The sequence below is a fragment of the Amycolatopsis sp. NPDC104819 genome (assembly GCF_055583145.1).
Genome location: NZ_JBVJON010000006.1, coordinates 562,945 through 674,741 on the forward strand (window position 1 = coordinate 562,945; position 111,797 = coordinate 674,741).

The following is a 111,797-nucleotide window of genomic DNA, read 5'->3' on the forward strand; positions in this document are numbered from 1 at the left end:
GAACCGGACGGGGTGCGCGGGACGGTGCAGCTCACTGCTCATCCTCCCAAAATACTTTGACTTCCTACTATTGGAAACCCGAGGACCAGTGACACGGCTCTCACGACCGCACGCGGGAGCCTTGACAAGACCCAGCTCGGCGCTATGTTTAACGAGTCCCTTAATTAACAAGGTGCTGAAATGACAACTGCCGCCGATGACCTGAGCCGCACGTTCTCGGCCCTCGCCGACCCCACGCGGCGCGCCATCCTCGCCCGGCTCTCGGCCGGCGAGGCGACCGTGAACGAGCTCGCCGAGCCGTTCCCGATGAGCCTGCCCGCGGTTTCGCGGCACCTGAAGGTGCTGGAGCAGGCCGGGCTCATCACCCGCGGCCGCACCCGCCAGTGGCGGCCCTGCCGGCTGGAGGCGAAACCCCTGGAAGACGTCGCCGACTGGGTCGCGACCTACCGCCCGTTCTGGGACGAGGGGTTCGACCGCCTCGAGGAACACCTGCGAACCCTGCAGCGCACGACCGAAGGACCCGAAGATGCCTGACGACGTCCTGACCATCACCCGTGTCTTCGACGCGACCCGCGAGCTCGTGTTCGGCGCGTGGACCGACCCCGACCAGCTCGCGAGCTGGCTGGGCCCGCACGGGTACACCGGCGCCGCCGTCACGCTCGCGACCCGGCCGGGCGGCGCCTGGCGCGCCTGCATCCGCGGCCCGGAAGGAGACGAGCACTGGATGCACGGCGTCTACCGTGAGATCACCGCCCCCGAACGGCTCGTGTTCACCTTCGCCTGGGACTCCGAGGGCGACCTGCGCGCCGAGACCCTCGTGACGATCGACTTCGCCGACCACGGCGGCAAGACCGAGATGACCTTCACCCAGAGCGGCTTCCCCGCCGCCGCCGACCGCGACAGCCACCAGGACGGCTGGACGTCGTGCTTCGAAGATCTGGCCGGCTTCATCCACTCCCGAGGAAAGGACACCCGATGACCTCGACCTTCGCCCTGCCCCCGATCGCCTCGCCGGAAGAGTGGCAGGCCGCGCGGGACGCGCTGCTCGCCAAGGAGAAAGCGCACATGAAGGCGGCGGACGCCCTCGCCGCCGAACGCCGCCGGCTGCCGATGGTGCCCTTCACCAAGCCGTACGTGTTCGACTCGCCGGAGGGCGAGCAGAGCCTGCTCGACCTGTTCGAGGGCCGGCCCCAGCTCGTCGTCTACCACTTCATGCTCTACCCGGGCAGCGGCGACGCGGTCTGCCCCGGCTGCTCGATGATCGTCGACAACCTGCCGCACCTGGCGCATCTGCACGCCCGGGACGTCACGCTCAAGGTCGTCGCGCCGGCCCCGCTGGCCGAGATCGAGCGGTTCAAGACCCGGATGGGCTGGGACGTGCCGTGGGTGTCCGCGAACGGCACGGAGTTCCCCGACGACTGCGGCGTCGGCAGCGCTTTCGGCGTCAGCGTGTTCCTGCGCGACGGCGACCAGGTGTACCGCACGTACTTCACCAGCGGCCGGGGTGGCGAGCAGTTCCTGGTGACGCACCGCTACCTGGACATCACGCCGCTGGGCCGGCAGGAGGCGTGGGAAGAGGGGAGCCACGGCGATGCCGGCCCCAGCTCCTGGTGGCGCCTCCACGACGAGTACTGAAAGTCGCGGGCCCGGGGCGCTTCCCCGGGCCCGGCGGCGTCAGCGCGACTTGGCCGCCCGCAGCGCGATCCACTGCCGCATCGCGTACTCGACCAGCGTGATCAGCGTCTGCTTCGTCGACTCGCGGTCCCGCGCGTCACAGCGGACGATCGGGATGTTCGGGTCGATCGACAGCGCCTCGCGCACGTCGTTGATGTCGTGCTCCAGCACGCCGTCGAACGTGTTGACGCCGACGATGTACGGCAGCCCCCGGTCTTCGAAGAAGTCGATCGGGGCGAACGAGTCGGCCAGCCGGCGCGTGTCGGCCAGCACCACCGCGCCGATCGCGCCGCGGACCAGGTCGTCCCACATGAACCAGAACCGCTGCTGCCCGGGCGTGCCGAACAGGTAGAGGATCAGGTCCGCGTCCAGCGACACCCGGCCGAAGTCCATCGCGACGGTGGTCGTCGACTTGCCCGGGGTGTGGTCGAGGTTGTCGACGCCGACGCTGGCGTCGGTCATCATCGCCTCGGTGGTGAGCGGCACGATCTCGGACACCGATCCGACGAACGTCGTCTTGCCCGCGCCGAAGCCGCCCGCCACCACGATCTTGGCGGATGTCATGGTCGGGGGCGCGGTGTCCCGCGGTGCCTTAAAGCCGACGGAGTCCACTCAAAACCCTTTCCATCAACACCAGATGTGCCTCGGCGCCGTCATTGCCCGTAATCGTCTTGTGCACCGTGACCAGCCCCGCGTCCGCCGCGTCGCTGATCAGCACCCGGGCCACGCCCAAAGGCACCCGCAAGGCCGACACGATCTCGGCGACCGAACGGGGGGTCCGGCACTCTTCCATGATCGAGACGCACTCGATCTGCTCCGCGGCCACCTCGGGGAAGCCACCGGTGGCAGCGTAGTCCTTCGCGGAGACCAGTGTCTCCAGCTCCAGGGCATAGTTCGCGCGGGTGCGGCCACCGGTCAAAGCGTACGGCCGGACGATCGCCGTCTGGTCTTCGGGAGCCGGGGGCTGTTCGAACACCGTGGGCATGACGAACTCGCCGCTGGGCGGGCCCGGGTCGAACAGGCCGCCCGGTCTGGGGCCGTCCCCGTCGGTACTGCCGGGTGGAGAGACTAAAGAGGTCACGGGATCTCCTTGGTCGGCCGACGGCGCGGGCGCCGTCGGTTCCGCGGCCGCGTGCGCACCGGCGGCCGGGGGTGGCGGGGACTCCTTGTTCTTCTTGCGCTTCCGGCGGGCACGGCCGGAATCCAGGGTGAACCCGTTGAGGACGTCGGCGAAGGTGCCGTCGTCCCCTGCGCCGGAAGCGGCGTTGTGCGCCTCCGGTGGTTCACCGAAAGATCCGGACCCCGTGCTCATCGCGCCATCATCCCACCGGTTCGCCGATCAGCGACCCACCCGAGCCCTGGAGCTGGGCGCGCAGCTCCGGGGTCAGGATCTGGCCGACCCGGTCGACGAGCATCGTCATCTCGTAGGCGACCTGACCGATGTCGCAGTTGGGGGCCGCGAGCACGGCCAGGCAGGACCCGTCGCTGATGGACATCAGCACCATGATCCCCAGCTCCATCTCCACGACGGTCTCGTTGACCGCCCCCGCCTCGAAGCACCGGGCCGCGCCCTGCGTGAGGCTGACCAGCCCGGAGGCGACCGCGGCGAGCTGGTCGGCCCGGTCCAGCGGCAGCCGGTTCGACGCGCTCAGCAGCAGGCCGTCCGCCGAGACGACCACGGCGTGCGCCACGCCCGGCACCCGCTCGGCGAAGTCGTTGATCAGCCAGCCGAACTGATTCTGCGTCGGCTGCGCATTACTCGGCGAGGTCATTCACCCTCCAGTGTCTCGTGGTTGGTCTCGGTCGCCCGCGCGGTGCGGTGGCGTCCGCGCTCGATGCCCTGCTGGAAGCTCCGCAGGCGGCCGCGCACGTCGTGGGCGTCACGTTGGGGTCGGGGGGCCGTGGCCCCGGTGGGCGGTCCGGCGCTGCCCGGGAGAAGCTGCTCCCCGCGACGGCGCCGGGGCAATCCTGCCGAAGTGAAGGTGGCGGGCGCCGACTGGGACACCGCTTGCACCGCGCGCCAGCCTTCGTCGGTGCCGAAGGTCCACTCCGCGGTGGCCTCCTCGGCGCGGACTTCCGGTGGGGCGGAGCGGCGGGACGGGAGCGCGGACGGCGGGGTGGCCGGACGGCCGGCGGGTGGCAGCTGGCCGGTGGTCGGGGGTGGCTCGGGAGGTGGCTCCGCGCCGGGTGACTGCTGCCTTGGTTGGGGGAGGCCGCCGGGTGCCTGGCTTTGCGGGAAGGGTTGGGGCTGGGGCAGAACCGGGCCGTTCGACTGGCCTGGCGCCGGTTGGAAGGCGTTCGGCTGCGGCTCGTCGGGCCGCTGGCCTGGCTGGGCGAGGCCGTTGGCCTGCCGGGAGCTTGGCTGAGGCAGGCCGTTCGGTTGCGCGGGCTGCGCCGCGGGTCCCTGTGAGCCCGGCTGCGGGAGGCCATTCGGTTGCCCGGCTTGCGCCGCGGGTCCCTGCGGGCCCGGCTGCGGGAGGCCATTCGGTTGCCCGGCTGGTGCCGCGGCGGGTCCTTGCTGGCTCGGCTGCGGCAGGCCATTCGGCTGCGGCGCGGCCGCAGGCGGCTGGAAAGCGCTCGGCTGCGAACCAGTGGGAAACCCGTGCTGGCCAAGGCCATTCGCCAGGCCGGCCCCCGGCTGTGAACCGGCCGCAGGTCCTGGCTGCGGCAGGCCGTTCGTCTGCGGCGCAGCCGCAGGCGACTCAAAGGCACCCGGCTGCGATCCGCCGGTCCCCTGCTGACCCGGCGACACCAAGCCGTTCGCCTGCCCAGCCTGCTCCCCCGCCCCTCGCTGGGGCAGAACCGGCGATCCCGGCTCCTGGGCCGCATCCTCGGCGGCCTTGCGGGCCTGCTGGCGACCTCGGGTCACGCCCTGCTGGAAGCTGCTGAGGCGGCCGCGGACGTCCGCCGGGTCGCGGACCGGGAGCTCGGGGCGGGCCGGGGCCGACGGGGTCTGGGCCGGTGGGGTCGACGTTGCGCTGCCCGGCATCAGCTGCTCGCCGCGGCGGCGGCGGGGCAGGCCCGCGTCGGTGAACGCCGTCGGCTCGGCCTTCGTCACCGCCTGGACCGTGCGCCAGTTCTCGTCGCTCGCGAAGTCCCAGCTGCGAGGCTCCTGCTGCTCCTGCGGCTCCTCCGCCGCCTTTTTCTCCACCGCCGGCGAAGCGGCGGCGGCCGCGGCCGGCTCTTCCCCGGCCGCCGGCTTGTCCTCGCGGAACCACGCCGACAGCATCTCGTCGAAAATCGGCGTCGTCTCCGAGCGGTCCGGCGCCGGGGCGGCGGCCGCAGGCGGCGGGGTGGCCGGGGTCGTCGTCGCCTGGCGCCACCAGTCGCCGAGCGTGATTTCGTTGGCGGAGAACAGGTCCTTGCCCGCCGGGAGGTCACCGGCGCGCGGGGGCTGCTCGGGCTGCGGGACCGGGAGCACGGTCGGCACCGGCGGCAGCGTCGGGCGCTGCGGCGGGGCCTCTTCGTCCTTCGGGATCGGGGCGAACAGCGCCGTCCCGGAGATCTCGAGGTCGGACGGCGGGCGCGGGGCCGTGGGGCCGTGGCCGTTCGCCAGCCCGGCGAGGTCGTTCGCCGACGGCCAGCGCTCCTCCCCCATCGCCGGCTGCGGCGGGACCAGCGGCCGCGGGCGGGAGTTGCCGTTGACCGGGCGGCGCGGCAGGCGGTTGCCCGCCGCCGGGCTCGCCGGGTGCTGCTGGGGCGAGCCGATCGGGCCGGTCACCGGGCCGTCGGTCACCGGCATCACCAGGTCCGGCGGGACGACGACGGTCGCGCGGACCCCGACGATGTCCTTGCCGCCGTGCAGCGAAACCCCGATCCGGTGCCGGCTGGCCAGCCGGCCGACGACGAACAGGCCCATCCGGCGCGACGTGGCCAGGTCGACCGACCCGGCCTCGGTCAGCCGGGTGTTCGCCTCGCCGACCTCGGCCTCGTTCATGCCGATGCCCTTGTCGAGGATGTCGATGTTGAGCGAGCCGTCCTCACCCAGCCGCGACGCCACCGTCACCGACGTCTCCGGCGCGGAGAACGCGGTCGCGTTGTCCAGCAGCTCGGCGACCAGGCGCATCAGGTCGCTCGCGGCGTACCCGACCACCCGGGCCGGGGGCGGCGGCTGCACCTGGACCCGCTGGTACTGCTCGATCTCCGACACCGCCGCGCGGAGCATGTCCGTGGTGCCGACCGGCTTCCCCGACCGGCGGCCCGGCTCGGCGCCGGAGAGGACCATCAGGTTCTCGTTGTTGCGGCGCATCCGGGTGGCGAGGTGGTCGAGCTGGAACAGCGTCGCCAGCTGGTCGGCGTCCTCTTCGTCCCGCTCCAGCTGCTCGATCAGCTGCAGCTGCCGCTGCACCAGGCTCTGGCTGCGGCGGGAAAGGTTGACGAAGACACTGCCGTAGCCGGTGCGCATCGCGGCCTGCTCGGTCGCGAGCCGCAGCGCCTGGTGGTGCACCTTGTCGAAGGCGCGGGCCACTTCGCCGACCTCGTCGTCGGTCCGCACCGGCACCGGCACGACGTCCGTGCCCTGCGCGCGGCCTTCCTGGATGTTGCGGACCGCCTCGGGTAGCACCGTCTCGGCGACGTCGAGAGCGCTGCGGCGCAACACCTTCAGCGAGCGCAGCAGCTGGCGGGTGATGAGGAAGACGACCGCGACCGCGAGCACCATGGCGGCGAACAGCAGCACCGCGAGCAGGCCCGCGCCGCTGCTGGCCTCGTCGACCAGCTCGGTCGACGTCGCCGACGCCGACGCGCCGAGCCGGTCGGCGACCTGGCCGATCTGCTTCCGCATCGCGGCGGACGCGGCGTTCCAGTCGGCCGCGTACAGCGCGCGGAAGGCGTCGTCGACGGCGCTGCTCTGCGCGTTTACGACCGACTCGACCATCCGGGCGCGGCTCTGCGCCTGGGTGCCTTCGGCGATCGCCGCGAAGTCGCGCTGCAGCGTGTCACCCGCCGCGGAGCGGAAGTCGACGAGCCGGTCGGCCAGCCGCAGCTCGGCGGCGCGGACGGTGGCCAGCTCGCTCGGCGTCAGCGACGCGCGGGTGATGCCGTAGGAGACCAGGGCCTGGCTGAGCGACACCTGCTCGCCCGCGACCAGCAGCTCGTGCAGCCCGGCGGGCGTGCCGCCGAGGGTGCCGTCGCCGGCGCCGGCCGTGGCGGCGGTGTCGAGGCTGATCAGCGCGCCGGTGACCCCGGAGTAGGCGGTGACGGCCTGGGCCGGGCCGAGCTGGCCGCCGTCGACCTGACGGCGGAGGAAGCCGAGGGTGCTGATCTGCGCGGTCGCCGCGCCGGCGGCGCCGGCCACCCCGGGTTCGACGTCGGCCGCGCGGGCCTGCGCCGAGGTGAACGGGTCGATCGCGGTGTCGGTCGCCTTGCGGGCCGCGGCCAGCTCGGGGGTGCCGCCGACGGTGCCGTCGGTCAGCATCGCCGCGGTGACCGTGCGCTCCTGCTGCAGCGCGGCGGTCAGCGCGCGCGTCTGGCCGCCGAGCGCGACGAGCCGGTCGAGCCGCTGGTACTCGTCCGAGCGGCTCACCTGTCCGGCGATCGTCGTGATGCCGAGCACCAGCGCGAGGACGATGGGCACGACGGTGACGGCCGAGAGCTTGACGGGCAGGCTCCAGTCGCGCCAGCGCACCAGCGCGCGCCAGGCCTCCTTGCCCTTGGACCGCCGGGGCGCTCGGCCGAGCAGCTCCCCCACGGGCACCTGACCTTCTCCTGCAACGGTCACGTGAGTGACTCCCTGTCCGGCGTCATGGATCCGCGTCGGCGGCGCGGCGTCGGTGTCCGCCCTCGCTCGCCCCCGGCTGCCCCGCTGTCCGCGCTGTCCGCGCGCCCGTTTCCGGGCAGGCACCGTCCCGGCGTCCCGTGCCCGGGACTCTGCACGTGCACGGCGCAACTTGCGTTCTGCACGGTCGTCGAGATCAACTTCATCGGTGCCAATCGATCACTGCGGTCTGCTGGGCCAAAGAATCGTACCCCCGCGGTCCTGCCGGTCAATTCTGTTCCCCGTTCGGTCACTGACCTGCGAAAAGTGCTTTCGGGCCCGAGGGTGGTCCGCGACATTCTGCCTCGCCGCCCCCGAAGAGGGAATTCCGGTTACCGGACGCGGTGCCAAGAGGCGTCCGGCCGTCACCCGATTAGCCCACCCAGGGCAACCACATCCCTCGGACGATCTACACTCGGTACCCCCATCGGGTGGGTCAAGTCTCAAGATGTGCCCGATGTTGTGGCGTTCACCCCCACCGTCGCCCGACCCGGTGATTTCTTTCGAGACCCCTGGTTGACCAGTGGATCTTCGCCGCCGCGCCCGCTCTCGAAGGACCCTCTCCCGCGCTACTGAACCCTGGCATGGACACCCTGAGTGACGAACGACTACACAGTCCTTGCAGGATTAGCTCGTTCGCCGCAACCCCGACACAAGACGACAACGTCGTGTCACAATTCTTCTCATCAATAGGGTGATCTGTCCGTGATCATGTAGCAAACGGGGATTCGACACTTTCGACAGGAAATCGAATACCGCGCGTTCCGGGAGCCTGCCCCACCCGGCCGCCTGCCGACTCGGCCGGACGGCCTAGTTACGATGTCCACTCGCAGTCCGCAAGGGCGGCCCGGCGCCCTGCCCGCAGGCGTCCCCGGGCCACCGCCGCCACGCAGGCATTCCGCCGGAGGCACCCATGTACGACGTCGCGCGCCCCGTGACGGGCAACGCCCTCGAGGAGACCGGTCAGCTGCCGGCCCTGTTCACCGGGGACCGCCCGTCCGGCGCCCACCGCCAACCCCCTCCCCGCACGGGGCCCGACTACGCCGGGATCCAGGCCGGCCCCGAGTTCGTCTCGCTGCGGCGGCGGTTCCGGGCGTTCGTCTTCCCGATGAGCTTCGCCTTCTTCGCCTGGTACATGACCTACGTGCTGCTCGCGGCCTACGCGCACGACTTCATGAGCCACAAGGTGTTCGGCCAGGTCAACGTCGGCATCCTGCTCGGCATCGGCCAGTTCGCCAGCACCGCGCTCGTCACCTGGCTCTACCTGCGCTACGCCCGCCGCCACCTCGACCCGCGGGTCGCCGAGCTCCGGGCCCGGGCGGGCCTTCCGGAAGGACCGCGCCGATGACCACCCTCGCCGCCGAAGGCACCCCCGCCAGCAACCCGATCGTCAACACGGCCGTGTTCGCCCTCTTCGTGGCGATCACGCTGTACGTCGTCTACCGGGCCAGCACCCGGAACTCCTCGACCGCGGACTACTACGCCGCGGGCAGCGCGTTCACCGGCCGCCAGAACGGCATCGCGCTCTCGGGCGACTTCCTCTCCGCCGCGTCGTTCCTCGGCATCGCCGGCGCCATCGCGATCCACGGCTACGACGGCTTCCTCTACTCCATCGGGTTCCTCGTCGCGTGGCTGGTGGACCTGCTGCTGATCGCGGAGCTGCTGCGCAACACCGGCCGGTTCACGATGGGCGACGTCCTGAGCTTCCGGATGAAGCAGCGCCCGGTCCGCGCGGCGGCGGCGACGTCGACGCTGGTGATCTCGTTCTTCTACATGCTCGCGCAGATGGCGGGCGCCGGCGGCCTGGTCGCCCTGCTGCTCAACGTGCACTCCAAGCTCGGCCAGGCGCTCGTGATCGGCGTCGTCGGGCTGGTCATGGTGCTGTACGTGCTGGTCGGCGGGATGAAGGGCACCACCTGGGTGCAGATCATCAAGGCGACGATCCTGCTGCTCTGCGGTGTGCTGCTCACGGTGTTCCTGTTCGGCAAGTTCGGCTTCGGGTTCTCGAACCTGCTGTCCTCGGCGGCCGACAACAGCCCGCTCGGCGACAAGCTCCTCGAACCCGGCGGCTCGTACGGCAAGAACGGCACCACCAAGCTCGACTTCGTGTCGCTCGCCCTGGCCCTGGTGCTCGGCGCGGCGGCCCTGCCGCACGTGCTCATGCGCTTCTACACGGTGCCGAACTCCCGCGAGGCGCGGCGAAGCGTCGTCTGGGCGACGGCGTGCATGTTCGTCTTCTACCTATGCACGCTCGTGATCGGCTTCGGCGCCGCCGCGCTGGTCGGCGCGGACGAGATCAAGGCCGCGCCGGGCGGGGAGAACTCGGCGGCGCCGCTGCTCGCCCTGCACGTCGGCGGGACGCTGCTGCTGGGCATCATCGCCGCGGTCGCCTTCGCGACGATCCTCGCCGTCGTGGCCGGGCTGACGATCACCGCGTCGGCTTCGTTCGCCCACGACGTCTACGCGAACATCTTCAAGCGCGGCAAGGCGGAACCGGCCGACGAGGTCCGGGTGGCACGGCTGACCGCGATCGCGGTCGGGGCGCTCGCCATCGTCGGCGGTGTGCTGGCGAACGGCCAGAACATCGCGTTCCTGGTCGCCCTGGCGTTCGCCGTCGCCGCGTCGGCGAACCTGTCGACGCTGCTGTACTCGCTGTTCTGGAAGCGGTTCAACACGACCGGGACGCTCTGGGGCATCTACGGCGGCCTGGCCGCGTCCCTGGTGCTGGTGCTCTTCTCCCCGGTCGTCTCCGGCTCTGCGGACTCGATCGTCAAGGGCATCGACTTCGCCTGGTTCCCGCTGAAGAACCCGGGCCTGGTGTCGATCCCGTTCTCGTTCCTCTGCGGCTTCGTCGGCACCCTGCTGGGCAAGCCGAAGGCGGATGCGGAGAAGCACGCGGAGATGGAGGTCCGGTCCCTCACCGGGATCGGCGGCTGACCCGGCGGACGGCCTGCGTCACGCGCGCAGGCCGTCCAAGATCACGGTCAGCACCCGCTTGCCGTCCTCGGGGCTGCAGTTGCGCACCGCCATGCCGGCGCCGTGCCCCAGCCGCAGGACGTCGGCCCCGACCACGTCGCCGCGGATCAGGCCCGCCTCGCGCGCGGTGTCGACCAGCACGCCCGTCGCCGCGCGCAGGCGCTGCTGGCAGTACAGGAACGTCTCCGAGCCCGAGTCGATCGACTCCTTGAGGATCGTGGCCAGCTTGTGCCGCTCCACGACCCAGGTGACCTGCTCGGTCAGCCACGCCTCGAGCGCCTCCCACGGCGGCAGCTCTTCGTGCAGCACGTACGCGCGGTCGGCCAGCACCTCGATCTCGTCGCGGTAGACCGCTTCGAAGAGCTTCTCGCGGGTCGGGAAGTGCCGGTAGAGCGTGCCCGCTCCGACGCCCGCCTTCTTGGCGACGTCGTCGAGCGGCACGTCGGCGCCGTGCGCGGTGAAGAGCTCGTTCGCCGTCGCGACGATGCGCTCGTAGTTGCGCCGCGCGTCCGCGCGCATCGGCCGCTCCGTGCCCGGCATCCCGGCCTCCTCGCCACGTAACCGGAGAGATTCTCCGAATTCACTTGCGCATCCGGAGACGCTCTCCATATTATCGGATCGCACGCAAGTGGAGAACATCTCCGCTTCTTCTCTTACTCCTCGGGGGAGTATCTCTTGTCCCAGCAAACGATCCATCGTGCGGTCGAGCCTGCCCCGGCCCGCCGCAGCGGGCTGGTCCTCGCGATCATCCTCACCTGCCAGCTCATGCTCATCCTCGACGCGACGGTGATGAACGTCGCGCTCCCGCGCATCCAGGCCGACCTGGGGTTCTCCGCCACCGGCCTGTCCTGGGTGATGACGGCCTACAGCCTGGTCTTCGGCGGCCTGCTGCTGCTCGGCGGCCGGGCGGGCGACCTGTTCGGGCGGCGCCGGATGTTCGTCGCCGGGGTCGCCGTGTTCACGCTCGCCTCGCTGGCCGGCGGCCTGGCCGACTCGGCCGCCCTGCTCATCACCGCCCGCGTCCTGCAGGGTGTCGGCGCCGCGATGGCGGGGCCGAGCACCCTGGCCCTGGTCACGACCACGTTTTCCGAAGTCAAGGCCCGGGTCCGGGCGCTGGCGCTGTTCTCCGCCATGTCCAGCGGCGGGTTCGCGATCGGCCTGATCGTCGGCGGCCTGCTCACCGAGTGGATCTCGTGGCGGGCGGCGCTGTTCATCAACGTCCCGTTCGGCCTCGCGATCGTCCTGCTCGCACCGCGGTTCGTGCCCGAGCCGCCGCGCCGGCCCGCCCACCTGGACCTGCCCGGCGCGGTCACCGGCACCCTCGGCGTCGGCTCGCTCGTGTTCGCCTTCACCCACGCCGCGTCCGACGGCTGGGGCAACACCGTGACGCTGTCCTCGCTCGTCGGCGGGCTCGTGCTGCTCGCGGCGTTCGTCGCCATCGAAGCCCGCACGGCGACGCCGCTGGTCCCGCTGCGGCTGTTCGCCGACCGCAACCGCAGCGCGGCCTACGTCAGCTTCTTCCTCGGCCCGATGGCCATGATGTCGATGTTCTTCTTCCTCACCCAGTTCATGCAGGACATCCGGCACTTCGCCGCGCTGGCCACCGGGTTCGCATTCCTGCCGATGGCGGTGCTGATCTTCACGATGAGCAGGCTCGTGCCACGGCTGCTTCCGCGCTACGGCCCGAAACCGCTGGCCATCACCGGGTCGCTGCTCATGGTCGCCGGCGTCGTCTGGCTCGCCCAGCTCACGACGGAAAGCACGTACTTCCCGGCGTTGTTCGGGCCGCTGCTGCTCATGGGGCTCGGCGGCGGGCTGGCGTTCGCGCCGCTCAACGTGATCGTGATGGCGACCGTGCCGAACGAGGACGCGGGCGCGGCGGGCGGCGTGCTGCAGGCGATGCAGCAGGTCGGCAGCACGCTGGGCCTCGCCGTGCTGGTCACGGTGTTCGGCGCGGTGACCCGCTCGGCGGGCACGACCGGAGCCCAGCTCACGGTCGACGGCATGACCGCCGCGTTCGCGACCGCCGCGGGGTTCGCGGCGTGCACGTTCCTGGTGGCGCTGACCTTCCGGCGGGTTACAGCTTCTGCCCGGCCTTGACCTTGTGCGTCACCCGGCGCTCGACGAGGAACGAGACGAACGGGACGCACCCGGCCAGCAGCACGAGCACGGTGCCCTTGATCGACCAGCGGGCCTTGATCGCCAGGTCGATGGTCAGCACCAGGTAGATCATGTACAGCACGCCGTGGATCGGCGAGTAGACCGCCGACGGCGTCGGGTTGTCGAAGCCGTACCGCAGCACCATCACGAAGCAGAGGCCGAGCAGGCCGACACCGGTGACGTAGGCGGCGGTGCGGAACCGGACCAGGGGGCCGGTGAACGGCACCGCGGTCTGCGCGGCGCCTTCGGTGCTGGTGGTCATCGGGTCGTCCTCACTCTGCGGCCTGCTGGTCGCGGGCGTTCAGCTCGCGCAGGTACCGGTTGTAGGCGGCCAGCTCCTCGTCTTCGTCCGTGTCGTGCCGCGGCGCGTCCGGACGGGGGCGGGGGGCGGGCACCTCGGCGACCGGCGGCACGACGGGCGCCGGTTCGGCCTCGGCCTTCTGCCGCAGCTTCCGGATCCGCCAGAACATGAACGCCGGGAACAGCCCGAACAACGGCCACTGCAGGACGTAACCGAGGTTCTGGAACGTGCCGTTGGCCGAGGTGAAGCGGTCCCACTGCCACCAGGCGAGCCCGCAGCAGACGAGCAGGCTCACCAGGCACGTCGCGACGATCGCGATCCGGCGTCCCCAGGGGGACCCCGCCGGCGGAGGGGAGGCTGGCACGGACCCGACGCTAGCACTGGGCGGCTGAGGCCCGACGGCCGACCGCGTGCGGGGTGGCCGGGCTCTCAGCCCTGCTTGCGGACCGACTGGGCGGCCTTCGCGTACCCGTCCGCGAGGCCGAACACCTTCTGCGCGTACTCCGTCGAGTTGTTGTAGGAGAGGATCCCGGCCCACCAGCCCGACGGGCTCGCCATGTCCCGGCCGCCCGCGCACAGGTACCGCGCCGCTGCCAACGCTGCGTCATCGATCTGCTGCGGATCGCCCAGACCGTCGCCGTTGCCGTCGGAGGCCCACTTACGCCACGTGCTCGGAATGAACTGCATCGGGCCCACGGCGCGGTCCACACCGGCGTCGCCGTCGTAACGGCCGCCGTCGGTGTCCCCGATCGCTTGCACGCCCGAGGAGCCGTCGAGCGGGACGCCGATGATCGGCTTGGACGGCCGGCCGTCGGCGCCGAGCACCGCGCCGGCGTACTGGCCGTGGTTCGACTCGATCCGGCCGATGCCGGCGAGCGTGGCCCACGAGATCTTGCACTTCGGCTGGTCGGCGCGCATCGCCAGCTCGGCGTTGCCGTAGGCCTGCAACGCCCGCGCCGGCACGCCGCTGGCCCCCGCGACCTGGCTCGCCCACTGGGAGAGCGTCGCGGGACCGGTGCTGCGGGCCTGCTGCGGGGAAGTCTGCTGTTCGGCGCCGCCCGCGACCGCGCCCCCGGCCGGGGCGACCGACCCCGGGCGGACGTCGGCCGCCTTGACCTGCAGGGCGGGGATCTCGGTGGTGAGCGGGCTCGCCTCGGGCGTCGACGCGCGGGTCACGAGCCAGATCCCGCCGCCGGCCACGGCCAGCACGGCGAGGACCACGACCAGCCGGGTGAGCACCGCGACACTCGCGGAGCGCGGCGCCGGTGCCGGTGCGGCGGGGGCGGCTTCCTCGACGCTCGCGTCGATCGGGTCGTCCTCGTTCTTTCCGGTCCTGGTGCGCACGTAACTCCGGTTCTCCAGCGTGGTGTCGACAGACTGTCAACGAGCCCGCGCAGGTTACCGTTACGTGGGTCGCCGAAATCGTCTCACCACACCGGTTCACCCGGCCGAGTGGAAAGTGTCTCGTCAGGCGGACTTCTGCTGCCGCGCGAGGCGCGCGACGCACCAGGCCGGGGCGCTGCCGCGGCGGAGGTGCTGCAGGACGGTCATCGGGCCGAGCCGCCGGCTCAGGTCGGACGGCGCGAGGCCGGCCGCCCGGTAGTCGAGGGCTCGCTGGTCGAGCGGGCTGAGACCGGCGTCCCACCACTCCTCGGCCTCGGCGACGCCGCCGACCATCTGCCACCAGCCCGCGGCGGCCGTGAGCAGCTCTTCGGGCACCTCCGGCAGGCGGCGGCGCATGGCGTCGAGGTAGCCGGGGTCGGCCGACTCGACCGGGACGAACCGCTGCTGCCCGGACCGGGCCCGCTGGCCCGGGATGCCCGGGGCCTGGGCAGGCGCGTCGGCCAGCCACGCGGAAGCGATGCGGTCGACCTCCTGCTCTTCGGGGGTCTGCTCGCGCTCGGCGGCCCATTGCCGGATCAGCGCGTCCACTCCGGGATCTCCGGTCATCCCTGCCTCCTTGTAGGTCCCCGACGGACAGGCCCTGACGCCTGTCCCACGCGGTGGTGCCGCACGCACCCACCTGCACCTTGCTGAGTGGAAACTGCCTGCGTACCGGGGGTCTCCGAGGGGGAGGGCGAACCACCCGATCACGCAATGTGAGCACCGTAGGGCCGGGGTGGTCTCCTTCGCCAGACCCCCGGTGCCACGAATTCGCCGACCTGCGCGTTTTCGGCGGCAATCCACCCGGATGGTCGAGTGCAGGGTCCGAAATCCGGGATTGGTGACGCTCGGTGATTTACCGCCCGGTAACACGCACGGTGACCGCCGGCGCCGCCGATGCGGTGCCGGTCAGCGGGTCGTGCGAGGTCAGGAGAAGAGCGTCCGGAAGAACGTGACGATCGCTTCGGCGCCGTCCTTCAGCCAGCCGAGGACGCGGTGCACGAAGTCGGCGGACTGGTGGGGCTGGGTGATCAGGAAGAAGAGCACGAGGGCCACGACGCCCACGATCAGGACTTTCTTCACGCCACTCGACATGCGCTTCCTCCCCGGCTCGCCGTCCCCGTCCTGGGAGTGGCCACGTCCATACTCTAGGGAAGGCTTGCCCGGAAGACACCCCGATCAACCCCCTAGGAGCCGCGATGACCCGGAACGTGCTGGTCGAGCGGGACGGCGCGGTGACGACGATCACCCTCGACCGGCCGGGCGCCCGCAACGCCGTCGACGGGCCGACCGCGGCGGAGCTGGCCGACGCGTTCCGCGCCTTCGACGCCGACCCCGGCGCTGCGGTCGCGGTGCTGACCGGCGCGGGCGGCGCGTTCTGCGCGGGCGCGGACCTCAAGGCGATCGGCACCGGGCGGATGAACCGGACTCACCCGGACGGGGACGGCCCGATGGGCCCCACCCGGATGACGCTCGGCAAACCGGTGATCGCGGCGGTGCACGGGCACGCCGTCGCGGGCGGGCTGGAGCTGGCGCTGTGGTGCGACCTGCGGGTCGCGGACACGACGGCGGTGTTCGGCGTGTTCTGCCGCCGCTGGGGCGTCCCGCTGATCGACGGCGGCACGGTGCGGCTGCCGCGGCTGATCGGCCAGTCGCGGGCGATGGACCTGATCCTGACCGGACGTCCGGTCGAGGCGGACGAAGCGTTTTCGATCGGCCTGGCCAACCGGCTGGTGCCGGCGGGCGAGGCGGTGTCGGCGGCGCAGGAGCTCGCGCGGCAGCTCGCGGCGTTCCCGCAGGCCTGCCTGCGCGGCGACCGGCTCTCGGCGCTCGGGCAGTGGGGCCGGTCCGAAGAGGACGCGCTGACGGTGGAGTTCACCGCGGCGATGGGCGCGGGAGTCCTGGCGGCGGAAGCGGTCGACGGCGCGGCGAGGTTCAGCGACGGCGAGGGCCGGCACGGCACTTTCGCGTGACCCAAGAGGCATCAAGCGTGACTGGAGAGGCATCACCCGTGTGGAGTTGCCCCCGGGAGGCGGACACCGGTTCTTCAGGCAGCTGAGACGTGACCGTAGCTGATCCTGGCCTCGGCTGGGGTGTTCTGACCGACCGTGGAATGCAACCGATCATGGTTGTAGTAGCGCAGGTAGCGGAACACGTCGTGGCGGGCTTGGGCGCGGGAGCGCCAGATCGTGGTGCCGATCTCGGTTTTCAAGGTGGCGAAGAACGCTTCGGCGACGGCGTTGTCGTAGCAGGACCCGACCCGTCCGACCGATGGGCGGATCTTGTGTTCGGCGAGGACAGTGCGGAACTGGCCGGAGGTGTACTGAACTCCTCGGTCGGAGTGAAACACCGCATCGTCGCTGATGAGGCCGCGGGCGATCGCGAGGTCGATGGCGTCGCAGACCAGGTCGGTGCGCATGTGGCCGGCCATGGCGTGACCGACGATTTCGCGGGTGTGCAGGTCGATGACGGTGGCCAGATAGAGCCAGCCTTCGAAGGTGGGCAGGCAGGTGATGTCCCCGACCATGCGCAGTCCCGGTTTCTCGGCGGTGAAGTCACGGCGGATCAGATCAGCCACCGGCGCCACCGGGCCGGCCGCCGGCCGGGTGGTGGTGCGGCGTTTGCGGCGGGTGATCCCGGCCAGCCCGTACTCGCGCATCAGCCGCTGCACCCGCTTGTGATTCACCACGATCCCGCGGCGATGCAGCTCGGCGGTGATCCGCGGGACTCCGTAGGCACCGCGGTGCTCGGCATGAATCGCGCCGATCAGGGTGACCAGATCGGCTTCGGCTTCCGCCCGCGCCGCCCGGGCGGCCTCGGCGGCGACCCATTCGTGGAAGCCCTGCCGGCGCAGCCCGAGGACTCGGCACAACCGCTGGACCCCGAAGGTGGTGCGGTGTTCGGAGATGAACCGGTAGCGGTAGATCATCGATCCATCTCGCGCGCAAAATAGGCGGCCGCTTTCCGCAGGATCTCCTTCTCTTTCTGCAGCTCAGCGACCTGCTTCCGCAACCGTTGGACTTCATCGGCCACGGCCGGGTCCTCTGCCGGCGGGTCGGCCTCGGCGGCCTGTTTGGCGGTGTTGACCCATGAGCGCAGGGTCTCGTGGTTGACACCTAACTCCCGGGCGACTTGGCGCAACGGACGGTCACTCGAGTTGGCCAGCTCGATCGCGTCACGACGGAACTGTTCCGGATACTTCGACCTGCGAGACACCAGGACATCCTCTCTCCAGACCAGTGTCTGGAATCAAGATGTCCGCCCCAAGGGGGCAACCCCACGTGCTTGAAGGGGCATCACGCGTGTCCCGAGGGGCATCACGCGTGATCCGAGGAGCGTTACGCGTGATGGGCGGGGCATCGCGCTGATGCCCGCGCAGTCACACGTGATGCCTGCCTAGTCACGGGTGATGCCCGGCCAGTCACGGGTGATGCCCGTGCAGACACGCGTGATGCCTCGCTAGTCACGGGGGATGCCCGGAGTTACGGGGCATGCCTCTAGTGAGTGGATCTCGCGATGCCGCCGCGATTCCGGGTGAGCGGCCGATAAGGTCGCCGGATGGACGACGATGTCGACAGAGTCGTGCTCCGGCCCGTCGCCGAAGCCGATCTCGGCCTGCTGGAGCGGCTGACCAACGATCCCGCCGCGTCCGGTGAGCACCAGTGGTTCGGCTGGCACGATCCCGGTTACCTGCGCCGCCGGTGGCACGAGACCGGGATGCTCACCACCGAAAGCGGCATGCTCGTGCCGGTGCTCGGGAGCCGCGTGCTCGGGCTCGTCTCCTGGCACCGCAGCCGGACCGGGCCGACGTCGTACTGCTGGAACGTCGGGCTCGTGCTGGCCTCGGAAGCGCGCGGCCACGGCTACGGCACCGAAGCCCAGCGCCTGCTCGTCGAATACCTCTTCGCGCACACCCAGCTCAACCGGATCGAAGCGACGACCGAGACCGGCAACCGCGCCGAACAGCGCTCGCTCGAGAAGGCCGGCTTCACCCGCGAAGGAGTCCTTCGCGGCTACGGCTTCCGAGACGGCGACTGGCGCGACAGCGTCATCTACTCGGTCGTGCGCTCCGACCTGGCCCGGAGCTAGCCGATCACCCCGGCTTCGCGCAGCGCGCCGAGGTCCGTGACACCCAGCTCGGCGAGCACGGCTTCGGTGTCGGATCCCTTGGTGCGCGGGGCTTCCGGCGTCTCCGGTGGCGTCCGGTCGAACCGCGGCGCCGGGGCCGGCTGGACCATCCCGCCGATCTCGACGAACGTGCCGCGAGCCGCGTTGTGCGGGTGCGACGCCGCTTCGCCGGGCGCGAGCACCGGGGTCAGGCACGCGTCGGTGCCTTCGGCGCGGGCGACGAGGTCGTCGCGGGTGTGCTTGCCGATCGCCGCCGCGAGGATCTCGCGAAGGCGCGGCCACTGCGTCTTGTCCACGTGCAGCGGCAGTTCGGCCGGGTCGAGCTCGAGCACCTTCACCAGGTCGCCCCAGAACCGCATCTCGATCGCGCCGACGGCGACGTACTTGCCGTCCGCGGTCTCGTAGGTGTCGTAGAACGGCGCGCCGCCGTCGAGCATGTTGTCCCCGCGGCCGCCACCCCACAGCCCGGCCGCGGCCATGCCGTGCAGGCTGGTGGTGAGCAGCGCGGCGCCGTCGACCATCGACGCGTCGACGACCTGGCCGCGACCGGAGCCGGCCCGTTCGTACAGCGTGGCCAGGATGCCCATCGCGAGCAGCAGCCCGCCGCCGCCGAAGTCGCCGACGAGGTTGAGCGGCGGCACCGGCCGCTCCCCCGCACGCCCGATCGGTTCGAGCGCGCCGGAGATGCCGATGTAGTTGATGTCGTGGCCGGCCGCCTTCGCCAGGGGCCCGTCCTGGCCCCAGCCGGTCATCCGGCCGTAGACGAGCCGCGGGTTGCGGGCGTGCACGACCTCGGGGCCGAGTCCGATCCGCTCGGCGACCCCGGGCCGGAACGGCTCGATGAGGACGTCGGCGGTGTCGCACAGCTTCAGCACCAGCTCGACGCCTTCGGGCGTCTTGGTGTTGATGCCGACCGAGCGGCGGCCGCGCGCGAGGGGGTCGGTCGGGATGCCGAGCACGTCCTCCCCCGGCGTCGCGCGGTCGACGCGAACCACGTCGGCGCCGAGGTCGGCGAGGATCATCGTGGCGAACGGGCCGGGCGCGAGCCCGGCCAGCTCCACCACCTTCAGGCCGCTGAGCGGACCTGCCTTCATAATCGGTCCTCTCAGAGCGAGCGGGAGATGATTTCCTTCATGATCTCGCTGGTGCCACCGAAGATCCGCGAGATGCGGACGTCGGCCCAGGCGCGCGCGATCGGGTACTCGGTCATGTAGCCGTAGCCGCCGAAGAGCTGGACGCAGTCGTCGACCACCTTGTTGACGCGCTCGGTGGTCCAGAGCTTCGCCATCGCCGCGCCCTGGACGTCGAGCTCGCCCTTGAGGTGGCGTTCGATGCACTGGTCGAGGAACGCCCGCGCGACGGCGGCCTCGGTCGCCGCCTCGGCGAGGGTGAACTTGGTGTTCTGGAAGGAGAAGATGGGCCGGCCGAACGCCGTGCGCTCCTTCGTGTACTCGAGCGTGAGGTCGACCGCCGCCTCCAGCCCGGCCACCGCGGTGACGGCGATGATCAGCCGCTCCTGCGGCAGCTGCAGCATCAGCTGGATGAACCCCTGGCCCTCGGCGTCGCCGAGCAGGTTGGCGACGGGCACGCGGACGTCGTCGAAGAACAGCTCGGCGGTGTCCTGGCCCTTGAGGCCGACCTTGTCGAGCACGCGGCCGCGGCGGAAGCCCGGGGTGTCGGTCTCGACCACGATCAGCGAGACGCCCTGCGCGCCCGCGTCCGGGTCGGTCTTGCACGCGACGACCACGAGGCCGGCGTGCAACCCGTTGGTGATGAAGGTCTTCGCGCCGTTGAGGACGTAATGGTCGCCGTCGCGGACCGCGCGCGTCTTGATGCCCTGCAGGTCCGACCCGGTGCCCGGCTCGGTCATCGCGATCGCGCCGACCAGCTCGCCGGTGGCCAGCTTCGGCAGCCACTCGCGCTTCTTCTCTTCGGAGGCGTACTCGTTCAGGTAGTGCGCCACGATTCCGTTGTGGACGGTGACGCCCCACGCGCTGTCGCCTGAGCGCGCCTGCTCCTCGTAAAGCACGGCCTCGTGGGCGAAGGTGCCGCCGCCCCCGCCGTACTCCTCGGGGATGGACAGGCAGAGCAGGCCGACGTCGCCCGCCTTGGTCCACAGCTCGCGGTCGACCTTCTTCTCGGCGGCCCAGCGTTCCTGATGCGGGACGGCCTCCTTCTGCAGGAACGACCGCGACAGCTCGCGGAGGTCTTCGAGCTCGGTCGTGCTCCAGGAGCTCTTCGGGAGTTGAAGCGGCACGGGACCCTCCTGCTGGAAAACATGACGAATAGCATGTAAGTTCACTGCGGAATGTACATCCGTACCGGCCTGTAGGTAAAGCAGGGAGGCCGCGGTGACCGAAACGGCACACCGGACCCAGGCGCAGCGGCGCGAGCAGACCCGCACGGCGCTGCTCGACGCCACCATCGACTGCCTGGTGGACGTCGGGTACGCACGCACGTCGGTGCAGGAGATCTGCGCGCGGGCGGGCGTGTCGAAGGGTGCGGTGCAGCACCACTTCACCGCGAAGGCCGAGCTGATGGCGGCCGCCGTCGAGCACCTGACGACGAAGCTGCGGCGCCAGCTCGCGGCGTCGCTCGACGAGCTGCCCAGCGGCGGCACCGGCGTCGCCGCGGCGATCGACCTGCTCTGGACCGGCTACTCGGGCACCCTCTCGACCGCCGTCACCGAGCTGTGGGTCGCCGCCCGCACCGATCCCGAGCTGCGCGCGGCCATCCGCCCGGTCGACCGCGCGCTCGGCCGCGCCACGCTCGAGCACGTCACGCAGGTCGCCGGCGACCTCCCGCCCGAACGCGCCGAGATGCTGTTCTGGCTCACCGTGAACCTGACCCGCGGGCTGGCGCTGGACGCCGAGCTCGGCGGCGACCCGAACCGGCGCCGTCAGCTGCTCGAGGAGTGGAAGCGCATCGCCGTCCTGCTCTACCAGGACGCAGCGACTGCGCCGAGCTGAGCAGCCCGCCGGGCAAGAGGCGAAGTGCCCCTTATCCCGCCGTCGGATTCGTGGTCCAATCCCCTGCGAACGAGGGGAGTTCCCGATGACCTCCGGTGCGCCAGCCCCGTATCCGTACGCCTACACCCCTCCGCCCGCCGCGGCGCCCACCGATCCGGGCGCGCTCTTCCGGCTGCTCGCCGGGATGCTCGGCGCGCTGGCTGCGGTGCTCGTCGTGGCCGGGTCGTTCCTGCCGCAGACGTCGTTCGAGCAGATCGTGGACAACAAGACCGAGAGCAGCCAGACGATCAGCGCCTGGTCACGCACGTTCGGCGTCGAACCGGGCGCCGAGGCCGCGAAGTTCTACGAGAACACCCACGTCGCGCACTACGGGATCCCGCTGACCGCGGCCGCCGTGGTGCTGCTGGCCGGGGCGGTGCTGGCGTTCGCCGGCTCGCGCCGCTCGGCCCGCGCCGGGGTGCGCTCGGGCGCGCGGACCGCGCTGGTGGCCGGCGCCGCCGGGGCGGCCGCGGCGGTGTGGATGCTCGGCATGGACGTCTCGGCGACCTTGAGCTACGAGTCCGACGAGGGCACGATCCGGTCGCACTACTCGACCGGGACCGGCTTCTGGCTGCTGCTCGGCGGCGGGGCCGTCGCGGTGCTGACGCTGGTGTTCGCGGTGCTGGCCGGCCGGCGCGCACCCGCGACCGCGCCGTCGGGGATACCGGCGCCCTACGGCGGGCCCCAGCTGCACCAGCAGCAGTCGCGGCCCTACCCCGTTCCGCCGCAGCAGTACCCGATGGCCCAGCAGTACCCGCCTTCGCAGCCGTTCCCGGCCCAGGCGGGGCCGCCGTCCCAGCCGTTCCCGGCGCAGCCCGGACCGCAGTCGCAGCCGTTTCCCGCCCAGCCGTTGCCCCAGCAGCCCGACGATCCCTACGGCGGCGCCACGCAGGCGCGCCCGCACCCCGGGCAGGGGCCGGCGTCCCCGACCGAGCCGAACTACCAGCTGCCGCCGCTGAACCCGCCCAATACATGAAACATATTCACATCAGGCTGAACATCTGACGTACCGACGGTATGGTGTACCCGTCGGTAACACCTGCGCGCGGCGTCGCGCGGAACTCCGGACGCCGCGGAACGGAGACGTCATGACCAGCACGACCCCCGCGAACGCGCTCGAAGCCACTCCCCTGCCGCCGACCGTCGGCGGGGTGGCCGGGGCGCCGGGCTCGGCGCGGGCGGCCCAGCTCGTCGCGCGCGTGACCGGTGGCGCGGACTCGGCGACGGTCCGGATGCGGGCGCCCTTCACCGGGCAGCCGATCGCGACCCTGCCCCAGGCCACCGACGCCGACGTCCGCGCGGTGTTCGCCGGCGCCCGGACCGCGCAGCACGCGTGGGCGGACCGCTCCCCCGCCGAGCGCGCCCGCGTCCTCACCCGCCTGCACGACCTGGTGCTCGCCCGGCAGGACGAGGTGCTCGACCTGGTCCAGGTCGAAGCGGGCAAGGCCCGGCTCGACGCGTTCGACGAGGTCAGCGCGACCGCGCTCGTCGCGGCCTACTACGGCAAGCACGCGGCGAAGCTGCTCGCCCCGCGCCGCGTCGCCGGGGTCATCCCCGGCCTGACCCGCGCCGGGGAGATCCGGCACCCCAAGGGCGTCGTCGGGGTCATCTCGCCGTGGAACTACCCGCTCGCCCTCACCGCGATGGACGTCCTTCCCGCGCTCGCGGCCGGCAACGCCGTGGTGCAGAAGCCGGACAACCAGACCGCGCTGTCCGCGTTGTGGCTGCACGAGCTCGCCGAGGAGGCCGGGCTGCCGGCCGGGACCTGGCAGATCGTGCTCGGCCGTGGTTCGAAGATCGGCGACGCGCTGGTCGAGGAGTCGGACTACCTGTGCTTCACCGGGTCCACGCCGACCGGTAAGGAGCTGGCCGGGCAGGTCGCGAAGCGGCTGACGTCGTACTCGCTGGAGCTCGGCGGCAAGAACCCGATGGTCGTGCTGCCCGACGCCGACGTCGCGAAGGCCGCGACGGGCGCGGTGACGGCGTGCTTCTCCTCGGCCGGCCAGCTGTGCGTGTCGGTCGAGCGGATCTACGTCCATGAGTCGATCCGCGAGGAGTTCACCCGCGCGTTCGTCGCGCGGACCGCGGCGCTGAAGCTCGGCGGCGCGCTCGACTACCAGGCCGGGATGGGCTCGCTGACGTCGGAAGACCAGCTCGCGACGGTGTCCGCGCACGTCGAGGACGCCCGTGCGAAGGGCGCTTCGGTGCTCACCGGCGGCCGCGCGCGGCCCGACCTCGGCCCGCTGTTCTACGAGCCGACCGTGCTTGCCGGCGTCACGCCCGAGATGGTGCCGTTCGCGGAGGAGACGTTCGGTCCGGTGGTCTCGATCTACGGCTACACGGACGTCACCGAGGCCATCAACCGGGCCAACGACACGCCGTTCGGGCTGAACGCCAGCGTCTGGTCGCGCAACGGCCGCGCGGGCTGGGAGGTCGCGGCCCGTCTCAAGGCCGGGACGGTCAACGTCAACGAGGGGTACGCCGCGACGTTCGGCAGCGTCGGCGTCCCGATGGGCGGCATGAAGGACTCGGGCGTCGGCCGCCGCAACGGCGCCGAGGGTCTGCTGAAGTACACCGAGGCCCAGTCGATCGCGCTGCAGCGCGGGTTGGCCCTTCGCCCGCCGAAGCGGGTCCCGGGTTCGCTGTGGTCCCGCGGCATGACCCTGGGCCTGAAGGCCCTCCGCCGCCTCCCCCGCTGACAGGCATCACGCGTGACTGAGCGGGCATCACCCGTGATTGCAGGGGCATCACTCCGATGCCCGGCCAATCACGGGTGATGCCCCTCTGATCACGGGTGATGCCCCTTCCGTCACGCGTGTTCGGCGGTGGGGGCCGTGAGGAGGCCGCGGTCGTAGGCGATCGCCACCGCTTCCGCGCGGCGGCTCGCGCCGAGCTTGGCCATCACCCGCGAGAGGTGGACGCTCACCGTTTTTTCGCTGATGTACAGCTCTTCGCCGACCTGGCGGTTCGTGCGGCCCAGTGCGACGCGCTCCAGGACGTCGCGCTCGCGGTCGGTCAGCGGGTCGGCGACCGTGCGGACCGGGGCCGGCGGTTCGGCTCCCGCCAGCTCGACGCGGGCCCGGTGCCCGAGGTCGCGAACCGCGTCGCGCAACGGGATCGCGCCCAGGCGCATGGCCACCGCGTGGGCCGCTTCGAGCGCGGGCTTCGCGTCCGCGTCCGTCGCCAGCAGCGCTTCGGCTTCGTGCCACCGGCAGATCGCCTGCTCGTAGACGGCGCCGTAGCCGAACGCCTCCGCCGCGGCCGCCCACTTCGCCGCGTCGCCCCGGCCGGTCAGGCAGGACGCCGCCGCCTCCAGCCGGGCCAGCCACGCCCGGCCCTCCGGCCCGAGCGTGCCCGAGCGCGGCTGCCCGACCACCGCGCACATCCGGCCGTGCGCCAGCATCCGCTCGCCCGCCGCCACCGCGGCGTCGGCCGCGGCCTGGTCACCGTGGACCCGGGCTTCGGCGGCCGCCCTGGCCGCGGCGGTCACGCCGACCGCGGCCACCCGGATGCCGGCCAGCAGGCCGGGTTCGATCCGTTCCAGCCAGCCGATGAGGTCTTCGGCCCGGCGCACCGCTTCGGCGTGCTCACCCTTCCAGAACGCCAGCTGGATGCCCGCGTCCCCGACCGACAGCGGGATCTGGATGTCCGCCGTCCAGTGCTGCCGCAGCCCGGCGATGAGCTTCGCGGCTTCGTCGAACCGGCCACGGGCAACCACGAACAGCGACCAGATCGCCAGGATGCGCGCGGCGACCGCGCTCGACACCCCGCGTCCGGCCCGGCTCGCGCTTTCGTCCGGCCAGTCGCCCATCAGGTACCGCAGGGTCAGCTGCCGCGCGCGCAGCTCCAGCCCGTAGACGCTCCAGCTGAGCCCGGCCTCTTCGGCCCGGGTGACGCCGGTCGCGACGTGCTCCAGCGCTTCGGCGAACTCGGCGTGGTCGTCGTGGCTCAGCGCGAGGAAGTAGGTCGCGCGGATCTCGGTGTTCGGCGCGCCGGCGTCCCGCGCCTTCCGCTGCGCCTTGCGCAGCCACTCACGCGCTTCGACGGGATCACCCGCGGAGTCGGCGAGCGTGCCCAAGGTGATCAGGGCCGCGGCTTCGGCGGCCGCCGCCCCGACCGCCTGCGCGTCGGCGACGGCGTCACGCGCGCTTTCCAGCGCCGCTTCCGGCTGTTCGAGGATCCGGAGGAACCCGGCCCGGCCGGCCAGCACCCACGCGCGTGTCCCGCTCGGCTCGGTGTCCTTGACCAGGTCCCAGGCACGGTCCATGGCCGCGGTCGCCTCGTCCAGCGTGCCTTCCAGGGCCAGCAGGGCTTCCGCCAGCCGGCGCCACGTCTTCGCGGCGCGGTCGTTCGAGGTCTCCGGGGTCAGGGCCTGGGTGGCCGAGCGGGCGAACGCGGCGGCCCGCTCGGGCTCGCCGGACGTGCCCGCGAAGTACGACGCCTCGTGCAGCAGCCGCAGCTCGTCGAAGCCCTCGGGCCGCTCCGCCTTCGGGACGGCGTCCCAGATGGACAGTGCCTGTTCGACGTGCTGCAGCGCCGACCCGGGCGCGCCGAGCTTCTCGGCCTCGTCCATCGCGCGCAGCGACGCCGGCAGCGCGGTGACGAGATCGCTGCTCTGCATCGAGTGGTAGGCCAGCTTCGCGTCGTGCCCGCGGCCCTGCGGCCGCGCCTGGATCCGGGCGGCGTACGCCGCGTGCGTGCGTGACCGCTCTCCCGGCAGCAGGTCGCCGTACACCGCTTCCTGCAGCAACGCGTGCCGGAACGTGTACGAGCCGTCCGAGAGCACCACCAGCACGTGGTGCTGGACGGCTTCGCGCAGCGCGTCGTCGAGCTCCAGCTCCCCCAGCCCGGACACCTCGGCGAGGGCGCCGTGCATCACCGGCTCGTTGGCCACGGAGATCACGCGGACGACCCGGCGGGTGTCCGGCGAGAGCCGCTCGAGCCGGGACAGCAGCACCTCGGCGAGCCCGGCGGGCAGGTCGTTGCACTCGGTCTTGGTGGCGAGCAGCTCCTCGGCGAAAAACGGGTTGCCCTCGGAGCGGCTGACGATATCGGCCACGACGTCCGCGGGCAGCGGCTCGTCGGCCAGCGCTTCGACGAACCGGCGGGCGTCGGCCGCGCCGAACGGGTGCAGGTCCACGCGCTCGACGGTGTTGAGCCGGACCAGCTCCGAGAGGAGGCCGCGCAGCGGGTGGCGTCGGTGCACGTCCTCCTCCCGGTAGCTGCCCACGACCAGGAGCCGCTGCGCCCGCAGCCTGCTGAGCAGGAACGACAGCAGGTTGCGGGTCGAGGCGTCGGCCCAGTGGAGGTCCTCGAGCAGGATCACCACCGGCCGCGTCTCGGCGATCTCGGTCAGCACCCCCAGTACCGCGTCGAACAGCTGCAGCTGACCGAGATCCTGCTCCGGCCGGGGACGCACCATGGTTTCCCGGTCGTTCGAAGTCATCGGCGGGTGTTCCGCCGTGCGGGGTTCCTCGACCCCGGCGCCCTGCGGCAGCAGCCGCCCGAGCGCGGGCCGGGACCGCACCGCGGCGGCGACCGCCGGGTCCGTCGCGCTGCCCAGCGGGGCGAGCGCCTCGGCGAAGGGAAGATAAGGAAGACCACCCTCGCGGACGTCGATGCAGCGGCCGGTGAGCACCAGCCCACCGCAGCCGCCGACGTGCTCGCCGAGCGCGGTCAGCAGCCGGGTCTTGCCGACCCCGGCGTCCCCCGAGAGCAGCACCGCGCCGGCTTCGCCCCGTTCGGCCCGGGCGAAGGCGGCGCGGAGCCGCCGCATCTCGTGGGTACGGGCGACGAGCGGGATTCCGGAGCCGAGTCGGGGCACGATGAGCATTGTTGCCTACCCCACCGACAAGTTCCGCACGCTTATCGCCTTGGACACCATCACCCGCCCCTTACCGGGCGGTCTCGCCGACACCCGCGGTCTCCCGCGCGGCTTCGCGGCGCTCCTGCGCCGGGACGTCGACGTCGCTCCGCGCGGCCCGGATGTGCCGGACGGCGCGGCGTGCGCGGGCGGCCCAGGCGCTGCGCCCGGCCTTCCGCAGTTCCTCGGCCCGGTAAGCCGCTTCGGCCCGGACCGCGTCGAGCAGCAGATCGCTGTGCATCGTGTTCCCCTGTTCCCGAGTTCACCGGTTGGTAGCACTCAGGTTCGTCCTGAGGGGACCCCTCAGGCATCGGGTGATCACGCAGGCCTGGACGTGAAAAGACCCCTTACTCCCGGCCGAGCCCAGCTCGGCGGGGGTAAGGGGTCTTCGCAACCGCCTCAGTCGCAGGCCGGGCCGCCGGGCCGCACCGCGGCCAGCAGCCCACGCCAACCCGATGCGGGCAGGCGGAAGGCACCACCTTCGGGGTCCTTCGAGTCGCGCACGGCGGCGCCGCCGGTGACGAACGCGACCTCGACGCAGTCGTTGCCGCCGCCGCTGTGGCTGCTCTTGCGCCACCGCGCCCCGGAAAGTTCGGTTTCCATGGTCCCCACTCCCTTACTGTGTCCTCGGTTCCGGATGGTGCACCGGACCCGGTACGGCCGCCTGCTCGGCGAACCGCCCGGCCGCCTCGGCGATCAGCGCCACCGAGTCGTCCGGCTTCAGTGCGGCCGCGCGCAGATGGTCGAACATCAGCCCGTAGCGCCGCACGTCTGTGGGTTCCTCCAGGTAGAGGCCGCTGGACGTGCTGTCGTCGACGTAGACGACGTCCGGGTCGGCCTGCTCGGGGAACCCCATGATCAGGAAGGGGCCCTCCATGCCGGGGTGCGCGCCGGCGCCGAACGGCACGACCTGGATGGTCACGTTCGGCTTCTCGGCGAGCGCGACCATGCGGTAGAGCTGCTCGGCCATCACCTCGGGCCCGTCGACGACGCGGCGCAGCACGGCCTCGTCCATCACCGCCCAGTACTCCGGCGGCGGGGTGTCGGACAGCAGCTCCTGGCGCGCCATCCGCGCGGCGACGCGGCGGCGGGTCTCGGCGTCCTCGGCGTCCGGCCGCAGCGCCCGGATCACCGCGCGGGCGTACCGCTCGGTCTGCAGCAGCCCCGGGACCAGCAGCGCCTGGAACGCGCGCAGCGAGCTGGCGTCGGCCTCGAGCCCGACGAAGGTGCCGGTGAAGACCTCGTTGTAGGCGTGCCACCAGCCGCGCTTGCGGGCCTCCCTGGCCAGCTGGACGAGCGCCTCCTGCTCGTCGCCGGTGATCCCGTAGAGCGCGAGCATGTCGCGGGCGTCGCGCGGGGTGACCCCGACGTGCCCGGTCTCGATGCGGCTCACCTTCGAGGCGGAGCACTCGAGCTTCTCGCCGACCTCGTCGATCGTCAGGTCCGCGGCTTCCCGCAGCCGGCGCAGCTCGCCCGCGAGCCTCCGGCGGCGAACCGTGGGGCTCTGTCCCCTTGCCATCGCGCACCTCCGGATGTCGACGGCGTCGTAGCCGTTCGCTTGCTGCCAGTATCTAACAGGGACGTTCGAGTAATCGCACGGTACCTATTACCGCCACGCCGCCGGGGAGCGTATCTGCAATTTGCAGAATGCTTCTGTATGCTCGCATCCTGCACTGCGGCAGGCCGCGGGAAGCGCCCGGAAGGATCACCCTCCGGCCCTGTCCAAGGCCTGTGAGCAGCGTAGACGATGACTTCGCGGCGCGCCGCGCGGTCGTCGGGAGAAGAGGTCCGGGGCCGTCCCCCGATCGGTCCCGGCCCTCTTCACCGGTCTTGGTGCCCTATTGGCAGATCGATTATTCTGCCTATTCGTCGCCCGTAAGGGTGATTTCCGGCGACTTCAGAGGACGCGCAAGAGTCCTTCTTGGACGACCGTCGCGATGAGCGTGCCGTCCGCGCCGAAGAACCGGCCCGTGGCCAGGCCGCGCGCGCCGGAGGCGGTCGGGGACGCGCTGTCGTAGAGGAACCACTCGTCGGCGCGGAACGGCCGGTGGAACCAGAGCGCGTGGTCGAGGCTCGCGCCGAGCACCTGGTCGGTGTCCCAGTAGACGCCGTGGCGCGCGAGCACCGAGTCCAGCAGGGTCATGTCCGAGGCGTAGGTCAGCACGCAGACGTGCAGCAGCTGCTGGTCGGGCAGCTTGCCGTCGGCGCGCATCCAGACCTGGTTGCGCGCGGGCCGTTCGCCGGTCTGGCGGGTGACCCACGGCGGCTCGTTGACATAGCGCAGGTCGATCGGCCGCGGCCGGCTGTGCGCGCCGATCGAGTAGCCCTCCGCGCGTTCCATCAGCGTCGGCAGGGTCTCGGGCGCGGGCACGCCTTCGGGCATCGCCTCGGCGTGCTCGATGCCCGGTTCGTCCTTCTGGAACGACGCCGAGAGCGAGAAGATCGCCTTGCCGTGCTGGATCGCGACGACCCGGCGGGTGGTGAACGAGCGGCCGTCCCGGATCCGGTCGACCTCGTAGATGATCGGGACGCTCGGGTCGCCGCCGCGGATGAAGTACGCGTGCAGCGAGTGCACCCGGCGTTCGTCGGGGACGGTGCGCCCGGCCGCGACCAGCGCCTGCCCGGCGACCTGCCCGCCGAACACCCGCACCGGCGAGTGGGCGGGCGAGACGCCGCGGAAGATGTTCTCCTCGATCTTCTCGAGGTCCAGCAGCGCGATCAGGCGGTCCAGCACCGGCTGGCCGCCACCCGGGATCTCCAGTTCGATGGCGGCCGTCCTGGCCATTTCAGTCATGGCCAGACCCTATGTGCTGGACGGGCAGGACGTCCCTTATGCGTGGTCGTCTTCACCGAGGCGGTGCACGTGGATCAGGTTGGTCGAGCCCACGGTGCCCGGGGGCGAGCCGGCCACGATGACGACCAGGTCGCCCTTCTGGTACTTGCCCATCTCCAGCATCGCGTGGTCGACCTGCTGGATCATCTGGTCGGTGGACTCCACTCGCGGCACGATGTGGGTGTTGGTGCCCCAGGTCATCGACAGCTGGCTGCGCACGCAGTCCTCCGGCGTGAACGCCAGCAGCGGCAGCCGCGTGTGCAGCCGGGCCAGCCGGCGCACGGTGTCGCCGGACTGGGTGAACGCCACCAGGGCCTTCGCGTTGAGGCGCTCGCCGATGTCGCGGGCGGCATAGGAGATCACGCCGCGCTTGGTGCGCGGGACGTGCGTCAGCGGCGGGACGACCGGCGAGTCGGTCTCGACCGCCTCGACGATCCGGCCCATGGTCTGCACGGTCTCGATCGGGTACCGGCCGACGCTGGTCTCGCCGGACAGCATGACCGCGTCGGTGCCGTCGAGCACCGCGTTCGCGACGTCGGAGGCCTCGGCGCGGGTCGGCCGGGAGTTGTTGATCATCGACTCGAGCATCTGCGTCGCGACGATGACCGGCTTCGCGTTCTCGCGGCAGATCTGGATGGCGCGCTTCTGCACCAGCGGGACCTGCTCCAGCGGCAGCTCGACACCGAGGTCGCCGCGGGCGACCATCACCGCGTCGAAGGCCAGCACGATGGCTTCGAGGTTGTAGACGGCCTCGGGCTTCTCGATCTTCGCGACGACCGGCAGCCGGCCCTTGCCGACGCGGTCCATCACCTGGTGGACCAGGTCGATGTCGGCCGGCGAGCGGACGAAGGACAGGGCGATGAAGTCGACCCCCAGTTCGAGCGCGAACTCGAGGTCCTCGATGTCCTTCTCGGACAGCGCCGGCACGGAGACGTCCATGCCCGGCAGCGAGACGCCCTTGTTGTTGCTGACCGGGCCGCCCTCGGTGACCTCGCACACGACGTCCTGGCCGTCGACCTCCTTGACCACCAGGCCGACCTTGCCGTCGTCGACCAGGAGGCGGTCACCGGGCTTGGCGTCCTTGGCGAGGCCCTTGTAGGTCGTCGAGACGCGGTCGTGGGTGCCGGCGACGTCCTCGACCGTGATCCGGACGATGTCGCCGTTCTGCCACTCGACCGGCCCGCCGGCGAAGGTGCCCAGCCGGATCTTGGGGCCCTGCAGGTCGGCGAGGATGCCGACGGCCCGGCCACTCGCGGCCGCGGCGTCCCGGATCAGGTCGTAGACCTGCTTGTGGTCGCCGTGGCTGCCGTGGCTGAAGTTCATCCTGGCCACGTCCATGCCCGCGTCCACCAGGGCCCGCATCTTCTCGGGCGTGGCGGTGGCAGGACCCAGGGTACAAACGATCTTCGCGCGTCGGCTCACGTTCGCACAGCGTAGTCCCTCGCCGCGCGTTCGTCTGTACCGATCCCGAAAAGTTCAGAGAAACTGTTCAGAAACCTGTCCGGTCAGCGACGTGGCTTTTCGGTGGGTCCGACCCGGTCACGGGCCCATTCGTTGAACTCGCGGACCTGCCGCCAGGCCTTGCGCACGCGGTCGAGGGCGCCCCGTTCGTGCAGCACGTCGTCCGGCTCCCAGGCGCGCACGGCGTAGACCGAGCGGTACCGCAGCAGGTCGAGGCGCGGGTGCTCGGCGTCGAACCCGCGCGGCTTCGACTTGAGGCGGTCGCCGCGGACCTCCCAGCCGGCACGCTCGAGCTTCGTGATGATCTTCTGGAGCGCTTCGCCGTGCAGCTCGGTGTCGACAGCCGTGCGGAACCGGGCGATCTGGTCGGACTCGAGGTGGAAGCAGCCCCCGCCGACGCGCAGGCCGTCCGGCCCGACCTCGACGTAGTAGGCCCCGCCGCCGCGGCCCTGCTCGATGACGCCGCCGCAGTGGGTCTTGTAGGGCGTCTTGTCCTTGGCGAAGCGCACGTCGCGGTAGGGGCGGAACACCTTGGGCTCGCCGAAGCCGTCCCCGAACTCGGGAGCCAGCTCCGCGAGCAGCGCCTCCATCGGGGCGCGGACGTCGTTCTTGTAGACCTCGACGTGGTCGTCCCAGTAGGGCTTGGAGTTGTCCTCGACCAGGCCGTCGAAGAAGTCGACGGCGTACTCGCCGAATCCGCTGAACTTCACGGGGGAACGATAATCGGGGGGACCGACGGTTTTCCGCCGGTCCCCCCGCTGCCGGAGGCCCTACTTCGCGACGGCGGTGATCAGCTCGCCGCCGGTGGTGTCACCCGAGAGCTCCCAGAACATCGCGCCGCCCAGGCCCTGGGTCTTCGCGTAGGAGACCTTGCCGGCGATGGTCGACGGGGTGTCGTAGCTCCACCAGTTGCTGCCGCACTTCGCGTACGCCGTGCCCGCGACGGTGCCGGTCGCCGGGCAGGACGTCTTCAGCACCTTGTAGTCCTCGATGCCCGGCTCGTACTTGGCCGGGGCGGCGCCGGTCGCCGTGCCGCCCGGGGCGTCCCGCGTGACGCCGGTCCAGCCGCGACCGTAGAAGCCGATGCCCAGCAGGAGCTTGCCCGGTGAGATGCCCTTGCTCTTCAGCTTCTGGATCGCCGCGTCGGAGTAGAAGCCCGGCGTCGGGATGCCGTCGTACGACGTCAGCGGCGAGTGCGGGGCGGTCGGGCCCTGCGCGGCGAAGGCGCCGAAGTAGTCGTAGGTCATCACGTTGTACCAGTCGACGTACTGGGCGGCGCCGGCGTAGTCGGCCGCGTCGATCTTGCCGCCGTCGGTGCCGTCGGCGGTGATCGCCGCGGTGACCAGCTGCGAGCCGAACTTGGCGCGCAGCGCGGACATCAGGTTCTTGTACGCCGCCGCGCCACTGCTGTCACAGCTCAGGCCGCAGGCGTTGGGGTACTCCCAGTCGATGTCGATGCCGTCGAAGACGCCGGCCCAGCGCGGGTCGTTGACGAGGTTGTAGCAGGAGTCGGCGAACGCGGCGGGGTTCTGCGCGGCCTGCCCGAAGCCGCCCGACCAGGTCCAGCCGCCGAACGACCAGATCACCTTGAGGCCCGGGTGCTTGGCCTTGAGCTTCTTCAGCTGGTTGAAGCTGCCGGCGAGGGGCTGGTCCCAGGTGTCCGCGACGCCGTCGACGCTGCCCGCCGCGTCGTAGGTCTTCTGGTAGTCGGCGTAGGAGTCGCCGATCGCGCAGCCGCCGTTCGTCACGTTGCCGAAGGCGTAGTTGATGTGGGTCAGCTTGGCCGCCGAGCCCGACGTCTCGATGTTCTTGACGTGGTAGTTGCGGTCGTAGACCCCCCATTCGGTGAAGTAACCGACAACCTTGCCGACGGAGGCTTCGGCCGACGCGGGTGCGGCGGTGGCGGCCGGGGCCGCGGCGGCGCCCGCCACCAGGCCCGCGGCGGCGGCCACGGTCAACAGCGCAGAGAAGCTCTTCCTGCGGAAACGGGACATGCCTTCTCCCTTCGGAGAATTTCTGACAACCAGGGGGACCACGTGGTGGAGACCACACTCACCGTAAATGGACTAGACCATCAGGTCAATGGTTCAGACCAAACGGCCCAGTGGACGAGTCCGGCATTCCTTGACAGGCATATGCCCGCCGGAGCACATTTCCAGGGTGATGCAGACTTTCGACGTCCTCGCCGAACCCCGTCGCCGGACGATCCTCGACCTGCTCCGCGACGGCGAACGCTCCGTCGGCGAGCTCGTCGAGGAGCTCGAGCTGAGCCAGCCCGCGGTGTCCAAGCACCTGCGGGTGCTGCGTGAGGCCGGGCTCGTGACGGTGCGGGTCGCGGCGCAGCGACGCTGTTACGCGCTGCGCCCGGACCCGCTGGCCGAGGTCGACGCCTGGCTCGCGCCCTACCGCCGCTTCTGGGACGGCCGCCTCGACGCGCTGGAACGCCGGCTGAACGAGACGGACCCCGCCTGAGGTACCCGCGCGGACGACACGCGTACTCAGGCGGACGACTCGCGTACCTGGCTGGACGACACAGCGGTGCTCCGGCCGGCTGCGGCGTGTCGTCCGTCCACGTACGCGTGTCGTCCGGGCGGGTACGCGTGTCGTCCGGTCCTAATCGGCAGGCTCGAAGGTGATTCCCGCGGCCGCCGCGCGGCGCTCGCCCCACTCGTACAGGGCCGTCAGGGCCGGGCGGAGCTCCTCCCCCACCGCCGTCAGGTGGTACTCGACGTGCGGGACGCGGCCGTCGAACTCCTCGCGGCGGACGATGCCGTCGGCGGCCAGCTCGCGCAGCTGCTGGGTCAGCATCTTCTCGCTGATCCCCGGCATCCGGCGGCGCAGCTCGCCGTAGCGGTGGGCGCCCTCCTTGAGGTGGGCCAGGATCACCGGCTTCCACTTGCCACCGATGAGGTCGAGCGCCAGCTCCGTCGCGCAGTGGTAGCGCTTCATCCCGTTCCTCCCCCGCACCGGAAAGTAAGTGGTTGCCCGGCCGGGCCGCCGCTGGTTGCCTTGCCGGGTGATCGTGCCAGAAGACCCGCCCGCCACGCCGACCCTCTACGAGTGGGCCGGCGGCCACGAAGCCCTCGTGAAGCTGCTCACGATCTTCTACGGCCACGTCCTCGAAGACCCGCTGCTCGAGCCGGTCTTCCGGGACATGGACCCGCGGCACGCCGAGCACGTCGCGGTCTGGCTCGGCGAGGTCTTCGGCGGGCCGGCCGACTATTCCGGCAGCCACGGCGGCCACGCCCACATGATCGGCCGCCACCTCGGGCGTGGCATCACCGAGCCGCAGCGCCGCCGCTGGGTGAGCCTCCTGCTCGACGCCGCCGACGAAGCCGGCCTGCCCGGCGACCCGGAGTTCCGCGCCGCGTTCGCCGGCTACCTCGAGTGGGGCAGCCGGCTGGCCGTGCTCTTCTCGGCGCCGGGAGCCGAGCCGAACCTCCACGAACCGGTCCCGAAGTGGGACTGGCCGATGCCGCCCTGGCAGCCACCGGCGTCCTAGCCGCATAGTGAGGGCAGCCGGAAAGGAGGCTGCCCTTGATCCGGGTGGACGGCCGGACCCTGCGCTGCGCGGACGTCGTCACGGCGGCACGCACCGAGGGCCCACTGGGCATCGACGTCTCGATCGCCGCGCTGCGCGGCGCCGAGCACGCCTGGAAGCTCGCCGAAGAGCTCAGCACACGGCGGATGGTCTACGGCCGGACGACCGGCGTCGGGGCCAACAAGGACGACACGGTCGCGAGCTCGAAGGAGCACGGCCTGCGGCTGCTGCGCAGCCACGCGGGTGGCAGCGGCGAGGAGATGCCGCGCGGCCAGGTCCGCGCGATGATGCTGATCCGGCTGAACCAGCTGATGGCCGGCCGCTCGGGCATCAGCCCCGAGCTGATCGGCGCGCTCGCCGAAGCGGTCCGCACCGGTGCGCTGCCGCTGGTGCACCGGCTCGGCGCGATCGGCACCGGCGACCTCGCGCCGCTGGCCGAGGCGGCGCTCGCGCTCACCGGCGAACGCTCGTGGGTCGACGGGCACGTGCCCCCGGTGCCGGTGCACGCCGGGGACGCGCTGGCGTTCATGAGCAGCAACGCCGCGACGCTCGCCGAAGCGACCCTCGCGGCGATGCGGCTGGACACGCTGACCCGCGCGAGCCACGCGATCGCGGCGCTGACGTACGTCGCGCTCGACGGCAACCCCGAGGCGTACGCGACGCCGGTGCACGAAGCGCGGCCGCACGCCGGCCAGGTCGCGTGCGCGGCGGAGATGCGGCGGCTGCTGGGCATGCACCAGACGCCGAAACCGGGACGGCGCATCCAGGACCCGTTCGGGCTGCGGGCGTTCCCGCAGGTGCAGGGCCCGGCGCTGGACGCGATCCACTACCTGCGCGACGTGCTCGCCGTGGAAATCAACGCCAGCACCGAAAACCCGATGATCTCGACGGTGCACGGGGACGCCTACCACCACGCGCACTTCCACACGGCGTACGTCTCGACGGCGCTGGACCAGGCCCGCGCGACCGTGCACCAGGTGGCAGAGCTGTCGGTGGCGCGCCTGGGCGACCTCGTAGAGCCGGAGTTCACCGGGCTGCGGCCGTTCCTCGCGGCGGGCCCGGCGGGCAGCTCCGGCGTGATGATCCTGGAGTACGTGGCACACGACGCGCTCACGGAGCTGCGGCAGGCGGCGCTCCCGGCGACGCTCGGCACGGCCGTGGTGTCCCGCGGCATCGAGGACCATGCGAGCTTCTCGACGCAGGCGGCACGCGCGGCGACCGCGGCTTGCACGGCGTACCAGCAGGTGCTGGCGTGCGAGCTGGTCGCGGCGGTCCGCGCGCTGCGGATGCGCGACGCGGACCTGGTCGACCTCCCGGTGCGCGACGCCTTCGAAGCGGCGTCGGCGGTGCTCGACCTCAGCGTCGACGACCGGCCGCTGACCGACGACATCGCCGCCGCGGTCGGCGTCCTGGACTCACTCGCCCGGATCTGACGCCGACCGCGGAGACGGGAACCTCAGCCGAAGAAGACTTCGGCTTCCTGGTAACGCTCGACCGGGACCGTCTTCAGCTCGGCCGTCGCCTCGGACAGCTTCACGCGGACGATGTCGGTGCCCTTCAGGGCGACCATGACGCCGAAGTCGCCGTCGGCGACCGCGTCCACGGCGTGCAGGCCGAAGCGGGTCGCGAGCACGCGGTCGTAGGCCGTCGGGGTGCCGCCGCGCTGGACGTGGCCCAGCACGACCGCGCGGGACTCCTTGCCGGTGCGGTGGGCGATCTCGTCGGCCAGCCAGGTGCCGATGCCGCCGAGGCGGACGTGCCCGAAGGCGTCCTTCTCGCCGGTGAGCAGCTTCTCCTCGCCGCCCTCGGGCAGCGCGCCCTCGGCCACGACGATGATCGGCGCGAACTCCTTCTCGAAGCGGCGCTCGACCCAGGAGACGACCTGGTCGACGTTGAAGTGCCGCTCCGGCACCAGGATCACGCTCGCGCCGCCGGCCAGGCCGGAGTGCAGCGCGATCCAGCCGGCGTGCCGGCCCATGACCTCGACGACCAGCGCGCGGTGGTGCGACTCGGCGGTGGTGTGCAGCCGGTCGATCGCCTCGGTCGCGATGGAGACCGCGGTGTCGAAGCCGAAGGTGTAGTCGGTGGCGCCCAAATCGTTGTCGATCGTCTTGGGCACGCCCACGACGCCGACGCCGTCGTCGGTGAGGCGCTTCGCGACGCCGAGGGTGTCCTCCCCGCCGATCGCCACGAGGGCGTCGACACCCTGGTCGGCGAGCACCTGCTTGATCTTGTCGACGCCGCCGTCGACCTTGTACGGGTTGGTGCGCGAGGACCGCAGGATGGTGCCGCCCCGGGTCAGGATGTCCTCGACGTCGTTCAGGCCGAGCGGGCGGCTGTCGCCGGTCAGGGGGCCGTTCCAGCCGTTGCGGAAGCCCACGAAGTCCCAGCCGTGCACCTCGACGCCCTTGCGCACCACGGCGCGGATCACCGCGTTGAGCCCCGGGCAGTCGCCGCCGCCGGTCAGCACACCGACACGCATGAGAAGCCTCCGTCTGTTCTCTGGAGATGACAGTCACAGTTCGTCGAGCGCCAGCGTAGCGGCTTTCGTCTGGATCGGTGCAGCCCGTACCACCTGCCGAATCGGTCCGGCTCCGGGTTGTGCTAACTTGGGGCTGTGCAGCGCTATTACTGGTTTACGAAGCCGGCCCCGGGTGGGCTCGGCGGCGTGAACCTGCGCTGACGTCCACCCCCGAGCCGGATTCGTGAACCGGCTCGGCGAGGGTCCCCCGCGCGGGTCGGTGTCCATCAGGAAGGAACACCCCCGCCATGACGCTCTCCGCCGGTCCAGCGACCACCATCGGTGACCTGGACGCCGCGCGCACCACGTCGATCAGCCCGCTCATCTCCCCCGCGATGCTGCGCGAGGACCATCCGGCCGACGCCGGGGTCGCGAAGGTCGTGCGGCACGGCCGCGCCGACACCGTCGACATCCTCGAAGGCCGCGACGACCGCCTCCTCGTCGTGGTCGGCCCGTGCTCGGTCCACGACCCGGAAGCCGCCCTCGACTACGCCCGCCGGCTGGCCGCGAAGGCCGACGACCTGCGCGGCGAACTGCACATCGTGATGCGCGTGTACTTCGAGAAACCGCGCACCACGCTGGGCTGGAAGGGCCTAATCAACGACCCGGACCTCGACGGCACCTTCGCCGTCAACAAGGGCCTGCGGATGGCGCGGAAGCTGCTGCTCGACGTCTCCGCGCTCGGCCTGCCGGTGGGTTGTGAGTTCCTCGACCCGATCACGCCGCAGTTCATCTCCGACGTCGTGACGTGGGGCTCGATCGGCGCGCGCACCGCGGCGAGCCAGGTGCACCGCCAGCTGTGCAGCGCGCTGTCGATGCCGGTGGGGATCAAGAACTCCACCGAGGGCGACGTCCAGGTGGCGGTCGACGCGACCCGCGCGGCCGCGGCCAGCCACGTGTTCCCCGGCATCAACACCGACGGCCTCGCGGCCCTGCTGACGACGTCCGGCAACCCGGACTGCCACGTGATCCTCCGCGGCCACAACGCCGGCCCGAACTACGACGCGGCGACGGTGGCGGACACCCTGGCACGGCTGGCCAAGTCGGGGCTGCCGGAGCGGGTGATCATCGACGCTTCGCACGGCAACAGCGGCAAGGACCACGTCCGGCAGGCCGGGGTGGTGCGGGAGCTGGCTTCGCGCATCGGCGAGGGCGAGCGCGGGATCGTGGGGCTGATGATGGAGAGCTTCCTGGCGGCGGGGCGCCAGGACCTGGACCTGGGGCACAGCGAGAAGCTGACGTACGGGCAGTCGATCACGGACGCCTGCCTGGCTTGGGACGACACGGCACCGCTGCTGGACGAGCTGGCCGGGGCGGTCCGGGCGCGCCGCTGACGGCGGTCCCGCTCAGCGGCGGCGGAAGTACTCCTCGATGACTTCCCACCGGGCCAGGTTGTGCTTCGCGTCCGCCAGAGCGTCGTGCTGGTCGGTGGGGGCCGCCGGGAGCTTCGGCTTCCCGGCGTCCTCCCACCGCTGGCGCAGGTCGCGCGTGAAGCGCGGCAGCTGCCGCGGCAACGCCGGCATCGGGCCCCACAGCTGGGCCAGCGCGACGTGGTCGTAGGCCGCGAACCAGGCCCACAGCTCGATGCCGCCCGGGGGCTTGCCGAAGAACTCCAGCAGCCCCGCGCGGATCTTCTCGCGGCTCTGCCACGCCGGGTCCGCCGGGGACGGCAGCTTGTCCAGGACGTTGTCACGCACCCACGGCCCGGCCTTGGCCGGGTCGAAATCGGTCGAGACCGCGTAGAACTCGCGGCCCTGTTCGTCAACGACACCGATCGACACCAGGTCGATCGTCACGCCGTCCTCGATGAACTCGGTGTCGTAGAAGAAACGCACCGGTGAACCCTAGTGGGTCAGCCGACCTTCGAGTCCGGCACCCGGGCCGCGTCCCGCGAGGACGGCTGCGCAGGCACCTTCGGCTTCGCGCCGGACGCCTCCGCGGCGAGCAGTTCCTTCGCCTTCGCCGCGTAGATGTCGACGTACTCCTGGCCGGAGAGCTCCATGAGCGCGTACATGATCTCGTCGGTGATCGACCGCTCGATGAAGCGGTCGCCCGCGAGCCCCTCGTACCGCGAAAAGTCGAGCGGCTTGCCGAAGCGGACCTCGAGGCGGCGCGGCCACCACATCTTGGAGCCGATCGGGTTGACCTTGTCCGTGCCGATCATCGCCACCGGGACGACCACGCCGCCGGAGTCGAGCGCGATCCGGGCGACGCCGGTCTTGCCCTTGTACAGGCGGCCGTCCGGGGAGCGGGTGCCCTCGGGGTAGATGCCGAGCAGGTGGCCGGCCTTGACCAGGCGGGTCGCGGTGTCGAGCGCGGCCTGGGCGGCGTTGCCGCCGGAGCGGTCGATCGGGAACTGGCCGACGCCGGTGAAGAACCACTTCTTGAGCAGGCCCTTGAAGCCGGGCTCGGTGAAGTACTCGGACTTGGCCGGGAAGGTCACCTTGCGCTTGACGCGCAGCGGCATGAAGAACGAGTCCGCGACCGCCAGGTGGTTGCCGGCCAGGATCGCGCCCCCGGTCTCGGGGATGTTTTCCGCGCCGACGACCTTCGTCGGCCACAGCGTCTTGAGCAGCGGACCGATGAACACCCACTTCATGAGCCAGTACAGCACCGGTGCCTCAGTCCTCCATCGCAGCTGTAGCCCCTGTCACCCGCGTCGGCCAGCCTACGAACCCCGGGGCCCGCCGCACAACGGCGGCCACCCGGTTACCACTCGGTCAGCGATCGATCTCACAGCGAATTCCCGGTCCGGGCGGAGCCCCACAAGGCCCGTCGGCCGTGAGAGCATGGACAGATCCACCGCTCACACGGAAGGCGATCGCATGGGCGTGCTCGCCGGCGCGGAACCGTTCGGCCACACCGGTTCGGCCGACACCGGGTTCCTGCTCTGCCACGGGTTCACCGGGACCCCGGCGAGCATGCGGGCCTGGGGTGACCACCTGGCCGGGGCCGGGTTCACCGTGCGCTGCCCGCTGCTGCCGGGTCACGGCACCCGCTGGCCGGACCTCAACCGCACGACGTGGGAAGACTGGTACGGCGCCGTCCGCGAAGCGCTCCTCGAGCTGCTCTCGACGTGCAAGACCGTCTTCGTCGGCGGCCTCTCGATGGGCGGCACGCTCACCCTGCGCCTCGCCGAGGAGTTCGGCGACCGGATCGCCGGGATCGTCCTGGTCAACCCGTCGGTGACGCGGCTGAAGTGGGACACGAAGCTGCTGCCGGTGCTGGGGAAGATCGTGCCGTCGGTGCCGGCGATCGCGAACGACATCAAGAAGCCGGGCGAGACGGAGCTGGCCTACCCGCGGACGCCGGTGCGCGCCGCGGCGAGCCTGGCGAAGCTGTGGGCCGTCGTGCGCGCCGACCTGGGCAAGGTGACGCAGCCGGTGCTGCTGCTGCACTCGTCGGTCGACCACGTCGTCGAGCCGGTGAACTCGCAGCTGGTGCTGCAGGGTGTCGCCAGCACCGACGTCACCGAGGTCGTGCTGGAGAACAGCTACCACGTGGCGACCCAGGACAACGACGCCGAGGTGATCTTCACGCGCAGCGTCGAGTTCGCCAAGGCGCACGCCGGACAGCCGGAGGAGACCGCATGAGCCGGGGGAAGGACGGGCCGGAGGACGTCGACGCGACGTTCGCCGAGATCGTCGCCGACCTGCGGGCCGGCGGGTTCGGGCTGCCCGAGCTGGACACCGCGGACACGGCGGACACCGCCGACGCGGCGGACACCGCCGACGCCGCGGGCCCGGGGACCGAGTCGCGCAAGACGCCGGACCGGCCGGCCGAGCCGCCCGCGGCCGAGAGCCCGCCGGAGACCGGCTGGCGGTCCGGGGGCACGACGTGGGACGCCACGATGTTCTCCGACGACCCGGCCGACGACGACGAGCACTACGTCCCGCCGGAGCCGCCGCCGTTGCCGCGGCCGAAGATGGGCGCGTTCCTCATCCTGCTGCTGTTCCTGGCCGGGCTGTTCCTGCTGATCGTGCCCGGGGCGATCGGCGTCGGCCCGACGGTCGCGACGCCGCTGGGCATCCTCGCGCTGGCGACGGCGATCGCGCTGCTGCTGCTCCGCGTCCGCCAAGGTCCGCCGCCCGGCGCCGACCCGAGCAACGGCGCCCAGGTCTGACCGGTCGGCGATGAACATCGAGTTCAGTCCTTCGCGGCGGTCGACCGTCGGCGCGGAGTGGGAGCTCGGCCTCGTGGACCGCCGCAGCGGCGAGCTGTCCTCGGTGGCCGGGCAGGTCCTCGAGGCGGTGCGCCCGGACGGCGCGGCCGAGCACCCGAAGATCAAGCAGGAGCTGCTGCTCAACACCATCGAGGTGATCACCGGCGTCTGCGACACGATCGCCGAGGCGAAGGCCGACCTGAACGACTCCCTCGACGTCCTGCACAGCGTCGCCGACCCGCTCGGCGTGGAGATGTTCTCGGCCGGGACACACCCGTTCTCCAACTGGTACCAGCAGAAGGTCACCGACAAGGAGCGGTACGCGAAGCTGATCGACCGCACCCAGTGGTGGGGCCGGCAGATGCTGATCTACGGCGTCCACGTGCACGTCGGGGTCGACCACCGCGACAAGGTGCTGCCGATCCTCGACGCGCTGCTCAACTACGCACCGCACCTGCAGGCGCTCTCGGCGTCGTCGCCGTACTGGGGCGCGGAGGACACCGGGTACGCGTCGAACCGGGCGCTGATGTTCCAGCAGCTGCCGACGGCCGGGCTGCCGTTCCAGTTCCGGAAGTGGGCCGAGCTGGAGAGCTACGTCGACGACATGTTCACCACCGGCGTGATCGACCACTTCTCGGAGATCCGCTGGGACATCCGGCCGGCCCCGCACCTGGGCACGATCGAGATGCGGGTCTGCGACGGCCTGCCGACGCTGGAGGAGGTCGGCGCGATCGCGGCGCTGACGCAGTGCCTGGTGGACGACTTCAGCGAGCGCCTCGACGACGGCGAGATCCTGCCGACGCTCCCGCCCTGGCACGTCCAGGAGAACAAGTGGCGCGCGGCCCGCTACGGCACCGACGCGATCATCATCCTGGACGCGGCCGGGCGCGAGCGCCTGGTCACCGACGACATCGCCGACCTGCTCGACCGCCTGGAGCCGGTGGCGCGGCGCCTGGACTGCGTCGCCGAGCTGCGCGACGTCGAGACGATCCTGGAGTACGGCCCGAGCTACCGGCGGCAGCGGGCGGTGGCGCAGCAGCACAAGGGCAGCCTGAAGGCCGTGATGGCGTCCCTGGTCGCCGAGATGCGCGACGGCATCTCGAAGGACTAGAGCTCGTCGAGCTGGCTACGCAGCGTGCCGGGGCCGAGAATCGACGCACCGAGGGCCTCGACCCGGCCCCGCAGCTCACGGTCGGCCGTCGCGACGAGCACCCGGCCCTTCTGCTCCCCGACGACCTCGACGATCTTCGAGTCCCCATCGGCGTCCGCGGCGACAACCTCGACCCCGGGCACGGACTCGACGTGCTTGGCCTTGCCCTCGACAACCAGGACGACGCGCGGCCACCAGGTGACGGCCGGGTCATCCGGGTCCGGTACGCCGGCCTCGGCGAGTTTCACGAGCTGGTCACGCAGGCGTTCGGCGGCCCCGTGCCGATCCCGCCACCAGCCATCCGGCCGCGAGCCGACGACGTTGGCCGAGTCGACGACAAAAACGAGCTCCTCCCCCACGCGGTCACGCAGGCGCGGCCACGCGGCGGCGAAGTCGCGGTGCAGCCGGTAGGAGGGGACGTCGTCGGGATCCACCCAGCGCACCTCCGCACTTTCGGTGTTGGCAACCCGCGCCTCGGCCCCATCGGCCAGGGCGAGGACGGTGGTGTAGCTCCAGTCCCCATGGTCCACCGCGGAGGCGGAGACCGCTCGGAAGGCATCAGCGGGAACGGAGGCTTCTTCGAAGGCTTCACGCGCGGCGGCGGTCACGGCGGTCTCACCGGCTTCGATGGCCCCGCCAGGCAGCGCCCAGGTCCGGCCGTGGTGCACCCACCAGGCACGGCGCTGCAGGAGAACACCCCGAGCAGGATCGAAGAGCAGCAACCCGGCGGCGCCGTAGCGCCCCCAGTGGAGATGCCCGCAGGAGCACCGGACAAAGACGCTCGCGGACGGCTGGCTCACGGCTCCAGCGTTTCACAGTCGACCCCGAATCACCGCTCCCTCGGAAGTGAGGGCTCACTTCCGAGGGACCGGGAAAGCCACGGCAGCAGCCGGACCGGAAGACGGCAGGCACCCACACCCCCCGCAACCCCGATCCGAAGCCAGAACACGGCCGGCGACGCCGGGTCAAGGCATCTTTCCCGCCTTGACGCGGTGCCGCCGGCCGTAGTCACAATCGGGCTTCGGGGTGGCGGGAAAGACCGGAAGAGCCAGCTGCCGGAAACAGATCGGCCGCCATCCACAAGCGGTCAAACCGGAGTCTTCGCCGCTTCCAGCGCCAACGCAGCCGCACCGACAATCGCCGTGTCATCACCCAGGTGAGCAGTCCTGATCCGAGCCAACGGCCGATGCCGAGCCCCGGTGATAGCCCCCGCGTAATGCTCCCGAGCCTCATCCAAAAACAACGGCGCCGACTCCGAAACACCCCCGCCGATCACGATGATCTCCGGGTCGAAAACATCCGCCACCAGAGCCAGGCCCTCACCGAGCCACTTGGCCAGCTCCGCCATCGCCAGCTGGGCAATCGGATCACCGTCGCGAGCAGCTCCCGCCACGCGCCGTCCCGTCACCGAGCCCGGGTCACCCGCAACCTGCGGGGCCAGCACCGTCGACCGCCCCGGGTGCCGCGCGAGCAGCTCCACCGCCGTCGCCGCCAGCGCCGTCCCGCTGCAATAACGCTCCCAGCAGCCGTACTTGCCGCATGGGCACGGCCGCCCTCCGCGGACCACAGTCAAATGTCCCAGCTCCGGCGCCACGCCGTACGCACCGCGGAACAGCTTGCCGTCCAGCAACAGACCCGCGCCGATACCCGTCCCCAGCGCCACCAGCGCCGCCACGTGGGCGCCGCGGGCCGCGCCGAAGCGGTGCTCACCCACCATCGCCGCGTTGACGTCGTGCTCCAGCAGCACCGGCAGGCCGACCCGCTTCTCGATCCGGTCCGCGACCGGCGCGCCGCGCCAGGCCAGGTGCGGCGCGAACATCACCGACCGGCGGTCGCGCGCCACGAACCCGGCCACGGCCAGGCCGACGCCCGCCACCTCGTGCCGGTTGCGCAGGTCCTCGACCACACCCGCGATGGCGTCCTCGAGGGCGCCTTCCTCGCTCGGCGTCGCGACCCGCGCCGTGTCGAGCAGGGAGCCGCGCTCGTCCACCACGCCGGCCCGGACACTCGTCCCGCCGACGTCCACCCCTATCGTCCGCACTCAGCTCTCCCGATCCGGCCGCCACTCGTCCCGTCTGCGGACGGTGATGTGCTGCACCCGCGGCGACGCCGCCGAAGCGTCCGCCGGCGGCCGCGGCGCGGGCCGGAACCCGGGCATGTGCACACCCTCGTCCGGCTCCCAGCGGTCCGCGAGCACCGCGCGCAGCAGGGCGACCAGCTGCGCGAGCTGCTCGACCAGCCGGGCGGCCAGCTCGGGGCGCTCACCTCGCACAACGGCGACGATCGCACACAGCGGGCACCAGCCGCACGCCGAGCCGTCCGCGTTCGCCTGGTCAGGGTCACCGTGCCCGGCGGCGAGGACGCCCTCCAGCCACGGCGCCGCCTTCTCCACGACCAGCTCGGCGAGCAGGCGGATCTCCTCCGCGAGCCGCGGCCCGTGTTCGTCTTCGCTCACCCGCGTCCCCGGTTCCCGGCCAGGCTCACCAGCAGGCCGTCGGCGTCGGATTCCGCGCCGGTGATCCGGCACGGCCGCAGCGCCTCCGGCAGGGCGATGAGCCTGCGGAAGCCGTCCACGGTGATCGCCAGGTCGTCGTCGACGCGGGCGAGGTCGACCTCGGCGTCCCGGCCCAGCGGGATCGCGACGCGCAGGGTGTACCCGCCGGCCGCCGGCCGCACGCGCAGCAGCGGGGTGACGGGGGTCCCGTCGCCGGCGAGGGGGTCGCCGTCGCGGTACAGCTCGGCGGCGATCTCCAGCAGCGCGGGCAGCCCGACCGGCTCGACGGCGCGGTGCTCGACCCGGGCGACCCGGGTGAACCCGGCCGCGGTGAGCTCGGCCAGCACGGCGTCCTGCTGGGTCCGGCGCGTGCGCAGCCACGACGCCGCGCCGCCGCGCCAGAACCCGGGCGCGGGCATCAGCCGGTTGGCGACCAGGCCGTCGACGGCGATGCCGCGCAGGGCGAGCGAGCTGAGCGTGCGCCGCGCCTCGGCGACCACCACGCGCTCGGGGGTCAGCACCAGCCGGACGGTGGTCACCGACGGCTCGGTGAGCAGCGCGCGCAAGCCGTCGAGGTGGGTGCCGAGGCGGCGCACGGACTCGCTGACGCGGCGGTTGAACAGCCGGGTCAGGTACCCGGAGACGGCTTCGGGCAGGGCGAGCAGCCGCAGCGTCTCGGCCGTCGGCCCGCAGTCGACGACGATGGTCTCCCACGGCCCGTCCTCGGCCAGCCGCCGGACCTCGGTGAGCGCGAGCAGCTCGTCGACGCCGGGGAGGACGGTCAGCTCTTCGGCGTCCAAGGTGTCGAGTCCCGCGCCGGACAGCACGGTCTGCAGCTCGGCCCGCAGCCGGTGCCAGGTGGTGTCCACCAAGGTCCGCGAATCGATCTGCGTCGCGGACAGCAGATCGTCCACTTCGGACGGTTCGGCGCCGAGGGTGTGGCCGAAGGCGTCGCCGAGCGAGTGCGCCGGGTCGGTGGACACGACGAGGGTCTTCCTGCCGCGGGCGGCCAGGGCGGCGCCGGTCGCCGCGGCCAGCGTGGTCTTCCCGACACCCCCCTTGCCGGTGAACAGCAGGATCCGCACCCGGTTACCCCTCGGCCCGCTTCTTGAGCTCCTTGAGCGCGGTGTCCATGACCATCTTCTCGGCCTTGCGGCGCAGCAGGCCGATCATCGGCAGCGCCAGCTCGACCGACAGCGTGTAGGTGACGCGGGTGCGGCCGCCGAGGTCCTCCAGGGCGTACCGGCCGTTCTGCGCCTTCTGCATCTGGCCCTTGACCAGGTGCCAGCTGACGCCGAGGCCGTCGCCGTCCCAGTCGTAGGAGAGGGTGTAGACGTCCTTGATCGGGCCCGCGTCGAGGGTCAGCTTGACCTGCTTGGCCCGCCCGTCACCATCGGTGTCGAGGACCTCGGCCTGCTGGACCGCCTTGGCCCATTCCGGGTAGGCGGGGAAGTCGGCGATCACGGCCATCACCCGCGTGGGCTCGGCGTCGACCTCGATGGACTGTGTGGACTGCTCGGCCATGGGACGAAGCGTAGCCGCCGCGGTCGGTCACCAGCGCAGCACGTAGGGCTGCCCGGTCTCCTTGAAGTGACCCACGTTACGGCACTCGGTCAGCCCGACCCGGGCGCGCGCGGACAGCGGCTGGTGCACGTGCCCGAACACCGACCAGCGCGGGCGCTGCTCCCGGATCAGCTCCAGCAGCGCCGTGGAGCCGATCTCGTTGCGCCGCGCGACGACGTCGTAGGTCAGCTCCGGCAGCGCGGGCGGGCCGTGCGTGCAGAGCACGTCGACGTCGGTGAGCGCGGCCACCCCGCGGTCGTAGTCCTCACGATCCCGCAGGTAGGGACGCCAGGCGGCGCCTTTGCGGCGGCGCGGGACGACCCCGTCCGGCAGCAGCGCGCCGCCGACGAACCCGAAGCGGAGACCGCCGAACTCGGTCACCTCGCCGTCCAGGACGCGGATGCCCTCGCCGGTGAACTCGGGCCACATCGCCGGGGTGTCGACGTTGCCGGGCGTGGCGTAGGTGGGCGCGGTCATCGCCGCGAAGAGCGTCGCGTACTGGGCGCGGATGGCCTCGTCGACCGCAGCGGCCGGGTCGTCGAGGCTCGCCCAGAGCGTCCGCGAGTAGGCAACGGTTTCGTCACGGGTGCCCTCACGGCGCAGCCGGGCGAACTCGCCGACCTTTTCGGCGCCGAACAGCGCGCCCATGATGCCCTTGTCGTGCTCCCGGTAGTCGACGAAGTCGAGCAGGTCGCCGAGCACGACCAGCGCGTCGGCCCCGTCCCCCGCCCGCTTCAGCGCGTCGGCGTTGCCGTGCACGTCCGAGACGACGTGTACCCGCACCCAGCTTCCCCTTAGCCCTCGCCCCGAGGAGGAACGCCGGGCTCACGCCCGTCCTCCAGGATCTCCTTCAGCCCGAGTGCGATCGCCTTCGCCGCGCGGGCCCGCCGGTCGAACTCCCGGCGCAGGTCGCGCGGCGCCAGCGCCCGGGGCGTCCCGGCCGCGTCGGCGGGGGTCGCCCGCAGGAAGTAGTGCAGCAGGGTGCCGTCGAGCACCGGCTCGAGCCACACCTCCATCGTACCGACGAGCGCACCCCGCACGGTCCAGCGCAGGCCCTTCTCGCCCCGGTCGGTGTAGACCTCGAGGACCAGGTCGGGCCAGTAGCGCCGCCAGGACGCCGGTGCGGCGAAGACCGCGGCCACGGTGGCCGGCGGAACGGCGAGGAACGTCTCGTCGACGATGTCGAGTGAGGGTGGCGCGTTCACGTGCGAAGAATGTCACGCCCTCGCCGTGCGACGGCGATCAGCATGGTCTTAAGGTGCTCACCACGCTAAGTTGACTGGCGGGTAACAGCGGTGTCGCCTGCCGCACGCGTTGAACACGGAGGTCCACGTGCGCGAATACAGCGCTCCCGCCGGGAAGCCGGTGGCCGACGACGAAAACATGTCCGACGTCGTCTGGGCGAACGCCGAGCGGTTCTCCGACGTGGTGAGCTTCCGCCGCCAGGTCGAGGGCAGCTGGCTGGACGTGACCGCCAAGGAGTTCGCCGGCGAGGTGCTGGCCGTCGCCAAGGGCATGGCCCAGGCCGGGATCGGCCGCGGCGACCGCGTCGCGATCATGTCGAAGACCCGCTACGAGTGGACGCTGATCGACTTCGCGATCTGGGCGGCCGGCGCGGTGACGGTCCCGATCTACGACACCTCGTCCCCCGAACAGGTGCACTGGATCCTCTCCGACTCGGCCGCGAAGGCCGTGTTCGTCGAGACGAACGGCCACGCGGCCGCGGTCGACGAGGTCCGGAGCCGGCTCACCGACCTGGACCACACCTGGCAGATCGAGGGGGACTCCCCCGCCGTCGAGGAGCTGGCCGCGCTGGGCGCCAGGCTGTCCGACGACGAGCTGCACGAGCGCCGCCGCGAGGTCGTCGCCGACGAGCTGGCCACGATCGTCTACACCTCGGGCACCACCGGCCGCCCCAAGGGCGTCGAGCTGACCCACCGCAACCTGCTGGCCGAGATCCGCGCCGACATCGAGGCGTTCCCGCAGCTGATGGAGCAGGGCAACTCGCTGCTGTGCTTCCTGCCGCTGGCGCACGTGCTGGCCCGCGCGATCGCCGTCACCGCGCTCACCGCCCGGGTCACCCTCGGGCACACGCCGGACGTCAAGAACCTGGTCGCCGACCTGGGCACCTTCCGGCCGACGTTCGTCGTCGCGGTGCCGCGGGTGTTCGAGAAGGTCTACAACTCGGCGAAGCAGAAGGCCCACGGCGACGGCAAGGGCAAGATCTTCGACGCCGCCGAAGCCGTCGCGGTCGCCTACAGCGAGGCGCAGGACAAGGGCGGCGCCGGTGTCGCGCTGAAGCTGAAGCACCTGGCGTTCGACAAGCTCGTCTACGGCAAGCTGCGCGCGGCCCTCGGCGGCCGTTGTGTGGCGGCGGTGTCCGGCGGCGCTCCCCTGGGCGCGCGGCTGGCGCACTTCTTCCGCGGCATCGGCGTCCCGGTGTTCGAGGGCTACGGCCTCACCGAGACGTCCGCGGCGGCGAACGTCAACACCCAGACGGCGTTCCGCGTCGGCACGGTCGGCAAGCCGGTCAACGGCACGTCGGTCCGCATCGCCGACGACGGCGAGGTCATGCTCAAGGGCGACGTCGTCTTCCGGGCGTACTACAACAACCCGCAGGCGACGGCCGAGTCGCTCACCGACGGCTGGTTCCACACCGGCGACCTCGGCGAGCTGGACGTCGACGGCTTCCTCAAGATCACCGGCCGCAAGAAGGAGATCATCGTGACGGCGGGCGGCAAGAACGTCGCCCCGTCCGGCCTCGAGGACACGATCAAGGCGGCCCCGTTGGTGAGCCAGGCGATGGTGGTCGGCGACCAGCGCCCGTTCATCGCCGCGCTGGTGACGGTGGACGAGGAGTACTTCCCGTCCTGGAAGTCCCAGCACAACAAGCCGGCGGCGGCCACGGTCGCCGACCTGGCCACCGACGCCGACCTGCTCGCGGAGATCCAGGCGGCGGTCGACGAGGCGAACAAGCAGGTGTCCAAGGCCGAGGCGATCAAGAAGTTCACCGTGCTGGCCAACGACTTCACCGAAGCCGGCGGCGAGATCACGCCGAGCCTCAAGCTGAAGCGCAACGTGGTCACGAAGATCTACGCGAACGACATCGAAGGCCTGTACAAGAAGTAGTCATTCGAGCCGCTGGGCCGCGACGAAGTCGCGGTACCAGCGGAAACTCGCCCGCGGTGTGCGGGCCTGCGTCGCGTAGTCCACGTGCACCAGGCCGAACCGGTGCTTGTACCCGTGGGCCCACTCGAAGTTGTCGAGCAGGGACCAGCAGAAGTACCCCCGCAGGTCGACCCCCGCCGCCGCGGCCGTGCGCGCCGCCTCGATGTGCTCGCTCAGGAACGAGATGCGCTCGTAGTCGGCGAAGTCGCTCCGGTCGGCGTACACGCAGCCGTTCTCGGTGACGTACATCGGGGGCAGGCCCGGGTAGCGGTTGTGCAGCCCGACCAGGGCTTCGGTGAGCCCCTCGGGCTCGACCGGCCAGCCCATGCCCGTGCGCGGGACGTCCGGCACGCGCGTCGTGTCGACGCCGATGTCGGCCACCGTGCGGCGGGCCGGGACGGGCTCGCGGTGCGGCGCGTCCGCGACGTGCAGCCGGTAGTAGTAGTTGACGCCCAGGTAGTCCAGGGGCTGCCCGATCGTCGCCAGGTCGCCGTCGTGGCGGAACGAGAAGTCCGTGACGCCGTCGAACATCGCCGCCAGGCCCGGCGCGTAGCGGCCGCCGAACAGCGGGTCGGTGAACTGGCGCCGCAGCAGCGTGTCCTGGCGGGCGGCCGCGGCGGCGTCGGCGGCCGAGTCCGTGACCGGCACCGCGGGCGACTGGTTGAGCACGATCCCGAACTGGTGCTGCGGTGGTGCTTGCGCCCGCATCGCCTGGACCGCCAAGCCGTGGCCGAGCAGCAGGTGGTGGGCGGCGGCGAGCGCGCCGTGCCCTTCCCGCGCGCCCGGCGCGTGCCGTCCTTCGCCGTACCCCGCGACCGCACACGGGTACGGCTCGTTCAGCGTTGTCCAGTGGTCGACGACGTCGCCGAGCTCGGCGTGCACCAGCGCGGCGTAGTCGGCGAACCGGGCCGCCGTGTCGCGCGACCGCCAGCCGCCGTTGTCCTCCAGCGCCTGCGGGAGGTCCCAGTGGTAGAGCGTGAGGAACGGCTCGATCCCGTGCTCCCGCAGGGCTTCGACGAGCTTCCGGTAGAAGCCGATCCCCTTCGGAACCGCGTTGCCGCGGCCGGACGGCTGGATCCGCGGCCAGGACACCGAGAACCGGTAGGAGTCGACGCCGAGCGCGGCGAGCAGGGCGACGTCGCGCGGCCAGCGGTGGTAGTGGTCGGCCGCCGGCTCGCCGGTGTCACCCCCGGCCACCGCGCCGGGGACCGCCGCGAAGGTGTCCCAAATGGACGGTCCACGGCCGTCGGCGCCGGTCGCGCCCTCGATCTGGAACGCCGAGGTCGCGACGCCCCAGCGGAAGCCGGGCGGGAAGCTGGAAGTCACGATGAGCTCCGGGAGGTCAGCCCTTGAGCGCGCCCTGCATGATGCCGCCGACGATCTGGCGGCCGAACAGCAGGAACACAAGGAGGACAGGGACGGTGCCGATGGTGGCGGCGGTGAGCACGAGGGTGTAGTCGGTGGTGTATCCGCTGGCCAAAGTGGACAGTGCGGTCTGGACGGTCGGGTTCTCCGGCACCAGCACGACCAGCGGCCAGAAGAAGTCGTTCCACGCCTGCATGAACGTGAACAGCCCGAGCACCGCCGCGGCCGGGCGGGCGGCCGGCAGCGCGACGTGCCAGAAGAGCCGCAGCGAGTTGCAGCCGTCCATCCGCCCGGCTTCCAGGAGCTCCAGCGGCAGCGCGCGTTCGAAGTACTGGCGCATGAAGAACACGCCGAACGCGGTCACCAGCCCGGGCACGATGACCGCCTGCAGCTGCCCGGCCCAGCCGAAGTCGGCCATCATCATGTAGAGCGGCACGACCCCCAGCTCGGTCGGGATCGCCTGGGTGGCGATGACGACGAGCAGCAGCACGGTCCGGCCGCGGAAGCGCAGCTTGGCGAAGGCGAACCCGGCGAGCGTCGAGAACAGCACCACGGACACCGTGATCGTGCCCGCGACGATCATCGAGTTCCCCAGCGCCAGCGCGAACTCCGACTCGTCGAAGACCCGGGCGATGTTCTCGAACAAGTGCCCGCCGGGCACGAGCACCGGCGGCACGCTGCCGACGGCTTCCGTCGTCTGCGAAGCCACGACGAACGACCAGTACACGGGGAACGCCGAGCCGGCCAGGATCGCGATCAGCGCGGCGTAGGTCCACGGGCTCGTGGCCCGCCGGACCAGCCGCCGCGCCCGGCCGGGCGGGCTCGGTGCCGCGGCGGGTGCCGAGGTCAGCACGGTGGTCATGTCCGCTCCTCAGTCGGTTTGGATGCGCCGGGTCACCAGGTACGACAGGCCCGCGACGAGCATCGTGACGACGGCCAGCACCAGCGCGATCGCCGAGCTGTACCCGAAGTCGTACTTGGTGAAGCCCTGCTCGTAGAGGTAGAGCGCGGCGGTCTGGAACTGCCGGTCCGAGCCGCCGGTGGCCGCGGCGGTGCCGGGGTTGAACAGCAGCGGCTCGGCGAGCAGCCGCATGTTCCCGGTCGTCGCGATCACCGTCGAGAAGATGATCTGCGGCCGCAGCAACGGCACGGTGATCCGCCAGAACTGCTGCCACCCGCGGGCACCGTCGAGGGTCGCGGCCTCGTACATGCTCGACGGGATCGCCTGCATCGACGCCAGGAAGATCAGCGCGTGGTAACCGGTCCAGCGCCACACCACCATCGCCGCGATGGCGGTGTGGGAGCTGGCCGTGCCCGCCTGCCAGTCGACGTGCCCGCCGCCGAACCAGCTCAAGACCCAGTTCACCAGGCCGAAGTCCCGGCCGAACAGCTGCGCGAAGATGATCGTCACCGCCGCCACCGAGGTGATGTTCGGCAGGATCATCCCCATCCGGAACAGCGTCCGCCCGCGCAGCCGGCGGTTGAGCAGGTGCGCGATGCCGAGCGCGAACAGGATCTGCGGGATCGTGGTCAGCAGCCACAGGCTGACCGTGTTCCCCATCGCGTTCCAGAAGTACGCGTCGTGGAACAGCAGCTGGTCGTAGTTGCCGAACCCGATGAACGTCGCACCATCGGCGTCGAGCAGGTTGCGCTTCTGCAGCGACACGAAAGCCGTGTAGAGCAGCGGGAACAGCCCGAAGACGCCGAAGATCAGGAAGTACGGGCTGATGAAGCCGAACGGCGACAGCTTGACGTCCCACTTGTGCCGCCGGTCGGCGAAAGTCAGTGCCATTACTTGATCTTCGCCACGTCACCGACCAGCTGCTGCCAGGCCGCCGCGCCGTCCTGCTTGCCCTGCTCGACGCGCTGCATCGCGTTGCCGAACTCGGTCTGGACGTCGCCCGCCTTGGGGCCCTGGTACTGCGGGTTCAGCTTCTTGGCGGCGTCGGTGAAGAGCTTGCCGACGGGCGCGTTGTTGAAGAACGGGTTGGTGTAGCCGGTGATCTTCGGGTCGTCGTAGAGCGACGGCGTCGACGGGAGCAGGCCCTGGCTGGTGAAGACCTTCGCCTGCTGCTCGGGCGCGGTCAGCCACGCGGCGAGGTCGGCGGCTTCCTTGGTGTGCTTGCCCTGCTTGGGGACGGTCAGGTACGAGCCGCCCCAGTTGCCACCGCCGCCGGGCACGCTCGCGACGTCCCACTTGCCCGAGGTGTCCGGCGCCTGGTCCTTGATCTTGGTCATCATCCAGGCGGGGCAGGTCACGGTGGCGAACTGGCCCTGGGTGAACCCGGTGTTCCAGGTCGGGGTGCTGTAGAGCAGGCCCGCGGAGAGGTTCGCCTTGACGGCGTCGACGACCTGGTCCCAGCCGGCCCGCAGCGCCGGGTTGCTCGCGACGACGAGTTGGTCGCTCTGGTCGTAGTAGCCGACCGGCGCCTGGCCGAAGATCGCGTTGAGCACGGTCGGGCCGCCGTCCATCCACTTGACGCCGTTCGGCGCCTTGGCCTGGAAGCGCTTACCCGCGTCGAAGAACGCCTGCCAGGTGGGCCAGAGCGCGGAGACGGCGTCGCGGTCGGCGGGTAGCCCGGCGTTCTGGAGCAGGTCACGGCGGTAGCAGATGGCCAGGCCGCCGACGTCGGTGCCGTAGCCGATCTGCTGGCCGCCCTTGCCCAGCGAGGCCGCCCACTTCCAGCCCAGCCAGCGGTCCTTGAGCTTGTCACCGCCGACGGTGTTGAGGTCGACGAACTTGTCCGGTGTCGCCTTGAACTGGGCGACGTACCCGGTGTCGATGGCTTCGATGTCCGCGGCGCCGCCGCCGGTGGCCAGGTGGGCAGCGAGGTTCTTGTGGTGGTCGGAGTAGGACGCGGTCCGCTCGGTGATCTCGATGTCCGGGTGGGCCGCCTGGTACTCCTTGATCAGGTCGGTGTAACCGAAATTGCCGAAGAGGCCGAGGCTGAGCTTGACCTTTCCGCCCCCGCCGGCGTCGCTGCTGCCGCAGGCGCTCAGCGCGGTGACCGCGGCCAGGCCGGCGCACACCACGCCGGCGATCAGGCGGATCCGGCGGGTTGTCGTTTTCGGGCGCATGAGATCTCCGTTGTTCTGCGGGCCGATCGGAAAACGCGGGACCCATGAGAGCGCTCCCAGGCCTGGTTCGTCAAGTAACGAAAAAGTAACTTACTGGCGGATTTCCGCAGACAGAGATCATGTGCTACAGATGTAACCGGTTACAGCCCAGGAGGTCACCATGGTCACGGCCCGCGAAATCGCCCAGCTCTGCGGGGTCTCGGTCGCGACCGTGTCCCGGGTGTTCAACCGCCCCGCGACGGTCAGCGCGGCCACGCGTGAACACGTCGAGCGGGTCGCCCGGGAGCTCGACTTCTCGCCGAACGAGTCGGCGCGGGCGCTGTCCCGGCAGCAGTCGGCGATGGTCGGGCTGGTCTGGGACACCGACCACCGGCGGCCCGGCTGGCGGCACCCGTTCCTCCAGGACCTGTTGCTGGGCCTCAAGTCCGCGCTCAGCTCGCACGGGTACCACCTGCTCCTGCTCGCCACGAGCGACGACGCCCGCGACCGCAACCCCGGCGTGTCGCTGGCCGACCCGGTCGCCTACATCGGCATGACCCGGCGGCACCACCTGGTCGGGCTGGTGCTGATCGACAGCGGGACCGACGCCGAGGCGTTCACCACGTTCGCCCAGTCCGGGCTGCCGTGCGTCGCGGTGGACGTGGCGCTGTCGGGGCCGCGGGCGACCTACGTGACGTCGGACAACGCGGCGGGCGCGGCGGAAGCCGTCCGGCACCTGGCCGCACTCGACCACCAGCGCATCGCGACGATCACCGGCCCCCGCGGCAACACCCCCGCCGCCGCCCGCGCCGAGGGATACCGGCGTGGCCTGGCCGAAGCGGGCCTGCCGGCACGGGAGGACTACGTGGTCACCGGCGACTTCTACCGCGAAAGCGGGTTTGTCGGCATGCGCCGGCTGCTGGCCCGCAAGGACCCGCCGACGGCGGTGTTCGCGGCCAGCGACGAGATGGCGGTCGGCGCCCTGCTGGCGGCCCGCGCGGCCGGCCTGCGGGTGCCGGCGGACCTGGCGGTGGTGGGCTTCGACGACATCGAGGTGGCGTCGCTGGTCGACCCGGCGCTGACGACGGTGGCCCAGGACAAACCGGGCTTCGGCACGGCGGCGGCGGGCGCACTGCTCGCGATGATCGAAACCGGGACGGCGCCGGACCCGGTGCACCTGCCGACGAAACTGGTGGTCCGCGACTCGTGCGGCACCTAGCCGGTGATCTTCGTGTCCCAGTCGATGTGGTGCGAGTAGAGCCAGCCGCGTTCTTCGCCGACGTCGCCACCGGCGCTCGCCTTCACGAGCTTCTCGACCCGCTCGCGCCGCAACCCTTCGTACGCCGCGAAAGCCGTCTTCGGATCCGGCAGGTCGCGCAGGCACTGCGCGAGGACCACGCTGTCCTCCAAGGCCATCGACGCGCCCTGCCCGGCGGCCGGGGACGCGGCGTGCGCGGCGTCGCCGGTCAGGACCATCTCGGGGGTCGACCAGATCCGCGTCTCGGGGACGTCGTAGGAGTGCCCGCCGAACACTTCGTCGCCCGTGGCGGCGATGATTTCCGCGCAGGGCAACGCGTTGTCGTCGGCGAACGTCGTGTGCGCGAACTCGCGCCAGCCGGCCGGGGTGACGGCCGCGGTCTCCTCGCGGGAGCGCTCGGCGTCCGGGATGCGGGCGAACCAGAACGTGGCGCCGTCCGGGTCGGTCGTGAACCCGAAGGCCGCCTTGCTGCCGCGGACCATCCGGTAGATCCCCGGCGCCGACGGCAGGCCCGCAGCGCGCGTGTAGCCGTAGACGACGGTCAGCCCGGTGTAGCGCGGTTCGTCCGCCGCCGGGTCGATCAGCCGCCGGACGACCGAGCGCAGGCCGTCGGCGCCGACCAGCACGTCTCCGGTCTCGGTGGTGCCGTCGGCGAACTCCGCGATGACTCCGCCGGCCCCGGTCCGAGCGTCCACCAGGCGCTTGCCGCGCTTCAGCGGGACACCGCGGCGCGTGGCTTCGTCCTGCAGGACGCGGTAGAGCGTGGCGCGGGTCAGGGTGCGTGGGCCGTCGAGGCCTTCGGTGTCGAACTCACGCCGTCCGACGGTTTCCCCGGTCGGCACCACCAGCTCGACGCCGTACGCGGCGAACGAGGCGTCGATCACCGGCCGGTCGGCGCCGATCGCGCGCAGGGCGTCCATGCCGTTGTGCATGATCGTGAGGAACGCGCCGATGTCGTCCCCGCCGGCCGGGTAGGTCTCGAAGACCACCGGATCATGTCCGGCGAGCTTCGCCGCCATCGCCGTGACCGTGCCGGAAATCCCGCCACCCGCGACCAGTACTCGCACCGTGCTCCCCCTCGTGGACTCCGCGTGCCGCCGATTACGACGTTACCGTGACGGCGGCACGCGGCGCTCACTCCTTGGCGCCACTGGCGGCGATGTCGCCGTTGAGGCCCCGGGGGTAGAAGCCGCCCGAGTTCACCTTGTCCGGGTTGAGGTAGGCGATGTTGAGCACGCGGTCGGCCGAACGCCCGAACGCGATGCCGTTGGCGTCCGCCGGGACGAGGTTGGCCTTGCCGTCCTTGAGCACGCCTTCGTCGTCGTCGGCCTTGCCGTCGAGGCTGTCGCGGGCGTCGGAGATCTTGTTCGTGACGTCGCCGAGGCCGCGTTCGAACAGCTGCCCGCGCACGATGCCCGCGTGGTAGGCCTCGACCGCGAGGATGCCCGCCGCCGCGTCGAGGAACGTCTTGTTGTTCACCAGCGGCGCCGCGCCCTTGTAGGCGGACACGCCGACGTCCTCGAAGAGGAACGCGGCGAGCAGGAAGTTGTTCTCGCTCGCGAACGGGTCGAAGGTCTGGCCTTCCTTGATCACGCCCGCGGCCTGCATGGCGGCGGTGAAGCTGTTCTGGAAGTCGATCTCCGGCTGCGCGACGGCGGCTTTGTCGAGCGCCTTGCGCAGGAAGGTGACGTGGGCGACCTCGTCGCCGGCGATCTCCTGGACGATCTGCTTGGTGTGCTCGCTCTTGAACTTCACGGCGTGCCCGCCGGAGACCTTGCCCAGGTTGCCGACGCCGTTGACGTACTTCTCGTTCAGCCCGTAGCCGTAGACGGCGAACGAGTACAGGTTCGCCTCGAGGTACTCCAGGTTGAGCGCGAAGTTCAGCACCGCGGCGTCGCTGGCGGCGGCGTCCTGCGCGTTCTGCTCCGGGTACTGCGAAGTCGCGCCCGCCGAGCCGAGGCCCAGCGAAAGCGCGGTTCCGAGCGCGCCGGCACCCGCGACGCCGAGCCCCGCCGCTCCCGCAGCCTTGAGGAAGCGGCGGCGGTCGGTCGCGTTCTCCGCGCTGCGCTCGACGAGCTGCTGTGTGTAGCGTTTTCCGAACACCGGGGGACGTCCTCTCGTGACGAGTTCGTCCACCTCACCCACCGGTCATACGTACCCGGACGGCCCCCGGCTCGGTCAAATCGGGAAAAAGTTCTCGCCGATTCTGTTTGCGCAGGTCAGGAGCGCTGCGCGGCGGCGAGCCGCACGCAGACGGCCAGCGCCCGGACGGCCGCTTCGACGTCGGCGAGCTTCGGGAAGGTCGGCGCGATGCGGATGACGGCGTCGGCGGGGTCGTTCCCGTGCGGGTGGGTCGCCCCGGCGGGGGTCAGCGCGACACCGGCCTCCTTCGCCAGCCGCACGACCTCCTTCGCGGTGCCCTGGGGCACGGTCAGCGAGATGAAGTACCCGCCGGTCGGCTTGGTCCAGGACGCCAGGTCGGACAGCTCCTCGGTGAGGATGCGGTCGACGGCCGCGAACTTCGGCCCGATGACCTCGGCGTGCTTGCGCATGTGCGCGCGGACGCCGTCGGAGTCCTTGAGGAAGGCGGCGTGGCGCAGCTGGTTGACCTTGTCCGGGCCGATGGTGCGCTTGCCGATGTTGCCGGTCCACCAGGCGAGGTTGGCCTCGGACGCGCCGAAGAAGCCCACACCGGCGCCGGCGTAGGTGATCTTCGAGGTCGAGCCGAAGACGAAGACGCGGTCGGCGTGGCCGGCCTCGGTGGCCAGCGCGAGCACGTCGGCCAGCGCCGGCTCGGCGTCGGTCAGGTGGTGCACGGCGTAGGCGTTGTCCCAGAAGATCCGGAAGTCGGGCGCCGCGGTGGTCATGGTGGCGAGCCGCCGCACGACGTCGTCACTGAACGTGACTCCGGTGGGGTTGCTGTACTTCGGCACGCACCAGATGCCCTTGACGGCGGGGTCTTCGGCGACCAGCGTCTCGACGGCGTCCATGTCGGGGCCCTCGTCGGTCATCGCGACCGGGACCAGCTCGATGCCGAACCGCTCGGTGAGCGCGAAGTGCCGGTCGTATCCCGGGACGGGAGCGAGGAACTTCACGTGCGGCTCGTCGGCCCACCGGCGCTCGGCCCCGGGCAGCTTGCTCAGCAGCGCCTGCACCACGGCGTCGTGCATCAGCTCGAGGCTGGAGTTGCCGGCGGCCAGCAGCTGCTCGGCCGGAACCTGCAGCGGCCCGGCGAAGATGCGACGCAGCTCCGGCAGGCCCTTGAGGCCACCGTAGTTGCGGACGTCGGTGCCGTCCTCGGCCTTGAAGGCGCCCTCGCCGGGGAGGGTCAGCAGGCCGTTCGCGAGGTCGAGCTGCTCCGGGGAGGGCTTGCCGCGGGTGATGTCGAGGGAGAGGCCGCGGTCGACCAGGGCCGCGTAGTCGCGGCGGGCCGAGTCGACGTCGACGGAAGCAGTGGTCATGGCGTTTACGCTAAACCCGGCGTCGATACCATTTCGGGGCGGGTCCTGGCTAGGGTGGTTGGTGTGCACTTGGTAGTCCACGCCGACCAGCGTCAGTTCTCGTTGCGCGACTCAGCTTCCCGCCTGACCGGAAGCGGCTGGACCCCGGCCGCGGTGGACCACCGCATCGGGGCGGAGCCGGGCGGCGTGGCCATCGCCACGGCGCGGTCGGACCTGGTCGAGTCGTCGGTGACGTTGGTTCCGTCGGCGCCGGCTCTGATGGCCGATGCGGAGCACGTCGTGGAAGCAGATCTTCCGGTTCCGAGCGGGAAGCTGGTGATTTCCGGTCCTGTTGACTATCCGTCGCAGGAAAAGTTCTTTTCGGTGTTGCCGGGTTTGTACCGGGCGCGGGTTTCGTACGTGCCGGCTGGGCCGCCGTCGGCCGAGTGGAATGATCATGAGTTCGGGGAGCATTACCGGTATGTGGTGGAGCTGTGGCCGGTGGCGGCTCCGTCCGGGGTTGAGGTCTTGAGGCAGGGTGCTTCGGTCTGGGACGGGTAGGTCGGCCGTGACGGCTTCGCCGAGGTGGGGTTGGGGGCAAGGCCGCGAGACTCGAGTAGCTGATCATCGCCGGCTCGGTCGCGCCGACGAGTGAGTGCAGCGCAGGCCCGGCTTCCACTGGCCCACGACGACAGCTTCGGAACACGAACCTGGGCACCGACCGGGCCCGACAGCAAACCCGTGCAGGCGCACGGTCGCGCCGATGGGCGAATGCAGTGCAGACCCGGCTTCCGCTAGCGCGCGGCGGCAGCTTCGGCCCATGAACCTGGGCGCTGGCGATGCGGACGGCCCGACTGCGAATCCGGGACAGGCGCTCGGGCGCGCCGACCGGCGAGTGCGGTGCGGGTCTGCCTTCCACTGGCCCGTGGCGGCTCCGGCACATGAACCTGGGCGCTGATGTGGGGGGCGCCTGGATTGCGGATCTGGTGCTGATGATGATCTGCGGCGAGTGGTGTGGTCGTCCGAAGTTGTTGTGGGGGCGTGGGTGTAGGCCCGTAGCCGGTGGCTGCGGGCCTGTCCCCTTATTCAATTCCTCACGCCGCGAACGGCAAAGGTTGATGCAGGTTGTTGCGCCTGGGTTTTCGGCGCCTGTCCAAAAACACCGGCGGCAGAAACTCCGGGAGACCATCGGCGGCGATGCGGACCTCCCAGCCGGAACGATGCAGCAACCGGTGATGATGCGCGCACAACAACACCAGATTGCCCAGATCCGTCGGGCCGCCCTCAGCCCAATGACGGATGTGATGACCCTGACAATGCCGCGGCGGACGAGGACAGCCCGGGAACGCGCAACCCCGGTCCCGCAGGAACAACGCCCGCCGCAGCCCCGCCGAGATCAACCGGCGTAGCCGGCCCAGGTTCAACGGTTCGTTCTTCTCCCCGAGCACCGCGGGGATCACCATGCTGTCGCAGGCATGCACCCGGGCCTCGGCCGCGGTCATCGTGGCGGTGTCGCCGAGGGTGGCCGCACCAATACCGGACTTCAGCGCGTCGAGGTGGACGGCGACCATCACGTGGGCGCGTTCCCCCGCCTGCAGTGGCAGGTCGGGGGAGTTCAACGCGAGGTCGAGCGCGTCGGAGAACGCGTCGCCGTGGCGTTGCTGCGGGGACCGGATGTCCGGGCCCTCCTCGGTCGTGTAGCGCTGGGCCAACGAGTCGAGCAGGGCGCCGGCGCGGGTGCCGGTTTCGTCGTCGAGACGCCCCGTCAGCTCCCAGATCCCGGTTCTTTTCCGCCGCAGCGACAGTTCGCGGTGGGGGATGGCGGGTTCGGTGGTGTCGGGTGGGGTGCCGTCAGGGTCGAGGTGGGCCAGGATCCGGGTGCCGAGCGCGGCGACTTGGTGGTGGCCGGCTTCGGCGGTGTAGGACAGCAGGCTCTGTTCGGCCTCGTCGCGGTGCTCGACGGGGATGTGGGTGAGGACTTCGACGATGGTGTCGATCATCGGCGCGCTCAACGACCCACCGGCAGCCACAGTGCCGGTGGCGGGGGCGAGCGCGGGAAGTGGGGTGCCGTCGAGAGCGCGGGAGGGGTTGAGGGCGCGGGCGCGTTTCACGACACGGTCGGCGGCAGCCCGGGGAATGTCGGCGAGGTGTTCGAACAACCGCGTGACCGAGCGGTATCCGAAGAGTTCGAGCACACCCCGTGTCTCGATTTCCATGAGCAGCGAACCGATTTCGGCTTCGGCGGACCGCACCACGGCAAGCAGCGTGCTGACACGGTCGGCCAAAGCCACCGCGTCTGCTTGCCATACCGTTTCGCTGTCCACGCACCAAGATTACCGACGGTTCGAACACGTGGTCATCACTCAATGGGATGAACACAGGGAAATTCAGAGAGCTGTAAGCCCAGCAAGCTTCCAACGCCCATCAACCCGCTTGGCGGTAACAGCCAACTGGGCAACAGAGGACGAAGGAGCACCCCCATCCTGAGCAACAGTTTGCTGATCCAAGAACAACAAGAGCGAAGCGTCATCCCCTTGCAGAGAACGAACTCCCACAGCCCGAACTGTAGTAGTCCGAACCAGCTTCTCAGCCGAAGCCCGCGCACGAGCCGAAGCGAACTGATCCCGGTACTGCCCCACAGCATCCCCGGTCAGCAGGTCGGCAGCAGCCCGCTCAGTCCGAGCCAGATTGGCGTAGTCGTAAGAGAACGAAGCCTTCACCGCGTCACTCACCTCAGAAGAGACGGAAGCAGTAGCCGCAGTATCCACCAAAGCCTGATTGTCCCCCGGGGAAAGCGAAGCCGCCTCAACGCCGAACCAAACGGCACACCCCAAAGCCACCACGACGACAGCAGCCAACACCCGCGTCATGACCCGGCCGCCTGCACACCCGAGATCTTCCACCCCTCCGACGACCGCAGAACATCCACGGTCAACCGGTTGAGCCGAGGCGAAGCAGCCGAACCACCGGTGGACACCCGCACGTCCAGGACCGCCAGCAACCGGGCCGAGTCAGCGGAAACCTCAGTCACCGCGGCCTGCACCAACGAAGCCGTCGACACCGTCCGCGCCGTCGTGGCCCGGTCGATCTGCAACTGCCGATCGCCCGAGAGATCCTTCCCGTACTGCCCCGTCGTCGCCGCGATCCAGCGGTCGACGTCGGCTCCGGCCGAGCGGTAGTCGATCGTGTTCAGCGTGACCAGTTCCGGTCCCGCCGCGGCCAGCACGGCGTCGCGGTCGCGTCCCCGGGCGGCCGAGTCGTCCGAAGCGGCCCGCCACCACGACCACCCTGAAAAAAGCGCAGCCAGCACGGAAAGCACCGCGGCCACGACCAGAACCTTCACGGCGCGCCCAGCAGCCGGCCCAGCCCGCCCGCCGACGGCCCGGTCAGCAGGCTCAGCATTCCCGGCAGGGGCTGCGGAGCCGAAGCAGCCGTCTGCGAAGGCGCGGCCGGGATCGCCGGCGGCTTGCCCGCGTACGGCGCGTTCTGCGAGCCGCGCACCCCCGTCGGGCTGCCCGGCGGCTCCGCGCAGTACGCGTTCATGTTCACCGGCGCCTCGGAAGTGTCGTTCGCCGGACGCTGCTTCGTCCCCTCATAACCCTTCGTGCACGAAGCCGGGTCGAAGAAGTTCAGCACCACACCGAGGTGACCCGTGCCGTCCGGGGACGTCGACGGCGAGAACGCCGAGATGATCGGGTACGCCACCAGCAGTTCCTCTACCGAATCCTTCCGTGACGACGTGATCTGCGCCGTGGTCAGCAGGTTCGCGAACAGCACCCCCAGATCGGTGCCGGACGCGGCGAGCACGTCGCTGATCTGACGGCTCAGCTTCGGCGCCTCCGCGATCACCCGCCGCAGGTCCGGGTCGGACTTCTTGAGCTGGCCCGAGATCGTGCGGAGCCCGGCGGCGAAGTCGGTGATGTTCGCCGCCTGCCGCTGCTGGGTGTCCAGCACGATCCGCGAGTTCGCGAGCAGCCCCTGCGTCTGCGGGACGTACTGCGCGGCCACCGCCGTCAGCGACCCCGTGCTGTCCAGCAGTTGCTGCAGCTCGGGCCCGGAACCGGCGAACGCGTTGTACGTCTCGTCGACGACCGTCCGCAGCGACTCCGGGTGCACACTCGCGACCAGGTCGTCGAGGTGGGTCAGCACGGTGTCCGGCGACGGCGGCAGCGACGTCTTGTCGGGGGTGATCACCGATCCGTCCTTGAGGAACGGCCCGCCGTCGTGCAGAGGCAGCAGGTCGACGAACTGCTCCCCCACCGCCGACCGGTTCGCCACCTGCGCGTGCGCGTCGGCCGGGATGTCCGGTGCGCCGGCGTCGATGTCGAGGGCGACGTCGACGCCGTGCTCGGTGAGCGTCATGCCCGTCACCCGGCCGACCGTGACCCCGCGGTAGGCGACCTCGGAGTTGACAAAAACCCCGCCGGAGTCGGTCAGCTGCGCCGTGACGACGTAGCCGCGGTTGCCGAAGAGCCGGTCCAGCCCGGCGTACCGGCCGCCGGCGTAGACGACCGACACCACGGCGATGACGACAAACGCGATCAGCTGGATCCGGATCTTGCGGGTGGTCACTGGCCGCCCCCGATCAGGCCGAGCAGCCCGCCCAGGAGGTTGGGGCCCGCCGACTGCGGACCCGAGCCGAGGTCGGGCAACGGCAGCGGCGGCGCGAGCGCGGACGGCTGCCCGGACGGCAGCGCGATCGGCGGCTGCGACGAGTTGGTGAAGTTCTGGATCAGCGTGTCCAGGTCGAGGTTCACGTTCGCCTCGACGTTCGCGTAGTCACCCTTGATCACGTTGCCCGCGTAGTCCGGGAACGGGTAGGTCAGCAGGATCTGCAGCGCCTTCGGCAGGTTCGAGCCGGCCTCGCCCAGCTTGGTCAGCGACGGCTGCAGCGCCTTGAGGTTCGCCACGAGCTGGTCACGGCTCTTCGTGACCGTGTCCACGGCGACGCCCGACAACGAGTTCAGCGCGTTCAGCATCCCCACGAGCTGGTCACGCTGGTCGGTTACGACCTTCAGGCCCGGCGCGAGGTTGTCGAGTGCGTTCGACAGGTTCTGCGTCTGGCCGGTCAACGTCTGGGACAGCTTCCCGAGCCCGTCGATCGCCCGCAGGATCTCGGTCCGGTGCCCGTCGAGCTGTGTCGCGAGATCGTCCACTCGGGACAGCAGCGCGCGGATCTCCGGCTCGTTGCCGGACAACGCGTCGTTGAGCTCGTGGCTGATCTTCTGGATCTGCTCGACACCGCCGCCGTTGAGCAGCAGGGAAAGCGCGCCGAGCACCTCCTCGACCTCGGGGTTGCGGTTGGTGCGCCCGAGCGGGATCTGCGCGCCGTCCCCCAGCCGGCCGGACGCCGGTTCGGCCGTCGGCACGCTCAGCTCGACGAACTTCTCGCCCAGCAGCGAAGACTGCTTGAGTTCGGCGTGCGCGTTGGCGGGCAGCGCGATGTCTCCGTTGACGGTCATCGCCACCTGCGCGGACCGCGTGTCCGGCGTCAGGGTGATCTTGTCGACCCGCCCGACGGCGACGTCGTTGACCTTCACACTCGACTGCGGCACCAGGTCCAGGACGTCGGTGAACAGCGCCGTGACGTGGTACGGGTGGTCGCCGACGTCGGCGCCGCCCGGCAGCGGCGTGCCGTAGAGGCCGTTGAACCCGCCGTCGCTGCAGGCCGCCAGCACGAGCACCCCGGCGAGCACGCCCGCGAGCCGCTTCACTTCGCACCGCCGGAAAGCTGTTCCATCACGTCGACGAGCGGGAGCGGCAACGGTGGCAGAGTGCCGTTCTGCAGGGAGTTGAGCACCTGCGGGATCGTCGGCAGCTTCAGCGCGCCGTCCAGGATCGGCGCGAGCTGCTTGCAGATGTTCCCCAGCGTGTCCGGGATCTGCTTCGGCGTGCCCGCGCTGATCAGCCGGCACACGGTGAGGATCGGCGGGTTGGTCAGCTCGTTGAGGTTGTCGCGGACGGCGATGGTGCCCGACGCGGCGTCGTAGGAGTTGATGAAGTTGGTCGCGCCGGTCGGGGCGATGTCGAGCACCTCGGCCAGCGCGGCACGCTGGTCGACCAGGACCTTCGACAGCGACGCCAGCTTGTCCACATTGGACTCAAGCGCGCCCTTGTTGTCGTTGACGAACTGCTGGACGTCGCCGAGCGCCCCGCCGAGGGACTGCAGCGCCGCGCCGACGTCGGACGAGTCCGCCGCCAGGAACCGGCTGACGTCGGCGACACGCCCGTAGAACTCGTTGAGCTGCTGGTCGCTCTGGGCCAGGGCGCCGGTGAAGGAGTTGAGGTTCTGCACGGTCGAGAACAGGTCGTCCTTCGAGCCGTCCAACGTCTTCGCGAGGCCGGCGAGCTGCCCGACCGTCGAGTTCAGCGAAGCGCCGTTGCCCTTCAACGCGCCGGCGGCGGTGTCCAGGACGCCGGACAGCGCGCCGTCCTTGTTCGCGCCGTTGGGGCCCAAAGCCGTCGACAGCTTGTCCAGACTGGAATACAGGTCGTCCAGCTCGACCGGGGTCGCCGTGCGGTCGCGCGGCAGGACCGTCCCGGTCGCCAGCGTCGGGCCGCTGTCGTACGCGGGCGTCAGCTGGACGTACCGGTCGCTGACCAGGCTCGGTGCGACGACCACCGCGCCGACGTCGGCGGGCAGCTCCGCGGAATCGACCTGCATGTCGACGCGCACCGCGTCGCCGGCCGGCGTGACGTCGGTGACCTGCCCGACCGGCACACCGAGCACCCGCACCGACGAACCAGCGTAGAGCCCAACGGTCTTGCCGAAGTAGGCGGACAGCGTCGTGCCGGTGGAGGCGCGGAACACCAGCCACAGCCCGGCCGTCACCAGCAAAGCCAGCACACAAGCGAACGCCAGCCACGTCACCAGGCTGCGCCCGCGGTAGGTGCGGATGGTCATCGGCCGCCCACCCCCTGGTTCGGCGCCGCGATCGGCGGGGTGCAGCCTTCGGGGTTGATGGACAGCCCGGCCGCGGTGATCGTCGGCGGCAGGAGCCCGCACAGGTACCCCTCGAACCAGCGGCCGTTGCCGGTGGCGTTCGCGCCGACACGGGCGAACGGCGCCATCAGCGCCAGGCTCTGGTCGAGGTTGCCCTGGTTGCGCTGCAGGATGTCGGTCACCTTCCCGAGCTTGTCCAGCGTCGGCTTCAGCTGCGCGCGGTTGTCCTGGACCAGCCCGGTCAGCTGCTGCGAGAGCTGCTGGGTGCCGGCGAGCAGGGCGTGGATCGCGGTCTTGCGGTTCTGCAGCTCGGTGAGCAGCAGGTTGCCGTCGCTGATCACCCGCTGGAGCTGCGCGTTGCGGTCGGACAGCGTCTTCGACACCTGGCTCGTGTTGGCCAGCAGGGTGTGCAGGTCGTTGTCGCGGGAGGACACTGTGCGCGCCAGCGACGAGAGCCCGTTCAGCGTGTCCTTCAGGTACTGCGGGCTGTCCTTGAGGCTGTCGGACAACGCGGTGAAGCTGTCGGCCAGCTGCTGGGTGTTGATGTCGCCGACCGTCGTCGACAGCTGCTCGAACGCGTCCTGCAGCTGGAACGGCGTGCGCGTGCGGGCCTGCGGGATCGTCGTGTCCGGTTCCTGCGCGCCGCCGCCCTTCGGGTCGAGCGCGAGGTACTTCTCCCCCAGGAGTGTCTTGATCTCAATAGACGCCGTCGTCGCGTCCCCGACCCGGACGTCCTTGACGCGGAAGCGGACCAGCACCTGTTTCCCGGCCAGCGCCACCGACGACACCGTGCCGACCTTCACGCCGGCGACCTCGACCTCGTTGTCCGGCGCCAGCCCGGCGGACTCGCCGAAGTAGGCCGAGTACGTCGTGCCGTTGCCGAAGAACGGGAGCTGGTCGGAGAAGTACGTCGTCGCCGTGACGAGCACGATCAGCACGAGCGCCACCGCGCCGACCGCGGCCTGGTTGCGATCCTTCAGCCGTTTCACGGACCACACCTCTCCGCGCGCTGGGTGCCGGGAATGGGGATGATCGGCAGGGTGATGTCGAGCGAGGAAATGCCGATGTTGCCGGTGATCCCGCACAGGTAGTAGTTGAACCAGCTGCCGTAGGACAGGGTCCGGGTGAACTTCTGGAGGTTGCCCGGCAGCACCTCCAGCAGGTGGTTGAGCAGCTCGCCCGAGTCGCCGAGGTTCTGCGACAGCACACCGAGCTGCGCGACGTCGTCCTTGAGCGCCGGGCGCGCGTCAGCGAGCAGGCCGGTGGTCGACACGGCCAGGTCGCCGAGTGCGGTCACCGCGTCGCCGATCGGCTTGCGCTGCTCGGCCAGGCCGCTGACCAGCTTCTGCGTCTGCTCGATGAGGTCGCCGAGCTGCGGGCCGTGGGCGTTGACCGTGCCGAGGACCGTGTTGAGGTTCGTGATGACCTGCCCGATCACCTGGTCTTTGCTCGCGATCGCGGTGGTGAGCGACGCGGTGTGCTGCAGCAGGCTGGTGATCGTGCCGCCCTCACCCTGGAAGACGCTGATGATCTCGGCCGAGAGCTGGTTGACGTCCTTGGGGCTGAGTGCCTTGAACAGCGGCTTGAAGGCGTTGAACAACACGGTGAGGTTCAGCGCGGGCTTGGTGCGCTCGGGCGGGATCGTGCCGCCGTCCGGCAGCGCCTTGTCGCCGGGAACGTCGGTGCCGAGCGCGAGGTACCGCTGCCCGACCAGGTTGCGGTACTTGATCGTCGCGGTCACCGACTCCGGCAGCCGGTAGGCCTGCTCGACGTCGAACCGCACCTGGGCGAGGTTCCGGTCCCCTTCGACGACCTCGATCGTGTCGACCTGGCCGACCTTGACCCCGGCGATGCGGACGTCGTCGCCTTCCTTGAGGCCGGACGCGTCGGTGAACTTCGCCAGGTAGCCCGAAGTGTCACCGAAGTTGGTGTTCGCGATGGTGGCCGCGAGAACGCCGGTGAGCAGCACGGTGACGACGGCGAACACCGCGAGCTTGATCAGCGACGGCACGAAGGTCCTCACTTCAGCTCCACCTCCGCCCCGCGGTAGAGCGGCCCGACCAGCAGCCCCGCCCAGCCGGGCACCTGGTCCGGCAGCGCGCCGAGCGCCGGGGACGCGAGCAGCGCGATCAGGTCCGACTCGTCGGCCGAGCCGACGATGCTGCCGCCGGAACCGAGGGCACCACCGCCGGCGGGCAGTGTCTCGGGCGGCGACTTCGGCGGCGGGGGCTTGCTGGAGCCGTCCTTGATCGCCCCGTCCGGCGGGTACTGCGGCCACACGCCCGGCTTGGGGACCGACGGGTAACAGCGCGGCCCGCGCTTGTCCTCGTACTTGGGCTCGTCGACGCCGGGGAGGTACTTGCCGCGGCTCGCGGCGAACTCGATGGTGACCCGGCTGACCTCGGGGTGCGCGGTGCCCTTGCCGAAGGCCAGCTCCGCGCGCGGCACGGACTCCGCGAGCTGCCGCATCAGGCACGGGTACTCGGGCGCGTACTTGGCGAGCACGTCCAGCGTCGGCTGGACGGCCGTGGTGAGCCGGATCAGGTTGTCCTTGTTGACCTGCAGGAAGTTCGTCAGGTCGACCGAAGCCGCGGTGACCGTCGCGTAGAGGTCGCTGAGCTGGGCGCGCTGGTCGACGATCGTGCGGCTCGTCGTCGTCAGGTCGGACAACGCCTGCAGCAGGTCCGGCGCGGCCTTGGTGTAGGTGTTCGCGACGTTCGCCAGGCCGGTGATGTCGGCCTTGACGTCCGGCAGTGACGGGTTCAGCTTGCCGAGGTAGTCCGACAGCTGCACCAGCGTCTGGCCGAGCTGCTTGCCCCGGCCGTCGAGCGCGGTCGACACCGCGGTGAGCGTGCTCGCCAGCTTCTCCGGCTGGACGGCCTGCAGCAGCGGCATGACGTCGTCGAGCACCTTCTGGAGCTCGATCGCGGTGCTGCTGCGGTCCTGCGGGATGACGTCGCCGGCCTTGATCGCGCCCTGCGACGTCTCAGGAAGTTGCAGAGAGACGTACCGCTCGCCGAAGAGCGTCTTCGGCAGCAGCCGCGCCGAGACGTTCTTCGGGATCACGCTCGTCTTGTCCGGGTCGAGGGCCAGCTCCAGCTCGGCGTGGTCGCCCTTCGCCAGCACCGACCGGACTTCGCCGACGAGCATGCCGCGGACCTTGACGTCGCCGCCGGTGCGCAGCTGGCTGCCGACGTGGTCGGTTTCCAGCTTCACGAGCGTCACCGGCGTGAAGGCCTTCTGGTAGACGGCGAGGGTGAACGCGATGAACAGCGCGGCCACGAGCAGGAAGGCCAGCCCCAGCACCTGGTACCGGAGCCGCTGCCAGAGCTCGCGCCTCATCCCGAGATCCTCACCGTCGTGTTCGCGCCCCAGATCGCGAGGGACAAGAAGAAGTCGAGCACCGAGATCAGCACGATCGACGTCCGCACCGCGCGGCCCACCGCCACGCCGACCCCGGCCGGGCCGCCGCTGGCGGTGAAGCCGTAGTAACAATGGGAAAGGATGACGAGCACGCTGAAGACGATCACCTTCCCGAACGACCAGAGCACGTCGCCGGGGGGCAAGAAGAGCGTGAAGTAGTGGTCGTAGGTGCCGGCGGACTGGCCGTAGAGCCAGATGGTGATCTGCCGGGACGCGAGGTAGCTCGACAGCAGTCCGACCGCGTACAGCGGGATCACCGCGGCGACCCCGGCCAGCACCCGGGTTGTCACCAGGTACGGCATGCTCGGCACGCCCATGACCTCGAGGGCGTCGATCTCCTCGGAGATCCGCATCGCGCCGAGCTGCGCGGTGAACCCGCAGCCGACCGTCGCGCTCAGCGCGAGCCCGGCCGACAGCGGCGCGACCTCGCGCGTGTTGAAGTAAGCGGAGATGAACCCGGTGAGCGCGGCCGTGCCGAGCTGGTTGAGCGCGGAGTAGCCCTGGAGGCCGACGATCAGGCCGGTGAACAGCGTCATCCCGATCATCACACCGAGCGTGCCGCCGATGACCGCGAGCCCGCCGGTGCCGAAGCAGACCTCGGTGAGCAGCCGCAGCGTTTCCCGGCTGTAGCGGCGGATCGTGCGCGGGGACCAGGCGAGCGCCTTCGCCGCGAAGGCGAGCTGCTTGCCGAGGCCTTCCAGGCTCTGGCCGGGACGCGCGATGTACTCGAGCGTCCGGTCGCGTTCGAGGGGCTCGGCCGTCATCACATGGCCTTCGGCGGGACGATCCGCAGGTAGATCGCGGTGAGCACCACGTTGATCAGGAACAGCAGCAGGAACGTGATCACGACGGCCTGGTTGACGGCGTCGCCGACCCCCTTCGGCCCGGGCGGCGGGTTCAGCCCGCGGAACGCCGCGACCACACCCGCGACGAAGCCGTACAGCAGCGCCTTGATCTCACTGACCCAGAGGTCGGGCACCTGGGCCAGCGCGTTGAAGCTGGCGAGGTACGCGCCGGGCGTGCCGCCCTGCAGGACGACGTTGAAGAAGTACCCGCCGAGCACACCGACCACGCTGACCAAGCCGTTCAGCAGCACCGAAACGACGATCGCGGCGAGCACACGCGGCACGATCAGGCGCTGGATCGGGTTGACGCCGAGGACCTCCATGGCGTCGATCTCTTCGCGGATCTTGCGCGCGCCGATGTCCGCGCAGACCGCACTGCCGCCGGCGCCCGCGACGAGCAACGCCGTGATCAGCGGGCTCGCCTGCTGCACGATGGCCAGCGCGCTGGCCGCGCCGGTGAACGACTGGGCGCCGATCTGCGCGGTCAGCGAACCGAGCTGCAACGCGATCACCGCGCCGAACGGGATGGCCACCAGCGCGGTCGGCAGGATCGTGACGCTGGCGAAGAACCAGCACTGCTGGATCCACTCGCGGGCCTGGAACGGGCGCTTGAAGATCGCGCGCAGGACCTCCCACGACAGCGTCGCGAGGCGCCCGACCTGGGTCAGGGCCGCGGTTCCCGGGAGCGTGCCCGTGCTCTCGCTCACCACACCTCCCAGTAGGTCGTCGCTGACCTCCGAGTCTTCTCCACACCCGGCGCCCGATTTTCGTTAGCGGTGTTAACTGACCTCGTCAGAAACTCAGGTTGAGGGCGTGCGACGCCGTGGCGCCGCCGTCCGCCACGAACTCCGAACCCGTGGAGTACGCGCTTTCGTCACTGGCGAGGAACAGCACCAGTTTCGCCACGTCCTCGGGCTGCCCGACCCGCCCGAGGGCGACCTTCTTCCCGACGTACGACATGTCGACTTTCTGCCCGCCCGCGGCGGTCTCGACCATTTGCGTGTCGATCGCGCCGGGGTGGACGGAGTTGACGCGGATGTGCTTCTTCCCGAGCTCCATCGCCGCGACCTTGGTCATCCCGCGAATCGCGAACTTGCTCGCGGTGTAGGCGATCAGGTACGGCATCCCGGCCAGACCCTCCACAGAGGACACGTTGACGATGGAGCCACCGCCGGCGGCGGTCATCGGTTCAACGACCGAGCGCATCCCGAGAAACGCCCCGATCTGGTTCACCCGGATGACGCGCTCGTAGTCGGCCAGCGTCGTCTTGCCCAGCTCCGAGAAATGGAGGATGCCCGCGTTGTTGACCAGCACGTTCAGCGCGCCGAACTCCGTGGTCGCCCGGTCTGTCGCGGCCGCCCAGTCGTCCTCGCTGCCGACGTCGAGGTGCTGGTAGACGGCGTTCTCGCCGAGGTCGGCGGCGAGCTGCTTGCCCTCGTCGTCGAGGATGTCGGCGAGCAGCACCTTCGCACCTTCGGCGACGAACGCGCGTGCGGCGGCCTCACCCTGGCCGCGCGCGGCGCCGGTGATCAGGGCAATCTTTCCCGCAAGCCTCACGGCTCCTCCAAGATCTCGGTGGCGGCGAACATCCGGGCGGGGTCACGCTCGGCGAAGTACGCGCTGACGGTCGTGTCGAGCTCGTCGAGACTCCAGCGCTGCTCGATCCGGGGCGCCGCGACCAGCGAGACCGCGCCGCCGTGCACGATGAAGACCTGGCCGTTGACGTGCTCGGCCGCCGGCGAGGCGAGGTAGGCGACAAACGGGGCGACGTGCTCGACCGAGAGCGGATCGGCGCCTTCGGCAGGGGCGGCGCCGAACACGCCCTCGGTCATCGCCGTCCGCGCGCGTGGGCAGATCGCGTTGGCGCGGACGCCGTACTTGGCCAGGCCGCGGGCGGCCGACATGGTGAGCGCGGTGATGCCGGCCTTCGCCGCGGCGTAGTTGGGCTGGCCGGGCGAGCCGATCAGGAAGGCCTCGGACGCGGTGTTGACCAGCCGCCCGTACACCGGCTTCCCGTCCTCTTTGGACTTGTCGCGCCAGTGCTTCGCGGCGTTGCGCGACAACAGGAAGTGGCCGCGCAGATGGACGCGCAGCACGGTGTCCCAGTCGTCGTCCGACATCGAGAACAGCATCTTGTCGCGCAGCACACCCGCGTTGTTCACGACGATGTCGAGCCCGCCGAGGTCGAGCGCGGCCGCGGTGAGGGCGTCCGCGGTGGCGCGTTCGCCGACGTCCCCGGCGACCGCGACGGCCTTGCCGCCGGCGGCTTCGATCTCTTCGACGACGTCCTTCGGCTCGCCGATGTCGTTGACGACGACCGTGGCGCCCCGCGCGGCCAGGGCGAGCGCTTCGGCCCGTCCCAGCCCGGCGGCGGCACCCGTGACGATCGCTGTCCTGCCGGTCAGGCTCACGCAAGGCCTCCTCGTCGAGTCCCGGATCTCGCGCCTACACTAGAATCTGTTCTCGTTCTGGGCAAGCCTTTCAGTAAACGGTGCTAACCCGTGATGAACAGGGCGTTCTTCGGGCAGCCCTTGACCGCATCGGAAACACGTTCCACCTGGTCGGCGGGCACTTCGCCCGGCTTGACGACCAGCTCCTCGTCGTCGTCGAGGTCGAAGACGTCCGGGGCGAACCCCACGCACACCGCGTTCGCCTCGCAGAGCGAGCGGTCGACGTCGATCTCCATGCTTCCTCCGCCGCGTGAGTCCTGGTACAACTAGAACAGGTTCTACTATAACGCCGGATCGAGGTGACGGGTGCGGATCGACTACACGGCCGAGCAGCGGGCACTGGCCGCGGAGCTCCGGGAGTACTTCGCCGAGCTGATGACGCCCGAGCGGCGGGACAGCCTCCGCGCGGGTGACGAGTACGGCGACGGCGTCGCGTACAAGGAAATCGTGCGGCAGCTGGGGAAAGACGGCTGGCTGGCGCTCGGCTGGCCGCCGGAGTACGGCGGGCAGGGCCGGCCGATGCTCGACCAGCTCATCTTCACCGACGAGGCCGCGATCGCCGGGGTGCCGGTCCCGTTCCTCACCGTGAACACCGTCGGGCCGACCATCATGCGCTACGGCACCGACGAGCAGAAGGCGTTCTACCTGCCGAAGATCGCCGCCGGCGAGCTGCACTTCTCGATCGGCTACTCCGAGCCGGAAGCGGGCACCGACCTCGCGTCGCTGAAGACACGCGCGGTGCGCGACGGCGACGAGTACGTCGTCACCGGCCAGAAGATGTGGACGAGCCTGATCGAGTACGCCGACTACGTCTGGCTCGCGGTCCGGACCGATCCCGACGCGAAGAAGCACCGGGGCCTGTCGATGCTGATCGTGCCGACGTCGGCGCCCGGGTTCTCCTGGACCAAGGTGCGCACCGTGGCGGGCGCGGGGACCAGCGCGACCTACTACGACGAAGTGCGCGTGCCGGTGTCGGCACGCGTCGCCGAGGAGAACGCGGGCTGGCCGCTGATCACCAACCAGCTCAACCACGAGCGGGTCGCGCTGACGTCGTCGGCGCCGGTCCGCAAGGCGCTTTCCGACGTCCTGGCGTGGGCGAAGGAGACCGGCGCGATCGACCAGGAATGGGTGCGGGTGCACCTCGCGCGGGTGCACGCGGGCGCGGAGTACCTGAAGCTGCGGAACTGGCGGATCGCCTGGGCCGCGGCGGCGAGCGAGCTCGGGCCGGCCGAGGCGTCGGCGACGAAGGTGTACGGCACGGAGTTCGCGATCGAGGCCTACCGGCTGCTGATGGAGGTGCTCGGCGAAGCGGCCGTCGTCCGCGACGGCTCGCCGGGCGCGCTGCTGGCCGGCCGGATCGAGCGGCTGCACCGCTCGGCGCTGATCCTCACCTTCGGCGGCGGCACCAACGAGATCCAGCGGGACATGATCGCCGCGACCGCCCTCGGCCTGCCCGTCACGCGCTAGGAGCGTCCAGTGGACTTCACCCCTTCCGAAGCGTCGGCCGACCTCGCCGCGCTGACCCGGCGGATCCTCGCCGACAAGGCCACCCACGACCCGCACGGCACCGGCGGCTTCCACGCTCCCTTGTGGACGGCCCTGGGCCAGGCCGGCGTGCTGGACGCGGCCCTGCCGTCGTCCCTCGGCGGTGGCGGGTTCGGGCTGCTGGAGCAGTGCGCGGTGCTCACCGAGATCGGCCGCGCGGTGGCCGCGGTCCCGTACCTGACGTCGATCACGATGGCGGCGTCGGCGCTGGCCGAGTTCGGCACGCCGGAGCTGGTGGACCGCTGGGTGCTGCCGGTGCTGCGAGGCGCGCGGGTGCTCACGGTCGCTTTGTCCGGCTTCACCGCTTCGGACGGCCGGGTGTCCGGGTCCCGGTCCGCGGTGCCGTTCGCCGCGTTCGCCGACGGTTTCCTCGTGGCGGCGTCCGGCGAGGTCTTCCTGGTCGACGCGGCCGCGCCCGGGGTGACGGTGCGGCCGCAGCAGACGACCGACCACGCGGACGCCGCTCTGCTGGAGCTGTCCGGGGTGCCGGGGACTTCGCTGGGCGACATCGGCGAGTGGCTGCGGCTGCGCGGGACGGTCGGCGTGTGCGCGCAGCAGCTCGGCGTCGTCGAGCGGGCGCTGGAGCTGACGGCGGCGTACGCGGCCGAGCGCAAGCAGTTCGACCACGTCATCGGCGGCTTCCAGGCGGTCCGCCAGCGCCTCGCGGACGCCTACGTCGACGTCGAAGCGGTGCGGCTGACGTCCCTGCAGGCGGCGTGGCGGCTGGCGTCCGATCTCCCGTCGGCGGAAGCGGTGGCGACGGCGAAGTTCTGGGCGGCGGAGGCCGGGCACCGGGTGGCTCACACGACGGTGCACGTCCACGGCGGTGTCGGCATCGACGTCGACCACGTGGTGCACCGGTACTTCACGGCGGCGAAGCGCCTGGAGTTCCTGCTGGGCTCGGCGACTCCGCAGCTCCTGGCCCTCGGCGACGAGCTGGCGGCCTCCTAGCGCGCCGCGTAAGTCCAGAACTCGCGCATCAGCGGGGTCGGCGCCGGGTTCGTCATCTCGACCTGCGTGAGCAGGACCATGGCCGTGCCGGTCGCCGGGACCACGTGCCAGGCCGTGCCGGCGCCGCCGATCCAGCCGTAGCGGCCGGGGACCTCCCACGGCCGCGTCGCCTCGACGTCGACCGAGCCGCCGTACCCCCAGCCCTGGCCCTGCAGGAACGTCCGGCCGGCTTCGCGCTGGGCCGGGGTCAGGTGGTCGGTCGTCATCCGGTGCACCGACTCCGGGGTCAGCAGCCGGTGGTCGCCGGCGACCCCCTCGGCCAGCAGGAACCGGGCGAACGTGAGCAGGTCGTCGGCCGTCGAAACGAGCCCGGCCGCACCGGAGGGGAACGACGGCCGGCCGCTCCACCGGCCCTCCGGCGAGTCGATCAGCCGCAGGCCCTCCTCGCCGGGGCGGTACGCGCTGGTGAACCGGCCCAGCGCCGCGGTCGGCACGGTGAACCCGGTGTCGGCCATGCCCAGCGGCTCGAACAGCCGCTCCGCCAGGAACTCCGGCAGCGGCCGGCCCGACACCCGGGAGATCAGCACACCCTGGATGGCCGAGCCGGTGCCGTAGAGCCATCCCTCGCCCGGCTGGTGCAGCAGCGGCACCTGCGCCAGCGCGGCCGTCCACTGGTCCGGCGTCAGGTCGCGCGGCGCCGCCGCCGGGTGGCCCAGCACCTGCAGCAGCAGGTCGACCGCGGGCAGCGTCATGTCCGCCGCGAAGCCGTACCCACAGCGGAACGTGAGCAGGTCGGCCACCGTGATCGGGCGGACGGCGGGCACCACGTCGTCGACCGGCCCGGCCGGCGTCCGCACGACCACCGGCGACGCGAGTTCCGGCAGCCACTGCGCGACCGGGTCGTCGAGCGCGAGCTCACCCTCGTCGACGAGCAGCAGGACCGCCGCCGCGACGATCGGCTTGGTCAGCGAAGCGATGCGGAACACCGAGTCCCGCGCCATCGGCACGGTGCCTTCGGCGTCGGCGGAGCCCACGACCGCCACCTCGACCTGGGCGCCGTTCGCGACGAGGGCCACCGCGCCGGGCACGTCCGCCGCGTGCTGCTTCAGCAGTTCGGTCAGCATCGCTTCAGTCCAGGGGGTTGATGGCGCGCAGGCGCCGCGGGCCGGTGTCGGGCCGCGACGGGGGCGGCCCCAGGACGAGCCGGGCGTTGGCGACAAAAGCGCCGTCCGGCGAGGCCAGGATCGGGTCCAGCACCAGCGACCGCACCTCCGGGTTGTCCTCGGCCAGCGCGGCGACCCGCAGCACCATGTCCTGCAGCGCGGCGAGGTCGGCGGGCTCGTCGCCGCGGTAGCCGGTGAGCAGCGGCGCCGTCCGCGGCTCGCGCAGCAGCGTGGCCGCGTCGACGTCGGTGAGCGGCACCGCCCGGTACGCGCGGTCGCCCAGCAGCGTGCTGACCAGCCCGGACAGCCCGAACGACACGAGCGTGCCGAACGACGGGTCGTCCTGCAGGCCGATCACGCACGACAGGCCCTTCGGGGCCATCCGCTGGACGTACACGTCGTCGTCGTCGGAGATCTCGCGCAGCGTCCGGTAGGCCGTGCGCACGGAGTCTTCGGAGGCCAGGTCGAGGCGCACGCCGGCCAGGTCCGGGCGGCCGCGCAGGCGTTCGTCGACCGCCTTGAGCGTCACCGGGTACCCCAGCTCGACCGCCGCCGCGACCGCGTCGTCCACTGTGGACACCACCCGGAAGGGCACGACGTTGATGCCGTAACAGCCCAGCAGCCGCACGACGTCGGTGTCCGAGAGCAACGTCGTCTTGCCGCTCTCGCTTTCCAGCAGCTCGCGGACGATCACCTGCGCCTGCTCGGTGTGGATCCCCGGCGGTGTCACGAGCGTGCCCTGCGGCCGCTGCCGCCACGCCGCGTACCGGACGACCCGGGCCAGGGCGTTCACCGCGCGTTCCGGACTCGGGTACGACGGGATCGAGCCGCGCGTCGGCACGCCGTCGTCACTCGACACGGCCAGTTCGGCCGGCACGCCTTCGGCCGCGAGGAACGTCGAGACGATCGGCTTGCGCTGCCCCAGTTCAATGACGGTTTCGCGCAGGGCGCGCGCATACGCGGTGCCGGGGATCGCCACCGGCGGCGCGAACACGACGACCAGCGCGTCGGTGTCCGGCGAGGTGAGCGCTTCGCCGACGGCCTTCGCGAAGTCCTCCGGCCCGGCCTGCGGGCCGACGTCCACCGGGTCCGACGCCAGCCGCAGCCCCTGCATCCGCGCGGTGTCGGCGGCCAGCAGCCCGATCGCGCTGGAGTTGCCGACGATCGCGACCCGCGGCCCGGCCGGCAGCGGCTGGTGGGCGAACACGAGCGCGGTGTCGAACAGCTGCGCCAGCGACTCGACGCGCACCACACCCGCCTGCTCGAACAGCGCCTGGACGCTGGCCTCGTCGATCTCCGTCGACGTCGCCGCGAGCTGCGGGCGGACCGCGTGCCGCCCGGACTTCACCGCGACGATCGGCTTCGTCCGCGCGAGCCGCCGGGCCAGCCGCGCGAACTTGCGCGGGTTGCCGAACGACTCGAGGTACAGCAGCACGAGGTCGGTGTCCGGGTCGGTTTCCCAGTACTGGAGCAGGTCGTTGCCGGAGACGTCGGCGCGGTTGCCGGCCGAGACGAACGTCGAAAGGCCGAGGCCGCGCGCTTCGGCGTCGGCGAGGATCGCCGTGCCCAGCGCGCCGGACTGGCAGAAGAACCCGGTGCGCCCACGGGCCGGCAGCCGCGGCGCGAGGGTGGCGTTGAGGCGGACGCCCGGGGCGGTGTTCAGCACGCCGAGCGCGTTCGGGCCGACCACACGCATGCCGTGCGCCCGCGCCTCGCCGACCAGCCGCAGCTCGGCGTGCAGGCCGTGCGGCCCGGCCTCGGCGAAGCCGCTGGAGAGGATCAGCAGCGTCTTGACGCCCTTCGCGAGGCAAGCGTCCAAAACGGACTCGACGGCCTCCGCGGGCACCGCGACGACGGCCAGGTCGACCGGGTCCGGGATGTCCAGCACCGACGGGTACGCGCGGACACCGCGGATCGAGCGGTGCTCCGGGTTGACCGGGTAGACGGTGCCGGTGAAGGCAGCGGCCAGCAGGTTCACGAACGCGACGTGACCGACCTTGCCCGGCTCGGCCGACGCGCCGATCACCGCGACCGACGTCGGGTGCAGCAGGTTGTGCACGCTTCGCGCCTCGGCGGCCTGCTCCCTCGAGCGGGCCACGGCGAGGGACTCCTCGGTCGGGTCGATGTCGAACTCCAGGTGCAGCACGCCCTCCTCGATCTCGCGGCTGACCTGGTAACCGGCGTCGCGGAAGACCCGCACCATGGCGGCGTTCTCGGCGAGCACCTCGGCGGTGAACCGGCGCAGCCCGCACTCCGACGCCGCTGCGGCGAGGTGCTCCAGGAGGATCGAGCCGAGCCCGCGGCCCTGGTGCGCGTCGCTGACGACAAAGGCGACCTCGGCCGACGGCCCGTGGTCGAGCCGTTCGTACCGCCCGACCGCGACGATGTCGTCGCCCAGGAACGCGGCGAACGCGACCCGGTCGTGGTGGTCGACGGTCGAGAAGCGCTTGAGGTCCTTCTCGGGGATGCGTGGGTAGGCGCCGAAGTAGCGGAAGTACCGCGTGCGCTCGGAAAGCTTGCCGTGGAAGGCGACGAGCCCGTCGGCGTCGCTGGGCACGATCGGGCGCAGGTGGACGGTGCCGCCGTCGGACAGCACGACGTCGGCCTCCCACGCGTGGGGGTAGTCGAAGGGGTCCCGGCCGGCCATGGTCAGTCCCTGGGGTCGTCCGGATCGAGGCCGTGCAAGGGGAAGACGGCCCGGCGCGTGTCCCGGACGGCGACGTCGACCGGGTCGTCCGCGCCGTCGCCCCACGGCTTGAACTCCGTGTCGCGGTCGTCGGTCATCGCGGCCGGCAGCTCGGCGTTCGGCGCGGCCTTGGTGACGGTGGAGACCCAGCCGGGCGGCAACGGCGTCGCCGGCGCGACGTCCCGGTCGAGCACCGTCGCGATCAGGTGCGTCCACGACCGCGGCACGACCCGGATCAGCTGGTACCCGCCCCCGCCGACGGCGATCCACTTGCCGCCCGCGTACGTCTGCGCGAGGTCGCGGAGAGTGCTGTAGATGGTCCGGTGGCCGTCGACGCTGAGCGAGAGGTCCGCCAGCGGGTCCTCTTCGTGCGAGTCGACGCCGCACTGGGTGAACAGGAGCTGCGGCTCGAAGTCCGCGAGCAGCGAAGGGACAACGGCGTTGAAGGCCCGCAGCCACCCCGGGTCCCGCGTGCGCGGCGGCAGCGGGACGTTGACCGCGGTGCCTTCGGCCTTCCCGCGGCCGGTCTCGGCGGAGTAGCCCGTGCCCGGCCAGAGCGTGAAGGGGTGCTGGTGCATCGAGATCGTGAGGACACGCGGGTCGTCGTAGAAGGCGGCCTGGACACCGTCGCCGTGGTGGACGTCGGTGTCGATGTAGGCGATCCGCTCGAAACCGTGGTCGAGCAGCCACGAGATGGCGACCGCGCAGTCGTTGTAGACGCAGAACCCGGACGCCCGGTCCCGCATCGCGTGGTGCAGGCCGCCGGCGATGTTGACCGCCCGCGTCGCCTCGCCCTCGGCGATCTTGCGGGCGGCCAACAGCGTCGAGCCGACGACCAGGGCGGAGGCGTCGTGCATGTCGGAGAAGACGGGGTTGTCGGCGGTCCCGAGCCCGTGCCCGACGTCCCACCCGACCAGCGGCGCCTCCCGCACGGCGGCGAGGTACTCGGGAGCGTGGATCCGGAGCAGCTCCTCGTCCCCGGCCGCGGTCGGGACCAGCAGCTCGACGTCGTCGAGCACGCCGAGCTCGGTGGCCAGCCGGACGGTGAGCTCCAGCCGGACGGGGTTGAACGGGTGCTCCCCGCCCAGGTCGTAACCCAGCAGGGCGGGATCCCACACGACAGCCGGCGCCATACCGCCCGACTGTAGTGCCGATCGCCGGAGATCGTGGAGTCGAAGCGCCCCCGGCGCTCAGCCCGGCAGGGTGCCCGTCGCCGCCGGACGCTCCGGGTCCCGCGACCAGTGCGACCACGAGCCCGCGTACAGGCCGGCGCCCGCGTGGCCGGCCAGCTCCAGCGCGAGCACGACCGAGCTGGCCGTGACGCCGGAGCCGCAGTACGCCCCGACCGGCTCGCCCGGGCGCAGCCCCAGCCCGGCGAACCGCTCCGCCAGCTCGGCCGGGGTCCGCCAGCGGCCGTCCGCACCGACGTGGCCGGCGAACGGCGCGTTCACCGCACCCGGGATGTGCCCCGCCCGCGGGTCGACCGGCTCGGTCTCCCCCGCGTAGCGCGGGGTCGCCCGGGCGTCGAGCAGCAGGCCGTCGCGCGCCAGGGCCGCGGCCTCGTCGGCGTCGAGCACCGGCATCCCGCCCGGCCGGACGGTGAGGTCGCCCGGCTCCGGCCGCGCCGGCTCCGTGCTCACCGGCCGCCCTTCCGAAGTCCACGCTGCGTAACCGCCGTCGAGGACGGCGACCTCGGCGTGGCCGGCCCAGCGCAGCAGCCACCACGCCCGGGCCGCCACCGACCCGTCGGCGTCGTCGTGGACGACCACCGGCGCACCCGCCCGGACCCCGGCCGCGCGCAGGTCGCGCTGCAGGTCGGCGGGGTCGGGCAGCGGGTGCCGGCCGCCCTCGCCCGGCGCCCCGGCGAGCACCCGGTCGAGGTCGACGAACACCGCGCCGGGCAGGTGCCCCTCCCGGTAGGACTCGGCACCGGGTGGCCCGGCGAGCCGCCAGCGGACGTCGAGGACGACGGGCCGGTCACCCGCCGGCCCGGCGAGCGCGGCGGCGAGGTCGGTGGTGCTGATCAGCGGACGCATGCCTCCCATCTTCCAGCGGCCGGCTGCCCGGCCGCGCCGGGGTGCGGACATATCCCCCACCGGCGAGTTGTCACCCATTTGGCCGAAAGCAGGCGGAGACGGACCGCAGCGGACGCGCCTGTGGTGGCGGGTTCCGCCGTGGCCGCCGGTCGGATCGGTAACCGTCGGCGCGGTATCCGCACGGCCCCCCGCCGCTGTCGGGGCCAACGACTACGATGAGCAACGCGGACGAAGGGGACAGCGTGAACGATCTCATCGACACCACCGAGATGTACTTGCGTACGATCTACGAGCTCGAAGAAGAGGGTGTCGTCCCGCTGCGCGCCCGCATCGCCGAGCGCCTGCAGCAGAGCGGCCCCACCGTGAGCCAGACCGTCGCCCGCATGGAGCGCGACGGGCTGGTCGTGGTGGCCGACGACCGGCACCTCCAGCTGACCGACCACGGCCGTGAACTGGCCATCGCGGTGATGCGCAAGCACCGCCTGGCCGAGCGCCTCCTCGTCGACGTCATCGGGCTCGAGTGGGAACACGTCCACAACGAGGCCTGCCGCTGGGAACACGTGATGAGCGAGGCCGTCGAGCGCAAGCTGGTCAAGCTGCTCGACCACCCGACCACCTCCCCCTACGGCAACCCGATCCCCGGGCTGGACAAGCTGGGCGACGGCGACCCCGCCCCGCCCGCCGAGGCCGACCTCGTCCGGCTGGACGAGTTCGCCCGCACCGGTGGCGGCCGGGTCGAGATCCGGCGCATCGCCGAGCACGTCCAGCTGGACGAGTCGCTGATGACCGAGCTCAAGTCGGTCGGCATCGTGCCGGGTGGCACGGTCACCATCGGCAAGGGCAACGGCGCCACCATCGAGGTCACCGGCGGGGACACCACCGCCCTGGTCGCCAGCTCCGCGCTGCACGCCGTCCTGGCGCAGGCCAGGTGAGCCCGGCTTCGGAGGCCGCGGCCGCGTTCCGCACCGTGCACGGCGCCGAGCCGGCCGGGGTCTGGTCGGCGCCCGGGCGGGTCAACCTGATCGGCGAGCACACCGACTACAACGACGGCTTCGTGCTGCCGTTCGCCCTGCCGCACCGCCTGGCCGCGGCGGCGTCGCCCCGCGAGGACGGCGTGCTGTCCGTGGCCACCCTGGGCGACGACGGCCAGCTCCAGCGCTCCGGCGAGCTCAAGATCGCCGACCTGGCGCCGGGCCGGGTCGAGGGGTGGGCCGCGTACCCGGCCGGGGTCGCCTGGGTGCTGCGCGACCAGGGCTTCACGGCCGGCGCAAACCTGGTCATCGCCGGGGACGTGCCGTCCGGGGCGGGGCTGTCCTCCTCCCACGCGCTCGAGTGCGCGGTGTCGCTGGCGTTGCTCGGCCTGGCCGGCCTGGAGCTCGACGGAACCGGCGAGCGCGTCCCGGCCCGGCCCGAGGTGGCCCGGTGGGTGCAGCGCTCGGAAAACGACTTCGTCGGCGCGCCGACCGGCCTGCTCGACCAGACGGCGTCCCTCTGCTGCACCGAGTCGCACGTGCTGTTCCTCGACGTGCGGTCGGGCGAGCAGGAGCAGGTGCCCTTCGGCCTGGCCGAGGCCGGGCTGCAGGTGCTGATCATGGACACCCGCACGAAGCACTCGCACGCCGAAGGCGGGTACGGCGAGCGCCGCCGCGGCACCGAACGGGCGGCCGAGCTGCTCGGGGTGAAGGCGCTGCGCGACGTCACCGTCGAGGGCCTGGCCGAGGCCCTCGACCGGCTGCCGGACGAGCTGGCGCCGCTGGTGCGGCACGTGGTCACCGAGAACCAGCGGGTGCTCGAGGTGGTCGAGCTGCTCCGCGCCGGGCGGCTGGCCGAGATCGGCCCGTACCTGGACGCCTCGCACGTCAGCATGCGTGACGACTACCGGATCTCCACGGCCGAGCTGGACCTCGCGGTCGACTCGGCCCGCGCGGCCGGGGCCCTCGGCTCCCGGATGACCGGCGGCGGTTTCGGCGGCTCGGCGATCGCGCTGGTCCGCGACGCCGACCTCGACGGTGTCAAGGCGGCTGTCGAAGCGGCGTACGAGAAGGCCGGTTACCGGCGGCCGCGTATGTTCACGGCCGTCCCCTCCCGCGGCGCCGGGCGCGACGAGCTCTGAGGCCGCGCGGGTCCGCGTGGGGCAACCCCCGCCCGGACCCGCGCGTCGCCCTAAGGGAAGACTGTCGCGCACAGTCACCCTCGGCAGGAAGGCCTGGATGTGTCGGAGCAGAGCAACGCCCTGAAGCTGGTCGTGACGGGCGGAGCGGGGTACGTCGGCAGTGTCTGCGCCGCCCGGCTGATCGAGGCCGGGCACCAGGTCACCGTGGTCGACGACCTGTCCACCGGCCACGCCGACGCCGTCCACCCGGACGCGCGGTTCATCGAGGGTGACGCCGCCGAGGTGGCGGGCAGCCTGCTGCGCGAGGGTTTTGACGGCGTGCTGCACTTCGCGGCGAAGTCGCTGGTAGGCGAGTCGATGGCGGAGCCGGCGAAGTACTGGGAAGGCAACGTCGTCACCTCGCTGCGGCTGCTCGAGGCCATGCACGAGCACGGCACGCCCCGGCTCGTGTTCTCCTCGACCGCGGCGACCTACGGCGAACCGGAGCAGTCGCCGATCCCGGAGTCGGCGCCGACGCAGCCGACCAACACCTACGGCGCCACGAAGCTCGCGATCGACGCCGCGATCACCAGCTTCGCCGTCGCCCACGGCCTGGCCGCGGTCAGCCTGCGCTACTTCAACGTCGCGGGCGCGTACGGCGCCTTCGGCGAGCGCCACACCACGGAAACCCATCTCATTCCCCTCGTTCTCCAGGTCGCCTCGGGCGACCGCGAGCGCATCCAGATCTTCGGCGACGACTACCCGACGCCCGACCACACCGCGATCCGCGACTACATCCACGTCGCAGACCTCGCCGACGCCCACCAGCTGGCGCTGAAGCACGCGACCGCGGGTGAGCACCGCATCTTCAACCTCGGCAGCGGCACCGGTTTCTCCGTCCTCGAGGTGATCGAGGCCTGCCGCGAGGTCACCGGGCACCCGGTGCCGGCGGCGGTGGCCCCGCGCCGCGCGGGCGACCCGTCCGTGCTGGTGGCGGCCAGCGACCGGGCCCGCGAAGAGCTGGGCTGGAAGCCGGAACGCACCGAGCTCACGCACATCGTGCGCGACGCCTGGGCCTTCGCCCAGTCGCGGCAGGCCTCCCGGGGCTGAGCGCTCGGACCCGGTAGGCCGCCCGCTCTGATGAACGCGTGCTTTGCGGCCAGGCAGCCTCACCTCCCGCTGTGCCCCCGCAGGTCGCGCTGAGGAGCGGGGCTCTGTGTGGCTGGGGTTCCGACGCCGCGAATGGGTCATTGGGGACGTCCGGCGTCCCGAATGGGCCATTGGCGACGTGGAAGCGGCAGCCGCATCGGACGCGGCCTCGGAGCACCTCGACCGGAGGAGCGAGGCAAGCAGCCGTGCGGCACCGACCCCGACGTCGCGAATGGGTCATTGGAGACGTCTGGCGTCCCCAATGGGCCATTCGCGACGCGCAAGCTGAGGCCGCGACGTCCGAACGCGCGGTCCCGGGGCACCTCGACGCCGTGGGTCGAGAACTTCGCGTGCGCCTCGTCGAGGTCGTTGGCCGGCAGCTCGACCTCGACGAACGTGCCCCGCGTCCTCCTGGGCGAACGCCGGTTCCAGCGGAGCCTCAGGACGTCTCACAGGCGTCCAGGTCCGCGGGCTCCAGGCCGAAGCCGGTGAGGCCCGGGTCGGCGGCCAGCGTCAGGCCCAGCAGCACCTCCGGTGGGGTGCCCCGGTTCAGCACCCTCGTCAGGAGGGTGGCCAGGACGTGGCCCGGCGCGGCTTCCAGCGCGATGTTCAGGGCCATACCCGCCAAGGTGCCGTCGCCGCGCATGAAGGCCGAAAACCCCAGCAAGGCCGCCGGTTCCGCGCGTTCCGGGGCCGGGAGCTCGCGGACCAGCGTCAGCCAGAGGCGCTCGGCTTCGCGGGCCGCCGGCACGTCGGGTGGGACCGCCATCGCCAGGCACACGTCGCGGATCTCGGGGATCGTCAGCGCGCAGGCCAGGAGGACAGCTTCCTCGTCCGTCGGAGGTCCGTCGTCGCGGAGCTGGCGCTCGAACGCCGCACGGATCTCCGAGGCCGCGTCGGAGACACAGCTCGCCTCCGGCCAGGGCAGCGAAGACAGCTGCGCCAGCCGGGAAGCACGGCGGTCGAGCGCTTCCGGTGACCGCGGGGCGAGCAGGGCCAAGACTTCGTCACGGCTGGCGAACGCCACCGTGCCGCGCTCGGTGGCCGCCGCTGCCGCCACGGTCGCGCGAGGGTCGGGCAGCGTGCCGCCGCACTCCTCGTCGGCGTAACAACCCCATGGCGCGTCTTCGGTGATCTCCTCGGCCCACATCGCGTGCAGCACCGGGAGACCGAACTCCCCCAGTGCTTCGGCCAGTTCGTCGACGAAGCCCGCGTGCGGTGGCGGGCTGCCGGGTCTTCGCCGGCCGCCGACGATCACCAGCGTCACGCCGGTGTGCTCCCCCGTGGCGAACTTCGGGGCGAGCGCGCGGGCCTGGTGGGTCCGGTGCTCGGCGCGCGGGAGGTCGCCGCGCAGCACCAGGCCCAGGCGGTTGCCCGCCGGGGCCCGGTGGCCGAGCAGGACGACGGAGCGTTCGGGCCGGAACCCGACGAGGTACGGGAGCGCGGCCAGCAGCTGGGCGGGCTCCGTGAGGTCGACCGGCGTGCGGCCGGCCGGGGTGGCGGTGGTCATGCCTCCAGCGTGGGGCAGCACGGGGCCGGCTGGGGCGGTGGCGGCAAATCTGTGGATCGCCGGGACCGATGTGGACGGAACCGGCCGGGAGCCGGCCGGACGGCGGGTTCTTGTCGGTGGGGCGGGCTATGCTGCCCGGCCCCACCGGCCGGTCCCGCTCAGCCGCAGTGCTCGAACCCGCTTTCGTAGGTGTTGCTGCCCACCGAGCCGCCCCACTTCACGCAGGTCGCTTCGGCGGTCTTCTTCACCGGCCCGGCGTAGTAGGTGAAGCTGCCGGAGTCGGTGGTCCGCGCCGAACCCTGGACCTCGAGGAACGCCGAGACCGGGCTGGCCGTGCCGAGCGACGTCGCCTTCAGCGTCGTCACGCAGTTGGCCTTCGTCGAGGCGTTGTACAGCAGGTAGGCCGTGCCCGACGAGTTCGCCAGCGCCTGCTGGTCGACGACGGAGAAGCCGGAGCCGCAGACCTCTTCGGCCGAGTACGGGTTGCCGCCACAGCCGTTCTTGCTGGTGAAGTCCGTGTGGCCGTAGTACGGCACGGCGACGCCGTTCAGCTTCGCCTTCTGCACAACACCGTCGAGCCGCTCTTCGAAGTGCAGGTGCGGGCCGGTGACCCCGCCGGTCGCGCCCGCCTTGCCGATCTCCTTGCCACCGGCCACCGACTGCCCGACCGAGACCTCTTGGTCGGACAGGTGCGCGTACCGGGTGCGCCAGCCGCCGCCGTGGTCCAGCTCGATCCACTTGCCGTAGCTGGTGCTGCCCTCGTTCGCCACCCGCGTCACGGTGCCCGAAGCCGCCGCCAGCACCGGCATCCCGGTGATGCCCGACTTCTGGAAGTCGACGGAGTACTCCGGGCTGTGGCCGCTGAACGTCGCCGCGGTCACCGTGACGCCGCACTTGAACGGCACCTGGAAGGTGGGCGCGGCCGACGCGGCGGCCTGGCCGAAGAGGGTGAGGCCGAGCGCGGGCAGCGCCGCGGCGGCGGCGAACACGGCGAGCCGTCGCAACCTGGACATGGGGGAACCTCCTGACAAACGGGACAGCTTGACACCACGAAGGGAAGCCCGCGTCGGTACATTTTCCGTACAAGGACCCCGCGGAGGACACCGACGAATGACATCCCGACGACTCCCGTTCCCCTCGGCGCAGGGCTGGCTGCGCTGGGGGCTCATCGCGGTGCCGATGGTCACCGCGATGCCCCGGGCGAACGCGCTCGCCTGGGCGCTGATCGGGATCACCCTCGTCCTGGCGACCCCGATGCCGTGGATCGCCGACCTCGGCGCCCGGACCCTGTCGGCGGTTCTCTCGCTCGCCGTGATCGCGAGCGCGGGCGCGCTGTGGGTGGTCCTGCCGGGCAGCTGGGCGACGGTGGCGATGTTCAGCACGACGTTCTTCGTGGTGCTGCGGCAGTCCGCGGTGCCGGTCGTGCTGGCGGTCGTGCTGGACGCCGCGCTGATCACCACGGTCTGGCTGGCCCGCCAGGACGTCTGGGAAAGTGCCCTGTCGACCTATGCCGTCCTCGCCGTGATCGTGCTCATGGGGCTGAACCGGCGGACGCGCAACGCCCGGGTCGAGCAGACCGAGCTGGCGCTGGCCCGCGCGCAGACGGCCACCGAGGAGCACGCGCGCGCGGCGGCGCTGGCCGAACGCGCCCGGATCGCCCGCGAGCTGCACGACGTCCTCGCGCACTCGCTGGCCGGGCTCTCGCTGAACCTGCAGGGCGCGCGGCTCATGCTGGTGCGCGACCAGGCGAGCCCGGACGCCGTCGCGCAGATCGAACGCGCCCAGAAGCTCGCTTCGGAAGGCCTCGCCGAAGCCCGCAAGGCCGTCGCCGCGTTGCGCGAGGACGCGGTCCCGGTCGAACGCACGATCGCGGACCTGCTGGCCGCGTACCGGCTGGACAGCGGGGCCCGGGCGGACCTGACGGTCGAGGGCGAGCCGCGGGAGCTCGACGCGGCGGTCGGCACCGCGCTGGTCCGCGCGGTGCAGGAGGCGCTGGCCAACACGCGCAAGCACGCGGCGCAAGCCGACGTCGACGTCACCCTGGACTTCGGCGCCGGAACCGTCGCGCTCACCGTCACCGACTGCCAGGGCAGGCGCCCGCCGGACGCGCCCGCGGCAGGCTACGGTTTGCGCGGGATGAGCGAACGGGTCGCGCTGCTCGACGGACAGCTCGAAAGCGGACCGGGGGAGGACGGATGGCGGATTCACCTGACGGTGCCGGCGTGAGCCTGCGGGTCGTGCTGGCCGACGACCAGGCGGTCGTCCGGGAAGGCCTGGTCACGCTGCTCGGGCTGCTGCCCGGCGTCGAGGTGGTCGGCGCCGCCGCCGACGGGCTCACCGCGCTCGACCTCGTCGCCGAGCACCATCCCGACGTCGTGCTGGTGGACCTGCGGATGCCGCGCTGCGACGGCGTCGAGACCACCGAACGGATCCGCGCCGAGCACCCGGGCACCGAAGTCGTCGTGCTCACGACCTACGCCGACGACGAGTCGCTGCTGGCCGCGTTGCGCGCCGGCGCCCGCGGGTTCCTGACCAAGGACGCCGACGCCGAGGCCATTGCCAGGGCGCTGCGCTCGGCCGCCGCCGGCCAGTCCACAGTGGACGGCGAGCTGCAGCGACGGCTCGTCGACGCGGCGACACGCAGCACACCCAAGCGGGTCAAGGAGGTCGAAGGCCTGACCGCGCGCGAGATCGAGGTGCTGCGGCTGATCGCGGCGGGTCTGTCGAACACCGAGATCGCGCGGACCCTGGTGGTGAGCGAGGCGACCGTGAAGACCCACGTGAACCACCTGTTCACGAAGGCCGGGCTGCGCGACCGCGCGCAGGCGGTCGCCTTCGCCTACCGGGCGGGCATCGCGGACTGAGCCGCCGGGATCAGCCGCTGGGTGAACCCGGCGTCGACCAGGCGGCCGAACGCCCGCTCGACCCCCGTCGGGACCCGCTGCGGGATTGCGAACCCGCGCGCCGCGTACTCCGTGATCCGCTGGGTTTCGCCGACGAGCATGCCGATCACCCGCTCGGCGTCCTCGCTGCCGGACAAGTAGTCCTCGAGCGAGACCGCCGTCGCCGCGCAGACGATGTCGACGTCCGGCCAGAGCCGCTTCGCCGTCGCGTACGCACGGCGTTGCTGGTACGGCCGGGACACCAGCGTCACCGAACGGACCGGAAGCCCTCGTTCGTCGAGCAGCCGGCGGGTGAACGTGATGTTGTCACCGGTGTTGCGCGCCTCGGGCTCGACCAGGATCGCCTCGTCGGGCACGCCGAGCTCCAGCGCGATCTCGCGGTAGTGGACCGCTTCGCCGCGAGGGAAGCGGTCCACCGTCGTCGGCGCGTTGGCGCCCGTGAAGACGACCAGCGGGAACCGTCCGGCGTGGAACAGCTCCGCCGTGTGGACGGCGACGCCGGGGTCGCGGCTGCCGAGCCCGATGCCGACGTCCGACCGACGTAACGGGTGCCGGAGGTCGTGGTAGTCCCACAACGTCCGGACGTCGGCGTGGAGGTGCGCGGGCAGCATCAGCCGAAAGCGGCTCGCAGCGCCGGCTTGCCTCCCGTCACCGGCAGCGTCACCGACGTCTTCGTCAGGTCCAGCGCCAGCCCCGCGCCCGGCTTCGGCCGCAGCGTGTAGTCGTGGTCGCTGGAGGCCAGCAGGAACTCGAGCCGGTGCCCCGCCGCGAGGACGTAGTCCTTCGGCATCAGCTCGACGCCGATCTTGTACGTCTGGCCCGGCGTGATCGGCTCGGTCCGGGCGGGGGACGTGCGGTTCTGCGGATCGGTCCAGCCGCGGCTGATCACGTGGGACGTGCCGTCGGGGGCGCGGTCGAGCAGGATCGCCGAGACGTTCGCCGCGGGCCGGTCGAACGCCAGCGCCAGGTCGGCACGAGCGGTCCCCGAGAGCCGTACGGACTGCTTCGCCGCCGAAGTCGCGTACAGCAGGCGGTTGCCCGAAGACGCGAGGCCGGCCAGCTGCTCGATCGTCTTCGACGAGTCGTCGGCGAGGGTTTCGACCGCCGCCGAGCCCGGCACCGGGTTGCGCGTGTCGATGGTGCCCTTGGCCTTGCCGCCCGGCCACGGGTAGACGCGGACGTCGGCCGTCGTGGGCGCCGGCCAGTCGGCTTCGTCGACCCACGAGAGGTCTTCACGCTGGATCGTCGCCTTCGGCTCGTTCTGGATGCCGTTGTCGACGCTGTAGAGGTAGTGCGACATCCACTTGTTCAGCGTGGCGAGCCAGACGTCGCGCCGCAGCGAGTACGGGTCGGCGTGGCCGGACTGGTGCAGCCAGATCTTGTGCTCGACGCCGTGGGCCTTCAGCGCTTCGTACCACTCGGCGACCTGGTCGGTCTTGACGTTCCAGTCGTTGAGGCCGTGCACCGCGAGCACCGACGCGTGCACCTTCGCGACGTCGTTGCGGTAGTTGCGGACGTCCCAGAACGGCGTGTAGTCGCCGGTCACGCGGTCCTGGTCGCGGGTCAGCCCGTCGATGACCGAGCGGCAGACCTGCCGGTCCGCGCGGGTGTAGACGTACTCGGCGAGCACGTCGGCGTCCTCACCCTGGAAGCCACCGGCGGCGACGACCGCGCCGTCGTTGCGGTAGTACTGGTACCAGCTGGAGATCGCGGCGATCGGGACGATCGTCTCGAGCCCTTCGACACCGGTGCTGGCGACGGCGTTGGGCAGCGTCCCGTTGTAGGACACGCCCATCATGCCGGTCTTGCCGGTGCTCCAGTCGGCCTTCGCGGCGGCGCCGGCGGCGTCCCGGGCGGGCGTGCGGCCGTTGAGCCAGTCGACGACCGAGCGCGCGCCGATCGTCTCGTTGACGTCCCCGGTGGTCGGGCAGCCGGTCGAGAGGCCGCTGCCGAGCGATTCGCCGTAGACGACGGCGAAGCCGCGCGCGGTGAAGTAGTCCTGGTAGCGCCAGGTGATCGGGGCGGCCGGGCCGACGCCGTGCGCGGCGACCCGCGGGCCCTCGGCTTCGCGGGCGTAGCCGGGCGCGGACAGCTCGACGTCGACGTCGTGGTTCGCGACGTCGTTGCCGCCGGCGTAGTACGGGCTGGCCTGGTAGACGACGGGGACCTTCAGGCCCTGCTGCGTCGCGCGCGGGCGCACGACCTGGGCGTGCACGAGGTCGTCGGCGCCGTCGTGGTCGCTGTCGACCGGCGCGGTGACCCAGACGTCCTCGCGGATGACGTCGGCGGGGTCGAACACCGGTTGCGCCTGGCCGCCGGTGAAGACCGGGCCGGGCGGATCGGCGGCTTCGGCGGTGACCGCTGTCAGCGGCAGGACCGCCAGGGTGAGGAGCAGGACTGCGGTTCGTGCGGCTTTCACTCAAACCCCCAAGCCGGGCGAAGCGGACGACCTGTCGAGACTTCCGTCCGGGCCGAGGGGGTGTCAAGCGACTAACGTCGGGGGCATGCCGACCGTGGAAGCGCCGATCGCCGCCGTGACCGTCTACCCGCAGCAGGCCCGGATCACCCGCCGGGGGAAGGCCCCGCTCGACGGCGGGGCGCGCCTGACCTTCGCCGGGCTCCCCCTGGCCCTCGACGCGGGCTCGGTGCGCGTCACCGGGACCGGGCCCGCGCTGATCACCGGCGTCGACGTGCGCACCGAGCGGCACGCAGCGCCGGCCGACGCGGGGTTGCGGGAGCTCGTCGAACAACGGCGTGCGGACCAAGCCACGCTCGACGGCGTCGTCGACGACGAAGCGGCCGAAGCGATGAAGGTGGATCTGCTGACTTCGCTCGCGAAGCGCAGTGGCGGCAGCTTCGCGAAGGCGCTGGCCGCCGGGACCGCGGAGCCGTCACGCGTCAGCGAGGTGACCGACGCGCTGGGCTCGCGGCTGGCCTCGGCGTTGAAGGCCCGGCGGGTTCTTTCGGATCGGATCACGCGGTTGCGCGAGGACCTGGCGGCGCTCGACCGCCGGATCGAGTCCCACAGCGCCCGGTCCGAAGAGGACAGTACGTCGGTCGTGGTGGAGCTGGAGATTTCGGACCCGGCCGGGTCGGCCGAGCTGGAACTGTCCTATGTGGTCCCTGGAGCGAGCTGGGAGCCGGGGTACGACATCCGCGTGCGCGGCACCGAAGTCACGGTGCTGTCGTACGGGCTGGTCACCCAGCACACGGGCGAGGACTGGCCGGAGTGCGAGCTGGCGCTGTCGACGGCGCGGCCGGCGGTTTCGGTGGTGGTCCCGGAGCTTTCCCCGTGGTATCTGGACCGCGTCCACCCGGTCCCAGCCGCCCCGGCGGCGGCGTACGGCGGTTCCGGCGGCGGCGTCCCGGAGGGTTCACGAATGCGCTTCGCGGCGATGGCGCCCAAGTTCGCGGCGGTCGAGCAGGGCACGACGGCGGTGACGTACCGGCCTTCACGCCCGGTGGAGATCCCGTCGGGCGCGCAGGGCCACCGGACGACGTTGGCGCAGCTTTCGCTCACGGCGTCGTTGGGTTACGTGACGGCGCCGGTGCTGGCCGAAGAGGCGTACCTGCGCGCGACGGTGGTCAACACGTCGGAGCACGCGCTGCGGCCTGGCCGTGCTTCGGTGTTCCACGACGCGGAGTTCGTCGGGACGACGGTGCTGGAGGCGTGGGCGCCGGGCGAAGACCTCGAGCTGGCCCTGGGTGTCGACGACCGCATCCGGATCGAGCGTGAGCTGGTCCGCCGCACGGCTTCGAAGGCGACGCTGTCGGGGCAGAAACGGCGTGAGGCGGAGTACCGGATTTCGGTGGGCAACCACGGGCCGCGTCCGGCCGTGGTGACGGTGCTGGACCAGGCCCCGGTGTCCCGCGACGACACGATCACGGTGCGGGACGTGAAGACGTCGCCGGATCCGGTGGAGACGTCGGCGCTGGGTGAGTTCACTTGGCAGTTGTCGTTGGCGCCTGGGGAAACGGGCGTGGTGACGTTGTCTTATCGGGTGGATGTCGCGAAGGGCGTGGAACTCTCCGGCTGGCGGGAGTGACGAGGACGCAGCGGGCAAGGGATAGGCGGCGGCCTGAACCTCGGGCCGCCGCCTTCCGTCAGCCCTGCGAGATGTAGGCCTCCAGCTGTTCCTGGCTCTTCTCCAGCTCCTCCATCCGGTTCTTCACCACGTCCCCGATGGAGATGATCCCGGCGAGGCGACCGTCCACCAGGACCGGCACGTGGCGGATGCGCCGCTCCGTCATCAGGACCGAGAGCTGGTCCACCGAGTCGTCCGGGCCGCAGCTGGCGACCAGCTTCGTCATGATCTCCGACACCGGTCCGTCGAGCAGGCCGGGGCCGTGCTCGTTGAGGCGGCGGACCACGTCGCGTTCGGAGACGATTCCGGCGATCGAACCGTCCGGTGCGACCACCACCATCGCGCCCACGTTGTTTTCGGCCAAGCCGGCCAGCAGCCTGGTCACCGTCGTCTCCGGGGTGACCGTTGCGACCGCCGACCCCTTCTTGCGCAGCAGATCCGCAATCCGCATGGCGATCCTTCCCGTCGGTGAGCTGGATCACCACAGGTTAAGGGCACCGGGACCTGGGCGAAAGTCCGGCAAACGGGGCGAATTCGTGGTATTGAAAACGATTCAGCCGAGTCGTTCGGCCAACCCGTCCAGTGCCAGGCGGATCCCGGCCGCGTAGTCGTCGTCGCAGAGGGCGTCCAGACGGCGTCGAGCCAGGTCAAGCTGCTCGCGGGCGGCCGGAAGATCACCCAGTTTGCGGTAGTCCTCACCCAGGTTCAGGTGCAGGGACGGGTAGAACCCGCGCACGGCCAGTGACGAATGATATTCCTGCGCCCGCGAGTCGGTCAGCGAGTCCGCCGCCGCCAGCGCGCGGAGGTCCCACTCGAGCTCTTCCGCCGGGTCGTCGCAGACGTCGGCCATGTGGTGCGCGAGCGCGACGCGGTGCAGCGGGTCGCCGTCCGGTCCGATCGACGCCCACAACGCCGTGAAGGTCGCGTACGCACCCTCCCGGTCGCCGCCGATGTGCTGCCGCAGACCGGCGTCGATCGCCACCATCACGTCGTCGGTCATGCCGCTCCCCCGTCCACCAGCGCCCGCAGCCGGGCCAGCCCCGGCCCGATCCGCTCGGCCGCGACCGCACCGTAACCGAACACGAGCCCGTGCCGCCGCTCGCCCACGCTGAAGTCGCCGAGCGAATACAGCCGGACGCCGTCGTGTCGGGCGCGGCGGACCAGGCCGGAGAGATCGGACGGCGAAGTCGCGCTCAGGTGCAGGCCCGCGGTCGACGGCAGCGGCGACAGGAAGTCCCCGAAGGAAGCAGCGAGCAGTCCCGACAGCAGTTCGTGCCGCTCGCGGTAGACCTTCCGCATCCGGCGGACGTGCCGCGCGAACCCGCCTTCGGCCATGAACGCCGCCAGCGCCGCCTGTTCGACGTTCGGCGCGTGCCAGTCGGTGAGGTACCGGGCCTTCACCAACGCCGGCACCAGCGACGGCGGCGCAACGAGAAACCCTAGCCGCAGCGCCGGCGAAAGCACCTTCGAGAACGAGCCGACGTACACCACCCGGCCCCGGGAATCCAAGCTGTGCAACGGTTCCAGCGGCCGGCCGGTGTAGCGGAACTCGGTGTCGTAGTCGTCCTCGACGAGCACTGCGTCGTTCCGCTCGGCCCAGTCCAGCAGCTCCAGCCGTCGCTCCAGCGACATCGACAGACCCAGCGGGTACTGGTGCGACGGCGTCACGTACACCAGCCGCGTCCCCGCCGGGATGGCGCTGACGACGATCCCGGACGCGTCCACCGGCACCGGCGCGACCCGGATGCCGCGCGCGCTGAGCACCAGCCGCGGCGGCGGGTAACCGGGGTCCTCGACGGCGGCCAGGTCGCCGTGGCGCAGCAGCACCCGCGCGACCAGGTCGGTCGTCTGCTGGGCCCCGGCGGTGACGACGACCTGCGCCGCGTTCGCCCGCACGTCGCGCGACACCCCGACGTGCCGGGCGATCTCTTCCCGCAGGGACGCGTGCCCCTGCGGGTCGCCGTAGGTCATCAGGTCGGCCTGGCCGGCGCGCAGCCGCTGCGTCACGAGGCGGCGCCAGGTGTCGAACGGGAACCGCGTGAGGTCGGGGACGCCGGGCCGGAAGTCGAACTCGGGCGCTGGGGCGAACGGCGCGGGCGGCGACGGCACCGCGTCCCACTCCGGCAGCGGCCGCACGCCGGAGACGTGTGACGGCTCGGGTCGCGTCGCCGGCGACGCGGTGACGAACGTGCCCGCGCCGACGCGCCCGGCCAGGAACCCCTCGGCGGTGAGGCGGTCGTAGGCCGCGCTGACCGTCGTCCGGGAGACCGCCAGCCGCTGGGCGAGCTCCCGCGTCGGCGGCAACGCCTCGCCGGGGCGGATCCGGCCGTCGAGGATCGCCGCGCGGAGCTGCCGGTAGATCGCGTCACGGTGGCCGCGCGTCCCGGTCAGGTCGATGTGAACGTCCACCGCTCCAGATTGGCACACCTGAGGTGCCGCGGATTTGGCACTGTTCGTGGACCGATCCCACGCCTAGCGTGCGAAGCATGGATCCCCGCGAACTCGACCGCCGTGCCTTGCTCGTCCTCGACAAGATCGTCGCCACCACCACGCCCGCCGACCTCGCGCGGCCCACCCCGTGCGCCGGCTGGACGCTCGCCGACCTGCTCCGCCACCAGGTCAGCGAGAACCACGCCTTCGCGACGGCGGCCCGCGAGGGCTCAGCCCCGGACTGGGACGCCGGTGACCTCGGCGCCGACGCCGTCGCCGCGTACCAGGCGTCCGTCGACGACTTCCTCGACGCGATGGCCGACGACGCCGTGCTCGACCGGCAGCTCACCATCAACCACTTTGGAACGTTCCCCGGCACGATCGCCGCGCACATGCACCTCGTCGACACCGTCGCGCACGGCTGGGACCTGGCCCGCACGCTCGGCCTGCCCTACGAGCCGGACGCCGACGCCGTCCACGCCGCCCTGCAGCTGGCCGAACGGATTCCGGACGAAGGCCGCGAAAAGAACAACTCGTTCGCCCACAGCGTCGACGTCCCCGCGGACGCGAGCGAGCTGGACCGGTTCCTCGCCCTGCTCGGCCGCGATCCCGGGTGGACGGTCAGCCGACCTCGGTGACCGGCGCGCGCCACGTGTCGCACGCCTTGGTCGCCTTGCCGTCGTAGCCCGCCTTGGCCCAGGACAGCTGGTGCTCGCGCGAGCCGTGCGTGTCGCTGTTGTTGGCGCGGCCGTAGTCGGCGACGGCGGCGTTCGCCAGCGAGCGGCTGATGGAGCCCGTGCCGGCGACGGCGGCCAGGAACAGCGCGCCGAAGCAGTTCGCCTGCAGCTCGATGCGGCGGACGACCTCCTTGTCGGCCGCGCTGTCTTCGTTCGGCGACGTCATCTTGTCGGCCGCCGCGGACAGGATCCCGCTCTCGCGCTGCACGTGGTGGCCGTATTCGTGGGCGATCGTCGCGATGTGCCGGGCCTTGTTCAGGCCCGCGTCCGAGAGCATCCAGTCGGTCGGGGCGTAGATCGTGGTGTCGCCGCCGCAGTAGTAGGCGACGGCTTCGTTCTCCGTCGGCGCCTCGCCGCACGCGCTGTGCTCGGGCAGCGTCACCGAAACCGTCGCGGTCAGCGTCGGCTCGTTCGCCTTCTGCAACGCGGGGCGCCACGACTGCTCGAGGCAGTCGGCCAGCGCGCGGTAGTAGGCCTTGAGCTGCTCGGGGGCACGGCCGAGGTCGGGCAGCGTGCACGTCGCGGGTCCCGGCGTGATGCCCGCGGCGAGCAGCGGGTTGCGGGCCAGCTCCGGCACGGGCTTCGCGTTCGACGTCGAGCCGGTGCCGCCGTACGCCCGGCCGATGTCGGCGCCCTGGGCGGCGAACGCGCGGCCGTCCACACGGCGCGGGATGGTGGCCGCGATCAGCGAGATGGCGAGCACCACGATCATGACCCCGACCACGGCGCCCCAAAGCCGGCTGCGCGGCGGAGCAATCGGAACGGGAGGCGCGGCGGCCCAGTTGGGCGCCCACGGGCTGGGATCCGGCGTCCAGGCGGGTTCCGGTGACCGGGCCGCCATCGGCGGCGGTGGTGGCGGCCCGGCAAGACCGGATTCCCCGGGCCCGGCCGGGCCGTCGGCGTTGTTCACGTTCTCCCCCTGCTCGCTGTGACCAGCATACGGACGACCGGGGAGGGCAGGATCACGAAACGAAAACGCCGCCCGGTGGCCACCAGGTGGGCGGGCGTACGAAACTGTGGTCATGAGTGTCGAGGATCCGTACCTGTGGCTGGAAGACGTGACCGGCGACGACGCGCTCGGCTGGGTGCGCGCCCGCAACGACGAGACGCTGGCGGAGCTGACCCGCGGGGCGCGGTTCGCCGAGCTGCGTGACGAGCTGCGCGAGGTGCTCGACGCCGACGACCGGATCCCGTACGTCCGCCGCCGCGGGGAGCTTCTCTACAACTTCTGGCAGGACGCGGCCCACCCGCGCGGCCTGTGGCGGCGGACGACGCTGGAGTCCTACCGGCAGGCCGAGCCCGAGTGGGAGCTGCTGCTCGACGTCGACGCGCTGGCCGAGGCCGAGGGCGAGAACTGGGTCTGGCAGGGCGCGACCGTGCTGCGGCCGGACTACCGGCGCGGCCTGGTCGAGCTGTCCCGCGGCGGCGCGGACGCGACGGTCGTGCGCGAGTTCGACCTCGACGCGCACGAGTTCGTCGAGGGCGGCTTCACCGTGCCCGAGGCGAAGACGCGGATCGGCTGGATCGACGAAGATCGCGTCTACGTCGGCACCGACTTCGGCCCGGGCACGCTGACCAGCTCGGGCTACCCGCGGCTGTCGAAGGAGTGGCGGCGCGGCACGCCTTTGGCAGAAGCCGTCACGGTCTACGAGGGCAAGCCCGACGACGTCTCGATCGGCGCGTCCCACGACCCGACCGAAGGCTTCGAGCGGGACTTCGTCAGCCGCGCCGTCGACTTCTACCGCTCCGAGCTGTACCTGCGGATGCCGGACGCGCTGGTCAAGATCGACGTCCCGGACGACGCGAGCGCGTCCGTGCACCGCGAGTGGCTGCTGGTCCGGCCGCGGACGGCGTGGACGGTCGGCGGCGCCGTGCACCCGGCGGGTTCGCTGATCGGCATCCGCTTCGACGACTTCATGGCCGGCGAGCGCGCGTTCACGACGCTCTTCACGCCCGACGAGCACACCTCGCTCGACTACTGGGCCTGGACGCGCCACCACCTGCTGCTCGGCACGCTGCGCGACGTCCGCACCGAGCTGCGGACGCTCACGCCGGGTCCGGACGGCTGGGCCGAGGAGCCGCTGTCCGGCGGTCCCGAGTTCGGCAGCGCGGACATCTTCGACACCGATCCCGACGTCAGCGACGAGTACCTGCTCAACTCCAGCGGCTTCCTCCAGCCGTCGACGCTGAGCTACGGCCACGTCGGTGAACCGATGTCTTCGCGGGGGTCCGGGTGGCAGCGCCCCCGGCCCGGGGCGGAGCCCCGGCATAACACTGTCGAAGTGCTGAAGCAGGCTCCGGCGTTTTTCGACGCTTCGGGGATGGACGTCGCGCAGTACTTCGCGACGTCGGAGGACGGCACGAAGATCCCGTACTTCGTCGTCCGGCCTTCGGGCGCCGAAGGCGGCCCGACGCTGCTGACCGGCTACGGCGGCTTCGAGGTGTCGCTGACGCCGTCGTACAGCGGCATGATCGGGCGCGGCTGGCTCGCCCGCGGCGGCACGTACGTCGTCGCGAACATCCGCGGCGGTGGCGAGTACGGCCCGAGCTGGCACACGCAGGCGATCAAGGCCGAGCGGCACCGCGTGTACGAGGACTTCGGCGCGGTGGCCGCGGACCTGGTTTCGCGGGGTGTCACGACGCCGTCGCGGCTGGGAATCCAGGGCGGCAGCAACGGCGGTCTGCTGATGGGTGTGATGCTGACGCGCTACCCGGAGCGGTTCGGCGCGATCGTCAGCCAGGTGCCGCTGCTGGACATGCGGCGTTACCACCTGCTGCTGGCCGGCGCGTCGTGGATGGCCGAGTACGGCGATCCCGACGAGGCCGCGGAGTGGGAGTTCATCTCGAAGTACTCGCCGTACCAGAACGTCCACAGTGGACGCCCTTACCCGCCGTCGCTGTTCGTGACCTCGACGCGCGACGACCGGGTGCACCCCGCCCACGCGCGCAAGATGGTGGCGCGGATGCGCGAGCAGGGCCACGACGTCCGGTACCACGAGAACATCGAAGGCGGCCACGGCGCCGCGGCCGACAACGAGCAGCTGGCGTTCAAGTGGGCGCTGGTGTTCGAGTTCCTGTGGGAGCAGCTCACGAAGTGACGCGCGCGAGCAGCACGCCGCCGACGATCAGGGCGAGCGCGGCCACCCGGCCGAGGCTCAGCGGGTCCTTGTTCACCACAACGCCGAGCACGATCGCGCCGACGGCGCCGATCCCGGTGAACACCGCGTAGGCGGTGCCCACCGGGACGGTGTCCATCGCGCGCGACAGCAGGTAGACGGCGGCGGCGCCGAGCACGAAGCACAGCAGCGTCGGCCACGGCTTCGTGAAGCTTTCGGTCGGCTTGATGCTCTGCGACCAGGCGATCTCGACCAGCCCGGCGGCGACCAGCGTGAACCATCCCATCAGGTCCTCCTCCTAGGTGGACACGGCGTCCACTTCGCTCAACTGGACGCCGTGTCCGGTTATTCCTAGGCTGGGCGAATGCCCGAACGCGCCGACGCGGCCCGCAACCGCGCCAAGATCCTCACGGCGGCCGAAGAGCTGTTCAAAGTCCGCGGAGCGGCCGAGGTGACAATGGAGGACATAGCGCAGGCGGCGGGCGTCGGCCGCGGCACGCTGTACCGCCGTTACCCGGACCGCGCGTCGATCGCGGTGGCGCTGCTGGACGAGCACGAGCGCAGGTTGCAGGAGTCCCTCTTGCGCGGGGATCCCCCGCTGGGTCCGGGCGCTCCCCCGGCGTCGCGCTTGGCGGCGTTTTATGAAGCGATGGTGGAGCTGCTGACCCGCCACGCGCCGCTGGTGTTGGGCGCCGAGGTGGGTCATTCCCGCTTCACAACGGGCGCGTACGGCTTCTGGCGCGCCCATGTCCGCGCTCTGGCGGCGGACACTCCGGACCCCGACGTGCTGGCGGACGTCTTACTGGCTCCGCTGGCGCCGGAGCTGTTCCTGCACCAGACCGCGCGCGGCGTCTCCCCCGAACGCATCACCGCGGCTCTGCGGGAGCTGGCGCTTCGGTCGCTCTAGACGAGTCCCCGCGGCCTCGCCCGCCTCGGGACGTACCGCGGTTTCGGCTTCGGCGCGTCCCCGCGGATCCGCGCGAGCGCGGCCTCGAAGGCGGTGAGCACGTCGGCGACGAACACCAGCCGTCCGACGCTGAGCCGGCGCAGTGCGGGCCCGTGATCAACGGCGACCGTGATCACAACGCCGAGCAGCAGGACCCGCCAGCCCGCGAAAACCGCGGCACGCAGCGGTTTCCCGAGCCCGCGGAAGCCGATTTCGAGCCGGTGGCAGTGAAACGGCACGTGCCGTTCCTCGTCGGCGAGGATCCGGGCGGCGACCTGCGTGACGAGCGGATCGCCGGTCCCATCCCGCAGAGCGCGGTAGTACCGCAGCGCGACGACCTCGGCGATGAGGAGAACCATCAGCTCCAGCCGCAGCCCAAGGGCGCGCCGCAACCACACGAAGACGGTGTCCGACCAGTGGCTCGCAATGGTCGGCACCCCGGCGACGCGCAGCAGTTCGTCGAGCATCCGAGCATGGTTCTGCTCCTCGGCGACGAAGAGCTTGACGGCGGCGAGATAACTGCCCCCACCGGCTTTCGCGATGAGGTTGGCGCCGTCGCCGGCCTCGCCGACCTGGAACCGCTGGATGCTCCGCGCGACGTCGGGGTGCAACCGGGCTCCGCGCGACCACGGCGGATCTTCGCGCCGCCGTCTGCGTTCGGCCTCGGTTTCGAAGTCCTGGAGCCAGCGTTCGTCCGTCATCGCCTCGATGATGCCGGATCGGCGTGGCGGAACCGCGCCGCTTCCGTGGAGATCCGGTGAAGTGTCTTGTTCCGCTCGAGTAGGCAACGGGAAACACCTTGAGCCGCGCACCAGGACCGGACACGATCAACGGCATGGTGTTCATCAACTTCCGCCGCGGCGACGGTGCCGACAAGGCTGCTTGGCTGGATGCCGAACTGAGCGCCGTCTTCGGCAAGGACAAGATCTTCCGATCGAGCCGGTCGATCGACCTCGGCCACGACTACGAGCCGATCATGTGGGACGCGGTCGACAACTGCCCCGCGATGATCGCCGTGATCGGAGACGGTTGGCTGCCCGAGTTCGGTCCTCGGCTGTTCCAACCCGACGACGTGGTCAGGCAGGAGATCGCCCGCGCGCTCGCAGCCGGCAAGCCGGTCATCCCGGTCCTCGGGCTCACGACTCCCATGCCCGCGGCCGATGACCTCCCCCCGGACCTCGCTGGGCTGGCCAACTGCCAGTACGTGCGGCTCACCTACCGCGACGCGCACGCCTTCCCCGGTCTGGTCGATCGGCTGATCGACGCCGCACCCGAACTCGGCATCGGTGTCCGGGAAGGGATCAAGGACCTGGCCACGTGGTCTCGGGAGCGCACCGAGCTGACCGGCTCCCGGCTACCTGCGGAGCTCGACCTGCTCGGCCGCGACGAGCAGGCGGCGCAGGTGCGGTCCTGGCTGTCCGGGCCGCCGGGAAACTTGATCATCCGCGGTCAGACCTCCGACGAGGTCGCAGTGTTCGCCGCCGCTGTCCTGGACAGGCACGACCCGCACCACCGCGCGGTCAGGGTGACTTCGGCGGCGGGCTGGGAGCACGCGGCCAAGATTCCTCCGTCCTTTCCCGTGGTCGTGGTGAGCGACGACGTCCCCGTGGCCGAGGGGCAGACCAGCCGCCACGTCGTCATCGCCCGCGACGGGTTCGAGCAGCGCTCCGGTGTGCTGGTCCTGCCGCGCATCCCGAGGGACAAGGCACGCGACGCATTCTTGGCGATGGGTGTGCCACTGCACCAGGCCGACGAGCTCGCCGGCCTCGCCCGGCGCAGCACGCAGGCCTTGATCCGGCGGCTGAGCCCGAACGCACCTCGTCCGCCGTGGGGCCAGCCGCCGGATTCGGCCATCGCCGCACCGCTGTCACTCGTCAGCAGGTGGTCCACGACCACCAAGGCCGACCACGAGGTCATCGCCGGGATCACCGGCGAGACGTACGCGCGGGTCGAGCGCTTCGCCACGGCCACCAAGGTTTCCCGGGATCCTTTCCTCCACCGCAGCGGTTCACGCTGGCAGCTCGCCGATCCCTCGGACGCGTGGTCCCAGTTGCTGACCCAGGTCAGCGACACGGACATCCGCCAGTTCAGCGCCGCGGCGATCGACGTCCTGAGTGAGAGCGACCCCGTGCTCTCCTTGCCTGACTCGGAGGTGCCGACCGCAAAGGTCAAGGGCGCGGTCCGGACCTGGTCGGACGACCTGCGGCAAGGAATCGCGCACGGCTTGGCCCGGCTCGGAGATTCCGGATCCGCCGGGATCGCCGGCAGCACCGCCGGTGACATCGCCGCGACAATCGTCCACCAGTTGCTGCGGCAGGCCAACGCCGACCGAACCGGACTGGCCTGGCGTTCGCTCCGTGACGTTCTCCCGCTGCTCGCCGAGGCCGCTCCACGCGTGTTCTTGGACGCCGTGAGTGCCGGGCTTCGAGGACAGGACCCACTGCTGCGGGTCATGTTCGAAGATACGGAAGGCCGGACGCTCAACCGGCACTCCGCGCACACATGGCTGCTCTGGGCACTCGAAACGGTTGTTTGGGCACCGCAGCACAGTACGGAAGCCACGCTGCTGCTGGCGCGACTCGCCGGCATCGATCCCCGTGGCCGGCTGAGCAACCGGCCAGACCGCTCTCTGCTCACGGTGATCGCACCTGTACCGGAAAGCCCACTACCGCTCGAGCGCCGGACCGCGATCATCGGCCAGGTTCGCACCAAGTACCCCGAGGTCGGGTGGCGGTTGCTGAGCGACCTCACCGACCGGGACCCCTTCCTGCTGCCCCTGGCTCGCCCCCGGGTCCGGCAGGACTGGCTCGGCCCTGCCACCACACCGTCAGATTCGCTCAAGATCTACTGGGATTCCGTCTTCGACGCCGTGCTGACCGACCTGGGCACCGTCCCGGACCGGTGGGCCACCTGGCTCCCCCGGCTGACCGGCCTCTCGGCCTCCCACCAGGAGTCGCTGCTCACGACCCTCGAAGCCACCGACTTCAGCCAAGCGGAGCCGGAAGCCGTGCGCGCGCTGTGGGACCAAGGCCGCAAGCTCGTGAACTTCGAGCGGAAACGATCTTCCTTGCCACAGTTCCTTCCGATCGAAACCATCAACCGTCTGTCGTCCTTCCTCACCACGATCGAGCCGACCGACGACCCGACCCGGCACGCATGGCTGTTCACCTGGCATCCGGACCTCCCCGATGTCGAGCTGACCGACCTCGAAGCACACGGCGCCGCGGTCGAAAGGCTTCGCATCGCAGTGGTGACAGAAGAACTGGCCAAACACGGGACCAGCGGCTTGGCCCGGCTGGCGGACGCGAGTGACCGGGGCCAGACCGTGGGATGGGCGCTCGCCCAGGTGGCCGGCGACACCGTCCGGGACGAAATGATCGCGAGGCTCACCGAACCGCTGGCGGAGGGCTGGATCTGGTACTGGTCCAGGACCGTGGGCGAAAGCTGGGCAACCGACCTGTTCAGCTCTCTTCCCGACGATCCGGCCCGTCGGACGGCGTTCCTGCTGGCCCTGCCGAGTGACTGGGCCGTCGACCTGGTGGCTCAGGAGGAGCCGGACGTCCGCGATCGTTTCTGGTCCTTGACGCCGGCTTTTCCCTTTCCGGCCGGGCAGCCGGAGGCGTACCTCGCCGAGATCCTCGGACAAGGCCGCGCTGTGGACGTCATCGACGCCTTGTCAGTGGCACTGCACGGCAACGACCAACCCTGGCGCCCGACCGCCGAGCTGGTCGAGGCAGCCTTCGACCGCCTGCTGAACACCTCCAGCCAAGTTTCTTCCCACACCGCGTACGCGGTTGGCCGCCTTCTGGACTACCTGCACGTCATCGGCCATAGCCTGCACGCCGTGGCGCGCTGGGAAATCGCGTTCGCGCCCTTGTTCCACGATCGCGCACCGCGGGCACTGCTGGAACTGATCGCCGCCGATCCGGCTGTCTTCGTCGAGTTGCACCAGTTCCGCTACCTCCCGACGGAGAAGATCAACCCGAAGGCCTACGGGTTCTTGTGGACCGGAGAGCACATGCGGTGCATCCCAGGCCAAGCGGGCGACCAGGTGGATCGGGCCCGGCTGCTCGACTGGGTGCGCCGCGCGCGCGAACTCCTCGACACAATCGGCATGGTGCGCACCGGCGATGACGCCATCGGCACGCTATTGGCCGCCGGCCCTGCTGGAGCCGATGGCGCCTGGCCTGCCGAGGCCGTCCGGGACGTCCTCGAGCTCGACGACGGCGACGATCTCCGCGAAGGGTTCGCGAGGGGATTAGCCAACAACATCGGCTTCACGACGCGCGGGGGGTACGACGGCGGCGATCAGGAACGAACCTCCGCGGAGACCTATCTCGCCTGGGCCGCCGAGATCGAGGTCGGGTGGCCGCTCGCGGCCGGCGCACTCCGCGACCACGCCGATTCATTGCACGGACAGGCCAAGCACTGGGACACCGAGGCCGAGAACGATCACGACGAGTAGCCGTGCCGCTCACGACCGGGCGCGGGCCGGAATGCCGTCGAGGACGCAGCTCGGCCCGAACTCGAATTCGGCGACGATTTGTCTACATCGGACCTCGTCGGCACCCGGCTCACATTGCCCACCGACCACGGGAACTCAGGCGCGTGGTCGACCGATTCTTGACCCACCGAGCACGGCGGAGCAGGCCGGGTGACGAGACCCGGCCTGCTCCACCCGGACCGTCAGCTACAACCCGACGTCGCGCCGCAGCCTTCGCAGGCGTAGCACGAGCCGGCTGGGCGCATCTTTGTTCCGCACGTCATGCACAGCGGGGCGTCCGCCGCCTTGCCGAGGCGGAGCTCCATCAGCTCCGTTGTAGTCTGGGCTTCGCGGTGGGGGTGCTCGGTTTCCGCCGTGTGCGGCTCCGGGGACGAGTCCACTGTGGAGCTCAGCATTTCGACGTCGACACCGCCGCCGTAGCCGGCCTCGACCTCTGCCGAACGCTCGTCCGCCGACAGGATTCCCAGCTGCGACCGCTTTTCGTGCGGCAGGTAGTCCAGGGCCAGGCGGCGGAACAGGTAGTCCATCACGCTCGTCGCGATGCGGATGTCCGGGTCGTCGGTCATGCCCGCCGGCTCGAAGCGCAGGTTCGAGAACTTCGAGACGTAGAACTCGAGCGGGATGCCGTGCTGCAGGCCCACCGAGATCGACATCGAGAACGCGTCCATCACGCCCGCCAGGGTCGAGCCCTGCTTGCCCAGCTTGACGAAGATCTCGCCGAGGCCGTCGTCCGGGTACGAGCCCGCCGTCAGGTAACCCTCCGCGCCGCCGACGGTGAACGACACCGTCTGGCTTGGGCGCTTCTTCGGCAGGCGCTTGCGCACCGGCCGGTACTCGACGACCTTTTCCGGCTCCGCGACGGCGGCGGCCTTGTCCTTCTTCGCCGTGGACAGCGGCTGGCCGACCTTGCAGTTGTCGCGGTAGATCGCCAGTGCCTTCAGGCCGAGCTTCCAGCCCTGGAAGTAGATGTCCTCGACCTCTTCGACCGTCGCCGACTCCGGCATGTTGACCGTCTTCGAGATCGCGCCGGAGAGGAACGGCTGCACCGCGGCCATCATCCGGACGTGCCCGATCGGCGCGATCGAGCGCTCGCCGACCGCGCAGTCGAACACCTCGTAGTGCTCCGGGCGCAGCCCCGGCGCGTCGACGACGTGGCCGTTCTGCGCCACGAACTCGACGATCGCCTCGACCTGCTCGGTGGGGTAGCCCAGCGACTCCAGCGCGCGCGGCACCGTCTGGTTGACGATCTGCATCGAGCCGCCGCCGACGAGCTTCTTGAACTTCACCAAGGAGAAGTCCGGCTCGATCCCGGTCGTGTCGCAATCCATCATGAAGCCGATGGTGCCGGTGGGCGCGAGCACGGACGCCTGCGCGTTGCGCCAGCCGTGCTTCGTGCCGATCTCGATGCCCTTCGACCACTCCTCCGTCGCGAGCGCGCGCGCCGCGGCGTCGTTCGAGTGGTAGGTGCGGACGAGCTCGTTCGCCGCCGCGTGCTTGCGCATGACGCGCTGGTGCGCCTCCGCGTTGCGCGCGTAACCCTCGTACGCGCCGACCGCCTGGGCCATCTCGGCCGAGCGCCGGTACGAGACGCCGGTCATCAGCGACGTGATCGCCGCCGCGAGCGCGCGGCCGCCCTCGGAGTCGTACGCGTGGCCCAGCGCCATCAGCAGCGCGCCGAGGTTCGCGTAACCGATGCCGAGCTGGCGGAACTTCCGCGTGGTGTCGGCGATCGGCTCGGTCGGGAAGTCCGCGAAGCAGATTGAGATGTCCATCGCCGTGATCACGAGCTCGACGGCGCGCGCGAACAGCGGCGCGTCGAACGTGCCCTCGGGCGTGGCGAACTTGAGCAGGTTCAGCGAAGCCAGGTTGCAGCTCGAGTTGTCGAGGTGCATGTACTCGCTGCACGGGTTGGACGCGGTGATCCGGCCCGACTCCGGGCAGGTGTGCCAGTCGTTGATCGTGCCGTCGTACTGGATGCCGGGGTCGGCGCACTCCCACGCCGCCTGGGCCAGGTCGCGGAAAAGTGTCTTCGCGTCGGTCCGGTCGATCACCTCGCCGGTGAGCCGGGCGCGCAGGCCGAAGTCGGTGCCGTTCTCGACCGCCTGCATGAACTCGTCGGTCACACGGACCGAGTTGTTCGCGTTCTGGTACTGCACCGAGGAGATGTCCGAACCGGACAGGTCCATGTCGAACCCGGCGTCGCGGAGGACCTTGATCTTCTCCTCTTCGCGCGCCTTAGTGCGGATGAACTCCCCGATGTCGGGGTGGTCGACGTCGAGCACGACCATCTTCGCCGCGCGCCGGGTGGCGCCGCCGGACTTGATGGTGCCCGCGGACGCGTCGGCGCCGCGCATGAACGAGACCGGGCCGGACGCGGTGCCGCCGGAGGTCAGCAGCTCCTTCGACGAGCGGATGCGGGAGAGGTTCAGGCCGGCGCCGGAGCCGCCCTTGAAGATCAGGCCCTCCTCGCGGTACCAGTTGAGGATCGACTCCATCGTGTCGTCGACGGCGAGGATGAAACACGCGCTGACCTGCTGCTTCGACGCCGTGCCGACGTTGAACCAGACCGGGGAGTTGAAGCTGAAGACCTGGTGCAGCAGCATCCAGGTGAGCTCGTGCTCGAAGATTTCGAGGTCCTGCGGCGTCGCGAAGTAGCCATGGTCACCGGCGGCCTTGACGTAGGTCTTCACGACCCGGTCGATCAGCTGCTTGAGGCTGCGCTCGCGCTGCGGGCTGCCGACGGCGCCGCGGAAGTACTTGCTGGTGACGATGTTGGTGGCGTTCACCGACCAGGACGACGGGAACTCCACGCCGCGCTGCTCGAAGTTGACCGAGCCGTCGCGCCAGTTCGTCATCACGACGTCGCGCTGTTCCCAGGTCACCTGGTCGTACGGGTGCTTCCCCTCGGTGGTGAAGACGCGCTTCACGCTCAGCCCGCCGGCCGCCTTGCTCTTCTTGCCGGCGGCCGCGCCGGCCCCGGTTCCCACGGTTTCGGTCATCGGTCGAACCCTCACTCCCGCAGCGGCGCGGTCAATCGCCGTCGTCGCGCTGCTCGCTCTCCTCGGGCGCAGCAGTACCCGCCATGGCCTCACGGAGGTCCGCGATCTCCTTCTCGAAGTCTTCGACCGAGGAGAAGGAGCGGTAGACACTGGCGAACCGGAGGTAGGCGACCCCGTCGAGCTCACGCAGCGGGCCCAGGATGGCCAGGCCGACCTCGTGGCTCGGGATCTCCGCCAGCCCGGCGGAGCGGATCGACTCCTCCACGCGCTGCGCGAGCTGCTGCAGCGCGTCGTCGTCGACCGGCCTGCCCTGGCAGGCGCGGCGGACGCCGCTCACCACCTTGTCCCGGCTGAACTGTTCGGTGACGCCCGAACGCTTGACGACGGCGAGCACCATCGTCTCCGACGTCGTGAACCGGCGGCCGCACGACGCGCACGAGCGCCGCCTGCGGATCGCCTGGCCTTCATCCACCTCTCGGGAGTCGACGACCCGAGAGTCCGCATGCCGGCAGAACGGGCACCTCATCCGCCGATCACCTTCCCCTCCGCGCCGGCCGCCCCGGTCGACGTCCGCCGGCCACCACGCGTGGCCGTGCCTCGAGCACCGGCACCCCTGCACCTGGTGATCGAATTGTGGACATCCGGTGGGTAAGAGCCGACCAGCTGTGGACAACTGCTGTCCAGTCTACCCCAACCTGTGGACCAACTACAGCGGTGTAACTACTACATATAGCGGCGAAGAGTAGAACTCGAGCGGTGTGCGCGCAAGCGGCGCGGCCGGGCGGATCCCCGCCCGGGTGAGACCGGTTGACGCCCGGCGCGGATCAGGGAGCGGGGACGGCGGCCGGGTCGGCGACCGGGACCGTGAGCGGCAGCCCGGGGACCAAAACGGCCTGGTCCAGGCGGTTCAGCTCTTTGATCCGGGCGACAACCGCGCCAGGCTCGCTCGCTGGCGCGAATCGCGCGGCCAGCGAAGAGAGCGTGTCACCCTGCCCGACCGACACCGTCGCGGTCGACTCCGGCACCGGGGCGCCGGAAACTCCGCTGTCCAGAAGACCCAAACCGGTGATCACGAGGCAGCTCGCGACGGCGAGCGCGGCGAGCCACGGCCAGCGGACCGGCACCCGGCGCGGTGTCGCGCACGGCTGACCCGCCGGACGGCGTCCCGCCACGACCCGGGCGCGTGTCGGCGGGCGGTGCACCTCGCCGCGCCGCCCGCGCAAGACGCGCACCGGGCGGGGTTGCGCCGGAACCGGGGCCGCCGGGCGAGCCGGACCGCGTTCGGCCAGAATGGACATCCGAACCTCCTCGAAACCCTGGTGTCCGCCCGGATCCCGAACCGGTCGCGGCTCGTGGATCAAGGTCGAACAAGCGTTCTATCGAACGCCCGTGCGAAGGTCTACCACCTACCACCGACAAAATCGAGCGGACACGGCGTGTCGATCGAACAGATGTTTGAAATCGTCGTGCCCGGGGGCTAACGTCGGTGACCAGGGCATCTGCCGGGCAGATGCCGTCGGCGAGGCTGCCCGCACCCGCGGGCGGCGGCCGGCGCGCAGATACGTGCAGCGAACGTCTGGGAGGCGACGCAGTGGCGAAGGAGAACAAGGCCGGCAGGACCAGTGGGTCCCCTGGTGGCTCGGGCAAGGTGCACGCCATGCCCGAGGTGTACGACGTGGACGACGCTCTCACCGTCCGCCAGCAGCAGGTCCTCGACGTCATCCGCTCCTGGGTGAGCCGGTTCGGCTACCCGCCGAGCGTCCGGGAGATCGGCGAAGCGGTCGGCCTGACGTCGACGTCGTCGGTGTCGCACCAGCTGCGTGCGTTGCAGCGCAAGGGGTACCTGCGCCGGGACGCGAACCGCCCGCGCGCGGTCGGCGTGCTGTCGGCGACCGACGACAACCCCATGGGCATCGAGATGGACCAGCAGCCGGTCATGCCGAAGGCGGCGTACGTGCCGCTGGTCGGCCGGATCGCCGCCGGTGGCCCGGTGCTGGCCGAGCAGGCGATCGAGGACGTCTTCCCGCTGCCGCGGGAGATCGTCGGCGAGGGTGAGCTGTTCCTGCTCAAGGTCACCGGCGACTCGATGGTCGACGCGGCCATCACCGACGGCGACTGGGTCGTGGTCCGGCAGCAGCCGGACGCGGACAACGGCGAGATCGTCGCGGCGATGATCGACGGCGAAGCGACGGTCAAGACGTTCAAGCGCAAGGACGGCCACATCTGGCTGATGCCGCACAACGAGGCGTACGAGCCGATCCCCGGCGACGACGCGACGGTGCTCGGCAAGGTGGTCGCGGTCCTGCGCCGCCTCTGAGGAGTCCCTTCCGGGCTATCGCACGGCCTGGAAGGTTCACCGGATCGGATGATCTTCGGCCGTGGGGAGCCGAACCTGATCGCGGTGTGGGGAGTGGACGGGATGCCCGGCCCGTCCGCCTCGCGCCGATCGAGGTTTCCTTCGCGCGGTGCGCCGGACTGCGCGGCCTGAGCCGCCGCGCCCCGCACCGCGCGAAGGACGATCCGCTCAGCTCCGGCGTCGGCGCATTTTGCTGAACCCGAACCAGCCGAGCCCCACCACCGCCACCGCGATCCCCGCCGCCGGCAGGAACGGCACGCCGTCACTCCCGGACGAGCCGGCGCCGCTCGCGCTCGAAGCGGGTTTTCCGTCTGTCGACGCCGAAGCCGAAGCGGCCGCCAATGCCGCCGCGCCCTTGACGGTGCGGAGTGGCTGGCCCACGCCTTCGCTGCCCGACACCAGCGTGCCGTCGGGGTCGAACGCGATCGCCTCGCCCTGCTTCTCCCCCGGCAACGGGATCCGGACCGGCGTGCGCTGCAACGCGGCGAGGACATCACCGTCCGGGGCCGGGTACACGTAGGCGTCGGTGTAGGTCCGCAGCGCCACCACGGTTCCGTCGGCCGAAGACGCACCGCCGGTCACGAGGACCGAGCCGAACGACCCTACCGGGCCGCCCGGGGTGTCGGTCTCCTTGATCTTCACCGTGCCGACCTTCTCCAGGTTGGTCGGCCCCGGGCTCGCGAGCGGCCCCGACGGCCGGTACACCTTGGCCTCGCCGAGGATGTCCTTGGTGATCAGGTACGGCGTGCCCGCCTTGTCCATGATCAGCGCCTCGGTGTCGTGCTGGCCGTCCGGGTACGTGAGCCGGTGCAGCGTGACCTTGCCCTGCGGGCTCATCTCCAGGAGCGCGACCGTGAGCCGGCCCTTTTCGTTGTCCCCGGTGTCGGACAGCCACAGCCGCCCGTCCGCGGTGCGGGCCAGGTCCTCGACGTCGAACGGGTCCGTCTTGTCGGTCAGGACCTTCTGCACCTTGCAGTCCCGGCCGAGGACGAACACCTGGACCTTGGTGCCGCCGTCGTTGATCGCGTAGAACTTCGCGCCGTCGGACACCAGGCCGGACAGCTCGCCGATGCGCGAGTCCTTCATCGTGCACAGCGGCTCCGGAGCGGCCGGAGCCGCCGAAGCCGGAACAGGCCCGCCGAGCACGCCCAAGAAAACCGCCGCACCTGCGACCACCCAGCGCACCCAGCCACCTCCGAAAACATTCCAGTGTGCGATCACGCCGATCGCACACTGGAATGTAGACGTGTCAGGCCCTGGTCGAGTTGGTCTCGAACTCGCGCAAAGCCGCCGCGAGGTCCGGGCGGACCCGCACCAGCAGGCGCGTGCCCTCCTCGGCGTGCTCCTCTTCGAGGACCTCGCCGTCCGCGTGCGCCCGCGCGACCAGCTCGCCGCGCGAGTAGGGCACGAGGACCTCGATGGTGACCTCCGGCCGCGGCAGGCGGTCGGTGATCACCTCGACGAGCTCCGCGATGCCCGCGCCGGTGCGGGCCGAGACCTGCACCGAACCGGACAGCGCGTGCCGCAGCCGGGCGAGGCTGACCTCGTCGGACGCGTCGATCTTGTTGATCACCAGCAACTCCGGCGGGAGCGGCTCCTTGCGCTTGCGCGTGATCTCGCCGAGCACCTCGCGCACCGCGCTGACCTGCTCCTCCGGCGCCGGGTCG

The 111,797-nt window shown here is 71.2% G+C and carries 109 protein-coding genes (2 of these 109 only partly in view); 35 read left to right on the forward strand and 74 right to left on the reverse strand.

The genetic code is table 11. The annotated features are described in order from the left end of the window. Positions 1-42, reverse strand: partial view of a fused isobutyryl-CoA mutase/GTPase IcmF gene (gene icmF, locus ACZ63E_RS22065; protein WP_465337990.1) — the beginning only. It extends 3,192 nt beyond the left edge of the window; only the first 42 of its 3,234 coding nucleotides appear in the window; its start codon is at positions 40-42; its stop codon lies beyond the left edge, outside the window. 138 nt (positions 43-180) lie between these two features. Between icmF and ACZ63E_RS22070 the strand changes: the two genes are divergently transcribed. Genes ACZ63E_RS22070 through ACZ63E_RS22080 form a run of 3 tightly spaced genes read left to right on the forward strand, consistent with a single transcriptional unit; the run spans position 181 to position 1,635 of the window. Continuing rightward, entirely contained in the window at positions 181-534 is a 354-nt protein-coding gene (locus tag ACZ63E_RS22070; RefSeq protein ID WP_465307614.1) for an ArsR/SmtB family transcription factor, read from the forward strand. Next, the gene (locus ACZ63E_RS22075) at positions 527-979 is read left to right on the forward strand and encodes an SRPBCC family protein (protein WP_465337991.1); all 453 of its coding nucleotides are present in this window, start codon (positions 527-529) and stop codon (positions 977-979) included. The genes ACZ63E_RS22070 and ACZ63E_RS22075 overlap by 8 nt, the downstream gene beginning before the upstream one ends. Next, entirely contained in the window at positions 976-1,635 is a 660-nt protein-coding gene (locus tag ACZ63E_RS22080) for a DUF899 domain-containing protein (protein WP_465337992.1), read from the forward strand. The genes ACZ63E_RS22075 and ACZ63E_RS22080 overlap by 4 nt, the downstream gene beginning before the upstream one ends. 39 nt (positions 1,636-1,674) lie before the next feature. Here ACZ63E_RS22080 and ACZ63E_RS22085 read toward each other — a convergent pair whose 3' ends face one another. From ACZ63E_RS22085 to ACZ63E_RS22100, 4 genes are read right to left on the reverse strand one after another with little or no spacing between them, the layout of a single operon-like run. Then, entirely contained in the window at positions 1,675-2,238 is a 564-nt protein-coding gene (locus ACZ63E_RS22085; protein WP_155542172.1) for a GTP-binding protein, read from the reverse strand. 28 nt (positions 2,239-2,266) lie between these two features. Continuing rightward, positions 2,267-2,986: a DUF742 domain-containing protein gene (locus tag ACZ63E_RS22090; protein WP_465337993.1), complete on the reverse strand. Its 720-nt coding sequence runs from the start codon at positions 2,984-2,986 to the stop codon at positions 2,267-2,269. Positions 2,987-2,993: 7 nt separating this feature from the next. Continuing rightward, positions 2,994-3,446 carry a roadblock/LC7 domain-containing protein gene (locus tag ACZ63E_RS22095; protein ID WP_465307622.1) on the reverse strand — a complete coding sequence of 151 codons (453 nt, stop codon included), beginning with the start codon at positions 3,444-3,446 and terminating at the stop codon, positions 2,994-2,996. Continuing rightward, positions 3,443-7,369, reverse strand: a complete 3,927-nt coding sequence (locus tag ACZ63E_RS22100; protein WP_465338106.1) for a sensor histidine kinase — start codon at positions 7,367-7,369, stop codon at positions 3,443-3,445. Before ACZ63E_RS22100 ends, ACZ63E_RS22095 begins: the two co-directional genes overlap by 4 nt. A gap of 973 nt (positions 7,370-8,342) precedes the next feature. Here ACZ63E_RS22100 and ACZ63E_RS22105 point away from each other — a divergent pair. Next, a complete protein-coding gene (locus ACZ63E_RS22105) occupies positions 8,343-8,777 on the forward strand; it encodes a DUF485 domain-containing protein (protein ID WP_465337994.1) in 435 nt (144 codons plus the stop codon). Continuing rightward, positions 8,774-10,366 carry a solute symporter family protein gene (locus ACZ63E_RS22110; protein WP_465307626.1) on the forward strand — a complete coding sequence of 531 codons (1,593 nt, stop codon included), beginning with the start codon at positions 8,774-8,776 and terminating at the stop codon, positions 10,364-10,366. Before ACZ63E_RS22105 ends, ACZ63E_RS22110 begins: the two co-directional genes overlap by 4 nt. A gap of 18 nt (positions 10,367-10,384) precedes the next feature. On the opposite strand, the gene ACZ63E_RS22115 is transcribed toward ACZ63E_RS22110, so the two are convergent. Then, a complete protein-coding gene (locus ACZ63E_RS22115) occupies positions 10,385-10,945 on the reverse strand; it encodes a TetR/AcrR family transcriptional regulator (protein ID WP_465337995.1) in 561 nt (186 codons plus the stop codon). A gap of 135 nt (positions 10,946-11,080) precedes the next feature. On the opposite strand from ACZ63E_RS22115, the gene ACZ63E_RS22120 reads away from it, so the two are divergent. Then, positions 11,081-12,505, forward strand: a complete 1,425-nt coding sequence (locus ACZ63E_RS22120; protein ID WP_465337996.1) for an MFS transporter — start codon at positions 11,081-11,083, stop codon at positions 12,503-12,505. On the opposite strand, the gene ACZ63E_RS22125 is transcribed toward ACZ63E_RS22120, so the two are convergent. The 5 genes from ACZ63E_RS22125 to ACZ63E_RS22145 all read right to left on the reverse strand — a co-directional run bounded on the left by ACZ63E_RS22125 (position 12,483) and on the right by ACZ63E_RS22145 (position 15,344). Then, positions 12,483-12,827, reverse strand: a complete 345-nt coding sequence (locus ACZ63E_RS22125) for a DUF3817 domain-containing protein (protein ID WP_465337997.1) — start codon at positions 12,825-12,827, stop codon at positions 12,483-12,485. The two genes, ACZ63E_RS22120 and ACZ63E_RS22125, sit on opposite strands and share 23 nt — an antisense overlap. Positions 12,828-12,837: 10 nt before the next feature. Continuing rightward, positions 12,838-13,230 carry a hypothetical protein gene (locus ACZ63E_RS22130; protein WP_465337998.1) on the reverse strand — a complete coding sequence of 131 codons (393 nt, stop codon included), beginning with the start codon at positions 13,228-13,230 and terminating at the stop codon, positions 12,838-12,840. Positions 13,231-13,295: 65 nt separating this feature from the next. Beyond that, positions 13,296-14,210, reverse strand: a complete 915-nt coding sequence (locus ACZ63E_RS22135; protein WP_465307634.1) for a lytic transglycosylase domain-containing protein — start codon at positions 14,208-14,210, stop codon at positions 13,296-13,298. 123 nt (positions 14,211-14,333) lie between these two features. Next, positions 14,334-14,816, reverse strand: coding sequence for a helix-turn-helix transcriptional regulator (locus tag ACZ63E_RS22140; RefSeq protein ID WP_285483327.1), 483 nt, complete (start codon positions 14,814-14,816; stop codon positions 14,334-14,336). 360 nt (positions 14,817-15,176) lie between these two features. Beyond that, positions 15,177-15,344, reverse strand: a complete 168-nt coding sequence (locus tag ACZ63E_RS22145; protein WP_465307636.1) for a hypothetical protein — start codon at positions 15,342-15,344, stop codon at positions 15,177-15,179. A 104-nt stretch (positions 15,345-15,448) separates the two neighbouring features. Between ACZ63E_RS22145 and ACZ63E_RS22150 the strand changes: the two genes are divergently transcribed. Further along, a complete protein-coding gene (locus tag ACZ63E_RS22150) occupies positions 15,449-16,222 on the forward strand; it encodes a crotonase/enoyl-CoA hydratase family protein (protein ID WP_465337999.1) in 774 nt (257 codons plus the stop codon). Between the two features lie 74 nt (positions 16,223-16,296). On the opposite strand, the gene ACZ63E_RS22155 is transcribed toward ACZ63E_RS22150, so the two are convergent. Further along, entirely contained in the window at positions 16,297-17,178 is an 882-nt protein-coding gene (locus ACZ63E_RS22155; RefSeq protein ID WP_465338000.1) for an IS3 family transposase, read from the reverse strand. Then, entirely contained in the window at positions 17,175-17,465 is a 291-nt protein-coding gene (locus ACZ63E_RS22160; RefSeq protein WP_465338001.1) for a transposase, read from the reverse strand. Before ACZ63E_RS22160 ends, ACZ63E_RS22155 begins: the two co-directional genes overlap by 4 nt. Positions 17,466-17,807: 342 nt before the next feature. On the opposite strand from ACZ63E_RS22160, the gene ACZ63E_RS22165 reads away from it, so the two are divergent. Further along, positions 17,808-18,338 carry a GNAT family N-acetyltransferase gene (locus tag ACZ63E_RS22165; protein ID WP_465338002.1) on the forward strand — a complete coding sequence of 177 codons (531 nt, stop codon included), beginning with the start codon at positions 17,808-17,810 and terminating at the stop codon, positions 18,336-18,338. Here ACZ63E_RS22165 and ACZ63E_RS22170 read toward each other — a convergent pair. Together ACZ63E_RS22170 and ACZ63E_RS22175 are read right to left on the reverse strand one after the other, a co-directional pair. Next, entirely contained in the window at positions 18,335-19,471 is a 1,137-nt protein-coding gene (locus ACZ63E_RS22170; RefSeq protein ID WP_465338003.1) for a CaiB/BaiF CoA transferase family protein, read from the reverse strand. The two genes, ACZ63E_RS22165 and ACZ63E_RS22170, sit on opposite strands and share 4 nt — an antisense overlap. Before the next feature lie 11 nt (positions 19,472-19,482). After that, on the reverse strand, positions 19,483-20,634 hold the full coding sequence (locus ACZ63E_RS22175; RefSeq protein WP_465338004.1) for an acyl-CoA dehydrogenase family protein: 1,152 nt from the start codon (positions 20,632-20,634) through the stop codon (positions 19,483-19,485). 94 nt (positions 20,635-20,728) lie between these two features. Between ACZ63E_RS22175 and ACZ63E_RS22180 the strand changes: the two genes are divergently transcribed. From ACZ63E_RS22180 to ACZ63E_RS22190, 3 genes are all read left to right on the forward strand, one after another. Further along, positions 20,729-21,346, forward strand: a complete 618-nt coding sequence (locus tag ACZ63E_RS22180) for a TetR/AcrR family transcriptional regulator (protein ID WP_465338005.1) — start codon at positions 20,729-20,731, stop codon at positions 21,344-21,346. A gap of 85 nt (positions 21,347-21,431) precedes the next feature. Further along, positions 21,432-22,361, forward strand: a complete 930-nt coding sequence (locus ACZ63E_RS22185) for a hypothetical protein (RefSeq protein ID WP_465338006.1) — start codon at positions 21,432-21,434, stop codon at positions 22,359-22,361. 112 nt (positions 22,362-22,473) lie between these two features. Beyond that, complete coding sequence (locus tag ACZ63E_RS22190; RefSeq protein ID WP_465338007.1) at positions 22,474-24,084, forward strand: succinic semialdehyde dehydrogenase; 1,611 nt, start codon at positions 22,474-22,476, stop codon at positions 24,082-24,084. Between the two features lie 110 nt (positions 24,085-24,194). Here ACZ63E_RS22190 and ACZ63E_RS22195 read toward each other — a convergent pair whose 3' ends face one another. The 8 genes from ACZ63E_RS22195 to ACZ63E_RS22230 form a co-directional block, all read right to left on the reverse strand. Further along, on the reverse strand, positions 24,195-27,218 hold the full coding sequence (locus tag ACZ63E_RS22195) for a helix-turn-helix transcriptional regulator (protein ID WP_465338008.1): 3,024 nt from the start codon (positions 27,216-27,218) through the stop codon (positions 24,195-24,197). 61 nt (positions 27,219-27,279) lie between these two features. After that, the gene (locus ACZ63E_RS22200) at positions 27,280-27,489 is read right to left on the reverse strand and encodes a hypothetical protein (RefSeq protein ID WP_465338009.1); all 210 of its coding nucleotides are present in this window, start codon (positions 27,487-27,489) and stop codon (positions 27,280-27,282) included. 158 nt (positions 27,490-27,647) lie between these two features. Further along, positions 27,648-27,851, reverse strand: coding sequence for a DUF397 domain-containing protein (locus ACZ63E_RS22205; RefSeq protein ID WP_465338010.1), 204 nt, complete (start codon positions 27,849-27,851; stop codon positions 27,648-27,650). A gap of 13 nt (positions 27,852-27,864) precedes the next feature. Beyond that, on the reverse strand, positions 27,865-28,767 hold the full coding sequence (locus tag ACZ63E_RS22210) for a helix-turn-helix domain-containing protein (RefSeq protein ID WP_465338011.1): 903 nt from the start codon (positions 28,765-28,767) through the stop codon (positions 27,865-27,867). A 378-nt stretch (positions 28,768-29,145) separates the two neighbouring features. After that, entirely contained in the window at positions 29,146-30,042 is an 897-nt protein-coding gene (locus ACZ63E_RS22215; RefSeq protein ID WP_465338012.1) for an acyl-CoA thioesterase, read from the reverse strand. A 36-nt stretch (positions 30,043-30,078) separates the two neighbouring features. Further along, positions 30,079-31,503 carry a pyruvate kinase gene (gene pyk / locus ACZ63E_RS22220; protein ID WP_465338013.1) on the reverse strand — a complete coding sequence of 475 codons (1,425 nt, stop codon included), beginning with the start codon at positions 31,501-31,503 and terminating at the stop codon, positions 30,079-30,081. A gap of 83 nt (positions 31,504-31,586) precedes the next feature. Further along, a complete protein-coding gene (locus ACZ63E_RS22225) occupies positions 31,587-32,252 on the reverse strand; it encodes a DUF2461 domain-containing protein (protein ID WP_465338014.1) in 666 nt (221 codons plus the stop codon). 60 nt (positions 32,253-32,312) lie between these two features. Further along, positions 32,313-33,536, reverse strand: a complete 1,224-nt coding sequence (locus ACZ63E_RS22230) for a glycoside hydrolase family 18 protein (RefSeq protein WP_465338015.1) — start codon at positions 33,534-33,536, stop codon at positions 32,313-32,315. Positions 33,537-33,705: 169 nt separating this feature from the next. On the opposite strand from ACZ63E_RS22230, the gene ACZ63E_RS22235 reads away from it, so the two are divergent. Further along, positions 33,706-34,014 carry an ArsR/SmtB family transcription factor gene (locus tag ACZ63E_RS22235; RefSeq protein WP_465338107.1) on the forward strand — a complete coding sequence of 103 codons (309 nt, stop codon included), beginning with the start codon at positions 33,706-33,708 and terminating at the stop codon, positions 34,012-34,014. A gap of 141 nt (positions 34,015-34,155) precedes the next feature. Here the strand turns inward: ACZ63E_RS22235 and ACZ63E_RS22240 are convergent, their stop codons facing one another. Further along, on the reverse strand, positions 34,156-34,491 hold the full coding sequence (locus tag ACZ63E_RS22240) for a winged helix-turn-helix transcriptional regulator (protein WP_465338016.1): 336 nt from the start codon (positions 34,489-34,491) through the stop codon (positions 34,156-34,158). A gap of 67 nt (positions 34,492-34,558) precedes the next feature. On the opposite strand from ACZ63E_RS22240, the gene ACZ63E_RS22245 reads away from it, so the two are divergent. Together ACZ63E_RS22245 and ACZ63E_RS22250 are read left to right on the forward strand one after the other, a co-directional pair. Continuing rightward, positions 34,559-35,044 carry a group II truncated hemoglobin gene (locus ACZ63E_RS22245; RefSeq protein ID WP_465338017.1) on the forward strand — a complete coding sequence of 162 codons (486 nt, stop codon included), beginning with the start codon at positions 34,559-34,561 and terminating at the stop codon, positions 35,042-35,044. A 35-nt stretch (positions 35,045-35,079) separates the two neighbouring features. Then, a complete protein-coding gene (locus tag ACZ63E_RS22250) occupies positions 35,080-36,516 on the forward strand; it encodes an aromatic amino acid ammonia-lyase (RefSeq protein ID WP_465338018.1) in 1,437 nt (478 codons plus the stop codon). 23 nt (positions 36,517-36,539) lie between these two features. On the opposite strand, the gene ACZ63E_RS22255 is transcribed toward ACZ63E_RS22250, so the two are convergent. After that, complete coding sequence (locus ACZ63E_RS22255; protein ID WP_465307674.1) at positions 36,540-37,565, reverse strand: 6-phosphofructokinase; 1,026 nt, start codon at positions 37,563-37,565, stop codon at positions 36,540-36,542. Positions 37,566-37,852: 287 nt separating this feature from the next. Here ACZ63E_RS22255 and ACZ63E_RS22260 point away from each other — a divergent pair, with 287 nt between their 5' ends. Next, a complete protein-coding gene (locus ACZ63E_RS22260; protein ID WP_465307676.1) occupies positions 37,853-38,938 on the forward strand; it encodes a 3-deoxy-7-phosphoheptulonate synthase in 1,086 nt (361 codons plus the stop codon). Positions 38,939-38,950: 12 nt separating this feature from the next. On the opposite strand, the gene ACZ63E_RS22265 is transcribed toward ACZ63E_RS22260, so the two are convergent. Then, positions 38,951-39,439, reverse strand: a complete 489-nt coding sequence (locus tag ACZ63E_RS22265; RefSeq protein WP_465307678.1) for a polyadenylate-specific 3'-exoribonuclease AS — start codon at positions 39,437-39,439, stop codon at positions 38,951-38,953. Between the two features lie 17 nt (positions 39,440-39,456). Next, positions 39,457-40,218, reverse strand: coding sequence for a lysophospholipid acyltransferase family protein (locus ACZ63E_RS22270; protein WP_465338019.1), 762 nt, complete (start codon positions 40,216-40,218; stop codon positions 39,457-39,459). A 211-nt stretch (positions 40,219-40,429) separates the two neighbouring features. On the opposite strand from ACZ63E_RS22270, the gene ACZ63E_RS22275 reads away from it, so the two are divergent. From ACZ63E_RS22275 to ACZ63E_RS22285, 3 genes are read left to right on the forward strand one after another with little or no spacing between them, the layout of a single operon-like run. Then, positions 40,430-41,197, forward strand: coding sequence for an alpha/beta hydrolase (locus ACZ63E_RS22275; protein WP_465307682.1), 768 nt, complete (start codon positions 40,430-40,432; stop codon positions 41,195-41,197). After that, complete coding sequence (locus ACZ63E_RS22280) at positions 41,194-41,727, forward strand: hypothetical protein (RefSeq protein WP_465338020.1); 534 nt, start codon at positions 41,194-41,196, stop codon at positions 41,725-41,727. The genes ACZ63E_RS22275 and ACZ63E_RS22280 overlap by 4 nt, the downstream gene beginning before the upstream one ends. A gap of 10 nt (positions 41,728-41,737) precedes the next feature. Next, positions 41,738-42,877, forward strand: a complete 1,140-nt coding sequence (locus ACZ63E_RS22285) for a glutamate--cysteine ligase (RefSeq protein WP_465338021.1) — start codon at positions 41,738-41,740, stop codon at positions 42,875-42,877. Here ACZ63E_RS22285 and ACZ63E_RS22290 read toward each other — a convergent pair. The 7 genes from ACZ63E_RS22290 to ACZ63E_RS22320 form a co-directional block, all read right to left on the reverse strand. Further along, complete coding sequence (locus ACZ63E_RS22290; RefSeq protein WP_465338022.1) at positions 42,874-43,716, reverse strand: NUDIX domain-containing protein; 843 nt, start codon at positions 43,714-43,716, stop codon at positions 42,874-42,876. The genes ACZ63E_RS22285 and ACZ63E_RS22290 overlap by 4 nt on opposite strands. A 287-nt stretch (positions 43,717-44,003) precedes the next feature. Further along, the gene (locus ACZ63E_RS22295) at positions 44,004-44,942 is read right to left on the reverse strand and encodes an ROK family protein (RefSeq protein WP_400893338.1); all 939 of its coding nucleotides are present in this window, start codon (positions 44,940-44,942) and stop codon (positions 44,004-44,006) included. 15 nt (positions 44,943-44,957) lie between these two features. After that, a complete protein-coding gene (locus ACZ63E_RS22300) occupies positions 44,958-45,371 on the reverse strand; it encodes a hypothetical protein (protein WP_465338023.1) in 414 nt (137 codons plus the stop codon). Then, positions 45,368-46,495 (reverse strand): ArsA family ATPase, encoded by a 1,128-nt coding sequence (locus ACZ63E_RS22305; protein WP_465338024.1) that lies wholly within the window; start codon positions 46,493-46,495, stop codon positions 45,368-45,370. The genes ACZ63E_RS22300 and ACZ63E_RS22305 overlap by 4 nt, the downstream gene beginning before the upstream one ends. A gap of 4 nt (positions 46,496-46,499) precedes the next feature. After that, positions 46,500-46,934 carry an SRPBCC family protein gene (locus ACZ63E_RS22310; protein WP_465307696.1) on the reverse strand — a complete coding sequence of 145 codons (435 nt, stop codon included), beginning with the start codon at positions 46,932-46,934 and terminating at the stop codon, positions 46,500-46,502. A 27-nt stretch (positions 46,935-46,961) separates the two neighbouring features. Continuing rightward, positions 46,962-47,756, reverse strand: coding sequence for a metallophosphoesterase family protein (locus tag ACZ63E_RS22315; protein WP_465338026.1), 795 nt, complete (start codon positions 47,754-47,756; stop codon positions 46,962-46,964). Positions 47,757-47,767: 11 nt separating this feature from the next. Then, complete coding sequence (locus ACZ63E_RS22320; RefSeq protein ID WP_465338027.1) at positions 47,768-48,178, reverse strand: polyketide cyclase / dehydrase and lipid transport; 411 nt, start codon at positions 48,176-48,178, stop codon at positions 47,768-47,770. A 127-nt stretch (positions 48,179-48,305) separates the two neighbouring features. Here ACZ63E_RS22320 and ACZ63E_RS22325 point away from each other — a divergent pair, with 127 nt between their 5' ends. After that, a complete protein-coding gene (locus tag ACZ63E_RS22325; protein WP_465338028.1) occupies positions 48,306-50,102 on the forward strand; it encodes an AMP-dependent synthetase/ligase in 1,797 nt (598 codons plus the stop codon). Here ACZ63E_RS22325 and ACZ63E_RS22330 read toward each other — a convergent pair whose 3' ends face one another. From ACZ63E_RS22330 to ACZ63E_RS22345, 4 genes are read right to left on the reverse strand one after another with little or no spacing between them, the layout of a single operon-like run. After that, the gene (locus ACZ63E_RS22330; protein ID WP_465338029.1) at positions 50,103-51,467 is read right to left on the reverse strand and encodes a GH1 family beta-glucosidase; all 1,365 of its coding nucleotides are present in this window, start codon (positions 51,465-51,467) and stop codon (positions 50,103-50,105) included. It abuts the gene before it with no gap. 16 nt (positions 51,468-51,483) lie between these two features. After that, positions 51,484-52,368: a carbohydrate ABC transporter permease gene (locus tag ACZ63E_RS22335; protein ID WP_465338030.1), complete on the reverse strand. Its 885-nt coding sequence runs from the start codon at positions 52,366-52,368 to the stop codon at positions 51,484-51,486. Positions 52,369-52,377: 9 nt separating this feature from the next. Continuing rightward, entirely contained in the window at positions 52,378-53,298 is a 921-nt protein-coding gene (locus ACZ63E_RS22340; RefSeq protein ID WP_465338031.1) for a carbohydrate ABC transporter permease, read from the reverse strand. After that, a complete protein-coding gene (locus tag ACZ63E_RS22345; RefSeq protein WP_465338032.1) occupies positions 53,298-54,584 on the reverse strand; it encodes an ABC transporter substrate-binding protein in 1,287 nt (428 codons plus the stop codon). Before ACZ63E_RS22345 ends, ACZ63E_RS22340 begins: the two co-directional genes overlap by 1 nt. Before the next feature lie 160 nt (positions 54,585-54,744). On the opposite strand from ACZ63E_RS22345, the gene ACZ63E_RS22350 reads away from it, so the two are divergent. Continuing rightward, positions 54,745-55,782 carry a LacI family DNA-binding transcriptional regulator gene (locus ACZ63E_RS22350; RefSeq protein WP_465338033.1) on the forward strand — a complete coding sequence of 346 codons (1,038 nt, stop codon included), beginning with the start codon at positions 54,745-54,747 and terminating at the stop codon, positions 55,780-55,782. Here ACZ63E_RS22350 and ACZ63E_RS22355 read toward each other — a convergent pair. From ACZ63E_RS22355 to ACZ63E_RS22365, 3 genes are all read right to left on the reverse strand, one after another. Beyond that, on the reverse strand, positions 55,779-56,888 hold the full coding sequence (locus ACZ63E_RS22355) for an FAD-dependent monooxygenase (protein WP_465338034.1): 1,110 nt from the start codon (positions 56,886-56,888) through the stop codon (positions 55,779-55,781). The genes ACZ63E_RS22350 and ACZ63E_RS22355 overlap by 4 nt on opposite strands. A gap of 67 nt (positions 56,889-56,955) precedes the next feature. Then, complete coding sequence (locus ACZ63E_RS22360; protein WP_465338035.1) at positions 56,956-57,924, reverse strand: ferritin-like domain-containing protein; 969 nt, start codon at positions 57,922-57,924, stop codon at positions 56,956-56,958. Positions 57,925-58,040: 116 nt separating this feature from the next. Beyond that, positions 58,041-59,282 carry an aspartate aminotransferase type Ic gene (locus tag ACZ63E_RS22365; protein WP_465338036.1) on the reverse strand — a complete coding sequence of 414 codons (1,242 nt, stop codon included), beginning with the start codon at positions 59,280-59,282 and terminating at the stop codon, positions 58,041-58,043. Positions 59,283-59,345: 63 nt separating this feature from the next. Here ACZ63E_RS22365 and ACZ63E_RS22370 point away from each other — a divergent pair, with 63 nt between their 5' ends. Then, positions 59,346-59,822, forward strand: a complete 477-nt coding sequence (locus tag ACZ63E_RS22370; RefSeq protein ID WP_465338037.1) for a hypothetical protein — start codon at positions 59,346-59,348, stop codon at positions 59,820-59,822. A 533-nt stretch (positions 59,823-60,355) separates the two neighbouring features. On the opposite strand, the gene ACZ63E_RS22375 is transcribed toward ACZ63E_RS22370, so the two are convergent. From ACZ63E_RS22375 to ACZ63E_RS22440, 14 genes are all read right to left on the reverse strand, one after another. Then, the gene (locus ACZ63E_RS22375; RefSeq protein WP_465338038.1) at positions 60,356-61,585 is read right to left on the reverse strand and encodes an HNH endonuclease signature motif containing protein; all 1,230 of its coding nucleotides are present in this window, start codon (positions 61,583-61,585) and stop codon (positions 60,356-60,358) included. 63 nt (positions 61,586-61,648) lie between these two features. Beyond that, a complete protein-coding gene (locus ACZ63E_RS22380; protein ID WP_465338039.1) occupies positions 61,649-62,131 on the reverse strand; it encodes a hypothetical protein in 483 nt (160 codons plus the stop codon). Further along, positions 62,128-62,604: a hypothetical protein gene (locus ACZ63E_RS22385; RefSeq protein WP_465338040.1), complete on the reverse strand. Its 477-nt coding sequence runs from the start codon at positions 62,602-62,604 to the stop codon at positions 62,128-62,130. The genes ACZ63E_RS22380 and ACZ63E_RS22385 overlap by 4 nt, the downstream gene beginning before the upstream one ends. Then, positions 62,601-63,833, reverse strand: coding sequence for an MCE family protein (locus ACZ63E_RS22390; protein ID WP_465338041.1), 1,233 nt, complete (start codon positions 63,831-63,833; stop codon positions 62,601-62,603). Before ACZ63E_RS22390 ends, ACZ63E_RS22385 begins: the two co-directional genes overlap by 4 nt. Beyond that, positions 63,830-64,975, reverse strand: a complete 1,146-nt coding sequence (locus ACZ63E_RS22395) for an MCE family protein (RefSeq protein WP_465338042.1) — start codon at positions 64,973-64,975, stop codon at positions 63,830-63,832. Before ACZ63E_RS22395 ends, ACZ63E_RS22390 begins: the two co-directional genes overlap by 4 nt. Beyond that, positions 64,972-66,165, reverse strand: a complete 1,194-nt coding sequence (locus ACZ63E_RS22400; protein ID WP_465338043.1) for an MCE family protein — start codon at positions 66,163-66,165, stop codon at positions 64,972-64,974. Before ACZ63E_RS22400 ends, ACZ63E_RS22395 begins: the two co-directional genes overlap by 4 nt. After that, positions 66,162-67,193 (reverse strand): MlaD family protein, encoded by a 1,032-nt coding sequence (locus ACZ63E_RS22405; protein WP_465338044.1) that lies wholly within the window; start codon positions 67,191-67,193, stop codon positions 66,162-66,164. Before ACZ63E_RS22405 ends, ACZ63E_RS22400 begins: the two co-directional genes overlap by 4 nt. Further along, positions 67,190-68,227 (reverse strand): MCE family protein, encoded by a 1,038-nt coding sequence (locus tag ACZ63E_RS22410; RefSeq protein WP_465338045.1) that lies wholly within the window; start codon positions 68,225-68,227, stop codon positions 67,190-67,192. The genes ACZ63E_RS22405 and ACZ63E_RS22410 overlap by 4 nt, the downstream gene beginning before the upstream one ends. Continuing rightward, entirely contained in the window at positions 68,224-69,546 is a 1,323-nt protein-coding gene (locus tag ACZ63E_RS22415; RefSeq protein WP_465338046.1) for an MCE family protein, read from the reverse strand. The genes ACZ63E_RS22410 and ACZ63E_RS22415 overlap by 4 nt, the downstream gene beginning before the upstream one ends. After that, complete coding sequence (locus ACZ63E_RS22420) at positions 69,543-70,391, reverse strand: MlaE family ABC transporter permease (RefSeq protein WP_465338047.1); 849 nt, start codon at positions 70,389-70,391, stop codon at positions 69,543-69,545. The genes ACZ63E_RS22415 and ACZ63E_RS22420 overlap by 4 nt, the downstream gene beginning before the upstream one ends. Then, entirely contained in the window at positions 70,391-71,179 is a 789-nt protein-coding gene (locus tag ACZ63E_RS22425) for an MlaE family ABC transporter permease (protein ID WP_465338048.1), read from the reverse strand. The genes ACZ63E_RS22420 and ACZ63E_RS22425 overlap by 1 nt, the downstream gene beginning before the upstream one ends. A gap of 85 nt (positions 71,180-71,264) precedes the next feature. Beyond that, a complete protein-coding gene (locus ACZ63E_RS22430) occupies positions 71,265-72,029 on the reverse strand; it encodes a glucose 1-dehydrogenase (RefSeq protein WP_465338049.1) in 765 nt (254 codons plus the stop codon). Beyond that, entirely contained in the window at positions 72,026-72,883 is an 858-nt protein-coding gene (locus ACZ63E_RS22435) for a 3-oxoacyl-ACP reductase (RefSeq protein WP_465338050.1), read from the reverse strand. Before ACZ63E_RS22435 ends, ACZ63E_RS22430 begins: the two co-directional genes overlap by 4 nt. Positions 72,884-72,966: 83 nt before the next feature. Further along, complete coding sequence (locus ACZ63E_RS22440) at positions 72,967-73,158, reverse strand: ferredoxin (protein ID WP_465338051.1); 192 nt, start codon at positions 73,156-73,158, stop codon at positions 72,967-72,969. A 70-nt stretch (positions 73,159-73,228) separates the two neighbouring features. Between ACZ63E_RS22440 and ACZ63E_RS22445 the strand changes: the two genes are divergently transcribed. Then, complete coding sequence (locus ACZ63E_RS22445) at positions 73,229-74,389, forward strand: acyl-CoA dehydrogenase family protein (RefSeq protein WP_465307746.1); 1,161 nt, start codon at positions 73,229-73,231, stop codon at positions 74,387-74,389. A gap of 9 nt (positions 74,390-74,398) precedes the next feature. Beyond that, a complete protein-coding gene (locus tag ACZ63E_RS22450) occupies positions 74,399-75,418 on the forward strand; it encodes an acyl-CoA dehydrogenase family protein (protein ID WP_465338052.1) in 1,020 nt (339 codons plus the stop codon). On the opposite strand, the gene ACZ63E_RS22455 is transcribed toward ACZ63E_RS22450, so the two are convergent. The 4 genes from ACZ63E_RS22455 to ACZ63E_RS22470 are packed head-to-tail and all read right to left on the reverse strand — an operon-like array spanning position 75,415 to position 81,303. After that, positions 75,415-76,542: a serine hydrolase domain-containing protein gene (locus tag ACZ63E_RS22455; protein ID WP_465338053.1), complete on the reverse strand. Its 1,128-nt coding sequence runs from the start codon at positions 76,540-76,542 to the stop codon at positions 75,415-75,417. The two genes, ACZ63E_RS22450 and ACZ63E_RS22455, sit on opposite strands and share 4 nt — an antisense overlap. 4 nt (positions 76,543-76,546) lie before the next feature. Continuing rightward, on the reverse strand, positions 76,547-79,228 hold the full coding sequence (locus ACZ63E_RS22460; RefSeq protein WP_465338054.1) for a bifunctional acetate--CoA ligase family protein/GNAT family N-acetyltransferase: 2,682 nt from the start codon (positions 79,226-79,228) through the stop codon (positions 76,547-76,549). A 2-nt stretch (positions 79,229-79,230) separates the two neighbouring features. Then, positions 79,231-80,400: an acetoin utilization protein AcuC gene (locus tag ACZ63E_RS22465; RefSeq protein ID WP_465338055.1), complete on the reverse strand. Its 1,170-nt coding sequence runs from the start codon at positions 80,398-80,400 to the stop codon at positions 79,231-79,233. Between the two features lie 57 nt (positions 80,401-80,457). Then, entirely contained in the window at positions 80,458-81,303 is an 846-nt protein-coding gene (locus tag ACZ63E_RS22470) for a sulfurtransferase (RefSeq protein ID WP_465338056.1), read from the reverse strand. Between the two features lie 215 nt (positions 81,304-81,518). Here ACZ63E_RS22470 and ACZ63E_RS22475 point away from each other — a divergent pair, with 215 nt between their 5' ends. The 3 genes from ACZ63E_RS22475 to galE all read left to right on the forward strand — a co-directional run bounded on the left by ACZ63E_RS22475 (position 81,519) and on the right by galE (position 84,505). Beyond that, on the forward strand, positions 81,519-82,235 hold the full coding sequence (locus ACZ63E_RS22475) for a metal-dependent transcriptional regulator (protein WP_465307758.1): 717 nt from the start codon (positions 81,519-81,521) through the stop codon (positions 82,233-82,235). Continuing rightward, entirely contained in the window at positions 82,232-83,416 is a 1,185-nt protein-coding gene (galK, locus tag ACZ63E_RS22480; RefSeq protein WP_465338057.1) for a galactokinase, read from the forward strand. Before ACZ63E_RS22475 ends, galK begins: the two co-directional genes overlap by 4 nt. 99 nt (positions 83,417-83,515) lie before the next feature. Then, complete coding sequence (galE, locus tag ACZ63E_RS22485) at positions 83,516-84,505, forward strand: UDP-glucose 4-epimerase GalE (protein ID WP_465338058.1); 990 nt, start codon at positions 83,516-83,518, stop codon at positions 84,503-84,505. Positions 84,506-84,983: 478 nt separating this feature from the next. Here galE and ACZ63E_RS22490 read toward each other — a convergent pair whose 3' ends face one another. Together ACZ63E_RS22490 and ACZ63E_RS22495 are read right to left on the reverse strand one after the other, a co-directional pair. After that, entirely contained in the window at positions 84,984-86,054 is a 1,071-nt protein-coding gene (locus tag ACZ63E_RS22490; protein WP_465338059.1) for a DUF4192 domain-containing protein, read from the reverse strand. 158 nt (positions 86,055-86,212) lie between these two features. Then, positions 86,213-87,067, reverse strand: coding sequence for a M23 family metallopeptidase (locus tag ACZ63E_RS22495; RefSeq protein ID WP_465338060.1), 855 nt, complete (start codon positions 87,065-87,067; stop codon positions 86,213-86,215). A gap of 97 nt (positions 87,068-87,164) precedes the next feature. Here ACZ63E_RS22495 and ACZ63E_RS22500 point away from each other — a divergent pair, with 97 nt between their 5' ends. Both ACZ63E_RS22500 and ACZ63E_RS22505 read left to right on the forward strand, forming a co-directional pair. Next, a complete protein-coding gene (locus ACZ63E_RS22500) occupies positions 87,165-88,280 on the forward strand; it encodes a sensor histidine kinase (protein WP_465338061.1) in 1,116 nt (371 codons plus the stop codon). Further along, positions 88,277-88,918 (forward strand): response regulator, encoded by a 642-nt coding sequence (locus ACZ63E_RS22505; protein ID WP_465338062.1) that lies wholly within the window; start codon positions 88,277-88,279, stop codon positions 88,916-88,918. The genes ACZ63E_RS22500 and ACZ63E_RS22505 overlap by 4 nt, the downstream gene beginning before the upstream one ends. Here the strand turns inward: ACZ63E_RS22505 and ACZ63E_RS22510 are convergent. Together ACZ63E_RS22510 and ACZ63E_RS22515 are read right to left on the reverse strand one after the other, a co-directional pair. Further along, complete coding sequence (locus ACZ63E_RS22510; protein ID WP_465338063.1) at positions 88,894-89,568, reverse strand: YdcF family protein; 675 nt, start codon at positions 89,566-89,568, stop codon at positions 88,894-88,896. The genes ACZ63E_RS22505 and ACZ63E_RS22510 overlap by 25 nt on opposite strands. Then, positions 89,568-91,376 (reverse strand): Xaa-Pro dipeptidyl-peptidase, encoded by a 1,809-nt coding sequence (locus tag ACZ63E_RS22515; RefSeq protein ID WP_465338064.1) that lies wholly within the window; start codon positions 91,374-91,376, stop codon positions 89,568-89,570. Before ACZ63E_RS22515 ends, ACZ63E_RS22510 begins: the two co-directional genes overlap by 1 nt. Positions 91,377-91,461: 85 nt before the next feature. Here ACZ63E_RS22515 and ACZ63E_RS22520 point away from each other — a divergent pair, with 85 nt between their 5' ends. Next, positions 91,462-93,003, forward strand: a complete 1,542-nt coding sequence (locus ACZ63E_RS22520; protein ID WP_465338065.1) for a mucoidy inhibitor MuiA family protein — start codon at positions 91,462-91,464, stop codon at positions 93,001-93,003. A 58-nt stretch (positions 93,004-93,061) separates the two neighbouring features. Here ACZ63E_RS22520 and ACZ63E_RS22525 read toward each other — a convergent pair whose 3' ends face one another. From ACZ63E_RS22525 to pdxR, 3 genes are all read right to left on the reverse strand, one after another. Beyond that, positions 93,062-93,493, reverse strand: a complete 432-nt coding sequence (locus ACZ63E_RS22525; protein ID WP_465307784.1) for a CBS domain-containing protein — start codon at positions 93,491-93,493, stop codon at positions 93,062-93,064. A gap of 102 nt (positions 93,494-93,595) precedes the next feature. Then, positions 93,596-94,042 (reverse strand): hypothetical protein, encoded by a 447-nt coding sequence (locus ACZ63E_RS22530; RefSeq protein ID WP_465338066.1) that lies wholly within the window; start codon positions 94,040-94,042, stop codon positions 93,596-93,598. Continuing rightward, positions 94,039-95,451, reverse strand: coding sequence for a MocR-like pyridoxine biosynthesis transcription factor PdxR (pdxR, locus tag ACZ63E_RS22535; RefSeq protein ID WP_465338067.1), 1,413 nt, complete (start codon positions 95,449-95,451; stop codon positions 94,039-94,041). The genes ACZ63E_RS22530 and pdxR overlap by 4 nt, the downstream gene beginning before the upstream one ends. Positions 95,452-95,528: 77 nt before the next feature. Between pdxR and ACZ63E_RS22540 the strand changes: the two genes are divergently transcribed. Next, positions 95,529-96,110: a TIGR03086 family metal-binding protein gene (locus ACZ63E_RS22540; RefSeq protein WP_465338068.1), complete on the forward strand. Its 582-nt coding sequence runs from the start codon at positions 95,529-95,531 to the stop codon at positions 96,108-96,110. Here the strand turns inward: ACZ63E_RS22540 and ACZ63E_RS22545 are convergent. Beyond that, a complete protein-coding gene (locus tag ACZ63E_RS22545) occupies positions 96,094-96,921 on the reverse strand; it encodes a neutral zinc metallopeptidase (RefSeq protein ID WP_465338069.1) in 828 nt (275 codons plus the stop codon). The two genes, ACZ63E_RS22540 and ACZ63E_RS22545, sit on opposite strands and share 17 nt — an antisense overlap. Here ACZ63E_RS22545 and ACZ63E_RS22550 point away from each other — a divergent pair. Together ACZ63E_RS22550 and ACZ63E_RS22555 are read left to right on the forward strand one after the other, a co-directional pair. After that, complete coding sequence (locus tag ACZ63E_RS22550; RefSeq protein ID WP_465338070.1) at positions 96,920-97,141, forward strand: hypothetical protein; 222 nt, start codon at positions 96,920-96,922, stop codon at positions 97,139-97,141. The two genes, ACZ63E_RS22545 and ACZ63E_RS22550, sit on opposite strands and share 2 nt — an antisense overlap. A 90-nt stretch (positions 97,142-97,231) precedes the next feature. Then, a complete protein-coding gene (locus tag ACZ63E_RS22555) occupies positions 97,232-99,307 on the forward strand; it encodes a prolyl oligopeptidase family serine peptidase (protein ID WP_465338071.1) in 2,076 nt (691 codons plus the stop codon). Here ACZ63E_RS22555 and ACZ63E_RS22560 read toward each other — a convergent pair. Further along, positions 99,297-99,611: a DMT family transporter gene (locus ACZ63E_RS22560; RefSeq protein ID WP_465307794.1), complete on the reverse strand. Its 315-nt coding sequence runs from the start codon at positions 99,609-99,611 to the stop codon at positions 99,297-99,299. The genes ACZ63E_RS22555 and ACZ63E_RS22560 overlap by 11 nt on opposite strands. Before the next feature lie 78 nt (positions 99,612-99,689). Here ACZ63E_RS22560 and ACZ63E_RS22565 point away from each other — a divergent pair, with 78 nt between their 5' ends. Continuing rightward, positions 99,690-100,232, forward strand: a complete 543-nt coding sequence (locus ACZ63E_RS22565) for a TetR/AcrR family transcriptional regulator (RefSeq protein ID WP_465338072.1) — start codon at positions 99,690-99,692, stop codon at positions 100,230-100,232. On the opposite strand, the gene ACZ63E_RS22570 is transcribed toward ACZ63E_RS22565, so the two are convergent. Beyond that, complete coding sequence (locus ACZ63E_RS22570) at positions 100,229-100,972, reverse strand: ferritin-like domain-containing protein (RefSeq protein ID WP_465338073.1); 744 nt, start codon at positions 100,970-100,972, stop codon at positions 100,229-100,231. The two genes, ACZ63E_RS22565 and ACZ63E_RS22570, sit on opposite strands and share 4 nt — an antisense overlap. Before the next feature lie 134 nt (positions 100,973-101,106). Here ACZ63E_RS22570 and ACZ63E_RS22575 point away from each other — a divergent pair, with 134 nt between their 5' ends. Further along, a complete protein-coding gene (locus tag ACZ63E_RS22575; protein ID WP_465338074.1) occupies positions 101,107-104,736 on the forward strand; it encodes a hypothetical protein in 3,630 nt (1,209 codons plus the stop codon). A 221-nt stretch (positions 104,737-104,957) separates the two neighbouring features. Here ACZ63E_RS22575 and ACZ63E_RS22580 read toward each other — a convergent pair whose 3' ends face one another. The 3 genes from ACZ63E_RS22580 to ACZ63E_RS22590 form a co-directional block, all read right to left on the reverse strand. Continuing rightward, positions 104,958-107,774, reverse strand: a complete 2,817-nt coding sequence (locus ACZ63E_RS22580) for a vitamin B12-dependent ribonucleotide reductase (protein WP_465338075.1) — start codon at positions 107,772-107,774, stop codon at positions 104,958-104,960. A 31-nt stretch (positions 107,775-107,805) separates the two neighbouring features. Further along, positions 107,806-108,300, reverse strand: a complete 495-nt coding sequence (gene nrdR, locus ACZ63E_RS22585; RefSeq protein WP_465338076.1) for a transcriptional regulator NrdR — start codon at positions 108,298-108,300, stop codon at positions 107,806-107,808. 298 nt (positions 108,301-108,598) lie between these two features. Beyond that, entirely contained in the window at positions 108,599-109,072 is a 474-nt protein-coding gene (locus ACZ63E_RS22590; protein ID WP_465338077.1) for a LysM peptidoglycan-binding domain-containing protein, read from the reverse strand. 359 nt (positions 109,073-109,431) lie between these two features. On the opposite strand from ACZ63E_RS22590, the gene lexA reads away from it, so the two are divergent. Next, positions 109,432-110,091, forward strand: a complete 660-nt coding sequence (gene lexA, locus ACZ63E_RS22595; RefSeq protein ID WP_395924527.1) for a transcriptional repressor LexA — start codon at positions 109,432-109,434, stop codon at positions 110,089-110,091. Positions 110,092-110,298: 207 nt separating this feature from the next. On the opposite strand, the gene ACZ63E_RS22600 is transcribed toward lexA, so the two are convergent. Both ACZ63E_RS22600 and hflX read right to left on the reverse strand, forming a co-directional pair. Beyond that, on the reverse strand, positions 110,299-111,315 hold the full coding sequence (locus ACZ63E_RS22600) for a hypothetical protein (protein ID WP_465338078.1): 1,017 nt from the start codon (positions 111,313-111,315) through the stop codon (positions 110,299-110,301). A gap of 64 nt (positions 111,316-111,379) precedes the next feature. Beyond that, a protein-coding gene (gene hflX, locus ACZ63E_RS22605) for a GTPase HflX (protein ID WP_465307811.1) crosses the window boundary here: on the reverse strand, positions 111,380-111,797 show its 3' portion. It continues 1,034 nt past the right edge of the window; 418 of the gene's 1,452 nt are visible here — the last part of the coding sequence; its start codon lies off the right edge, out of view; it ends in the stop codon at positions 111,380-111,382.

Coding starts and splice junctions, on each gene's coding strand:
- ACZ63E_RS22070 (WP_465307614.1), top strand. CDS start 181: ATGACAACTGCCGCCGATGACCTGAGCCGCACGTTCTCGGCCCTCGCC.
- ACZ63E_RS22075 (WP_465337991.1), top strand. CDS start 527: ATGCCTGACGACGTCCTGACCATCACCCGTGTCTTCGACGCGACCCGC.
- ACZ63E_RS22080 (WP_465337992.1), top strand. CDS start 976: ATGACCTCGACCTTCGCCCTGCCCCCGATCGCCTCGCCGGAAGAGTGG.
- ACZ63E_RS22085 (WP_155542172.1), bottom strand. CDS start 2,238: ATGACATCCGCCAAGATCGTGGTGGCGGGCGGCTTCGGCGCGGGCAAG.
- ACZ63E_RS22090 (WP_465337993.1), bottom strand. CDS start 2,986: ATGAGCACGGGGTCCGGATCTTTCGGTGAACCACCGGAGGCGCACAAC.
- ACZ63E_RS22095 (WP_465307622.1), bottom strand. CDS start 3,446: ATGACCTCGCCGAGTAATGCGCAGCCGACGCAGAATCAGTTCGGCTGG.
- ACZ63E_RS22105 (WP_465337994.1), top strand. CDS start 8,343: ATGTACGACGTCGCGCGCCCCGTGACGGGCAACGCCCTCGAGGAGACC.
- ACZ63E_RS22110 (WP_465307626.1), top strand. CDS start 8,774: ATGACCACCCTCGCCGCCGAAGGCACCCCCGCCAGCAACCCGATCGTC.
- ACZ63E_RS22115 (WP_465337995.1), bottom strand. CDS start 10,945: ATGCCGGGCACGGAGCGGCCGATGCGCGCGGACGCGCGGCGCAACTAC.
- ACZ63E_RS22125 (WP_465337997.1), bottom strand. CDS start 12,827: ATGACCACCAGCACCGAAGGCGCCGCGCAGACCGCGGTGCCGTTCACC.
- ACZ63E_RS22140 (WP_285483327.1), bottom strand. CDS start 14,816: ATGACCGGAGATCCCGGAGTGGACGCGCTGATCCGGCAATGGGCCGCC.
- ACZ63E_RS22145 (WP_465307636.1), bottom strand. CDS start 15,344: ATGTCGAGTGGCGTGAAGAAAGTCCTGATCGTGGGCGTCGTGGCCCTC.
- ACZ63E_RS22150 (WP_465337999.1), top strand. CDS start 15,449: ATGACCCGGAACGTGCTGGTCGAGCGGGACGGCGCGGTGACGACGATC.
- ACZ63E_RS22155 (WP_465338000.1), bottom strand. CDS start 17,178: ATGATCTACCGCTACCGGTTCATCTCCGAACACCGCACCACCTTCGGG.
- ACZ63E_RS22165 (WP_465338002.1), top strand. CDS start 17,808: ATGGACGACGATGTCGACAGAGTCGTGCTCCGGCCCGTCGCCGAAGCC.
- ACZ63E_RS22170 (WP_465338003.1), bottom strand. CDS start 19,471: ATGAAGGCAGGTCCGCTCAGCGGCCTGAAGGTGGTGGAGCTGGCCGGG.
- ACZ63E_RS22185 (WP_465338006.1), top strand. CDS start 21,432: ATGACCTCCGGTGCGCCAGCCCCGTATCCGTACGCCTACACCCCTCCG.
- ACZ63E_RS22190 (WP_465338007.1), top strand. CDS start 22,474: ATGACCAGCACGACCCCCGCGAACGCGCTCGAAGCCACTCCCCTGCCG.
- ACZ63E_RS22195 (WP_465338008.1), bottom strand. CDS start 27,218: ATGCTCATCGTGCCCCGACTCGGCTCCGGAATCCCGCTCGTCGCCCGT.
- ACZ63E_RS22200 (WP_465338009.1), bottom strand. CDS start 27,489: ATGCACAGCGATCTGCTGCTCGACGCGGTCCGGGCCGAAGCGGCTTAC.
- ACZ63E_RS22205 (WP_465338010.1), bottom strand. CDS start 27,851: ATGGAAACCGAACTTTCCGGGGCGCGGTGGCGCAAGAGCAGCCACAGC.
- ACZ63E_RS22210 (WP_465338011.1), bottom strand. CDS start 28,767: ATGGCAAGGGGACAGAGCCCCACGGTTCGCCGCCGGAGGCTCGCGGGC.
- ACZ63E_RS22215 (WP_465338012.1), bottom strand. CDS start 30,042: ATGACTGAAATGGCCAGGACGGCCGCCATCGAACTGGAGATCCCGGGT.
- ACZ63E_RS22230 (WP_465338015.1), bottom strand. CDS start 33,536: ATGTCCCGTTTCCGCAGGAAGAGCTTCTCTGCGCTGTTGACCGTGGCC.
- ACZ63E_RS22235 (WP_465338107.1), top strand. CDS start 33,706: ATGCAGACTTTCGACGTCCTCGCCGAACCCCGTCGCCGGACGATCCTC.
- ACZ63E_RS22240 (WP_465338016.1), bottom strand. CDS start 34,491: ATGAAGCGCTACCACTGCGCGACGGAGCTGGCGCTCGACCTCATCGGT.
- ACZ63E_RS22255 (WP_465307674.1), bottom strand. CDS start 37,565: ATGCGTGTCGGTGTGCTGACCGGCGGCGGCGACTGCCCGGGGCTCAAC.
- ACZ63E_RS22260 (WP_465307676.1), top strand. CDS start 37,853: ATGACGCTCTCCGCCGGTCCAGCGACCACCATCGGTGACCTGGACGCC.
- ACZ63E_RS22275 (WP_465307682.1), top strand. CDS start 40,430: ATGGGCGTGCTCGCCGGCGCGGAACCGTTCGGCCACACCGGTTCGGCC.
- ACZ63E_RS22280 (WP_465338020.1), top strand. CDS start 41,194: ATGAGCCGGGGGAAGGACGGGCCGGAGGACGTCGACGCGACGTTCGCC.
- ACZ63E_RS22285 (WP_465338021.1), top strand. CDS start 41,738: ATGAACATCGAGTTCAGTCCTTCGCGGCGGTCGACCGTCGGCGCGGAG.
- ACZ63E_RS22310 (WP_465307696.1), bottom strand. CDS start 46,934: ATGGCCGAGCAGTCCACACAGTCCATCGAGGTCGACGCCGAGCCCACG.
- ACZ63E_RS22335 (WP_465338030.1), bottom strand. CDS start 52,368: ATGACCACCGTGCTGACCTCGGCACCCGCCGCGGCACCGAGCCCGCCC.
- ACZ63E_RS22340 (WP_465338031.1), bottom strand. CDS start 53,298: ATGGCACTGACTTTCGCCGACCGGCGGCACAAGTGGGACGTCAAGCTG.
- ACZ63E_RS22345 (WP_465338032.1), bottom strand. CDS start 54,584: ATGCGCCCGAAAACGACAACCCGCCGGATCCGCCTGATCGCCGGCGTG.
- ACZ63E_RS22350 (WP_465338033.1), top strand. CDS start 54,745: ATGGTCACGGCCCGCGAAATCGCCCAGCTCTGCGGGGTCTCGGTCGCG.
- ACZ63E_RS22365 (WP_465338036.1), bottom strand. CDS start 59,282: ATGACCACTGCTTCCGTCGACGTCGACTCGGCCCGCCGCGACTACGCG.
- ACZ63E_RS22380 (WP_465338039.1), bottom strand. CDS start 62,131: ATGACGCGGGTGTTGGCTGCTGTCGTCGTGGTGGCTTTGGGGTGTGCC.
- ACZ63E_RS22400 (WP_465338043.1), bottom strand. CDS start 66,165: ATGACCATCCGCACCTACCGCGGGCGCAGCCTGGTGACGTGGCTGGCG.
- ACZ63E_RS22415 (WP_465338046.1), bottom strand. CDS start 69,546: ATGAGGCGCGAGCTCTGGCAGCGGCTCCGGTACCAGGTGCTGGGGCTG.
- ACZ63E_RS22420 (WP_465338047.1), bottom strand. CDS start 70,391: ATGACGGCCGAGCCCCTCGAACGCGACCGGACGCTCGAGTACATCGCG.
- ACZ63E_RS22440 (WP_465338051.1), bottom strand. CDS start 73,158: ATGGAGATCGACGTCGACCGCTCGCTCTGCGAGGCGAACGCGGTGTGC.
- ACZ63E_RS22455 (WP_465338053.1), bottom strand. CDS start 76,542: ATGCTGACCGAACTGCTGAAGCAGCACGCGGCGGACGTGCCCGGCGCG.
- ACZ63E_RS22460 (WP_465338054.1), bottom strand. CDS start 79,228: ATGGCCGGCCGGGACCCCTTCGACTACCCCCACGCGTGGGAGGCCGAC.
- ACZ63E_RS22465 (WP_465338055.1), bottom strand. CDS start 80,400: ATGGCGCCGGCTGTCGTGTGGGATCCCGCCCTGCTGGGTTACGACCTG.
- ACZ63E_RS22470 (WP_465338056.1), bottom strand. CDS start 81,303: ATGCGTCCGCTGATCAGCACCACCGACCTCGCCGCCGCGCTCGCCGGG.
- ACZ63E_RS22475 (WP_465307758.1), top strand. CDS start 81,519: ATGAGCAACGCGGACGAAGGGGACAGCGTGAACGATCTCATCGACACC.
- ACZ63E_RS22490 (WP_465338059.1), bottom strand. CDS start 86,054: ATGACCACCGCCACCCCGGCCGGCCGCACGCCGGTCGACCTCACGGAG.
- ACZ63E_RS22495 (WP_465338060.1), bottom strand. CDS start 87,067: ATGTCCAGGTTGCGACGGCTCGCCGTGTTCGCCGCCGCCGCGGCGCTG.
- ACZ63E_RS22500 (WP_465338061.1), top strand. CDS start 87,165: ATGACATCCCGACGACTCCCGTTCCCCTCGGCGCAGGGCTGGCTGCGC.
- ACZ63E_RS22510 (WP_465338063.1), bottom strand. CDS start 89,568: ATGCTGCCCGCGCACCTCCACGCCGACGTCCGGACGTTGTGGGACTAC.
- ACZ63E_RS22520 (WP_465338065.1), top strand. CDS start 91,462: ATGCCGACCGTGGAAGCGCCGATCGCCGCCGTGACCGTCTACCCGCAG.
- ACZ63E_RS22525 (WP_465307784.1), bottom strand. CDS start 93,493: ATGCGGATTGCGGATCTGCTGCGCAAGAAGGGGTCGGCGGTCGCAACG.
- ACZ63E_RS22530 (WP_465338066.1), bottom strand. CDS start 94,042: ATGACCGACGACGTGATGGTGGCGATCGACGCCGGTCTGCGGCAGCAC.
- ACZ63E_RS22540 (WP_465338068.1), top strand. CDS start 95,529: ATGGATCCCCGCGAACTCGACCGCCGTGCCTTGCTCGTCCTCGACAAG.
- ACZ63E_RS22550 (WP_465338070.1), top strand. CDS start 96,920: ATGACCCCGACCACGGCGCCCCAAAGCCGGCTGCGCGGCGGAGCAATC.
- ACZ63E_RS22545 (WP_465338069.1), bottom strand. CDS start 96,921: ATGATCGTGGTGCTCGCCATCTCGCTGATCGCGGCCACCATCCCGCGC.
- ACZ63E_RS22555 (WP_465338071.1), top strand. CDS start 97,232: ATGAGTGTCGAGGATCCGTACCTGTGGCTGGAAGACGTGACCGGCGAC.
- ACZ63E_RS22560 (WP_465307794.1), bottom strand. CDS start 99,611: ATGGGATGGTTCACGCTGGTCGCCGCCGGGCTGGTCGAGATCGCCTGG.
- ACZ63E_RS22565 (WP_465338072.1), top strand. CDS start 99,690: ATGCCCGAACGCGCCGACGCGGCCCGCAACCGCGCCAAGATCCTCACG.
- ACZ63E_RS22570 (WP_465338073.1), bottom strand. CDS start 100,972: ATGACGGACGAACGCTGGCTCCAGGACTTCGAAACCGAGGCCGAACGC.
- ACZ63E_RS22575 (WP_465338074.1), top strand. CDS start 101,107: ATGGTGTTCATCAACTTCCGCCGCGGCGACGGTGCCGACAAGGCTGCT.
- ACZ63E_RS22580 (WP_465338075.1), bottom strand. CDS start 107,774: ATGACCGAAACCGTGGGAACCGGGGCCGGCGCGGCCGCCGGCAAGAAG.
- nrdR (WP_465338076.1), bottom strand. CDS start 108,300: ATGAGGTGCCCGTTCTGCCGGCATGCGGACTCTCGGGTCGTCGACTCC.
- ACZ63E_RS22590 (WP_465338077.1), bottom strand. CDS start 109,072: ATGTCCATTCTGGCCGAACGCGGTCCGGCTCGCCCGGCGGCCCCGGTT.
- lexA (WP_395924527.1), top strand. CDS start 109,432: ATGCCCGAGGTGTACGACGTGGACGACGCTCTCACCGTCCGCCAGCAG.